At 38.3% G+C, this 115,343-nt stretch carries 104 protein-coding genes and 5 tRNA genes (2 of these 109 running past the window's edge); 34 read left to right on the top strand and 75 right to left on the bottom strand.

The window, feature by feature from the left end; translation table 11 throughout:
* The 5 genes from BLS35_RS07480 to BLS35_RS07460 all read right to left on the bottom strand — a co-directional run.
* On the bottom strand, positions 1-564 hold the start of the coding sequence (locus BLS35_RS07480; protein WP_090779385.1) for a RagB/SusD family nutrient uptake outer membrane protein. Its footprint begins 1,245 nt before the window's first position; only the first 564 of its 1,809 coding nucleotides appear in the window; it begins with the start codon at positions 562-564; the stop codon falls past the left edge of the window.
* Between the two features lie 17 nt (positions 565-581).
* Complete coding sequence (locus BLS35_RS07475; RefSeq protein WP_090779383.1) at positions 582-3,770, bottom strand: SusC/RagA family TonB-linked outer membrane protein; 3,189 nt, start codon at positions 3,768-3,770, stop codon at positions 582-584.
* 33 nt (positions 3,771-3,803) lie between these two features.
* Positions 3,804-5,687, bottom strand: a complete 1,884-nt coding sequence (locus tag BLS35_RS07470) for an FAD-dependent oxidoreductase (RefSeq protein WP_090779381.1) — start codon at positions 5,685-5,687, stop codon at positions 3,804-3,806.
* A 41-nt stretch (positions 5,688-5,728) separates the two neighbouring features.
* Positions 5,729-6,742, bottom strand: coding sequence for a phosphodiester glycosidase family protein (locus BLS35_RS07465; protein ID WP_090779379.1), 1,014 nt, complete (start codon positions 6,740-6,742; stop codon positions 5,729-5,731).
* A gap of 144 nt (positions 6,743-6,886) precedes the next feature.
* Positions 6,887-8,776 (bottom strand): beta-N-acetylhexosaminidase, encoded by a 1,890-nt coding sequence (locus tag BLS35_RS07460; RefSeq protein WP_090779377.1) that lies wholly within the window; start codon positions 8,774-8,776, stop codon positions 6,887-6,889.
* Positions 8,777-8,919: 143 nt separating this feature from the next.
* Between BLS35_RS07460 and BLS35_RS07455 the strand changes: the two genes are divergently transcribed.
* Complete coding sequence (locus BLS35_RS07455; protein ID WP_090779375.1) at positions 8,920-10,140, top strand: ROK family transcriptional regulator; 1,221 nt, start codon at positions 8,920-8,922, stop codon at positions 10,138-10,140.
* Here BLS35_RS07455 and BLS35_RS07450 read toward each other — a convergent pair whose 3' ends face one another.
* Both BLS35_RS07450 and BLS35_RS07445 read right to left on the bottom strand, forming a co-directional pair.
* Positions 10,141-11,334 (bottom strand): copper amine oxidase, encoded by a 1,194-nt coding sequence (locus BLS35_RS07450; RefSeq protein WP_090779738.1) that lies wholly within the window; start codon positions 11,332-11,334, stop codon positions 10,141-10,143. It lies immediately after the preceding gene.
* 35 nt (positions 11,335-11,369) lie between these two features.
* A complete protein-coding gene (locus BLS35_RS07445; protein ID WP_254778725.1) occupies positions 11,370-12,176 on the bottom strand; it encodes an alpha/beta hydrolase in 807 nt (268 codons plus the stop codon).
* 429 nt (positions 12,177-12,605) lie between these two features.
* Between BLS35_RS07445 and BLS35_RS07440 the strand changes: the two genes are divergently transcribed.
* Positions 12,606-13,832, top strand: coding sequence for an ROK family protein (locus BLS35_RS07440; protein WP_090779373.1), 1,227 nt, complete (start codon positions 12,606-12,608; stop codon positions 13,830-13,832).
* Between the two features lie 150 nt (positions 13,833-13,982).
* On the opposite strand, the gene BLS35_RS07435 is transcribed toward BLS35_RS07440, so the two are convergent.
* Positions 13,983-14,291: an RNA recognition motif domain-containing protein gene (locus BLS35_RS07435; RefSeq protein WP_090779371.1), complete on the bottom strand. Its 309-nt coding sequence runs from the start codon at positions 14,289-14,291 to the stop codon at positions 13,983-13,985.
* A gap of 345 nt (positions 14,292-14,636) precedes the next feature.
* On the opposite strand from BLS35_RS07435, the gene BLS35_RS07430 reads away from it, so the two are divergent.
* The gene (locus BLS35_RS07430; RefSeq protein ID WP_254778723.1) at positions 14,637-15,173 is read left to right on the top strand and encodes an RNA polymerase sigma factor; all 537 of its coding nucleotides are present in this window, start codon (positions 14,637-14,639) and stop codon (positions 15,171-15,173) included.
* Between the two features lie 67 nt (positions 15,174-15,240).
* Here BLS35_RS07430 and BLS35_RS07425 read toward each other — a convergent pair whose 3' ends face one another.
* Complete coding sequence (locus BLS35_RS07425; RefSeq protein WP_132225919.1) at positions 15,241-16,398, bottom strand: hypothetical protein; 1,158 nt, start codon at positions 16,396-16,398, stop codon at positions 15,241-15,243.
* Positions 16,399-16,408: 10 nt separating this feature from the next.
* Positions 16,409-18,994, bottom strand: coding sequence for a TonB-dependent receptor (locus BLS35_RS07420; protein WP_090779365.1), 2,586 nt, complete (start codon positions 18,992-18,994; stop codon positions 16,409-16,411).
* Between the two features lie 326 nt (positions 18,995-19,320).
* Between BLS35_RS07420 and lpdA the strand changes: the two genes are divergently transcribed.
* The 5 genes from lpdA (at position 19,321) to BLS35_RS07395 (ending at position 25,068) form a co-directional block, all read left to right on the top strand.
* Positions 19,321-20,709 (top strand): dihydrolipoyl dehydrogenase, encoded by a 1,389-nt coding sequence (gene lpdA, locus BLS35_RS07415; protein WP_090779364.1) that lies wholly within the window; start codon positions 19,321-19,323, stop codon positions 20,707-20,709.
* A 357-nt stretch (positions 20,710-21,066) separates the two neighbouring features.
* Positions 21,067-21,906, top strand: coding sequence for an MBL fold metallo-hydrolase (locus tag BLS35_RS07410; RefSeq protein WP_090779362.1), 840 nt, complete (start codon positions 21,067-21,069; stop codon positions 21,904-21,906).
* A gap of 82 nt (positions 21,907-21,988) precedes the next feature.
* On the top strand, positions 21,989-22,318 hold the full coding sequence (locus tag BLS35_RS07405; RefSeq protein ID WP_090779360.1) for a YegP family protein: 330 nt from the start codon (positions 21,989-21,991) through the stop codon (positions 22,316-22,318).
* Between the two features lie 344 nt (positions 22,319-22,662).
* On the top strand, positions 22,663-23,523 hold the full coding sequence (locus BLS35_RS07400; RefSeq protein WP_062547391.1) for a sigma-70 family RNA polymerase sigma factor: 861 nt from the start codon (positions 22,663-22,665) through the stop codon (positions 23,521-23,523).
* Between the two features lie 96 nt (positions 23,524-23,619).
* On the top strand, positions 23,620-25,068 hold the full coding sequence (locus BLS35_RS07395; protein ID WP_090779358.1) for a glyceraldehyde-3-phosphate dehydrogenase: 1,449 nt from the start codon (positions 23,620-23,622) through the stop codon (positions 25,066-25,068).
* Between the two features lie 62 nt (positions 25,069-25,130).
* Here the strand turns inward: BLS35_RS07395 and BLS35_RS07390 are convergent, their stop codons facing one another.
* Positions 25,131-26,114 carry a potassium channel beta subunit family protein gene (locus BLS35_RS07390; RefSeq protein WP_090779356.1) on the bottom strand — a complete coding sequence of 328 codons (984 nt, stop codon included), beginning with the start codon at positions 26,112-26,114 and terminating at the stop codon, positions 25,131-25,133.
* Positions 26,115-26,238: 124 nt separating this feature from the next.
* Between BLS35_RS07390 and BLS35_RS07385 the strand changes: the two genes are divergently transcribed.
* The gene (locus tag BLS35_RS07385; RefSeq protein ID WP_254778721.1) at positions 26,239-27,201 is read left to right on the top strand and encodes a M20/M25/M40 family metallo-hydrolase; all 963 of its coding nucleotides are present in this window, start codon (positions 26,239-26,241) and stop codon (positions 27,199-27,201) included.
* A gap of 3 nt (positions 27,202-27,204) precedes the next feature.
* On the opposite strand, the gene BLS35_RS07380 is transcribed toward BLS35_RS07385, so the two are convergent.
* The 5 genes from BLS35_RS07380 to BLS35_RS07360 all read right to left on the bottom strand — a co-directional run bounded on the left by BLS35_RS07380 (position 27,205) and on the right by BLS35_RS07360 (position 30,896).
* Entirely contained in the window at positions 27,205-27,471 is a 267-nt protein-coding gene (locus BLS35_RS07380) for a hypothetical protein (RefSeq protein WP_175459578.1), read from the bottom strand.
* A gap of 121 nt (positions 27,472-27,592) precedes the next feature.
* Positions 27,593-29,275: a S41 family peptidase gene (locus BLS35_RS27480; protein ID WP_132225920.1), complete on the bottom strand. Its 1,683-nt coding sequence runs from the start codon at positions 29,273-29,275 to the stop codon at positions 27,593-27,595.
* 42 nt (positions 29,276-29,317) lie between these two features.
* Positions 29,318-29,926 carry an HAD hydrolase-like protein gene (locus BLS35_RS07370; RefSeq protein WP_090779354.1) on the bottom strand — a complete coding sequence of 203 codons (609 nt, stop codon included), beginning with the start codon at positions 29,924-29,926 and terminating at the stop codon, positions 29,318-29,320.
* Positions 29,926-30,249, bottom strand: coding sequence for a hypothetical protein (locus tag BLS35_RS07365; RefSeq protein WP_090779352.1), 324 nt, complete (start codon positions 30,247-30,249; stop codon positions 29,926-29,928). The genes BLS35_RS07370 and BLS35_RS07365 overlap by 1 nt, the downstream gene beginning before the upstream one ends.
* Positions 30,246-30,896, bottom strand: a complete 651-nt coding sequence (locus BLS35_RS07360; RefSeq protein WP_090779350.1) for an ABC transporter ATP-binding protein — start codon at positions 30,894-30,896, stop codon at positions 30,246-30,248. Before BLS35_RS07360 ends, BLS35_RS07365 begins: the two co-directional genes overlap by 4 nt.
* Before the next feature lie 119 nt (positions 30,897-31,015).
* On the opposite strand from BLS35_RS07360, the gene BLS35_RS07355 reads away from it, so the two are divergent.
* The 8 genes from BLS35_RS07355 (at position 31,016) to asnS (ending at position 42,921) form a co-directional block, all read left to right on the top strand.
* On the top strand, positions 31,016-31,645 hold the full coding sequence (locus BLS35_RS07355; protein WP_090779347.1) for a hypothetical protein: 630 nt from the start codon (positions 31,016-31,018) through the stop codon (positions 31,643-31,645).
* On the top strand, positions 31,645-31,941 hold the full coding sequence (locus BLS35_RS07350) for a winged helix-turn-helix domain-containing protein (protein WP_090779345.1): 297 nt from the start codon (positions 31,645-31,647) through the stop codon (positions 31,939-31,941). The genes BLS35_RS07355 and BLS35_RS07350 overlap by 1 nt, the downstream gene beginning before the upstream one ends.
* A gap of 141 nt (positions 31,942-32,082) precedes the next feature.
* Complete coding sequence (locus tag BLS35_RS07345) at positions 32,083-33,651, top strand: DUF4153 domain-containing protein (RefSeq protein WP_090779343.1); 1,569 nt, start codon at positions 32,083-32,085, stop codon at positions 33,649-33,651.
* Positions 33,652-33,656: 5 nt separating this feature from the next.
* On the top strand, positions 33,657-34,190 hold the full coding sequence (gene xrtK / locus BLS35_RS28360; RefSeq protein WP_090779341.1) for an exosortase K: 534 nt from the start codon (positions 33,657-33,659) through the stop codon (positions 34,188-34,190).
* Positions 34,174-36,984, top strand: coding sequence for an MSEP-CTERM sorting domain-containing protein (locus tag BLS35_RS07335; RefSeq protein ID WP_090779339.1), 2,811 nt, complete (start codon positions 34,174-34,176; stop codon positions 36,982-36,984). The genes xrtK and BLS35_RS07335 overlap by 17 nt, the downstream gene beginning before the upstream one ends.
* 166 nt (positions 36,985-37,150) lie before the next feature.
* The gene (gene sucC / locus BLS35_RS07330) at positions 37,151-38,344 is read left to right on the top strand and encodes an ADP-forming succinate--CoA ligase subunit beta (protein WP_090779337.1); all 1,194 of its coding nucleotides are present in this window, start codon (positions 37,151-37,153) and stop codon (positions 38,342-38,344) included.
* Between the two features lie 225 nt (positions 38,345-38,569).
* Positions 38,570-41,029, top strand: coding sequence for an outer membrane beta-barrel family protein (locus BLS35_RS07325; RefSeq protein WP_165973204.1), 2,460 nt, complete (start codon positions 38,570-38,572; stop codon positions 41,027-41,029).
* A gap of 443 nt (positions 41,030-41,472) precedes the next feature.
* Entirely contained in the window at positions 41,473-42,921 is a 1,449-nt protein-coding gene (gene asnS / locus BLS35_RS07320; RefSeq protein ID WP_090779333.1) for an asparagine--tRNA ligase, read from the top strand.
* A gap of 75 nt (positions 42,922-42,996) precedes the next feature.
* On the opposite strand, the gene BLS35_RS07315 is transcribed toward asnS, so the two are convergent.
* Entirely contained in the window at positions 42,997-44,664 is a 1,668-nt protein-coding gene (locus BLS35_RS07315) for an FMN-binding glutamate synthase family protein (RefSeq protein ID WP_090779332.1), read from the bottom strand.
* A gap of 78 nt (positions 44,665-44,742) precedes the next feature.
* Between BLS35_RS07315 and BLS35_RS07310 the strand changes: the two genes are divergently transcribed.
* Both BLS35_RS07310 and nhaA read left to right on the top strand, forming a co-directional pair.
* Positions 44,743-45,363 (top strand): L-threonylcarbamoyladenylate synthase, encoded by a 621-nt coding sequence (locus BLS35_RS07310; RefSeq protein ID WP_090779330.1) that lies wholly within the window; start codon positions 44,743-44,745, stop codon positions 45,361-45,363.
* 29 nt (positions 45,364-45,392) lie between these two features.
* Complete coding sequence (gene nhaA / locus BLS35_RS07305) at positions 45,393-46,577, top strand: Na+/H+ antiporter NhaA (RefSeq protein WP_090779329.1); 1,185 nt, start codon at positions 45,393-45,395, stop codon at positions 46,575-46,577.
* Here nhaA and trpA read toward each other — a convergent pair.
* From trpA to recR, 6 genes are all read right to left on the bottom strand, one after another.
* Positions 46,567-47,334 carry a tryptophan synthase subunit alpha gene (gene trpA, locus BLS35_RS07300; RefSeq protein ID WP_090779327.1) on the bottom strand — a complete coding sequence of 256 codons (768 nt, stop codon included), beginning with the start codon at positions 47,332-47,334 and terminating at the stop codon, positions 46,567-46,569. The genes nhaA and trpA overlap by 11 nt on opposite strands.
* Positions 47,335-47,351: 17 nt before the next feature.
* Positions 47,352-48,533, bottom strand: a complete 1,182-nt coding sequence (gene trpB, locus BLS35_RS07295; protein WP_090779325.1) for a tryptophan synthase subunit beta — start codon at positions 48,531-48,533, stop codon at positions 47,352-47,354.
* Entirely contained in the window at positions 48,530-49,168 is a 639-nt protein-coding gene (locus BLS35_RS07290) for a phosphoribosylanthranilate isomerase (RefSeq protein WP_090779323.1), read from the bottom strand. The genes trpB and BLS35_RS07290 overlap by 4 nt, the downstream gene beginning before the upstream one ends.
* Positions 49,169-49,206: 38 nt before the next feature.
* On the bottom strand, positions 49,207-50,196 hold the full coding sequence (gene trpD, locus BLS35_RS07285) for an anthranilate phosphoribosyltransferase (RefSeq protein WP_090779321.1): 990 nt from the start codon (positions 50,194-50,196) through the stop codon (positions 49,207-49,209).
* A gap of 220 nt (positions 50,197-50,416) precedes the next feature.
* A complete protein-coding gene (locus tag BLS35_RS07280) occupies positions 50,417-51,232 on the bottom strand; it encodes an SDR family oxidoreductase (protein ID WP_090779319.1) in 816 nt (271 codons plus the stop codon).
* A 5-nt stretch (positions 51,233-51,237) separates the two neighbouring features.
* Positions 51,238-51,855: a recombination mediator RecR gene (gene recR, locus BLS35_RS07275; RefSeq protein ID WP_090779317.1), complete on the bottom strand. Its 618-nt coding sequence runs from the start codon at positions 51,853-51,855 to the stop codon at positions 51,238-51,240.
* 69 nt (positions 51,856-51,924) lie between these two features.
* Between recR and BLS35_RS07270 the strand changes: the two genes are divergently transcribed.
* Both BLS35_RS07270 and BLS35_RS07265 read left to right on the top strand, forming a co-directional pair.
* Complete coding sequence (locus BLS35_RS07270; protein WP_090779315.1) at positions 51,925-53,433, top strand: sodium:solute symporter; 1,509 nt, start codon at positions 51,925-51,927, stop codon at positions 53,431-53,433.
* A 14-nt stretch (positions 53,434-53,447) separates the two neighbouring features.
* Positions 53,448-54,155, top strand: coding sequence for an LOG family protein (locus BLS35_RS07265; RefSeq protein WP_090779313.1), 708 nt, complete (start codon positions 53,448-53,450; stop codon positions 54,153-54,155).
* A 168-nt stretch (positions 54,156-54,323) separates the two neighbouring features.
* On the opposite strand, the gene arsC is transcribed toward BLS35_RS07265, so the two are convergent.
* The 20 genes from arsC to BLS35_RS07165 all read right to left on the bottom strand — a co-directional run bounded on the left by arsC (position 54,324) and on the right by BLS35_RS07165 (position 74,486).
* Entirely contained in the window at positions 54,324-54,668 is a 345-nt protein-coding gene (gene arsC, locus BLS35_RS07260) for an arsenate reductase (glutaredoxin) (RefSeq protein WP_090779312.1), read from the bottom strand.
* Positions 54,669-54,831: 163 nt separating this feature from the next.
* Positions 54,832-55,425 (bottom strand): DUF502 domain-containing protein, encoded by a 594-nt coding sequence (locus BLS35_RS07255; RefSeq protein ID WP_090779310.1) that lies wholly within the window; start codon positions 55,423-55,425, stop codon positions 54,832-54,834.
* Between the two features lie 43 nt (positions 55,426-55,468).
* On the bottom strand, positions 55,469-57,922 hold the full coding sequence (locus BLS35_RS07250; RefSeq protein ID WP_090779308.1) for a bifunctional UDP-N-acetylmuramoyl-tripeptide:D-alanyl-D-alanine ligase/alanine racemase: 2,454 nt from the start codon (positions 57,920-57,922) through the stop codon (positions 55,469-55,471).
* A 302-nt stretch (positions 57,923-58,224) separates the two neighbouring features.
* Positions 58,225-58,689, bottom strand: a complete 465-nt coding sequence (locus tag BLS35_RS07245; protein WP_090779306.1) for an RrF2 family transcriptional regulator — start codon at positions 58,687-58,689, stop codon at positions 58,225-58,227.
* Between the two features lie 18 nt (positions 58,690-58,707).
* Positions 58,708-59,022 (bottom strand): iron-sulfur cluster assembly protein, encoded by a 315-nt coding sequence (locus BLS35_RS07240; protein WP_090779303.1) that lies wholly within the window; start codon positions 59,020-59,022, stop codon positions 58,708-58,710.
* Positions 59,023-59,025: 3 nt separating this feature from the next.
* The gene (locus BLS35_RS07235) at positions 59,026-59,472 is read right to left on the bottom strand and encodes a SufE family protein (RefSeq protein ID WP_090779301.1); all 447 of its coding nucleotides are present in this window, start codon (positions 59,470-59,472) and stop codon (positions 59,026-59,028) included.
* Entirely contained in the window at positions 59,472-60,686 is a 1,215-nt protein-coding gene (locus tag BLS35_RS07230) for a cysteine desulfurase (RefSeq protein WP_090779299.1), read from the bottom strand. The genes BLS35_RS07235 and BLS35_RS07230 overlap by 1 nt, the downstream gene beginning before the upstream one ends.
* Before the next feature lies 1 nt (position 60,687).
* Entirely contained in the window at positions 60,688-61,986 is a 1,299-nt protein-coding gene (sufD, locus tag BLS35_RS07225) for a Fe-S cluster assembly protein SufD (protein WP_090779297.1), read from the bottom strand.
* A 24-nt stretch (positions 61,987-62,010) separates the two neighbouring features.
* The gene (sufC, locus tag BLS35_RS07220) at positions 62,011-62,769 is read right to left on the bottom strand and encodes a Fe-S cluster assembly ATPase SufC (RefSeq protein WP_090779295.1); all 759 of its coding nucleotides are present in this window, start codon (positions 62,767-62,769) and stop codon (positions 62,011-62,013) included.
* Between the two features lie 18 nt (positions 62,770-62,787).
* The gene (gene sufB, locus BLS35_RS07215; RefSeq protein ID WP_090779292.1) at positions 62,788-64,233 is read right to left on the bottom strand and encodes a Fe-S cluster assembly protein SufB; all 1,446 of its coding nucleotides are present in this window, start codon (positions 64,231-64,233) and stop codon (positions 62,788-62,790) included.
* A gap of 108 nt (positions 64,234-64,341) precedes the next feature.
* Positions 64,342-65,247 carry a PorP/SprF family type IX secretion system membrane protein gene (locus tag BLS35_RS07210; protein WP_090779291.1) on the bottom strand — a complete coding sequence of 302 codons (906 nt, stop codon included), beginning with the start codon at positions 65,245-65,247 and terminating at the stop codon, positions 64,342-64,344.
* A gap of 24 nt (positions 65,248-65,271) precedes the next feature.
* Positions 65,272-68,292 (bottom strand): chondroitinase-B domain-containing protein, encoded by a 3,021-nt coding sequence (locus BLS35_RS07205; RefSeq protein WP_090779289.1) that lies wholly within the window; start codon positions 68,290-68,292, stop codon positions 65,272-65,274.
* Positions 68,293-68,538: 246 nt separating this feature from the next.
* Complete coding sequence (locus BLS35_RS07200) at positions 68,539-69,471, bottom strand: phosphodiester glycosidase family protein (RefSeq protein WP_090779288.1); 933 nt, start codon at positions 69,469-69,471, stop codon at positions 68,539-68,541.
* 138 nt (positions 69,472-69,609) lie between these two features.
* Positions 69,610-69,694, bottom strand: a tRNA-Leu gene (locus BLS35_RS07195).
* 64 nt (positions 69,695-69,758) lie between these two features.
* Positions 69,759-69,831, bottom strand: a tRNA-Gly gene (locus BLS35_RS07190).
* A 41-nt stretch (positions 69,832-69,872) separates the two neighbouring features.
* A tRNA-Leu gene (locus tag BLS35_RS07185) sits at positions 69,873-69,957 on the bottom strand.
* Between the two features lie 69 nt (positions 69,958-70,026).
* Positions 70,027-70,099: transfer RNA gene (locus BLS35_RS07180), tRNA-Gly, on the bottom strand.
* A 129-nt stretch (positions 70,100-70,228) separates the two neighbouring features.
* Complete coding sequence (locus BLS35_RS07175; RefSeq protein ID WP_090779285.1) at positions 70,229-70,720, bottom strand: regulatory protein RecX; 492 nt, start codon at positions 70,718-70,720, stop codon at positions 70,229-70,231.
* Between the two features lie 24 nt (positions 70,721-70,744).
* Positions 70,745-73,831 carry an AsmA family protein gene (locus BLS35_RS07170; RefSeq protein WP_090779283.1) on the bottom strand — a complete coding sequence of 1,029 codons (3,087 nt, stop codon included), beginning with the start codon at positions 73,829-73,831 and terminating at the stop codon, positions 70,745-70,747.
* A gap of 136 nt (positions 73,832-73,967) precedes the next feature.
* Complete coding sequence (locus BLS35_RS07165; RefSeq protein ID WP_090779281.1) at positions 73,968-74,486, bottom strand: hypothetical protein; 519 nt, start codon at positions 74,484-74,486, stop codon at positions 73,968-73,970.
* 302 nt (positions 74,487-74,788) lie between these two features.
* Between BLS35_RS07165 and BLS35_RS07160 the strand changes: the two genes are divergently transcribed.
* Positions 74,789-74,862, top strand: a tRNA-Cys gene (locus tag BLS35_RS07160).
* Between the two features lie 84 nt (positions 74,863-74,946).
* On the opposite strand, the gene BLS35_RS07155 is transcribed toward BLS35_RS07160, so the two are convergent.
* On the bottom strand, positions 74,947-75,330 hold the full coding sequence (locus BLS35_RS07155) for an SMU1112c/YaeR family gloxylase I-like metalloprotein (RefSeq protein WP_090779279.1): 384 nt from the start codon (positions 75,328-75,330) through the stop codon (positions 74,947-74,949).
* Between the two features lie 116 nt (positions 75,331-75,446).
* Here BLS35_RS07155 and BLS35_RS07150 point away from each other — a divergent pair, with 116 nt between their 5' ends.
* Complete coding sequence (locus BLS35_RS07150; RefSeq protein ID WP_090779276.1) at positions 75,447-75,836, top strand: VOC family protein; 390 nt, start codon at positions 75,447-75,449, stop codon at positions 75,834-75,836.
* Between the two features lie 305 nt (positions 75,837-76,141).
* Here BLS35_RS07150 and BLS35_RS07145 read toward each other — a convergent pair whose 3' ends face one another.
* The 12 genes from BLS35_RS07145 to BLS35_RS07090 form a co-directional block, all read right to left on the bottom strand.
* On the bottom strand, positions 76,142-77,158 hold the full coding sequence (locus BLS35_RS07145) for a WD40/YVTN/BNR-like repeat-containing protein (RefSeq protein ID WP_090779274.1): 1,017 nt from the start codon (positions 77,156-77,158) through the stop codon (positions 76,142-76,144).
* Complete coding sequence (locus tag BLS35_RS07140) at positions 77,159-77,593, bottom strand: DUF2147 domain-containing protein (RefSeq protein WP_090779273.1); 435 nt, start codon at positions 77,591-77,593, stop codon at positions 77,159-77,161.
* A gap of 62 nt (positions 77,594-77,655) precedes the next feature.
* Positions 77,656-78,219 carry a DUF3347 domain-containing protein gene (locus BLS35_RS07135; protein WP_090779271.1) on the bottom strand — a complete coding sequence of 188 codons (564 nt, stop codon included), beginning with the start codon at positions 78,217-78,219 and terminating at the stop codon, positions 77,656-77,658.
* A 33-nt stretch (positions 78,220-78,252) separates the two neighbouring features.
* Positions 78,253-79,470, bottom strand: a complete 1,218-nt coding sequence (locus BLS35_RS07130; protein ID WP_090779269.1) for an efflux RND transporter periplasmic adaptor subunit — start codon at positions 79,468-79,470, stop codon at positions 78,253-78,255.
* Positions 79,471-79,487: 17 nt separating this feature from the next.
* A complete protein-coding gene (locus BLS35_RS07125; RefSeq protein ID WP_090779267.1) occupies positions 79,488-80,726 on the bottom strand; it encodes an efflux RND transporter periplasmic adaptor subunit in 1,239 nt (412 codons plus the stop codon).
* Entirely contained in the window at positions 80,704-81,978 is a 1,275-nt protein-coding gene (locus BLS35_RS07120) for a TolC family protein (RefSeq protein ID WP_254778719.1), read from the bottom strand. Before BLS35_RS07120 ends, BLS35_RS07125 begins: the two co-directional genes overlap by 23 nt.
* Positions 81,944-83,881, bottom strand: a complete 1,938-nt coding sequence (locus BLS35_RS07115) for an efflux RND transporter permease subunit (protein ID WP_090779265.1) — start codon at positions 83,879-83,881, stop codon at positions 81,944-81,946. Before BLS35_RS07115 ends, BLS35_RS07120 begins: the two co-directional genes overlap by 35 nt.
* Positions 83,878-85,176 carry an efflux RND transporter permease subunit gene (locus BLS35_RS07110; protein WP_090779263.1) on the bottom strand — a complete coding sequence of 433 codons (1,299 nt, stop codon included), beginning with the start codon at positions 85,174-85,176 and terminating at the stop codon, positions 83,878-83,880. Before BLS35_RS07110 ends, BLS35_RS07115 begins: the two co-directional genes overlap by 4 nt.
* 31 nt (positions 85,177-85,207) lie before the next feature.
* Complete coding sequence (locus tag BLS35_RS07105; RefSeq protein WP_090779261.1) at positions 85,208-85,558, bottom strand: heavy-metal-associated domain-containing protein; 351 nt, start codon at positions 85,556-85,558, stop codon at positions 85,208-85,210.
* A 131-nt stretch (positions 85,559-85,689) separates the two neighbouring features.
* Positions 85,690-86,088: an HYC_CC_PP family protein gene (locus tag BLS35_RS07100; protein ID WP_090779257.1), complete on the bottom strand. Its 399-nt coding sequence runs from the start codon at positions 86,086-86,088 to the stop codon at positions 85,690-85,692.
* A gap of 156 nt (positions 86,089-86,244) precedes the next feature.
* A complete protein-coding gene (locus tag BLS35_RS07095) occupies positions 86,245-86,457 on the bottom strand; it encodes a heavy-metal-associated domain-containing protein (RefSeq protein ID WP_090779255.1) in 213 nt (70 codons plus the stop codon).
* A gap of 49 nt (positions 86,458-86,506) precedes the next feature.
* The gene (locus BLS35_RS07090) at positions 86,507-88,735 is read right to left on the bottom strand and encodes a heavy metal translocating P-type ATPase (protein ID WP_090779253.1); all 2,229 of its coding nucleotides are present in this window, start codon (positions 88,733-88,735) and stop codon (positions 86,507-86,509) included.
* Positions 88,736-89,003: 268 nt separating this feature from the next.
* Between BLS35_RS07090 and BLS35_RS07085 the strand changes: the two genes are divergently transcribed.
* Positions 89,004-89,903, top strand: a complete 900-nt coding sequence (locus BLS35_RS07085; RefSeq protein ID WP_090779251.1) for an Rpn family recombination-promoting nuclease/putative transposase — start codon at positions 89,004-89,006, stop codon at positions 89,901-89,903.
* Between the two features lie 30 nt (positions 89,904-89,933).
* On the opposite strand, the gene BLS35_RS07080 is transcribed toward BLS35_RS07085, so the two are convergent.
* From BLS35_RS07080 to BLS35_RS07060, 5 genes are read right to left on the bottom strand one after another with little or no spacing between them, the layout of a single operon-like run.
* A complete protein-coding gene (locus BLS35_RS07080) occupies positions 89,934-90,140 on the bottom strand; it encodes a hypothetical protein (protein WP_090779249.1) in 207 nt (68 codons plus the stop codon).
* 4 nt (positions 90,141-90,144) lie between these two features.
* Positions 90,145-91,047, bottom strand: a complete 903-nt coding sequence (locus tag BLS35_RS07075) for a PorP/SprF family type IX secretion system membrane protein (RefSeq protein WP_090779728.1) — start codon at positions 91,045-91,047, stop codon at positions 90,145-90,147.
* Positions 91,048-91,066: 19 nt separating this feature from the next.
* The gene (locus BLS35_RS07070; RefSeq protein ID WP_165973205.1) at positions 91,067-91,825 is read right to left on the bottom strand and encodes a gliding motility-associated C-terminal domain-containing protein; all 759 of its coding nucleotides are present in this window, start codon (positions 91,823-91,825) and stop codon (positions 91,067-91,069) included.
* A gap of 51 nt (positions 91,826-91,876) precedes the next feature.
* Positions 91,877-94,945 carry a tail fiber domain-containing protein gene (locus BLS35_RS07065; protein ID WP_090779245.1) on the bottom strand — a complete coding sequence of 1,023 codons (3,069 nt, stop codon included), beginning with the start codon at positions 94,943-94,945 and terminating at the stop codon, positions 91,877-91,879.
* Between the two features lie 25 nt (positions 94,946-94,970).
* Complete coding sequence (locus tag BLS35_RS07060; RefSeq protein WP_090779243.1) at positions 94,971-99,506, bottom strand: beta strand repeat-containing protein; 4,536 nt, start codon at positions 99,504-99,506, stop codon at positions 94,971-94,973.
* A 659-nt stretch (positions 99,507-100,165) separates the two neighbouring features.
* On the opposite strand from BLS35_RS07060, the gene BLS35_RS07055 reads away from it, so the two are divergent.
* The 5 genes from BLS35_RS07055 to BLS35_RS07035 all read left to right on the top strand — a co-directional run bounded on the left by BLS35_RS07055 (position 100,166) and on the right by BLS35_RS07035 (position 104,007).
* On the top strand, positions 100,166-100,810 hold the full coding sequence (locus BLS35_RS07055) for a DUF92 domain-containing protein (RefSeq protein WP_254778717.1): 645 nt from the start codon (positions 100,166-100,168) through the stop codon (positions 100,808-100,810).
* Between the two features lie 65 nt (positions 100,811-100,875).
* Complete coding sequence (locus BLS35_RS07050; protein ID WP_090779239.1) at positions 100,876-101,442, top strand: Crp/Fnr family transcriptional regulator; 567 nt, start codon at positions 100,876-100,878, stop codon at positions 101,440-101,442.
* Between the two features lie 64 nt (positions 101,443-101,506).
* Positions 101,507-102,103 (top strand): NAD(P)H-dependent oxidoreductase, encoded by a 597-nt coding sequence (locus BLS35_RS07045; RefSeq protein ID WP_090779236.1) that lies wholly within the window; start codon positions 101,507-101,509, stop codon positions 102,101-102,103.
* 97 nt (positions 102,104-102,200) lie between these two features.
* Positions 102,201-102,989, top strand: coding sequence for a helix-turn-helix transcriptional regulator (locus BLS35_RS07040; protein WP_132225921.1), 789 nt, complete (start codon positions 102,201-102,203; stop codon positions 102,987-102,989).
* A gap of 73 nt (positions 102,990-103,062) precedes the next feature.
* A complete protein-coding gene (locus BLS35_RS07035; RefSeq protein WP_090779232.1) occupies positions 103,063-104,007 on the top strand; it encodes a nitrilase family protein in 945 nt (314 codons plus the stop codon).
* Between the two features lie 4 nt (positions 104,008-104,011).
* On the opposite strand, the gene BLS35_RS07030 is transcribed toward BLS35_RS07035, so the two are convergent.
* A complete protein-coding gene (locus tag BLS35_RS07030) occupies positions 104,012-104,992 on the bottom strand; it encodes a GlxA family transcriptional regulator (RefSeq protein WP_090779229.1) in 981 nt (326 codons plus the stop codon).
* A gap of 140 nt (positions 104,993-105,132) precedes the next feature.
* Between BLS35_RS07030 and BLS35_RS07025 the strand changes: the two genes are divergently transcribed.
* Together BLS35_RS07025 and BLS35_RS07020 are read left to right on the top strand one after the other, a co-directional pair.
* Entirely contained in the window at positions 105,133-105,624 is a 492-nt protein-coding gene (locus tag BLS35_RS07025; protein WP_090779227.1) for an SRPBCC family protein, read from the top strand.
* Positions 105,625-105,680: 56 nt separating this feature from the next.
* Positions 105,681-106,097, top strand: coding sequence for a hypothetical protein (locus BLS35_RS07020; protein WP_090779225.1), 417 nt, complete (start codon positions 105,681-105,683; stop codon positions 106,095-106,097).
* A 184-nt stretch (positions 106,098-106,281) separates the two neighbouring features.
* Here BLS35_RS07020 and BLS35_RS07015 read toward each other — a convergent pair whose 3' ends face one another.
* Genes BLS35_RS07015 through BLS35_RS07005 form a run of 3 tightly spaced genes read right to left on the bottom strand, consistent with a single transcriptional unit; the run spans position 106,282 to position 107,585 of the window.
* Positions 106,282-106,662: a VOC family protein gene (locus BLS35_RS07015; RefSeq protein WP_090779223.1), complete on the bottom strand. Its 381-nt coding sequence runs from the start codon at positions 106,660-106,662 to the stop codon at positions 106,282-106,284.
* Positions 106,655-107,104: an SRPBCC family protein gene (locus tag BLS35_RS07010; protein WP_090779221.1), complete on the bottom strand. Its 450-nt coding sequence runs from the start codon at positions 107,102-107,104 to the stop codon at positions 106,655-106,657. Before BLS35_RS07010 ends, BLS35_RS07015 begins: the two co-directional genes overlap by 8 nt.
* A gap of 46 nt (positions 107,105-107,150) precedes the next feature.
* On the bottom strand, positions 107,151-107,585 hold the full coding sequence (locus BLS35_RS07005) for a DoxX family protein (protein ID WP_254778715.1): 435 nt from the start codon (positions 107,583-107,585) through the stop codon (positions 107,151-107,153).
* Positions 107,586-107,724: 139 nt separating this feature from the next.
* Between BLS35_RS07005 and BLS35_RS07000 the strand changes: the two genes are divergently transcribed.
* Positions 107,725-108,702 (top strand): GlxA family transcriptional regulator, encoded by a 978-nt coding sequence (locus tag BLS35_RS07000; protein ID WP_090779219.1) that lies wholly within the window; start codon positions 107,725-107,727, stop codon positions 108,700-108,702.
* A 135-nt stretch (positions 108,703-108,837) separates the two neighbouring features.
* Here the strand turns inward: BLS35_RS07000 and BLS35_RS06995 are convergent, their stop codons facing one another.
* From BLS35_RS06995 to BLS35_RS06990, 3 genes are all read right to left on the bottom strand, one after another.
* Positions 108,838-109,224 carry a hypothetical protein gene (locus tag BLS35_RS06995; protein ID WP_132225922.1) on the bottom strand — a complete coding sequence of 129 codons (387 nt, stop codon included), beginning with the start codon at positions 109,222-109,224 and terminating at the stop codon, positions 108,838-108,840.
* A gap of 59 nt (positions 109,225-109,283) precedes the next feature.
* Positions 109,284-109,412: a hypothetical protein gene (locus BLS35_RS28270; RefSeq protein ID WP_256375290.1), complete on the bottom strand. Its 129-nt coding sequence runs from the start codon at positions 109,410-109,412 to the stop codon at positions 109,284-109,286.
* Positions 109,413-109,504: 92 nt separating this feature from the next.
* Positions 109,505-110,104, bottom strand: a complete 600-nt coding sequence (locus tag BLS35_RS06990) for a Crp/Fnr family transcriptional regulator (protein ID WP_207909074.1) — start codon at positions 110,102-110,104, stop codon at positions 109,505-109,507.
* 206 nt (positions 110,105-110,310) lie between these two features.
* Here BLS35_RS06990 and BLS35_RS06985 point away from each other — a divergent pair, with 206 nt between their 5' ends.
* Complete coding sequence (locus tag BLS35_RS06985) at positions 110,311-110,934, top strand: hypothetical protein (RefSeq protein WP_090779215.1); 624 nt, start codon at positions 110,311-110,313, stop codon at positions 110,932-110,934.
* Positions 110,935-111,031: 97 nt separating this feature from the next.
* Here BLS35_RS06985 and BLS35_RS06980 read toward each other — a convergent pair whose 3' ends face one another.
* A complete protein-coding gene (locus BLS35_RS06980; protein ID WP_090779212.1) occupies positions 111,032-111,397 on the bottom strand; it encodes a winged helix-turn-helix transcriptional regulator in 366 nt (121 codons plus the stop codon).
* Between the two features lie 138 nt (positions 111,398-111,535).
* Between BLS35_RS06980 and BLS35_RS06975 the strand changes: the two genes are divergently transcribed.
* Positions 111,536-111,859 (top strand): Cif family virulence factor, encoded by a 324-nt coding sequence (locus BLS35_RS06975; protein WP_090779210.1) that lies wholly within the window; start codon positions 111,536-111,538, stop codon positions 111,857-111,859.
* A gap of 370 nt (positions 111,860-112,229) precedes the next feature.
* Here the strand turns inward: BLS35_RS06975 and BLS35_RS06970 are convergent, their stop codons facing one another.
* The 6 genes from BLS35_RS06970 to BLS35_RS06950 form a co-directional block, all read right to left on the bottom strand.
* A complete protein-coding gene (locus BLS35_RS06970) occupies positions 112,230-113,051 on the bottom strand; it encodes an alpha/beta fold hydrolase (protein WP_090779208.1) in 822 nt (273 codons plus the stop codon).
* A 164-nt stretch (positions 113,052-113,215) separates the two neighbouring features.
* On the bottom strand, positions 113,216-113,731 hold the full coding sequence (locus tag BLS35_RS06965; protein WP_090779206.1) for a DsbA family protein: 516 nt from the start codon (positions 113,729-113,731) through the stop codon (positions 113,216-113,218).
* A gap of 2 nt (positions 113,732-113,733) precedes the next feature.
* Positions 113,734-114,198, bottom strand: a complete 465-nt coding sequence (locus BLS35_RS06960; RefSeq protein WP_090779205.1) for a redoxin domain-containing protein — start codon at positions 114,196-114,198, stop codon at positions 113,734-113,736.
* Between the two features lie 9 nt (positions 114,199-114,207).
* On the bottom strand, positions 114,208-114,495 hold the full coding sequence (locus BLS35_RS06955; RefSeq protein ID WP_256375293.1) for a DUF1275 family protein: 288 nt from the start codon (positions 114,493-114,495) through the stop codon (positions 114,208-114,210).
* A gap of 169 nt (positions 114,496-114,664) precedes the next feature.
* Entirely contained in the window at positions 114,665-114,832 is a 168-nt protein-coding gene (locus BLS35_RS27475) for a cupin domain-containing protein (protein ID WP_207909075.1), read from the bottom strand.
* Positions 114,833-115,055: 223 nt separating this feature from the next.
* Positions 115,056-115,343 carry the 3' portion of an antibiotic biosynthesis monooxygenase gene (locus BLS35_RS06950; protein ID WP_165973207.1) on the bottom strand. 264 nt of this gene lie beyond the right edge of the window, so the window shows 288 of its 552 coding nt (coding positions 265-552); the start codon falls outside the window, past its right edge — the gene reads right to left on this strand; its stop codon occupies positions 115,056-115,058.

The raw sequence follows: 115,343 nt of genomic DNA, 5'->3' as shown, positions 1-115,343 counted from the left end.
TGCCTGTTCCATATCACTAACAATTTGTTTGTATGTGGTGGCATAAGGTGTATTCTCAAAATTAACTTCAGAAGCTGATTTAGTTGCCGTTAATTTCAAAGGGATATTGCCCCAGTTGTTAGCTAAAAGGAAATGATAATATGCTCTTAAAAACAAGGCTTCACCTCTAGCTGCCTTCTTTTTAGTTTCATCCATACTAGCTTTATCAATATTCTCCAGCAACATATTTGCTCTATTGATCCCATTATATAAAGCAACCCAAGCATCTGTTAATTTGGTATCAGAAGGATTATAATTATACAAACCTACATCCTGTGTCCAGGAGGAAAGCGCGATAAAACTATCATCTGCGACATCCATTTCGAAATAGAAACTCCTGCCATAGGTTGAAGTTTTACCCAATACATCATAAATACTGGTTACAGCAGCATTGATATCAGCTTCTGTTCTGTAAAAGTTTTTTGGTGATAAAAAATCTGTTGGTGTAGTATCGAGGAATTTCTTACATGATGATGAAGTAAGTACCATTCCAGATATAAGTATACTATATAAAATACGTTTCATAACTTATAATTTCTTTGTTAAAAAGTAGTATTGATTCCGAAAGTAATTGTCCTAGCCCTAGGGTAAGCTGAATAGTCAAATCCAGGAGTCAAGGCGCTATTTCTCACTGAAACCTCAGGATCGTAGCCGGAATATTTAGTCCAGGTATAAAGGTTTTGTGCAGAAAGATAAACCCTTCCTGTTTTAAATACCTTTGATCTTCTCACAAAATCCGCAGGGATGTTGTAGCCTAAGGCAACAGTTTTTAACCTTAAAAATGATCCGTCTTCAATAGTTCTTGTTGAGTATGCTTTCAAAGAAGAACCTCTTCCTGCTGCAACACCCGGAATATTTGAAGTCGGATTCTCGGGACTCCATCTGTCCGCATATGTAGCATATTGGTTATATCCATATTTATAAGAAGACTCAAATAAAATCCTGTTGGCATTGATAATATCATTACCGTACGACCATTGGAAAAACACATTCAGGTCGAAGTTTTTATAAGTAAAATTATTGCTAAACCCTCCAGTATGTTTAGCATAAGGAGTCCCAATTACCGTTTTATCTCCCTCGCTAATCTGAAGATCTCCGTTCAAATCAACATATTTTACATCACCTGGTTTAATGTTAGCTCGTGAACCACCATTTGAAGGAATATTTTCTTTTAAAGTATAAGTATCTCCAACTTTAACAAAATCATCGTAGTTATATACGCCATCATAAATCAATCCATAGAATTGCGCAATAGGGCTGCCAATTTTTGCTACATAACCTGGAATATTCTTCCAATCATCTCCCCAGCTCTGGCTGGTTGTTAACTGAAGCTGATTTTCTGTAAGCCCCAATATCTTATTCCGATTAAAGGCTATATTAAATGAAGACGACCAGGTAAAATCCCTGCCCTGAACAGGCGTAAAGCCTATTGTAATCTCTAATCCTCTGTTTTGCGTTGAGCCAATATTTTTAATAGCCCTGTTGTATCCAGTAGTTGGCGGCAAATTGGCGTTCAGCAACAAATCAAATGTCTTTTTTTGATACAAATCAAACTCAAACGTTAATCGTTGTTTAAAAAAACCTAAATCCAAACCTATATTAGACTGTTCTGTAGTCTCCCACCTTAGATCCGCATTACCCAAACCAGAATAAATCACCCCTTTACTATCATTACCTCCAAACATATAGCCAGGAGAGTTGTTGATTGGGTATGAGCCATCTGGATTTGCAAAGTTTAAGCTCGGATAGGCTGCAAAATTGGATACCTGATTATTTCCGGTTCTACCCCACGAAGCTCTTAACTTAGCATTAGATAAGTATTTGATATTTTTTGCAAAAGATTCATTGTTGATTTGCCAAGCCACTCCCAACGATGGAAAATTACTCCAGGTGTTTTTATTTAAAAATCTTGAAGAACCATCTTCCCTAACTGTAGCAGTAAATACGTAACGGTCAAATAATTTATAATTCAACCTACCAATAAATGAAGCTAATGTGGAGTTAGAAGAAGTAGAAGCAATAGCCAACGGATTTCCTTCATCAAGACCACTTAATCCCAAACTTTCATTTGGCAAAAGTACAGCAGTAGCGCCTAAAGCTCTACTCTGACTACTCTCCATTGTAAAACCAGCCATTACATCGAAATAATGCGCCTTATTTAATCTCTTACTATAAGTTAAAGTATTTGCATTCTGCCATCCTGTTGAGTTATAATAAGTTTGTGTACCATTAACTAGGTAATTGCCTGTTGCGGCACTTCTCGACATAGATCCGTTAAACACATCACTTCTTCTTAAGCCTCTGTTAAAAGAGCCCAGAATTTTCAACTTCAAATCTTTTAGAATAGCATACTCAAGAAACCCATTAGTAGTAAAACTGGTACTGTAAGTTTCACGAAGTTCATTTTGAGCCGTCAATATCGGATTAAAAGTAAAATTGCTAGCCTGTTCAACCTCTGGGTCATTCGGGACCTCAATCAAATTTACATCAGGATTAACTGCAACTGGTCTGAAAGCCCATACACTAAACAACATATTCAACTCATTACTAAAGTTCCCAGTTGAAGTAGGGCTACCGTAAGTTTTAATATCAGAATAGGTGGCATTAAAACCAACTTTTAATTTATCAGAAATCTCCTGATCTAAACTGATTTTACCTTGTGTACGCTTAAATCCGGAATTCAGGATAATTCCGTCTTGTCCGGTATGTGATAAGGAAACACTATATTTTGTTTTAGCAGTTCCCCCAGTTACTGCTAGATAATGGTTTTGCATTGGGGCCACACGTGTTACCTCGTCTTCCCAATTTATACCTGCAAGACCTTGATAACTATCAAGCGTCCTACCATCTTTAAAATAAAGACCTTTAGTTCTTATTGGATCTATTTCATTCTGCAACTTTACAAACTCATATGGCCCCAAAAGTTTCATTCTTTTGTTATTTTCTTGCAAGCCAAAATATCCATTATAAGCAATTACCGGTGCTCCAAGTTTACCTCTTTTGGTGGTCACCATGATTACACCATTCGCACCCCTAGCGCCGTAAATTGCCGTCGCAGAAGCATCCTTAAGAATGTCGATGGATTCAATCTCATTCGGATCTAATGTATTCAAAGGATTTACTACGCTATTGTTAGGATCCTCCATAGGAAAACCATCAATTACAACCAATGGGTAGTTCATTTGCGTAATGGAATTATTACCCCTGATCGTAATTTCAATAGGAGAACCAGGCTGTCCTTCGCTTGAAGTTACCTGAACCCCTGCAACACGACCAGCCAAGGCCTCATCAAATGATTTTACAGGGGCTTTTTGCAAGTCTGCAATATTCACACTCCCCAAGGATCCGGTCAAATCTTTACGAGTGGCTGTACCATAACCGATCACCACTACATCATTCAACTGGGATACTGATTCTTTTAAGCTAACCTTAAGAGATGCGCTCGCCCCAACAGCAATCTCCTTATCTTCAAACCCAATATACCTGAATACCAATCTTTGACTAGCATCCGGCACTTTAATCGAAAAACTACCACTTGAAGAAGTACTGGTAGTTGTTTTTGTCCCTTTTATTTGAACAACCACCCCAACGAGAGGGTCACCTTTCAAATCAGTTACCATACCGGTAACCGTTCGGACTTGCGCCAAGGACGCCATAGAAATGCACATCAAAAGGATGAGGCTTATCCCACGGAAGAACCATCCCTTCTTTTTAGTAAAAATTTGTTGCATACTGTTAATTGGTTAGATTTATAATACGTTTGTTTATTTGAGTTTGGGTGATCCATTAAAATCGATTTCCTGAGCAAATGGATTTAAAAAATGGTCTATCAATATCGAAAGCGCCCGTCTTGATAAAACTGTTTCTCCTGTCACATTTTGTCTGGAAATACGTTCATTTATTATTGTCGATACGGCTGAAAGGTTAATATCTGTTTTTGAAACGGCAGACAATAGCTTTGTAGCAAATCCTGCAGTTACTAACTTTCCAGAAGGGAAAAGATCTGTCATTACTGGGTAGAAAGACTTAAATCCTTCAATCAATGTATATTCATTAACCGGTTGTTCTGGGTAAAACCAGGTTTGGTTAGCCCATTTGTATGGTATTCCGGCACCTTTTAAAATTCCTGTTGCTCCAATCTTTTGCATGACTACAAAATCCTTATCATCAGGTTTTACGTCGATAAAAGGCATCAGATAAGCTTTACTTTCTAATAAAGCAGTTTGAACTTCACGGATATTTACTTGAGCAGGTTGCTGATTATTTTTTATAGCAACTGCAGCTAATGCTCCAGCTGCCTGGCCAATGGTTAAAACTACTGGTTGTAGCCTACTTGCACCGGCAACAATATTAGTAACACTAACACTTTTTTCGGCAACAATAATTCCGTCTGCATTTTTAGGAATCAGTGCCCCGAGTGGTATATTATAAGACGGTACTTTGATATTTATAAAATCAATTTGAGGAGCTTCAGGATTCTTTAAGTGATGGTGATCAATCGGATAATCACCAATTGCAATCCCGGTGCGGTATAGACTAGTTTTTTGCTGATAAGGCGCGGCAACATCATTAACAGTTAAAGTTACTTTACCATCTAATCTTCTTGCTTCCCTGTGATAAGCGATCATCGGTAACTTGTCGGCCGTAGGGAATTCATCATCAGCAATCCCCAAATGCTTAAAGCCAAGCTTCGTTTGCAGGTGATAAATAAATCTTAGACTATGCAGTTTAGCTTCCTTAAGTGCCGCTTCTCTATCCTTTTTACTCAGTTCTATAATATTCAAATAAATGTCATTACCACATTTAGGCCAGTTAATCATGTACTTGTTGTTCGGCAATTTACCGTAGGTAATCATTTGATTACAATCGATCGAACGCTTATGACTGGCATCAGCAGAAGGATCAGTAACATCGCAGCAACAATCAAATTCTTGTGGATTATAGCCAATTGGCTTAGCAATTGTTTTATCAGCGTTCTTACCAAAATCCTTAAGCACCACTACATAAGTCAAATCTTGAATGATGTTATTAGCCTTTTCGGGAGCAAAAGATTCACCAGTATCAAACTTGCTATCCATCCCTACACGATAAGGGATTTTTAAGAAGCCCATTACATCCCCCAATTCCGTTGCATCAATAATTAAATCTGCAGTTACTATTGTACGTTTTCCTTTTACATACGCCTCTACAGTCCATTTACTACCGCTACGTGTAATATTTCTCCACTCTGTTTTATACCAGATCGTCAGATTAGAGTTTTGAGCTAATTCTTTTAACTTTTTATTTCCTACTGAGGGTTCAAACAAGGTGTTGCTTACCCATCCTGTTTCTACTGCTTTAGGTCCTCCATAATAATCGTAAAGCTTTTGTCTGAATTCAGCCCATAAGCCAGAAGGCATTTGATGATTACCATCTATAGCAGCAACTCCCGCCGAAGTCAACATTCCACCCAACCATTCAGTCTCCTCTATTATCAAGGTCTTAACACCCATTCTTGAGGCTTGTATTGCTGCAGTCGTTCCGCTGGCACCTCCCCCTACTACCAGTAACTGCGTATGGTATTCTTTGGCTGATACCGAAATTGCTCCCGAAAATAAAATTACCAATAAAGCATATAAATATGCTCTTCTCAAGCCTAATCCAATCATTTTAATAATAGTATTTATTCTATATAAGTTTTATATTCCCTTTACTTCTCTTTAATAATCAAGGCCGTCATTACCCCTCTTTCTGTTCCATCAGAAGGTTTTACCGTTTGCTTACCATTGACGGTCAAGGTAGTAGAACCACCGCCGTCCAAATTTACTGCCCCAACACAGCCCATATCTTTCATCAGCTGTGCTAGCTCCGCTAGACTCAAGCCAGCTCCTCCTGCAGTATTATTTCCCTCTACAGCCAACAACACAATCTTGTTATCATTGGTATAGCCAATAGCGGATCGCGCTCTCGATGAAGCATTGTCAATTACAATCAGCTCTTCATCATCTGTTATATTAATCGTATTATTCTTAATCAGCATTGGAGAACCTCCAATAGCTGTCTTTGCACTCCATACACTTCCACCAATCGGATAAGTAGCAGAAGGAACAGCCATAGGTGCGGAATTTAACAAATTCAACGCAGGGGAAGGGTAAGTATACACGACCCCATTGCCTGCACCTACATGATAAACCCAAGCCACATCCGGAACTCCTGATTCTGAAAGACCAAATGCTGCACGTGTTGGATAGTAAGGGGTGCTAACCGAATTGTAAGGGCGAGATAAAGATTTAATATTGATCGCATCTACTACACCTTTATACATAGAAAGACTATAAGAAGCATTGGTACCAAAAAATCCACCATTTATACACGCATATTTAGCCCCTGCTTCTTCATTATAAAAGTCAGTAACCTTTTTATTAGCCGTTGCCAACACAGGCTTCAACTCCAGATTAGCTTTAGGATCAAAAACAACACAATAAGCTACGACAGGCTTTGTATTTATTGGAGACCTATTTACATAAACCTGGATACCATTCGGAAAATCATTCATTAAATAAACTGCTTTCTTCCAACTTGACGATAAATTGATCAAAGGTGTTGAATCTATAACAATCACCGGTTTTTCAGGATGATACTTCCCTTGATCGGACTTACCACACGCAGATACCAAAGTCGCTGCCGCAATAAAAATAAGCGCAAAATTTGATTTTATGTTCATAATGGTTTGGTTGTGCAGTAAATATAGCAACTTTATTAAATAAATTAAAAACAATTGAATTGTTTTATTAATTTATTTTTAAATGATCCATAAAGAGGCCATTTATTTAAATAAAAGAACATCCATCAACACCAATAGCTTATTTTATTTCAGAGGAGTCCGTCTTTCGATCTCAGCAACAGGAATCTTCATCACCCTACCCACCTGAACTCCATCCCTATAAGTCACTGTCCGTATGTTTTGCGCTCCTTTAGGAATACGCAAAGGCTGCCCAGCATAAACCGGATAATAAGGATCTGGATCTGTATCATCAAAAGAGTAATAAATCTTAAGTCCCTCAATCTCTGTGGACAAAGCAATTAAAAGCGTTTTATCAGCACCGCGAATACCGGAAACGATAGCATCATAAAAATATCTTGAATAATTCACCGCATCCTTATCCAGTCTAGGCAAATGCGATTCTACACGATTGATAAAATTAATCCAACTACTTTTACCAGCCCCAGTCCACAACGTTTCACTCAAAGCAAAAGCTCTTGGCCAGGTCATAAACTGCAATTTCCGCTCATTAGGCACCTGCTCCGTCCACAAACTACCTTGCCCTCCCATTACATTTTTCTCTTCAATACCTTTAGGTAGTGGATTAAACAAAAAGGTAGTACTCAGTCTATTCACAGTAAAAATAGCGTTCTCCAAATATTGATCGCCCTGATAAAAATCGAGATAAGTATAAGCCGCTGGCGTCATTACTACCTGCTGACCTTTATTAGATGATAATATACCACCCTTATCATCCTTCCAACTCATCACCGCCATCTCTTCCGGAAGTCCACCAGGCAAATTTTCATACCAACCCAAAGGCTTTTTACCTTTCGAAAGCACAATTTTAGAAACACGTTTCAGAAAATAAGATTGAAGCTCTTCTGAACTTTTTAAATGTTCATCCTTAACCCTTTGCCGACATACCGGACACTTATCCCAATAGGCTCTGGAAACCTCATCACCACCAATATGTATGTATTTAGACGGAAACAACCCCGCCAACTCATCAATCACTTTCTCCAAAAATACAAAAACAGAATCATTGCCCGCGCAAACCACATTGGTACGAGAAGCATTCCAGGGATCACCAGCTAACACCTGCTGACTTGTCTTAGTACAAGAAAGTTCTGGATAAGAAGCAATTAAAGCTAAACTATGACCTGGCACATCAATCTCCGGCACCAATTCCACAAAATGCTGCCGCCCATATGCCACCAATTCTCTAATATCATCTTGCGTATAAAAACCACCATCAGTAGCTTGCTCACCAGGCTCTGGAGCCTTCTGGTTTCGCCAATACCCTGTGCGCGGCACCCTCCAGGCCCCTACTTCAGTCAACTTTGGCAAGCTCTTAATTTCAACCCGCCAGCCCTGATTATCAGTCAAATGCAAATGCAACACATTCATTTTATACTTAGACATTTGCAAAATATATCGCTTAATCACTTCTTTAGAAAAGAAATGGCGACTCACATCAACCATCAATCCACGCCATTGAAAGCGAGGAGCATCTTCTATTTTAACAGCAGGAATTCTAACACTTAAACCAACACTTTCTTGCTTCGACTTTACCGGCAAAAGCTGCAGCAAAGTCTGTATTCCATAAAACCAGCCTTCAGGCTGATTAGCCTTAATATCCACCCCTTTACTGGAAACCTCCAATCTATAAGCCTCTTTACCCCCTTTTATATTTATATCCGACAAAAATCTGATGGTACGCCCCGCATGAGCAGTTTTCACCACTTTCAAATCATACCCCGTCAGCGTTTTCAGCCTCAAAGCCAACAATTCTCCCAGTCCTTTGTCACTTTCAGTAGCCAGAACAATGACCGTATTCGCATTCAAAATAAAAACGCCAGCGCCCTGCTCTAATCGAACAGGCTGTGGAATTAAGTTAAAAATATTGTTTTGTGCAGAACAGGTAAGAGAAAGGACAATCAGGCCAAGAACCATCACTACTTTGCCAATTAGTTTTAGTACAATTTTAATCATCTGAAATACGATATGCGGATAAGCTGAGTGTTTTTATTTAACTTTGCGTAAATCTATAAGTTTTTAATACAAATTAACGACATATATTAATATTTTTTAATAAGATTGTGTTGTAGATTTTTTACCCAAACAACTGCCAAAATATGAAAACCGATTTTTTCGACGAGAACAGTGACATTCTAACCGGAGTCGCCTACAAGAACATACATATCAGAAAAAAGATCATCTCTTATTTTGCGGACGCTGGTAATGCGACGATTGCAGAACTTTGCAAAGAAACCAACCTAAGCGTCCCAAAAGTAACGACCTTAATTACTGAACTTATTGCCGGCGGACTGGTAAAAGACTTTGGAAAAGTAGGATCTACAGGTGGAAGAAAACCAAACATCTACGGACTAGTTCCCGACTCAGGCTTTTTCCTAGGCGTAGATGTAAAACACAACCATATCAACATCGGATTAATTGACTTGCAAAAAAAGCTAATCAAAATCTCCAAAGATGTTCCCTACAACTTAAATAACACAGCAGAATCACTGGCTTCGCTTTGCGATTTGATTAGAAATTTCATCAAAGAAGCAGCAATTGCTAAAGATAAAATACTTGGACTTGGACTAAACCTTTCCGGACGGATCAACTACGCTACCGGCTATAGCTACAGTTTCTTTCATTTCAATGAAGATCCTTTAAGTAAATTACTGGAAGCAGAACTAAACTTAAAAACTTTTCTTGAAAATGATTCCAGAGCCATGGCCTATGGAGAATTTAACTGCGGTGTAGTTAAAGAAGAAAAAAATGTACTGTTCCTAAATTTAGATTACGGTCTGGGAATGGGTGTAATGATCAATAACGAATTGTATTACGGTAAATCCGGTTTTGCCGGAGAGATTGGCCACATTCCACTATTCAATAACGAGATCATCTGCCAATGCGGAAAAAAAGGATGTTTGGAAACCGAAGCTTCCGGAAGAGCATTGATCGCCATGTTTAAAGAGAAACTTGCTACTGGCTCATCCAGCTCATTACAAAAAGGCATAAACGACAACATACAAATGCAAGACATCATTAATGCAGCAAACAACGACGATGTGCTTTCTATTGAATTGTTAGCCAAAATAGGTGAAAAACTGGGCAGAGGAATCGCGCTCCTGATCAACATTTTCAATCCCGAACTTGTTATTCTTGGTGGCGCACTAGCCCTAACCGGTGAACACCTGCACCTACCAATAAAAAGCGCGGTAAACAAATACTCTTTAAGTCTGGTAAATAGCGATACTCAATTGAAGTTATCCAAACTAGGTGAAGAAGCAGGCGTTATGGGCGCCTGCCTCTTGGTAAGAAAAAGACTTTTAGAATATTCTATTTAATTACTTCAAAGTATCCATATCCACTGGAATAAACACCAATGGTGTTGGAAGACATGAAGCACCTGGCGGAGAGTAAGTCAACTTAATGGTTTGTTCTTCGCCATTTTTTGCTGGTGGAAATACCTGTACTAATATCGCTTCAGGCGCAGCCTTAGTCACCAATCGATCACTTGGCAATTGAATAATCCCTTCATTAAACTTTCCTTTACTCACTACCATTGTCGCCGCCATACCATTACACCATTGATTATCTGCTGAGCGTGAATTCCAGGTAACCAGCGCTAAACCTTTACCATCTGTACTTTTCCATTTCAGCTCCATATTATACATTACCCCGTAATTCCCAGCCAAAGTAGATTGTTTACCACTTGTACCTTCCACACCGAGCACCCATGGATCTTTAATTCCATCAGCAACAACAATTTCGGCCACTCCATTTTTTGTATCCAATACATCAACAGCAGTAACTTTGTAATTACTCACACCAAACAAACCACGGCCTGCATTTTTATGTCCCGTAGGGATAATCGTTTTTATCCTTTTAAGCGCCACCGGACCAGAGGTTTTAAGATCAGTCTGGATCACACTGATCTCTCCCGGTTGGTCAATCACAAAATCATAAAAACCATGTGTCAGCTCATCATACTTTACCACATTACGTTCCAACTGATCATCAATAGCAATAGCCTCACCTGGCGCAACCACACGAATTTGCTCACTCCCTTTTGAAGCAAAATAATCTGCCAAGCCCTGTTTACCAATCTGGAAGTAATTTGTACTAGGCTTTTGCGAAGAATATTTTACCATACGGATGTGCATTTTCTGCTTACCCGTATTTTTTATAACCGCAGTAATTTTACGGTCGATCTTTACCGGCTCCTTTACCCCATTTACATTATACACATATAATCTAACTGCACCCGGTTGCACCGCTTCTTGCAAAGCAATTGCCTCAGGTATCCTAATATACTCCGGATCATCAGAAATTATAAACTGAGGACCAGGCAAAACCACCTTATTGTATTTGATGTCTGCCGGCTTAACCGTAAAAAACTCCTTCATCAAAACAACATTCCCTTGTTTTGCCTTCAATAGATTCTGAGAATCTTCGCGATTTACAGTCTGCGCGGTCAACTGCATCGTACTGCAAACAAACGCTAAGCCTAGCGCAATTTTTAAGTTTTTGTATTCCATATTTTTATTTGTGTGTTTGTGTTTAAAAGATATCATTAACTCTTATTAGCCAATTCAGCAAAAAAGCTAAAATGCGCTTTAATACTTTTCGACCAATATGACCCCGTGTGTGCACCTGGCTGAGTGATGTAAGTAGCTTTAATTTTCAATTCATCACATTTCTTCCTAAACTGATTACTAGCGATATACAGATAATCTTCGGTCCCACAATCAAAAATCAGCGATTTATTCAAGCCCTTTATACTTTCCAATCTATTTACTGGCGAAAACTCATCAAAAGCTTTGTTCTCGTCCGAATATGGACCCAACAAATAAGCAATCGTTGTTTTCTTAAAACCCGAATACCTTAAATTAAGTACTCCTGAAGTACTGCCTGCACTTAAAAAAACGTCTGGATGCTTAAGGAAAAGATACATCGCACCAAAACCTCCCATACTAGCCCCAGTAACAAAAACCTTCTCCTTATCGGTCTTATAAGTGTTGTTTATTTTTGGCATCAACTCTTTCATAAAGAAATCTTCATATTGCAAACTATCAGCGTTAGGCGAATTTACATACCAACTTTTCTTTAATCCATCCGGACAAACTACAATAAAATTATAAGTATCGGCCATTCCTTGCAGGTTAGCCAATCTTGGCCAAGCCCTAAAATTAGACGAATGCCCATGTAACATATACACAACCGGATACTTAACCTTCACATTATATACTGCCGGTTTAAAAACCAACACACTATCATCCGTTTTTAAGTTTTTAGACTTCAAAACCATCAGATCCTGCCCCTTTACGGATAGAAAAAGACATATAAAAACCAGGGACAACATTCCTTTTAGCTGACTCATACCTCTTATTTATATTTTAATTTTTATTATAAAGATGCACACCGCACTATCTTCAAACAAATTATTTAATCCAACAACGTATATCTATTTATTAATAATTTAAAACTTAGAAATAGCAAGCACCCAAACACTCTTAATCAGTCCGCCTTACAGAAGGTGAATATAAATATATTTTAATAACTTTAATTTATTTATTATAAATTATTACAAAGTAAACTAATTTCAACCAATTTCTACAAACTAGATATCGACTTACACATTTAATATCATTAGTATTCAAAAACAGTTCATCTCGGCAAATTAACTAACCCTTATCTTTTATACAGAACAACGGAAGTTTGTGTTGATTATAAATAAATTAGCATTAATTTGCAGCAATGATACTATTCGTACACCTAACAAACCGAGGAAAAACTTGTAAAAAATAAGATGGGGAAAACTTTTTTTGAAGAACTAAATAACGAGAATATAACCGGTGTTGCATACAAAAATGTTAGCCTAAAAAAAACCGTACTCAGTTACTTTGCTAATGTAGGTAATGCAACCATTGCAGACCTGTGTAAAGAACTAAACCTAAGTGCCCCTAAAATTACCGCTCTATTAGCTGATTTAATACAGGATGGCCTAATCAAAGATTATGGAAAAATAGATTCTACAGGCGGACGTAAACCTAATTTATATGGACTAGTCCCCGATTCTGCCTTTTTTATAGGGGTAGACATCAAACAGAATCACATTAACATCGGCTTATCCGACCTACAGAAAAATCTGATTAAGGTAGCCGAAAAACTTCCTTACAACCTTGATAACAATAAGGAGTCACTCGAAGCATTGTGCGCTCTTATTAATGACTTTATAAAAGACCTAAGCACACCAAGAGAAAAGATACTTGGTATAGGCATCAACTTATCTGGAAGGATCAACTACACTACCGGCTATAGCTACAGTTTCTTTTACTTTAATGAAGAGCCATTGACCAAAATTCTTGAATCAAAAATAGGTATTCGCGTTTTCCTGGAGAATGATTCAAAATCAATGGCCTATGGTGAGTTCTCGGCCGGAGTAGTCAATGGAGAAAAAAACGTACTATTCTTAAACCTTGATCATGGTATTGGACTAGGTATTCTAGTAAATGGACAATTGTATTATGGTAAATCGGGTTATTCTGGAGAATTTGGTCACATCCCATTGTTCAACAACGAAATCATCTGTCACTGCGGAAAGAAAGGCTGTCTGGAAACAGAGGCTTCGGGATGGGCATTAACACGAATGTTTAAAGAACGACTGAAAGAGGGTTCTTCATCCATTCTAACACGAAACAACGTTAATCCAGACGATTTAAAAATGGAAGATATCATCGCCGCGGCTAATCATGATGATGTATTGGCAATAGAACTGATTGCCAAGATAGGAGAAAACCTAGGTCGCGGTATAGCTTTACTCATCAACCTATTTAACCCGGAATTGGTAATTCTTGGAGGAAGTCTTGCGGCTACTGAAGAATACATCCGACTTCCTATAAAAAGTGCAATTAATAAATATTCACTGAGCTTAGTTAATCAAGACACGATTTTAAAAATGTCCAAACTAGGCGAACGCGCTGGACTAATCGGAGCCTGCTTATTGGTACGTAACCGCTTATTATCCCTATCTTAAAGACTTGCTTAATGGGGTAGTTTATCTTTAATTACCCCATACAGATAAGTTCCCGCCAGGGCGCCTACAATTGCCATAACCCAATCCGCCAGAAAAATACCATAGCCAGGGTTCTCTAATAAATTCTATCCTATCTATTCCTATCCTACCTCAAGATCTTGGTCGCCTATTCTCATAAGGCTTACTTGCTTTCACATAAGGTTTTGGTGCCGGAGCCGGTTCTTCAGAGATCTTAATATTAAGAACTTGCCCACTAAATGTTTCTCCATTAAGCATTGAAACCGCTTTTTCGGCTTCTGCCTGACTAGCCATTTCCAAAAACGCATAACCTTTACACCTCTTGGTTACTTTATCACGCACAACTTTTATGGTATTTACCTGAGCATAAAGACTTATATACATCACAAGATCCAATTCAGAAACATCAGGCCTAAGCCCCCCAACAAAAATTTTTACCATAACAACTGAGATTTATGCCATAAAAGTAAAGATTATATCGCTACTGCACAATTTGAAAATCGTTGACAGCTTTTTCCGATCTCCATCAAAATATTGACTACAGAACCAAGATTTTACATCGAACCTCAGGATATTAATTTATTAGAAATAAATAACACTTTTAATGATGTTTATTTATATTTGAATTAATAAAAACATCTATTTAATCGTTTACCAATAGCATCTAAAACGTAAAACTATGAACCGAACTACAAAAACAAACAACAAACCGAACACCGATCTACTCAATCTTGACTTCACCATTAGAAAGGAGCTCAAGGTATGCTAGATTTTAATTACAAAATTTTGTCTGATGCAAAATTAGTTCAGCTACTACAAGCCTCGGATCACAAGGCTTATACAGAGATATATAACAGGTATTTTCATTTACTTTTTGTCCACGCCAGAAAGAAACTAAATGATGAAGATCTTGCGAAAGATATTATACAAGAAATTTTCACCAAAATCTGGATAAAACGAGAGATCCAGTTAACCGCAACAAATCTTACCGGATATCTATACACTTTAATGAAGAACCGCATATTAGATCTTTATCTACACCAGGAGGTAAAAACAAAATACATGCGTTCTTTAGAAAGTTTTATAGCTACCAACAAAAGTACGGCAACTGATGCCCTGGTCAGAGCAAAGGAATGCAGTGCACATATTAATAAAGAAATTGCGGCATTGCCTCCAAAAATGAGGCAGATATTTGAGATGAGTAGAACAAACCAACTTTCCTATAAGGAGATCGCAGAAAGGCTAAACACCAATGAAAACAATGTTTCTAAACAAATCAACAGCGGTCTTAAAGTATTAAGAAGAAGGTTAATGAGAGTATAATCCAATAAAAAACCCTGCTCCAAATGAATGAAGCAGGGTTTTTATATTATTAAGTATATCTAGTTTACTACTTGGTTTCTGGCACTAAAGCAAAACCTGTAGCTGTTTTGACAAAAGATTTAGCACCTGTAGGAGTTAATCCCCTGAAAAGCGCATAGGTAACTTTATACGGAACACTGGGATCTACCGGGGCATTTGGATACTTGGCAGTCAGAACTACTATTAACCCGTCAGATATCTGGCTTTCAGTCCAATTATTGGCACCACCAGTCACATCAAATGAGCCAAACTGAGCTAAATTGGTACGCCCTGCCGCGGTTCCAGCATTGCTGCCGCCTATAGTGTTGTAATCTGCTCTTACCAAAGTATAATAAATGGTAGGATCAGGTATCCATTTACCATCTTGTTTTAGAAAGGCTAAAGTTAGCGATGGCACCCAGTTACCAGTGATATCGTAACTAAGTGCATAGACTTTTTGATGCATGATCGTAGCAGTTTGCATGTACTTATAAGTAACATACCTTACATCCCCAACTTTTGGAGAAATTATGTTCGGATCTGACTTTAACATTGTATTAAAGTAAGATGGCAGATTTGTTGCATCAGCCGAAGTAAATCCGTTATTGATGCCTCTTCCCAAAGCAGCATATTGTGCCGGGGAAACAAGGTATATCTTCTGCCAGCCATTTGGCAATAGCAGAAATGCTTCCGTAACTGTAACACCTGCTGAAGGCGTGGCATTGGATTGGAAAAACTGATAAGTAAGCAATACCAGTTTGTATGCAGGTGTTGTAGCCTGCGGGTACTTCCACTCTAAAAAAGCTGCTGCCTGTGCAACACTATAGGTATTAAATATAGTTATAACACCTGTTGAAGTATTTTTACTAAAATTACCTACTACTGGTGCTCCAGTTGTATAATCATCTGTAGTTACAGTATATTGGATGTTTGCAAAAACACTATCTGCCGGCTTTATTGTATTTGTCTTAAAGTTATAAGTTACGTTTGCTTTAGATCCATCTGATAGTTGCGGATAGGTAGAATTGAGCATTGCAGAAATGCCTGTATTCGCAGCAGCAGCAGTTGCGTAAAGTGTTGTTGTACTAATTGTTAATGTTTTATCAGCAGCTACCGGCTTTATGTTATTGATTTCATCCTTTAAAGGATTACAGGCAACGAATATTATGCTCATAAACGCTACCAGATATAATATGTTCTTTTTCATGATCGTCATTTTAGAAATTAACTTTTAAACCAACAGTCCATGTTCTGCCAGCTCCGTAGTATACGTTTGAATTATTTACATCACTGATCCCGTTATTAAACTGTGCATTTGAATCTGAGATATATTCGGTACCTAGTAAATTATTCACATTCGCAAACATTGAAGATTTGACACCTGCAAATTTGAATTTAAATACAGCATTTACGTCAAGGAGCGAATAACTAGGTACTTGCCATGGTTTCAAATTCTCTGAAGTTATAACAGTAGGAACAAAAGAAGAGTAATAACGGCCAAAATAGTTATAGTCAGCACCAATCCTAAAATCTTCAGTCACATCAAAAGAGGCGCCAAGAGCTAAGGTTGTTTGTGGTTGATCACCAACTTTTATGCCTTTTGTATAAAGCGGTCCAATTGAACCACCAGCTAAAGGACTTCCATTAACATCCGTGATAATAGCCTTTGGAACATTGCTATCCCATGTCCAGTCGCCCACAGAAACCATCCCAGTAATGGTTAAAGATTTCACCGGGTTATACTTGAAATCAACTTCTACACCTTGATGTAACGCATCTACACCAGACAAATTTGCTGTATAAAACTGTTGAGTCTGCTGATCGTAAAATGCATTAACGGTAGATCTATCTCTCCAACTTGTGCGGTATAAATTAACATTTCCAGAAAATTTGGTACTTCTGTAGCCATATCCTAATTCATAACTAAGAATTTTTTCAGTTACTGCATCAGAATTTCTTTTATTCTGGTAACCTGCGAAAACAGCTTCAAAAATTGGTGCTTTTTCAAAATAACCGACATTCGCAAATACGTTATGATTTTGATCCAGATTATAGTTTGCACCTCCCTTAGCCTGATAACCAAAAAAGTTCACCTTTGCGCTCTTACGTAAAGGATCAGAGTCTAAATACCGGAAATGATCAACACGTTGATAAGAAGTATTAGAGCCCGATAAAGATACGAATGTAGAAAGATCTCCAGAAGTATATTCACCTTGTACAAAAGCTCCCTGCCAGCCTACTAATCCATCATAGTAAAACCCAATCTTATCACCGGTCTTAGCCATGTTAATTGGATTATTTATATTACCACCACCTCTACTTGTTGTAGGGGTTCCACTATACACATCTAAAACATATTCAGCACCTAACAAATTTCTTACGGAATTGTAATGGACGCCTTTATACTGTCTCAAATCAAGTCCAGCTAACAAATCAAATTTATCAGTCAGCTTTTTCTTGTAGGTACTCATTAAGCCACCCCAAGTATGGTCGTTTCTGTATGACTGCAGGTATGCAACAGCTTTACCATCTTGTGCTGCTGTATTTAAATCTACAAGTGCGTCTATGTCAACAGGTGTATATTTATTACCAGTTCTGGTATTCAGAAAAAGACTGGCATTATTAGGAAATTCATTTCCTCCTCTACCCATCGATCCGTAAAGCGCTGTAGATAATGAAGAAGTCTCATCTATGATCCAGCTGTGATTTAGGGAAACCTGTGGTTTGTGATAATAATTACCACTGATTGTTTTTTCTTTTCCATCAAGTATACCATAATTAGGGTTGAATTTATTACCCTGAGGAGCTTCTTTATAATACGCAAGATTAAAACGCTCAAATCTCGATGCGTGGTATTGAGGCGCACCAAAACCTGTTAATGATAAGGTATGGTTTGCATTAATTACTTTAGATACGTTAAAGAAATAGCTGTATGCCTCATAAGCTAAACCATTTACATAACCATCACCAACATTTCGTGAGCCCATGGCTGAGAAAGCCCATCCTTTATCTGTTAGACCAGTTGAATAAGAAAATGTAGTTTTATTAAAACCATAACTACCTAAGCCCTGGTAGATAAAGCCTCCTTTTTTAACATCAGTAGTTCTAGTTTGAATGTTAACGGTACCACCAAGAGAAGGAACTGCTACTTTAGAAGCACCTAAACCTCTTTGTACCTGTATAGAACTAGTTACATCGTTAAGTCCAGCCCAGTTAGACCAGAATACACGACTATCTTCCATATCATTCACAGGAATACCATTAATCATAACCGCGATGTTGGCGCTCTGGAATCCCCTCATGTTGATCCTTGAGTCACCAAAACCACCACCTGAACCTTTTGTTGCGTATACACCGGGTACAGATTTAAGCAATTCAGGAAACTCCTGCTGACCACCTTTTTCTGCTATTCTTTCCGAATTTACAATTGAAAGTGCAACAGGGGTTTTTCTGTCAATAGCGATATTGTTCGCTATAATCATTACCTCATCCATCGTGCTTGAACTTGAAGTTAAGGTGATAAAGCCAAGATCTGTTTTACCTGCTGGAATCGCGACTTCTCTACGGTTGTAACCGATATAAGAAATAACCAGTACATTGGCACCGTCTTGTTTTTTTATCGAGAAGCTACCATCTGAGTTGGTAGATGTAGACGTTCCAGCTCCTTTTAATGTTACCACTGCACCTGGCAGCGTTTCCTTAGTCAAGGAATCAATCACCTTTCCCTTAATTGTCTGCTGAGCGTAAACGCTGATTGCAAGAAATTGTAGTAGGAACGTGAAAACGAGTAAAGATTTCTTCATACTTTTTTGTTTTTTATAATTTTCTGTAGTGATATATCAGAATATCGCAGCAAAGTTAAATATTTATTATGCTGGCATTCCAATTTTCAATGTTAAATAATTATTAAGAACGTCAGTACTTTTCAACATTTAACATAGAGGTTAAATATATAACTCACGGTTTACCAGTTATTTATATCAATTCCATATAATAATACACTTTGGATTTAACCGTTAAGAACACAGTTCATCAACAAATCGCACAAACGAAATCCAGGAACGCAGATTTAATGAACATTTTTTTTTAATTTTGGCGCTTTACTAAGTTAAATTCCTTTATTAAAGATATGAACTACGATGTAATAGTAATAGGCAGCGGTCCTGGTGGATATGTGGCTGCGATCAGAGCTTCTCAGTTGGGTTTAAAAACTGCAGTAGTTGAACGCGAATCTTTAGGTGGAATATGCCTTAACTGGGGCTGTATACCGACTAAAGCATTATTAAAAAGTGCTCAAGTATTTGAATATATTAACCATGCTGCTGATTACGGTATTAAAACCGCAGAAGCTGAAGCAGACTTTGCTGCCGTTATTAAACGCAGTCGTGGTGTTGCTGATGGCATGAGCAAAGGTGTTCAATTCTTAATGAAGAAGAACAAGATTGACGTGATCATGGGTACCGGAAAAGCTAAACCTGGTAATAAAGTAGAGGTTAAAGCTGCTGACGGTTCTCAGAAAGAATATACTGCAACCAGTATTATATTAGCTACTGGCGGCAGATCAAGAGAATTACCTAACCTTAAACAAGACGGTAAAAAAGTAATTGGCTACAGACAAGCAATGGTTTTGCCTGAGCAACCAAAATCAATGGTTGTTGTAGGTTCTGGTGCTATTGGTGTTGAGTTTGCTTATTTCTACGCTACCCTTGGAACGAAAGTTACCATTGTTGAGTTTATGGACAATGTAGTTCCTGTTGAGGATGAAGATATCTCTAAACAATTATTACGTAGCTTCAAAAAAGCAGGTATTGATATCATGACTTCTTCAAGTGTTGAATCTGTAGACACAAGCGGTACTGGCTGTAAAGTTCAGATTAAAACTGCTTCGGGTATGCAAACTTTAGAATGCGACATCGTACTTTCTGCTGCTGGTGTCGTTGCAAACATTGAAAACATCGGTCTGGAAGAAACTGGTATCAAAACTGAAAAAGGTAAAGTTGTTGTTGACGAGTTTTACAATACTTCGGTAAAAGGTTATTATGCAATTGGAGATATCGTGGCAGGACAAGCACTTGCGCACGTTGCATCTGCTGAAGGCATCATCTGCGTAGAGAAAATTGCAGGTCATAAACCTGAGCCTTTAGATTACAACAACATCCCTGGATGTACTTACTGCAGCCCAGAAATAGCTTCTGTAGGTTATACTGAAAAAGCGGCTAAAGCAGCTGGTTATGAACTGAAAATCGGTAAATTTCCTTTCTCTGCTTCAGGTAAAGCAAGTGCCGCCGGTGCTAAAGATGGTTTCGTAAAACTGATATTCGATGCTAAATATGGCGAATTATTAGGTGCACACATGATTGGTGCAAACGTAACTGAGATGATTGCTGAGATCGTAGTAGCCCGTAAACTGGAAACTACAGGTCATGAAATGATAAAATCAGTACACCCGCATCCAACAATGAGCGAAGCTATTATGGAAGCTGCTGCTGATGCTTATGGTGAAGTGATTCACTTATAAAAAACAAAAAATTCCAAGTAAAGGGTTGTATCGTCAAGATATAACCCTTTTTTATTAACCTAAACAAAGATAATTTTCCTTTATATCTCTGATATAGTGTCCGCCAAACTACTAGTGAAAGATCTGCAAAGGGATAAACTCCAACTATACTCCAAGTATACTACAACTATATTCCAACTTTTATAGAAAAATAGTTGGATTCTAATTTGATTTTTATTATTTTTTTGTTACTGTTCAATCGGTAACTTATCGAAACCTCCTCCAACAATAGTTAACTACAAGGAAAATAAAATCTACTCCAACATCAGCTCTTTATTATCATTATATTTACAACACTAAAACAACCGATATAACTCTATGAATTTACACACTATTGATACAGGCTTATTCAAACTAGATGGTGGTGGCATGTTTGGCGTAGTGCCTAAATCTATATGGCAGCGAAGCAATCCGGCAGATGCCAATAACATGTGCACCTGGGCTATGCGCTGTTTATTGATAGAAGATGGCGATAGACTGATATTGATAGATAATGGAATTGGTGACAAACAAGATGAAAAGTTTTTAGGGCACTACTACCTGCACGGTGAGGATACCTTGGACAAGTCTTTGGCAGCAAAAGGTTTTAGTAGAGATGACATTACAGATGTATTTTTAACACACCTACATTTTGACCATTGTGGTGGCTCAATTATAAGAATTGGTGACAGACTTCGTCCCGCATTTAAAAATGCTTTTTACTGGAGCAATGCACAGCATTGGGATTGGGCTGTAAATCCGAATGATAGAGAGAAAGCTTCATTTTTAAGAGAAAACATTTTACCGATACAGGAAAGTGGCCAACTTAGATTTGTAGCAGATAAAGATGGGGTAGAATTTCATGAAGGCATAAATATCCGTTTTGCTTATGGACACACAGATGCAATGATGCTCCCTCAAATACAATATAAAGATAAGACCATAGTTTATATGGCCGACCTCCTACCTTCAGTTGGACACATTCCCCTACCCTATGTAATGGCTTACGACATGTTTCCTTTGCAAACATTGAAGGAGAAAAAAGCTTTTCTACAAGAAGCGACTGATAAACAATACATTTTATACCTGGAGCATGACCCCATTAATGAATGCTGCACTTTACAACATACCGAAAAGGGCATCAGGCTTGACCGCACTTTTGATTTAAATAGCATTTAGCAAAATCTTTTCTCTTTAATATTTGTTTTTCATAAATTGGGATATAAAGTCAACCTAATAAAAACTAACGAAGAAAAAAATTATGGGTAAATTCGAAATCAAAACAAGAAAAAACGGAGATTTCCAGTTCGATCTAAAAGCAGGTAATGGCCAGGTTATTTTAACCAGCGAAGGCTATACTAGTAAAGGCGCTTGTCAGAATGGCATAGAGTCAGTTAAAAGAAACTCAAAAGACGACAGTAAATTCGAAAGAAAAACTTCAACTAATAACAAACCGTATTTCAACTTAAAAGCCAGTAATGGCCAGGTTATTGGGACCAGTGAAATGTATGAGAGTGAATCAAGTCGTGAAAATGGTATTGAATCTGTTAAGAAAAATGCACCTGAGGCTGAAGTTTCAGATTTAACCTAATCACACATTCTGATAGAATTTATGAGACTGTACCAAATTTGTACAGTCTCTTTTTTTTAGTAAGTATTACCTTATTTTTTGACGCCCATCAATAACGTTACACACGCTAATCAACTGTATATAATTATCTATCAATGTACAGCATTATAAATCACTCATTTTGCAGCAGGAAGGTAAAAAAAATAAAACACTGACAAAAGTATTTTGGAATAATTTTTGCTGCATAAACATTATACAAAATACTAGTGTAAAGTGTAACATTTTCAGGAATTTATCTTTTTAAAACCCCTAAAAATTCTTACTTTTGCACGTTCAAAACACATAACGAGTACCAAAACATATAGATGAGACAACTCAAAATCACGCAATCAATTACCAATCGCGAAAGTCAATCATTAGACAAATACCTTCACGAGATTGGTAAAGTGGATTTAATCACCGCAGAAGAAGAAGTAATATTAGCAAGGAAGATACGGGAAGGAGATCAGGCTGCATTAGAGCGCTTAACAAAGACTAACTTACGTTTTGTGGTTTCAGTTGCTAAGCAATATCAAAATCAAGGTTTAACATTAGGCGATTTAATTAACGAAGGTAACCTGGGCCTGATTAAAGCAGCTAAGCGTTTTGATGAAACAAAGGGTTTCAAATTTATATCATATGCTGTTTGGTGGATTCGTCAATCTATTTTGCAGGCTATAGCTGAGCAAAGTCGTATTGTACGCTTGCCATTAAACCAAGTTGGCTCTTTAAGTAAAATCAGTAAGGCGTTCTCAAAATTAGAACAAGAATTTGAGCGTGAGCCTTCTCCTGAAGAATTAGCAGACATCTTAGAAACTACAGTTGATAAAATCTCTGATACTTTAAGTAACTCTGGCCGCCATGTATCTATGGATGCTCCATTCGTACAAGGTGAAGAAAACACTTTACTAGATGTACTTGAAAATCATGAGCCAAATACAGACAGCAGCTTAATTAATGAGTCACTTTCAGAAGAAATTAAACGTTCATTGTCCACTTTAACAGAACGTGAACGCGAAATCATCGTTTTATTCTTTGGATTAAGTACAAACCACCCATTATCATTAGAAGAGATTGGGGAGAAATTTAACTTAACTCGTGAACGTGTTCGTCAGATTAAAGATAAAGCTTTACAACGCCTTCGTCATACTTCAAGAAGTAAAATACTAAAATCATACCTGGGGTAATAGGTAAAAAAGATTTAAGAAATATATAAATAAAAAAGATTGGGTACTCACTCAATCTTTTTTACTTTTGCAGCATTCTAACCAAAATTTCATAGTATGTTAAAGAAGTACCAATCCGAGTTCCAAAACTGGATTGAAAAAGAAAAGAAAGCTATTGAATTGATCAATATCGTGGGCCAGCTTTGGTTCGACAGATCTGTTGAACTGGTATTATTCCGAAAACCCTTATTTGATGTAGGCAGCAGCGAGATCCTTGCACACCACCAATATGCAAAAGAAGTAAGTGGAAAGGACATCAGCATTTACGAAACTTTAGAATTAGCTGCTACCATTGCCAAATGCAACTTAGCTCCTTCGAGAGTGGATGTTGGACGACTGGCTTCTGAATGGTTGGAAAACAACAACAACTACCCTTCTATTCATGACTTTGTTGTCGACAAATTAAGCAAACACATCGGCAAAGACAAAATCAGTCTGAAAGCCAAAGATGTAGTTCTATTTGGTTTTGGTCGTATCGGCAGAATTGCTGCCCGTGAGCTTATCCTACAAGCAGGTAAAGGGGAACAACTACGGTTAAGAGCAATTGTAACCCGCAGTTATAGCGATGAAGAATTGATTAAAAGAGGTGAATTGTTGCGTACGGATTCTATCCATGGTCCTTTCAATGGTACCATCGTTGAAGATTTTGCAAACAAGGCTTTAATCATCAACGGACAAACTATTTATTTTATTCAAGCTGAATCACCAGAATCGGTGGACTATACAGCTTATGACATCAAGGATGCCCTTTTAATAGACAATACAGGTATTTATCGCGACCGTGAGGGTTTAGGTAAACACTTAAAATCTAAGGGAATTAGTAAAGTTTTGCTTACTGCACCGGCTAAGGGCGATATTCCTAATGTGGTTACAGGTATTAATGATTCAGACATTGATTTCAAAAAGGAAACCATTTTGTCAAATGCTTCTTGTACCACTAATGCAATCGTTCCGGTATTAAAAATAGTAGATGATGCTTTTGGTATTGAAAAGGGACATATTGAAACGGTTCACTCTTATACAAATGACCAGAATTTGCTGGACAATTACCATAAAAAATACCGTAGAGGACGCTCGGCAGCACTAAACCTGGTAATTACAGAGACAGGTGCAGATAAAGCTGTAGCCAAGGTAATTCCGCATTTAGGTGGTAAGTTAACAGGAAACGCTGTACGTGTTCCTACACCTAATGTATCGCTTGCTATATTGAACTTATCTTTGAACAAGGTAACTTCTAAAGCTGAAGTCTCGGAGATATTGAAACAAGCGTCTTTATTTGGTGACTTAACTGAGCAGATTGAATATTCGATCTCGAACGAGTTGGTAAGCACTGATTTAATCGGAAACAGTCACGCTTCTATTATTGATGGCCCTGCTACCATTATTGCAAAAGACAATAAGTCTATCGTGCTTTACGCATGGTATGACAATGAGTATGGCTATACCAGGCAGGTGATTCGTTTGGCTAAAAAAATGGCCGGCGTCGTAAGATTGACTTACTACTAAGCCTATTTAATACACGAAAAGACCCGTTCTACTATAATTGAGCGGGTCTTTTTTGCATTCCATTAAAACTGTATTATTTTCGGCTTGGTCTGCACAATATTTTCAATGTGGTCCATCACTTCATCGGTAAGCAAGGGTAACACCTCTAAAGCTGTCAGGTTCTCATCTAACTGCTCTGTTTTTGAAGCGCCCAAAATTACTGTGCTTACATTTGGATTTTTAAGGCACCATGCAAGGGATAATTTAGCTAAGGATACATCTAACTCATCTGCCAAGGTTTGCAATTGCTCCGCCTTCTTTAATTTTTCCTCATTTAGCACCGCCTCTTTCAACCATTCCATCCCTTTTAATTCTAATCGGGTATTCTTCGTTTTTTTAGCAGTATACTTACCAGATAACAACCCAGAAGCCAATGGCGACCAAACGGTAGTCCCTAATCCATATTCTTTAAACAACAATAGATATTCATTTTCCAGCTTATTTCGCTCCATCAAATTATATTGTGGTTGTTCCATGGTAGGCCCAATCAGGTTGTACTGTTTAGCGACCCGTATAGCCTCCATAATCTCAGCAGCACTCCACTCCGATGTACCCCAATACAAGATCTTACCTTGCTGCAAAAGTGTATTCATTGCCCACACAGTTTCCTCTATAGGCGTATTTCTATCGGGACGGTGGCAGAAGTAAAGATCTAAGTAATCAACATGTAATCTTGACAAAGCACCATTACACGCTTCAATAACATGTTTGCGCGATAGCCCTACCCGATTTGGACCTTTGTTTTCGGTACCAAAAAAGACTTTGCTGGAAAGTACAAAAGACTCGCGTTCCCATTTGTGTGCCTTTAATATTTTCCCCATTACGATTTCCGACTTTCCGGCAGCATACCCTTCTGCGTTATCGAAGAAGTTAACCCCTGCATCATAAGCTATCCCCATAAGGTCATCTGCAGTTTTATCACTAATCTGGTGTCCAAAAGTAAGCCAACTACCTAACGACAAAGCGCTCACCTGCAAGCCAGATTTTCCTAAATGCCTGTATTCCATTTTTAAATTGTTTTTTGATTAATACTAGATATCCAATTAACGAACTAATCTAAAACAGCGGGGTTGGCTATAAGTTTTACAAAAAAAGGATGACCAGTATATCAGTAACTATATTTACCTTTATATGATGCTGAAATTTACTCCTATGAATGCTTACCTACTGATATCCTTAGGATTGTTATTGAGTTGTGGTACGGTAAAAAATGCTGGTACTCTCCCTACAGACCAACAATTGTTAAAAGATGTGGAAATTCTATCTTCTGACAGCTATCAAGGTCGCAAGACAAATACAAAGGGAGCTGAAATGGCAAGAACATATCTAGCCAATAGATTCAAAGCGATAGGCTTAGCATCATTTGCTCAGTTAAAGGGCTATGAACAACCTTTTTCTTTTACAAATGGTAATAAAGCAGCTATTAACGGAATAAACATGATTGGCTATATTCAAGGCAATAGCGATCAGGTAATCGTTATTTCTGCGCATTATGACCATTTGGGCATCATTAACAACAAAATATACAATGGCGCTGATGACAATGCTTCAGGTGTTGCAGCCTTGTTAAAGTATGCAGCTTATTATAAGAGTCACAAACCCAATCACACTTTGATTTTCGCTGCTTTTGATGCAGAGGAAATGGGCTTGGAAGGTGCTAAGGCATTTGTTGCTAAGCCGCCTGTAAAACTGGATAGGATCATCATGAACATCAATATGGACATGATTAGTCACAATGATAAAGCCGAGCTTTATGCCTGTGGTACTTTTAAGTATCCTTCATTAAAGAATTACTTTTACACCTCTAATCCCAAAGTGAAAGTGTTATTTGGACACGATGACCCAAAATTAGGGCATGATGACTGGACCAGTCAAAGTGATCATTCAGCTTTTAACGATAAAAATATTCCTTTTATTTATTTTGGCGTTGAAGACCATAAGGATTATCACAAGGCGAGTGATAAATATGAAAATATTAATAAAACGTTCTTTATCGATGCCAGCAACTCTATTCTAGAGATCATTAATAACATCGATAAAGAACGTGATATACAGCGGCTATTTCACCAAAATCTGCAAATGAAAAAGCAGTAAGGCTTAAAATTCTATATCCAGCAAACTGTTTAATGGAATATGTATCCCGCTTTTTAATTGAAGATAGTCAGATGTAACCGACCATACTGTTGTTGAAACAGTTTTCGGTCCTTCCTTGGTATTGAATGTAATGTCTGCTTTAGATTTAAATTCATTCCCTAATCGTTGTGCAGCATTTAATTTATCTCTTAATTCTTCGGTATGATTCTGATCCGCGTGAATGATTTGGCTGATGTCTATCGCTTCTTTTTCTATTAATTCCCCTAACATAATTATATTGGCTAAAATCTTAACTAAACGTGCTTTTAATCTATTATAATACAATAAAACAAAAAAAGAGCCATACTTCAAAGCTATTTACACAATTGTGTCAATAATGTTTCAGAAGAAATTATTTTAAGCCTTTTCGTGTTTCAATCATTCCTATAAACTCACTATTTGGATCTAAGGGTCTAAAATTTGTGCTATTAAATGGTACGCTTTGCGTAGTCACACCTCCTGCATCCACTGAGCTAATTTTATTGGAACCCACTGCTGCCGATCCCGGAACAAGTAAATTAAGTGCCAAGGCTGTGTAACTATCTCGCTCATCTCCAAACGAATAAGTAGGCGTGTCATTAGTACTTATTACATCAGGAACCATTCCGCTATAATAGCCACCTTCATTATTCGAATTTCGGGTCTCAAAAAGCGACATATACACTTCATATCGGTTTTGAAGTACAATTGGGAAAAAGCCCACCGGTTTTCCATAAGTAGTAGTCCCTACCAACTTTACATTCAAATAAGGTTTCAATGAATTGATCAGTAGTTCACTTGCTGATGCCGTACTTCCAGAAACGATAAACACGACGTTATTTATCCCATTCACACTTCCTTTTTTACTAAAATAAGTGTTATTGACAGCTGCAGTCGTTGAATAATCGAGATCTGCATAAGTCAGCATTACACCATTACTCCTATACCGTATTTTCCCCGCAGCATCTAACAGGGGCTGATGAGACAGGATTGTAGCCTTACCACTTTGCATGGTAGAATTATAGATTTCGGTATACATCTTCTTTCCTGTTAAACTTGAAGGCGCTATTAAATTGGCTAGATAAGTTGCCGATTCCACATACCCCCCACCGTTATACCTTAGATCTATAATTAAGTCTGTGACCCCTTGTGCACTAAAATCAGCAAAAACGGGATCTAAACTCAGATCACTTGGTGTATCAAAGTTAGTTAATGCAGAAAATCTTGCATAAGACAAGTAACCGATCTTTCTTCCAGATTTAGCGATCACCGTTGAAGCATACACAGGGCTGCTTTTATAAGATGCTTTATTTAGCGTTACATTAAATGGGGCGTTATCCGCATAATTATTACCAGTAAGCGTTACCGATGTAGCATTCATTGATGCCAGTACACCCGCCGATTCGCCGTCGTAACTAGCGCCAATTGAAGAGCCATTCACCGTTTTAATAACCCAACCACGTTTCACTCCTGCTTTATCTGCCGGAGAACCTGGATAAACCGCTGTAACGAATAACAAATATGGTCTCGGAGCAGCATTACTAGTTAAATAAAAAACCGCGCGAATACCAATATCATTTCCATTTCCTGCCAGATCAACAGCTGCTTCGGCTCCCGGATTACTAGCCAGAGGCTGAGGATTATTAGATAAAATATCATTAATATACGAATACCTTGTGCTTGCTGGATTAGAAGAATTATACTCGTAAGGCTTTCCTGTTGATGGATTTATTTTAAACCTGGTAATGTCAAAAAGCTCTTGATTATACCCAGTAATGTCTGGCGATGTTTTATATTTCCTTGGATCAAAGGTATCGTAATCAGGTAATGCATCATTCCAGAAGTAGATTTGCTGAGCATACAAAAATAATGAATCGTTTGTGAGGTACGTTCTATCTGTAGTAGGCGTCTGCTTAGTATTTTGCCCCAAATTTTGTGGCACGACAGTAGGAGCCGGTTCTGGCTCTACTTTAGATTTTTTACATGCTGAAATGGATACAATAACCAGCAGCAATAAAAGGAAATTAGACTTCCTTGACCATATGATGGATTTCATTTGAAATATTTTATATAAATATACGACTAATTACAAACGTAATTAGACTTTAAATAGTTCATTTACATCCAAATAATCTATTTTACACTTCGAGGCACTACTTTTTGCAAAATTGGAATTTCCAATTAACAGTACCTTTTCTTTTTTTAACTCTTGCTTTTCCAGAATCAATTTCAATGCATCTTTCTGTGGTTCAAACTCTTCTGTAAAGAATACGGTAAGGTATTTTTCAAGTCCATTCCAGTCAGTTTGTTTAATTTTATTGAGTTGAGTAGCAGGATTTCCACTTACCAATAGCAATATTTGCTTACGCTCTAAAACGATAGATTGCAAGAAATTTAAGACTTCACGATAGATCAACAGCTTAAGTGGCAAACGTGCGCTATGCATTAGCATATCAAAATTAACCTTGTATTTTTCAGGGATATTGAATTTCGCAGCTGTTTTCGCAAAGATATCATCAGCACCTGCCTCCTGATAAGTCTCTTGCATATACTTAAGAACTTCAGCTGCATTAAGCTGTTCTCCATACTCAATAAACTGAGCAAAAAGATAGTACACTTGGAGGAAGTAATCTTTCTCAGGATAAATTACATTGTCTAGTTCAAAAACGAAGGATTCCTTTTCTTGTAGGTATTTTTCAAAAATCATTATTGTGCTGTCGGTTTGTTTGTATCAGTTGCGGTCAGGATATCGATGTTAAACTCCTTAAATAATACGCTTGACTTTAGTAATTCTTCTGTTTCAAAATCATTCAAGGCCAAAATGGCATCTGCAGCTTCATTTAAGCAATGATTTAACAGGTTATGCGCAATGATATCGTCGTTCCGTTCGCCAAGCGACAGGAATTTATAAGTTGCTGATGGAAAACTAGGCATATCACCATAATCGGCAAGTATGATATTATCTGAAGTAAACTGTTTAGCTTGTTTTAAAGCTTGGGCCGACTTCCCGCCTGTGATTAATATCCTCATATAATTAAGCCATCTTTCATGGTCACAACCCTGTCGCTTATTTTCGCCAGGTCTTCATTATGGGTTACAATAACAAATGTTTGTTTAAAATTATCACGAAGAGTGATAAAGAACTCATGCAGAGCGTTGGCATTTGCAGAATCCAAATTACCGGAAGGCTCATCAGCAAGGATGATTGCCGGGTTATTGATAAGCGCCCTTGCTACTGCAATACGCTGTTGCTCGCCACCAGACATTTGATTTGGCTTATGATCTGCCCTATCTTTTAAGCCAAGCAGATCAAGCAATTCCATTGCGCGCTGCTCCGCTTGTTTCTTTCCTGTTTTGGCTATAAAAGCCGGAATACAAATATTTTCGAGTGCTGTAAACTCTGGTAACAGGTGATGAAACTGAAATACGAAACCTATATTACGGTTACGAAAAACACTAAGCAACTCACCCGAAAGCTTGCTCACTTTAGTTCCTTTCAACTCCACTTCTCCATGATCAGGCTTATCTAATGTGCCCAGAATGTGTAAAAGCGTGCTTTTACCAGCTCCTGATGCACCTATAATACTTACAATTTCACCTTTTGACACTTCAAAATCCACACCTTTTAATATAGGCAGGTTTCCATAAGCTTTTTTTATACCTGTGGCTTTTAGCATTTTGCAAACTTACAAAAACATCAGGCAAGGTTTAACAAATATGCCACAACAAATAATCTTAAATATTATTTGGAAGTTTATGAATATAAAGTAACTTTGAAAAACAAAGTACTTTTAAAATGAACAACCAAGAAGAACAACTCAGTGCATTGAACGACATCAAAAAGTTGATGGACCGTTCATCCAGATTTATTTCTTTAAGCGGATTATCAGGCGTGTTTGCTGGTTTTACAGCCTTGGTTGGTGCTTATCTGGCCCATATAGAGATAGCAGATTTTATAGATGGTACTTATAAATATGGTTCTTCAGAACTGGACCTGGAATTTAACCTAATAAAAATAGGTTTGGGTGTTCTAATTGTTGCCCTGATTGGAGGCTTATTGCTAACATTTAGACAGAGTAGAAAAAAGAAACTTCCATTTTGGGACAGAACTACAAAAAATCTATTGTTGAATTTAGCTATCCCATTGTTTTCGGGCGGATTGTTTATAATCGCCTTACTTTTTGTTCACCCTGGCACTTATGGATTAATCGCTCCTTCTTGCTTGCTCTTTTACGGATTAGCATTAATTAACGCTAGCAAATACACTTATACAGATATTCGTTTTTTAGGCTTCTGTGAAATTATACTGGGACTAATCGCCATGTTTTATATCGGCTATGGTCTTTATTTCTGGGCTATTGGATTTGGTGTTCTTCATATCTTTTATGGTATGTTGATGTACTTTAAATATGAAAGGGCTAAATAATGAAGAACCCAATAGAGGCCCTCAATAAAATATTCGACAGCCGAATCAGACTGGGGGTTATGTCGATATTAATAGTTAATGATAGCATTAGTTTCAATGAACTAAAACAATTGCTGGAGTTAACTGATGGTAACCTTGCCTCCCATTTAAACACCCTTGAGCAGGCCGAATACTTAAAAGTTCAAAAATCATTTATTGGAAAAAAAACAAATACAACATATATCATAACAGAGCTTGGAAGACATGCATTTAAGGCGCACTTAGATGCTTTAGAAAAAATGATTAGAGGTATCTAATTTTTTTTATCCATACACTTTGAAATACAAAGCACTTTCAATAACTAAATAAAATAAAACCATCATGAGTAAACTCTCACAAACAGCAACAAAGATTACTCATGATAGCTTCATAACCATTAAAAATCAAATTATATTCTGATGAAAAACAAATCGAATTTCTTGGTCCTATCAACCATTTTTGGGGGATTATTATTTAACTATCTGTTTTGGACAGAAAGATTAGCACTGAATCTTTTAATTTATAGTCTATACGTCTTTACCATCACCTACTTCAATAAGGATATTGTTAAAAGTTTCAAGTTTAAAATTTATGCAGCGGCACATCTTTTAGCTGCAATTTTAGTTGTAATCAACAATTCAGATTTAACAATTGTTAGTTACTACATCAGCTTGGTTTTGTTTGTGGGTTTTAGCCACTATCCGCAAATCAGAACAGTATTTACGGCCGCTATTGCGACAATTTTACAATTTATCACCTTACCTTTTAATTTTATTCAAAGCTTATCGACAGTTAGTATTGGGAAATTTAATCTGCGACCAATTCTAAAATTCGCCAAATATGTTTTTATTCCAATAATAATAGTTTGGATTTTTACCGTCACCTACATGATCGCAAATGATGTGTTTGCACATTATATTGATACCCTCGTTCAAAATATATCCGATTTTTTAGGTAACATCTTAAGTTTCTTTTTCAAAGACATCACACTAGTTCGATTTTTACATTTCTGTCTCGGCGCGATAATAACCGGTGGTCTTCTCTTTACTTTTTTCAATCATAATTTGCAAAACGTTGAATCAAAAAGCACTGAAAAATTAGAAAGGATCAGAAAATCACCCAATCGCCATACCATATGGCGTGAAATGATTCAGACATTCAGCCCTAATTTGTTGACTAAAAAACTAGCACTTAAAACCGAATACATCACAGGCATCATTTCATTTATAGCTTTAAATCTTTTATTGCTGTCCGTAAATCTAATTGACATTACAACGTTATGGCTTGGTTACAAACCTTCAGGCAACTTCTCCGCAGATTTACACAAAGGAACTAATGCATTAATTTTCAGCATTATTATGGCAATGGCTGTAATTCTTTATTTTTTCAGAGGAAACCTAAATTTCTACAGCAAAAGCAAAACTTTAAAAATCCTCGCTTTCACCTGGATGATCCAGAACTGTATTCTTATCATCTCCGTATTTATCCGCGATGGCTATTATATCGAATTTCAAGGCTTAACACATAAAAGAATTGGTGTATTGATATTTGCAATACTTTGTACAATTGGACTTTCGACAGTCTACATTAAAGTAGCCAAACAAAAAACGCTATTCTATCTCTTTAAGATCAATGGACATATATGGTTCTCCTTACTACTCCTATTTAGCACGGTAAACTGGGATGTACTCATTGCAAAATACAATATCAATTATACAAGCCCCTCCGGTATCGATCTTGATTACCTGTTTTCATTATCAGACAAAACACTACCCGTTTTAGATAAAAACAGGGCTAAATTATACCCCTGTTCAATCCCCGATCTAAAAAACCCAAAGGCTGTATTGCTGACACCAAATGATGAATTTCAAAAGCGACTTGATCGACGAATCGGCTACTTCGCTGAGCGATATCAAAAAGTGACCTGGTTATCCTGGAATATGCCGGATTGGAACACGGCTAGGTATTTTGGTCTGAATAAGAAATAAAAAATATGGACTTTAAAAAAAACACTTTTCATTACATCTTGGGAATTTTACTCTTTGGAATATTCAAAATTGCGTATACCCAAATGGATGCAAATGATTTATTTTTCATCTTATTGCCTACCGACAAAATTATTTCAGTCCTAACAAACTCGCCAGGAACATTTCTAAATGATTTAGGGTTTCTCCATCAAGATCTTAACATTTTAATAGAGAAATCCTGTTCTGGATTTAATTTCTTGATACTAAGCTTCATTATAGGTTATTTTATTAGTCTAAATCATTTTCACAACAGAGGGGGCAAGTACCTTTTAATCCCCTTAAGCCTTTTGTTAAGCTGGATCCTTACCCTATTTGTAAACACCTCAAGAATCATCATCGCTATTCTCTTAAATAAGTTGATAAAACCTCAGCTACAAGTTGGCCCCTGGTTACATCAGGCAGAAGGAACATTTGTGTACCTATTTTTTCTCATTCTATTCTATAAAACACAGAATTATCTGCTCACTAAATATTCTCCTATAAATGAAAAACTTGCTTAATTCAAGGTGGTTATTGTTAATAAACATCCTCCCTGTAACCTTATTATTTATAATTTTTTTCGGCAATTATAAAATCATTGAAAGTCTTTTAACTGCTGAAAGTAAGACTTTATGGTGTAAATTTTCTTTAGCCCTAATCGCGTTAACCGCTCTTCAATTAGGCTATATCATTTTTTGCGTGATTAAGAAACAGAACATTTCTATATTTTATGCCCTCTTAGCTCTGGTATTCTATATTTCTTTACTCTATTGTTATGCAGAATACAGCAGCATAGTTATCCCAAACAATATTCCAAATTGGATGATATCTTCAGAAGCCATCTTTTATCCTGGAACTTTCTTAATGCCAACTTTGGCGCATGCTCTTTTTGTATTGGTTGTTCTTTCAAGCCCCAAACCTAAAACAATCAATATATGGCAAAACTTTATATACGGAATATCGGTTCCAATAGCTAGTTATTTGTTTATTCAAATTATTCTACCACTATGGCGAAATCCAGAGAATTCTTTTGGAACCCATATCTTAATTATCTTATTTATAGTAGCATCGACATTATTTTTATTCTTCATTTGTAGAGCGATTTACAACTTAACCAACTTACAATCAGATTGGCTGTTAAAACATGCTATTTATTGGAAAATAATTATTGCTTTGCTGTTGCCTTTACTCGGACTTTGCTTTAACAACGGCCTAATTTCAATAAAAAATGGATTAGGCGAATCCATTTTTGGAAACTTTAAACATCCTTGGTTTTACATTATTGCTAGCATAAATGGAATATTAGTTTGTTTACCACCATTTAAAAATAACGTCTATCGTTTAATTCGCTTTTTTGGATTGTTAATCTGTTTTCCTTATACCATTTACTTCTTTTTAATATTCCTACCTTATTTACCGCTTGCCATTATCGCTGTTATCGCAATAGGAATAGGCTTTTTGATGCTAGCCCCTTTATTTTTGTTCATTCTTCAAACCAATGAGCTTTACAAAGAATTCCAATATCTAAAACAAAACTATTCTCTAACAAAAATTACTATCGGAATCATTTCTTCTTTAAGCATCATACCACTTACTATTACGTGTCTTAATTTGAGAGATAAAACAATTTTAAACAGTGCATTGGAATATGTTTATAGTCCTGATTACTCAAAAAGCTATTCTGTTGATCGAGAATCACTATCTAATGTACTGACGATTATCAAGCAAAATAAAGGTCGCAACACATCCTTTTCTAATGACAACACGCCTTTTATCACCCCATACTATAATTGGCTAGTCTTAAATAACATGATTTTATCCGACGTAAAAATTAACACTTTAGAGCAGATATTTTTCGGGGAAGCGATCAAACAAACAGCGACTGTTCAAAACAGCTTCATTAGCACAATTAAGCTATCGAAAATAAAAAGCAGGAGTATGTTTGATGAAAAACAACAAGCATGGATCAGTTCGGTAGATTTAGAATTAACAAATCCTGATTCAACAAACTTAGCTAGCTATGAAATAGAATTTACTTTACCAGAAGGATGCTGGATTAGCAATTACTACCTTGATATCGAGAATAGAAGAGAACACGGAATACTGACCGAAAAAAAATCAGCGCTTTGGATTTTTTCGCAGATTAGAAATGAGAACCGAGACCCCGGAATTTTATACTATCTGACAGGAAATAAAATTGCTTTCAAAATATTTCCATTCGCAGCTAAAGAAGTAAGAAAAAGTCGAATAACTTTTATTCATAAAGAGCCCGTTACTTTAAATTTTGATGGAGAAACTGTTTCCATGGGTAATACCCGTCCCAATAATCCCACTAAGGTTGAAACAATTAACAATACTTTCTATATACCTCCAAATGAAAAAATCAAATTACAATTGGTTAAGCGGAAACCCGTATATCATTTAATTATCGACGTTTCTAAAGACAAAGCAAAAAACATTAGAAGTTACTGCGCTAGAATTGAAAACTTTATAATCAACAATCACATTAAAAAAGAGGACATCAGACTTCAGCTAACAAATTCCTATTCTACTGAAAGTCTAATGAGCGAAGATTGGAAAACCAAACTGAGCAGACAGCCATTCGATGGTGGATTTTATCTTGAAGGCACTATTAAAAAAATTCTGGCGAATAATTACAAAAATAACGGTTGTACATTTCCAATCATGATTGTACTTACCAATGGCTTAGAAAATGCAATTATGCAAAATGATTTTTTAGATTTTAAAATAACATATCCCGAAAATTCAAATTTCTACGAGCTAGATGGTAACCATAAACTATGGATACATACTTTAAGTACAAATCCAAAGTCAAGATTATCTTCGGCCACAACAGTCTCAAATTCAATTCCAGTATATGCCTGGCCAAATCCTAAAAATCCCATTGCTTATTTACCAAAGGATAATCAGCCTTCTATAGTCATTGGCACTAAGCCCAATACTGATGAGTCACAAACCGAAAAAAAATCATGGCTTTCCGGCTTAAACCTTCAGGGCATATGGATTAGAAACACCTTAAATCCGAGTCCATCTAACCATCCTCATTTTAAACTGGTTAAACAAAGCATAATAAGTGGAATATTGTCTCCATCGACTTCATTTATCGTTGTAGAAAATAAAGCACAAAAGATGGCTTTATTAAAAAAGCAAAAGCAGATTCTATCCGGGAATAAAAATCTGGATCCTGATGAAGAAACTCAAAGTATGGCTGAACCAAACCTGTACCTTTTGATGGCCTTATTATTGGCAATTTCCATCTACAGATTCAAAAAAAATATTTTTTACGCTCCCTAGCCCTTGCAAACGGTTGTCAGATTCTGTCTAAACCCCACTCAAATCGTGAGTGGGGTTCTGCAAGGGAAGTTTATGTAGAATTAAACCTTTCATTTCTAAAAAAACGTAATCGCTATTTGTTTAAAGGCTTTTGAAGTTGTAGATTTGAACAAATTTTTTCAGCATAATGAATATCCACGAATATCAAGGTAAAGAAATACTTAAAAGTTTTGGAGTAGCCGTACAAGAAGGTGTAGTAGCCGACACGGTAGAGCAGGCTGTAGAAGCTGCTAAAAAAATGAAAACCGATTATAACTCCGACTGGGTTGTGATTAAAGCTCAAATCCACGCTGGTGGACGCGGTAAAGGTGGAGGCGTAAAATTAGCCAAAAATCTGGATGAGGTTAAAGAAAGAGCTACCGCTATATTAGGTATGCAATTGGTAACTCCTCAAACCGGTCCTGAAGGAAAGAAGGTTAACAAAATTTTAGTTGCGCAGGATGTTTACTATCCAGGAGCTTCAGAAACCAAAGAATTTTATGTTAGTGTGTTGTTAAACCGTTCAACCGGAAGAAACATCATCATGTACTCTACCGAAGGTGGAATGGACATTGAAGAGGTTGCTGAACACACTCCACACTTGATCTTCAAAGAAGAAATCGACCCTAAAGTTGGTTTACAAGGATTTCAGGCACGTAAAATCGCTTTCAACTTAGGTTTAAGCGGTGGCGCTCATAAAGAAATGGTAAAATTTATTACCGCTCTTTATAAAGCATACGACAGCACTGATTCTGCTATGTTTGAAATCAACCCTGTATTAAAAACATCTGATGATAAAATCATCGCTGTTGATGCTAAAGTAGATTTAGACGAGAATGCTTTATTCCGTCATCCTAATTATGCAGCAATGCGTGATAAATTGGAAGAAGATCCTACTGACGTAGAAGCAAGTGAATCAAACCTTAACTATGTAAAACTTGACGGTAACGTTGGTTGTATGGTTAACGGTGCTGGTTTAGCTATGGCAACTATGGACATCATTAAAATTGCCGGTGGTGAGCCTGCTAACTTCCTTGATGTAGGTGGAACTGCAAATGCACAAACTGTTAAAGCTGGTTTTAACATTATCCTTAAGGATCCAAATGTAAAAGCCATCTTGATTAACATCTTTGGTGGTATTGTACGTTGTGACCGTGTTGCTCAAGGTGTTATTGATGCTTACAATGAAATCGGTGATGTTCCAGTTCCTATCATTTGCCGTTTACAAGGTACAAATGCTGTAGAAGCTAAAAAACTGATCGATGAGTCAGGATTGAAAGTTTACTCAGCTATCGCATTGCAAGATGCTTCTGACTTAGTAACGAAAGTATTAGCGAGCTAAAACAACAGTTTTTACTGTAACCATATTAAAAAGCTACCTTCAAAAGAGGTAGCTTTTTTTTTCTAAAAATTCGGCCCAAAACCGTCGATTTCGTCGAGGGAATAACTTAGGTCATCGTTCATTTCAGGACGTTGGTCTATTTTCCTGCAACTATTGCAACGTATCCAGATTAATACCGTCTTAATAATGTCTATCAAGACAATGCGAAAAACTAATCTGCTACCCATGAAAACAATTAAACTCTTTTTATCTATTACCCTATCCATCATTATTTTCTCTTTAACCAATCTCAATGCACAGGGAAACAATTACACAGGCGAAATAGCGGGTAAAGTAACAGATGAAAAGCAAGACGCTTTTCCTTACGCTTCTGTTAGTTTGTTAAATGCTAAGGACTCGACATTAGTAAAAGGGACACTTAGCAATGACAACGGTAACTATCGCTTAACAAACATCAATCAGGGAACTTATCTGATAGCTATTTATGTAGTTGGCTACAAAAAAACATATAAAGGGCCTTATACCATTACAGCAACAAATCAGTCACATAAGCTAGACGCTACACAATTAAATCAGGATACCAAACAACTACAAGGTGTTGAAATCGTGAGACAAAAGCCATTAATAGAGCGAATGATTGACAAAACTGTAATCAATGTAGAGAACAGTGCCCTAACAGCTGGCAACTCCGCCTTAGAGATCCTGGAAAAGCTGCCTGGTGTAGCCGTCGATAAAGATGGCAAGGTTAGTCTGAAAGGCAAACAAGGAGTAAACATTATGCTTGATGGAAAATCTACTTATCTATCCTCAGAACAATTAGCTAATCTATTGCGCACCACAGAAGGAAGCGCGATCCAATCTATTGAATTGATTCCGAATCCTTCGGCAAAATATGACGCAGCAGGTAATTCAGGAATTATAAACATCAAGTTAAAAAAGAACCAAAACTACGGCACCAATGGCTCTGTAGATGCCGGCTTAGGATATGGTAGATATTACAAGGCCAACGGTGGATTAACCTTAAATCATCGGGAGAAAAAGTTTAATATTTTCGGGAACTTTAATTATGGACGCAATAAGAGGTATAGTGGTACTGATATTATGCGAACTAACAATACAGCAACTAACAAAACATATTTTGATCAAACCAATTACAATTTAAGAATCAGAAACAACATCAACTATAAAGGTGGTATTGACTACTTTATAAATAACAAAAGCACGATAGGCTTTTCATTTAATGGCTATAAAAGCGATGGTAAAAACGCATCTGATGTATTAACCTTAATTGGCGACCAACCCTTAAAAACAGACTCCTCAGTAGTGGCAAAAAATCCAAATGATTACAAATACACAGGTATCTCTTACAACCTAAATTACAAAGGAACAATTGATACGCTGGGGCAAGAAATTAGCATTGATGCCGATTATTCAAATTATACAGGCCTGGAAAATAACAATTTCAACAATCGATACTTAGACGCACAGGGGCAAATACTAAAACCTCCATACTTATTCAGAAATGCCACACCTACCAAAACAAACATTAAGGCTATAAAAGCGGATTACACCTACCCCATCAGCAAAGAGCTGAAACTAGAAGTAGGCATAAAATCCAGTTTTGTAAAAACGGACAACAACTTCATATTCGAGAACTTTGAGAACGGCGGTTGGATAAACGATAACAAGCGGACTAATCAATTTCTTTATGACGAAAATATTAATGCCGCTTATAGTAATCTGACCAAAAAATTTAAAACAACATCTGTACAATTAGGTCTGAGAGCAGAACAAACTAATTCAAAAGGAAACTCTATCACCGACAATAAAATTGTAAACAGACATTACATCAACTTATTTCCTAGTGTTTTTATAAGCCAGACACTCTCCAAAGATCACGATATGGGCTTTTCATATAGCAGAAGGATCGACAGACCAGATTATGAATCTCTGAATCCCTTTGTAAGTTTCCTGGATTTATATTCTTACCGTTTTGGAAACCCCTTCTTAAAACCTCAGTACACCAATTCCCTTGAAGTTTCTTACACTTATAAAAAGAATTTAAACATCACATTCGGCTACAGTAGAACTACAGACGTAATTTCTAATGTTTTATTAACTGATACTGCCAAAAAAACCATTTTCATCTCCTCCGAAAACCTTGCTACACAAGATTCATATAACATGAATATCACCTATCCTATAAAAATCACAGACTGGTGGAACAGCAACAATAACCTGAATGTGTATTATAATAAATTCAAAACTCCAGATTTATTGGGCAGCCCTTTTGAGAGCGGAAGAGTTGCATTTCACCTGAATACGACCCAAACTATTACTTTAAACCCGACGACCAATTTAGAACTTTCTGGCAACTACGAATCTAAACAAGTCGCTGGAACCTTATTAATCGACCCTCAATACAGTATAGACTTAGGAATTAAGAAATCTGTGATGGATAAGAAAATGGATATTAAACTAGCTGTCAATGATATCTTTAAAACACAAGGAAATAAAATCACCAGCGCCCTACCTTCTCAACACTATGTAATTAAAGAAAGATGGGAAAGCCGTGTATTTCGCTTATCCTGTACCTATCGATTTGGAAGTAATGACATCAAAGCTGCATCTAAGCGATCTAGCAGTTCGGAAGCAGAAAGAAAAAGAGTTAAATCTGGCGGTTAAAAAATAAGAGGCCTATATCCATCCAGATATAGGCCTCTCTAACCAAATATAAATTAAACGAGCATTACAAATATAGAGATATATTCTAAAAACAAGCAATAAAATAAATAAAATTCAATTTTATTTTCAATAAAAAGCCAAAAACACAAATAATATTCACAAAAACAACATTAAAAACATACAAAAAACAAAATCCAATACAAAAAACACAAACGAAACACACAACAATAAACCAAAAACAACAATAAATCTAAAAACACCCATCAAAAACAACCAAAATAAAAACAAAAACTAATTAAAATCATAAAAACACCAAACAAAAACAACAAAAACAAAACAAACATCCGACAAAAATCAAAATTCACTCAAAATAACCTTCTAAAATATTAAGCTGTTATTTATTCATGATTTTCCTTATTTTTGACACTCTCCATAATAAAATCATGATACACAGAGAAAAAGTAAAAAGTCTACTCGAGACAGAAGAGTTTAACAGAGAAGTAACCGTTATGGGTTGGGTACGTACTTTCCGTAACAACCAGTTCATCGCTATAAATGATGGCTCCTGCATGGGAAACATCCAGATCGTTGTTGATTTTAATAATACTCCTGAGGCATTGCTTAAACGCATCACTACTGGTGCCGCTATAGCTGTAAAAGGTACGCTGGTTGAATCTGTTGGAAAAGGCCAAAAAGTAGATATCAAAGCTGAATCTATCGAAATACTGGGCGACAGTGACCCGGAAAAATTCCCTTTACAACCAAAAAAACATAGTCTTGAGTTTTTAAGAGAAATTGCGCATTTACGTTTCCGTACCAATACATTTAATGCTGTTTTTAAAGTACGTCATGCTTTAGCCTTTGCCGTACACCAGTTTTATAATGAAAGAGGCTTTGTGCATATGCATACACCAATCATTACAGCATCAGATGCTGAAGGTGCCGGCGAAATGTTTAAAGTAACAACATTGGACCTGGATAACCCACCTCGTACTGAAGATGGTCAGATTGATTATTCTGAAGATTTCTTTGCACGCTCTGCAAACCTTACTGTTTCCGGACAGCTTGAGGGTGAGTTAGCTGCAATGGCATTTGGACAAATCTATACTTTCGGACCTACATTCAGGGCCGAAAATTCAAATACTACCCGTCATCTTGCTGAATTCTGGATGATTGAACCTGAGGTTGCTTTTGCCGACCTTGAGGACAACATGAACCTGGCAGAAGACATGCTAAAGTATGTAATTGACTATGCCATTAAAAACTGTAAAGAGGAATTAGAATTCCTGAACAACCGTTTACTGGAAGAAGAAAAAACAAAACCTCAAAATGAACGTAGCGAATTATCGCTGTTAGACAAGTTAAATTTCTGTTTAACCAACGACTTTGAGCGTGTAACTTATACTGAAGCGATTAAAATCTTAAAATCTTCAAAACCTAATCAGAAAAAACAGTTTAAATATCTGATTGATGAATGGGGAGCTGACTTACAGTCAGAACATGAGCGCTTCCTGGTTGAGAAACACTTTAAAAAACCAGTGATCTTAACAGACTACCCTGCTGACATCAAATCTTTCTATATGCGTCAGAACGAACCTGATGAACAAGGAAGAAAAACAGTAGCCGCAATGGACATCCTTTTCCCTGGAATAGGTGAAATTGTAGGTGGATCAGCCAGGGAAGAAAGGTTAAACAAGCTAACTCAAAGAATGCAAGACATGAACATCCCTCAGGAAGAGTTATGGTGGTTTTTAGACACCAGACGCTTTGGTTCTGCTCCACATGCGGGCTTTGGATTAGGCTTTGAAAGACTTGTTCTATTTGTAAGTGGTATGACCAATATCAGAGATGTAATCGCTTTCCCTCGTTTCCCAAAAAACGCAGAGTTTTAACATCGATAAATCATAAACAAAAATGCCCTGAACTAATTATTAGCTCAGGGCATTTTTGTTTACAAAGCAATTCCTTTAAGGCTTGCTTTTTCCTTCATCCAGGTGATCTGAATAAGAGTTTGCATGCGCATAATCCACAAGAGACACCTTATAATCTGTAGGTACAAAACTCGATGAAGTACTCAGTGCCATCCCCAACTCAAACCTTAATGGATAAGGCGTTTGCAATAAACTACCTTCTGGTATGTAAGGGAAACTTTCAATATATGATTGCATCAGATTTGGAGCTACCCTACGATTAATATAAGCACGTGTAAGCTGATGCGTATGGTGTAAACCTGCTGCGCCTAACAACTCAACTGCACTTGCCACAGTCAGCCTATGAAAGTTAAATACCCGCACCTTTTTATCTTCTACAACTAGACCTTTCATTAAACTTGGATCTTGCGTAGCAACGCCCGTTGGACAAGTATTACTATTACATTCCAACGCTTGTATACAACCTAAGGCAAACATCATCCCTCTTGCCGAATTACACATATCAGCACCAAGTGCAATGTTTTTAACCAGATCAAATCCTGAAGCCACTTTACCAGAGGATATAATTTTAATATGTTGTTTTAAATTAAAGCCTGTAAGCACATCATACACAAAAGCCACAGCTTCTCGTAAAGGCATCCCTACGGCATTTGAAAACTCTTGCGGAGAAGCACCAGTACCACCTTCACCCCCATCCACAGTAATAAAATCTACGTAGATGCCAGTCTCCACCATCGCCTTGCAAATAGCGAAAAACTCACTTCTACGACCAATACACAGTTTTATACCGACTGGCTTTCCTCCTGATAGCTCGCGAAGCTGTTTCACAAAACCCACCAACTCAATTGGCGTTTTAAAAGCAGCATGTCCTGGCGGAGAAATCACGTCGAACCCTTCTTTTACCAGCCTGATCCTTGCGATTTCAGGTGTAACCTTACGAGCTGGCAATATTCCGCCATGACCAGGCTTAGCACCTTGCGAAAGCTTAATTTCGATCATTTTAACCTGATCTGTTTTAGCACGTTCACCAAATGCTTCAGGATTAAAAGTGCCATCATGGTTGCGACAACCGAAATAACCAGTTCCAATTTGCCAGATCAAATCACCACCTGGATTGGCATGATAATCACTTATCCCACCTTCACCTGTATTGTGTGCAAAACCACCCAACTTAGCACCGCCATTTAAAGCCAAAATAGCGTTCTGACTTAGGGAACCAAAGCTCATCGCAGATATATTATAAATACTAGCAGAATAAGGCTTTAAACAAGCCGGTCCGCCAACCAATACGCGTGGATCTGAACTCAGTTCGTGATGGCTAATAGCTGAAATGCTATGACTTAACCACTCGTACCCGTTCTCATATACATCCAATTGCGTTCCAAAAGGTATGGTATCGTTCTCCATTTTAGCTCTTTGATAAATCAACGAACGATTTAAACGACTAAAAGGCTTACCATTGGTATCGCTCTCTACAAAATATTGATAAACTTTAGGCCTCAGATCTTCTGCCAAATACCTTAACCGACCTATCACAGGATAATTCCTTACAATACTATGCTTAGGCTGATAAAGATCATAAATACCTAATAAAACAACCGGACCGGTAAAAATGGCTATCCACCATAAGGGCGGATAAGTAAGTCCCAACATAATTGTTAGTGCTACCAAAAATGCAGCAATTGCGACAAATGCTTTTCTCATACTTATCAATTTAGTAAATGACCTGCAAATTGACCAATAATAATCCAATTTCGGCCTAAGATTTGTGTAATTTTACATATGCTTATCAAAATCTATCCTGAGAACCCAAATCCTAAAGCAATAGAACAAATTGTTGAAGTCTTAAAAAAGGGTGGTTTAATCATTTACCCTACTGATACAATTTACGGATTAGGCTGCGACATCACAAACCACAAAGCCATTGAGAAGATATGTAGGATAAGAGGAATTAAGCCTGAGAAGGCAAACTTTTCTTTTATATGCTCCGATCTAAGACACATTTCAGATTTCATTAAACCTATTGACACGGCTACCTTCAGGGTATTAAAAAAAGCACTCCCAGGACCATTCACCTTTATTCTAAATGCAAACAATAATGTACCTAAACTACTTAGTTCTAACAAAAAAACTATTGGTATAAGGGTACCTGATAACGCAATTGCGCAGGAAATTGTAAGGCAATTGGGAAACCCTATTCTTTCGACCTCTATACGCGACGACGATGAGGTGATTGAATATTCAACCGACCCCGAATTGATTCATGAAAAATATGAAGAATTGGTCGACATTGTAATTGATGGTGGATATGGTGATAATGAAGCATCTACTGTTGTAGATTGTACCTCCGGTGACTTTGAAATCATCCGTGAAGGAAAAGGAGACCTGAGTAGTTTTCTATAGTTTTATTCAAAATAGTTATCTTTACCCATATGGCTAAACTATTAAATGTACAAGCTTTTAAAGACTTCTTTCGCTCTGGTCAAATTGGTGGTGTAATTCTCCTTGTTTGCGTAGCTGTTTCGCTCTTTATTGCCAACTCATCTTACGCTCCCGCCTTTTCTACTTTATTGGCTACAGATTTTGGTTTTACCTTTGGTACGCAAATCTATTCATTTACTGTATCTGCCTGGATAAATGATGCCTTAATGGCTGTGTTCTTTTTACTAGTAGGTTTAGAGATTAAGCGTGAAATGATAGAGGGAGAACTCTCTTCCGTAAAGAAAGCATCGCTACCTGTAATCGCTGCTTTGGGTGGAATGTTGGTTCCTGCTTTCATTTATTTTATGTTCAATAAAGGGCAATCTACTGCTTCTGGATGGGGTATACCAATGGCAACTGACATTGCTTTTGCATTGGCCATCATATCTATGTTAGGCAAAAGCGTCCCTACATCATTAAAAGTATTTTTAGCTGCTTTAGCCATCGTAGATGACCTTGGCGCCATTTTAGTAATTGCCGTATTTTACACCAATGAAGTCCACTTCCATTACCTCCTAATGGCTGGAGGAGTTTTAGCCTTATTGCTAATCTTCAACTTCTTTAACATCAAACCACTATATTTCTACCTTATACCTGGTGTATTTCTGTGGTATTTTATTCACCACTCAGGCATACACGCTACAATTGCCGGAGTGCTTTTAGCCTTAACCATTCCAACGAATAAAACCAATATAGAATCGCCCCTTGAAAAATTGGAGCATTTGCTAAATGGACCTGTAAATTACTTTATCATGCCCATTTTTGCTTTAGCCAACACCAATATCACTTTTCAAAAAGAGATGGTTGATGGTCTTGCATCTCCGCTTGGCTTGGGTATTATTGTTGGGCTATTTGCTGGTAAAACTATCGGGGTAACATTATTCTCCTGGATAGGCGTAAAACTTAAGCTGGGGAGTTTACCGACTAGATCGGGATGGAAACACATTATAGGATTGGGCATGCTCGCCGGTATCGGCTTTACCATGTCTATCTTTATTTCCTTGCTATCTTTTAGCGATGAGCTTCATATTACAGAAGCTAAGTTTGCTGTACTTTGTGCTTCTGTAATATCAGGCCTTGTTGGTTTTATCTTTTTAAAATCAATCCCTAAAAAGAAATCAGAGGTTATTGCTTAAACTTTTGCATAAAAGTTTTGATGCTGCCGTTTAAATCATTCGGATCAAGTGCTTTAACAAAGGCGCTACCTATAATTGCACCATTGGCATATTGACAAGCCTTATCAAAAGTCTCCTTACTATTAATCCCAAAACCGATCATCGTTGGATTATTGAGTTTCATAGCTGTAATTCTAGAGAAATAGCTCTCCGTATCTTCAGAAACTTGCAGGTGCTGACCAGTGGTAGCTGAAGTAGAAATCAGGTAAATAAAACCATTGGTTAAACCGTCGATTTTGCGGATACGTTCTGGCGAAGTTTGCGGGGTAACCAGAAATATATTGCTCAAGCCATTCTCTTCAAATATCGTTTGATACAATTCTTCGTACTCTGCCATCGGTAGATCGGGCACTATGCAACCATCTACCCCTACTTCCACACAGGCTTTGCAAAAATTCTCCACCCCAAATTGCAATAGCGGATTTACATAACCCATCAGCAAAACAGGAATATTCACCCTTTTACGAAGCGCTGCAAGCTGTTCAAACAACAACTTTAAAGTCATCCCCTGATCTAATGATTGCTTACTGCTAGCCTGAATAGTTGGCCCATCAGCAACAGGATCTGAATAAGGGAATCCGATCTCTAAAAGGTCGGCCCCAGCCTGCTCCAATGCTTCTGCTATATTTACCGTATCATTTAAACCCGGATAGCCAGCTGTATAATATATTGACAGTATGTTTTTCTTGTTCTGAAAAAGTTCTTTTATTCTGCTCATTACTTTTAAATATTCAATTATAAATTAAAGTACTTCATGTAAGTATCCATATCCTTATCTCCTCTTCCCGACAAGCAAACCACTACGTTTTCTTTCCCTGTAAAGGTCATCTTCTCCAGATAAGCCAATGCATGTGCGCTTTCGATTGCCGGAATGATCCCCTCCATTTGTGTCAATAACAAACCAGCCTGTAGCGCTTCGTCATCTGTAATAGAAACATATTGGCCGCGCCCCGTTTTAAACAAATGCGCATGCTGAGGGCCAATACCCGGATAATCCAACCCTGCAGACACAGAATGAGGCTCCACCACTTGTCCGTCCTCTGTTTGCATCAAAATACTTCTACTTCCGTGCAACACGCCTTCTTTACCTAAAAACGTTGTCGCAGCAGAGAAACCAGTGTCCACACCTTTACCACCAGCTTCAACAGCAACCAGCTTTACATTTTCATCATCAATAAAATGAAAAAACATCCCCATCGCATTGCTACCACCACCTACACAAGCCAGCACATAATCAGGCTGATCATTTCCAGTCTGCTCGATCAATTGCTTCTTGGTTTCTTCAGAGATAATAGACTGAAAGATAGCCACCATATCAGGATAAGGATGTGGACCAACTACAGATCCGATGATATAATGAGTATCTACCGGATTATTGATCCAGTCGCGCATAGCCTCATTAGTTGCATCTTTTAAAGTTTTACTTCCTGAAGTTGCAGGCACCACTTTTGCGCCCAGCATTTTCATTCTGGCGACATTGGGAGCCTGACGTTCAATATCAACCTCCCCCATATAAACTACACACTCTAAACCTCTCAAAGCACATACGGTAGCTGTAGCTACGCCATGTTGCCCCGCACCTGTTTCGGCAATGATTCGTTTTTTACCAAGACGTTCGGCCAATAGAATCTGCCCGATGGTATTGTTAATTTTGTGTGCACCAGTATGGTTCAAATCCTCTCTTTTCAGAAAGATATTGGCGTTGTATTTTTTCGACAAGCGCTTGGCCAAATACAAAGGAGAAGGTCTCCCAACGTAATCTTTAAGTAGCTGATGAAACTCCTTTTGAAAGGATTCATCACCAATTATTTTAAGGTAATTCTGTCTCAGCTCTTCTACATTGGGATAAAGCATTTCGGGGATATACGCTCCACCAAAATCTCCATAATAACCTTTATCATTTACAAAATAACTCATATTGCTAGTTTATGCTTAAAATCATTCAATTTATCTATGTCCTTTAATCCCGGCGCCAACTCAAACCTACTGTTGATATCAATGGCATACAAACGGGAATCATTTATTTGTTTCAATTGCTCAATACTATCCGGACCTATACCTCCACTTAAAAAATAAGGCTTATTTAACTTATAGTTCTCAAGGAGCGACCAGTTAAAGACTTTACCAGAACCACCATGATCCGGAGTTTGTGTATCAAACAAAAAGTAATCAGCTACATTCGCATAAGCATTCAATGTATCGAAATCGAACTGTTCATCCACACCAAATGCTTTGATCAGTACTATCCCCGTATCTGCAAGTAAGCCCTTTAAGGCTATACAATATTTTACAGGCTCCTGCCCATGTAATTGAACAGCATTCAACCCATACATAACTGCCAGCTGGGCTACCCTATCCAACTCTTCATTCACAAAAACACCTGTTCTCCTGATTCCTGCGGGTAGATTTTTAACAAAGGAAGGAGTTAAGCCATCCACAAAGCGTTTAGACCCCCTATAAAAGATAAAGCCTAAATAATCGGGTTGCAAGGTGGTAACAGCCTGTATATTATCAGGCAATCTCATTCCGCATATTTTCAGTTTAACATCCATTTGTTTACAATTAATACCTTTGTTAAATTAAAGGTGGTTTATCTTCCGGTTAGTTTTTTAAAGCTAGTCAGTGCTTTCTTTCCCATCAAAGAAGCCTCAGCTTCGTAAAAGCAATCTGCAAAAGTTTTAGTATCATCGATGGTCTGTATGGCCAAAGCAGCGTTACATAACACAACACTATTCTGCTCATCAGTCCCCTTGCCATTTAACACATTCATAAATATCTCTGCAGATGACTCAACGGTATCGCCACCTTTTATCCGATCTTCAGATATTTGATCAAAGCCCAAATCACCAACTTTTAACAGGGCTTCACCTTTTTTGCTAAAGGTTTTGATATCGCAGGTTAAAGAAACCTCATCAAAACCATCAACAGCATGTAGAATAGTATAGTTTTTATCGGTATCCTGATATAAGTAAGCGTATAAACGCGCTAATTCCAGACTAAAAACACCTACAATCTGATTTTTAGGCTGTGCAGGATTTACCATTGGCCCCAACATATTGAAAAATGTTTTTACACCAAGCTCCTTACGGATAGGTGCAACAGTTTTCATCGCCGGATTAAACAATGGCGCGTGAATGAAGCAGATACCGGCATGATCCAGGCTTCTTTTTAGCACATCCTGATCATTGGTAAATGAATACCCCAGATATTCCATCACGTTAGAGGAGCCACAACCTGATGACACCCCATAGTTACCATGTTTAGCGACTTTATAACCTGCTCCAGCAGTAATAAACGAGGCCAGCGTAGAAATATTGAAAGTGTCTTTGCCATCGCCACCGGTACCACAAAGATCTACCAGTTCAAAATCAGAAAAGTCTAGTTTTACGCATAAATCAAGCATTGCATCCCTAAACCCCTGCAACTCTTCAACGGTAATATTACGCATCCCATAGGCAGTAATGAATGCAGCAATCTGCGAAGTATTAAACTCTCCCAACGCAATAGCCGTTAAAATTCTTTGTGCCTCGGATCGGCTAAAGGTCTTGTTTTCAAATAGGTGATTAAGTATTTTCTTCATGTTATGACTTCTAAAAGGAAGTTTGTAAAAAGCTTGTAAAACAAAAAAGGGCTGCCTTAAAGCAACCCTCAAATATTATTATATAAAATAAAAACGTTCAATACAGGGTTACACTACGCATTTGCGTTGTGCCACCACCAGTTATTAAGTCCGTTTGTTAGTATCATTATGGCAAATATGGAATTCCTTTTGCAAAGCACCAAATGTTTGTTAAAAAAAATTATTTAATGAGTGCATTTTTCTCTTTGGTAAAATGGTTGAAAACCAGCTTATCAGCCAACGCAGGCAGCAGTTTATTGATCCAAACCGTCAATTTCCCTTGTCCTGTCATAATTAGCGTCCGCTTACGGGCAACAATTCCATCAGCGATAGTGTGCGCAACCGTGTCAGCACTCATCATCTTTCCCTCTTCCATACTTGTCTCTCCATGCGAGGCCCCATCTTTAGCCAAAGCCGTAACCCGTATGTTAGAAGCTGTAAAGCCCGGACAGGCTACCATCACATGCACACCTGTTTTAAGCAACTCCGTACGTAAAGACTCCATAAACCCGTTCATCGCAAATTTTGAAGCTGAATAACCGGTACGACCTGGCAAGCCACGATAACCTGCTATTGAAGATACACCTACAATGCTCCCTTTCGCCTTGAGAATCTCTGGTAAAGCGTACTTAGTACAATAGACCGTACCCCAAAAATTCACATCCATCAGGTTTTTCAATACAGAAAGATCAAGTTCATCAAATAACGCACGCATAGATAAGCCTGCATTATTGATCAAAACATCAATTCTATTAAATGTAATTAAAGCTTGTTTGATCAACAATCTACAATCTTCTTCCTTGCTCACATCTGTTTGCACAGCCACGGCTTTTATACCATACTTGTTTTCCAGATCAGCTGTAATTTCGCAAAGGGTTACATATTGTCTGGCTGCCAGTACCAGATTAGCGCCGCGTTTTGCAAACTCTTCTGCACAAGCTTTACCAATACCCGATGACGCACCGGTAACTATAACTACTTTATTCTTAAAATCCATACGGGTTATTTAATTAATGAGTTGTGATAAGGTACCCGGGTAACAATTGATCGCCCTAACGTAATCTCATCAGCATACTCCAACTCGCCACCAAAAGCAATTCCCTTGGCGATAGTAGTAATTGGAATCTGAAAATCCTTAAGTCTTTTATATAAATAAAAGAGGGTTGTATCGCCTTCCATTGTGGCGCTTAATGCTAAAATAACCTCCTTTACGGGAGTTGTAGCCACACGCTGCACCAGGGAGTCGATAAAGAGATCGGAAGGCCCTACGCCATCCATAGGCGATATCAATCCACCTAGCACATGATAAACACCAAAGTATTGACCGGTATTTTCCACAGCCATCACATCGCGTGTATCCTCTACCACACAAATTACATCTTTATCCCTTTTATTGGCAGTACAGATGTCGCAAATGTTATGGTCAGAAATATTGTGACACACGCCACAGTGCTTTATTTCTTTTCTAAGTTTTATTACTGAATTTCCGAAATGGTCAACTTCTTCCTGTTCCTTATTCAAAAGATGCAATACCAGTCTCAGTGCCGTTTTTTGTCCTACACCTGGCAGCTTAGAAAATTCATTAACAGCGTCTTCAAGTAGCTTAGAAGAAAAATTCATGATACAAATTTATATTTTATCTGTGTAAACTCATGATGGTTTCTTACATTTAGTTGCTAAAAACATAATATGACTCCAGCTATACTTTTGTCTTTTTTAATTGGGTACTTTCTGATTTTGATCATTATTGCATTTGCAACTTCAAAAAAATCGTCTGACAACTCTACCTTTTTTATTGCCAACAGAAACTCCAAATGGTATTTGGTGGCTTTTGGGATGATTGGCACCGCATTATCCGGTGTAACTTTCATCTCCGTTCCCGGAGAAGTTGGTTCACCCGCTGGAAATCAATTCCAATATTTTCAATTTGTTTTGGGTAATGCGATCGGCTTCATCATTATAGCCACAGTCCTACTCCCACTTTATTATCGGATGAGGTTGACCTCTATCTACAGCTATATTGAGCAAAGACTAGGTTATTACAGCTATAAAACTGCCGCTTCCATCTTTTTAATCAGTCGTACCATAGGATCTGCTTTCCGCTTGTACCTCGTAGTAATTGTATTGCAAAGGTTTATATTCGACAGCTATGGAGTTCCCTTCTGGCTTACGGTATTAATATCCTTAGGACTGATCTGGTCTTACACCTTTAAAGGTGGATTAAAAACCATTATCATTACCGACACATTACAAACGTTTTTCCTGGTATTGTCGGTGTTTCTGACTATTTATTTTGTATGTACCAGTCTGCACATGAACATTCCGGAAGCCTTTGAGACCATTAAAAACAGCGGTTATTCTAAAATCTTCTTTTATGAAGACTTCCTCACCAGCAAGTTCCATTTCAGTAAACAATTGCTAGGAGGAATATTTGTAACCATTGCGATGACAGGCCTTGATCAGGATTTGATGCAAAAAAACCTAAGTATGAAAACTATAGGAGAAGCCCAAAAGAACATGTTCACCTTTACTGGGGTATTTGTTGTTTTAAATATCTTCTTTTTAAGTGTTGGTGCGTTACTATACATTTATGCTACAAAAAATGGTATAGAAATTCCTGTTGATTATGTTACTGGCAAACCTAGAACTGACTTTTTATTCCCTGAGATTGCATTCAACCACCTGGCGCTCATCCCGGGAGTTGTATTTATGCTTGGCTTAACCGCAGCAACTTTTGCGACCACAGACTCTGCTTTAACTGCATTAACTACTTCTTTCTGTGTAGATTTCCTACAAATGGATAAAGGTGATAATGGCAACTCCGCAAGTGCTGTACGCAAACGTCATATTGTACACGTTGCCTTTTCATTATTAATGTTCCTGGTCATCATTGTATTTAACGCCCTGAATGACCAATCTGTAGTCAATGGAATTTTTAGAGTGGCATCTTACACCTATGGCCCACTGTTAGGACTTTATAGTTTTGGACTTTTTGTAAAAAAACGTGGATTACACGACAAATTAGTTCCTTTCGTATGTATAATATCGCCGGCAATTTGTTACTTGCTAAATGAATACTCGGCCCAATTGTTGGGAGGTTACCAATTTAGTGTTGAATTGATCCTGGTCAATGGATTGATAACATTTATAGGCTTATTATTGATCAGCAAGAAAACTGATCAGCAAACAAAATTTTAAAAATACATCTGTGTATGACAAGTGAAGAGAAAATTAGAAGCGCTTTCGAAAATAAAAACTGGCAGGAAATAAAAGTTACAGACTCCTGGCAGATCTTTAAAATAATGGCCGAATTTGTTGACGGCTTTGAGAAATTAGCTAAAATAGGTCCATGTGTATCGATCTTTGGATCAGCAAGAACTGCAGAAACAAATAAATACTATGAAATAGCCGTTGAATGCGGTCGATTATTAACTGAACGTGGATATGGAGTAATTACAGGCGGTGGGCCAGGTATTATGGAAGCTGGAAATAAAGGCGCCCACATGAATGGTGGTAAATCCGTAGGATTGAACATAGATTTACCTTTTGAACAGTTTCACAACAAATATATCGACCACAATAAACTCCTGGAATTCGATTACTTCTTTATCAGAAAAGTAATGTTTATGAAATATTCTCAGGGCTTTATTGTATTACCTGGCGGAATGGGCACAATGGATGAGTTATTTGAAGCTATTACGCTGATACAAACCGGCAAAGTTGCACGTTTTCCTATTGTATTAGTTGGAAAGGACTATTGGGGCGGGTTAATAGACTGGATTACGAATACGATGTTACAGAAAGAACACAATATCCATGCTGAAGATTTAAACCTTTTTAGATTGGTTGATACTGCTGAAGAAGCTGCTGAGCATATCTTCAGATTCTACGACAAATATGTATTGAAACCGAATTTCTAACGGGCTAATATATTACTATAAAAAGATCAATTATTGTTCGCCTCGCCAAATCTTTTGCTGAAGGGCAAAATCTTTGCATGTCGGCTCACAACATTTGATCTTTTTATTTGAAATCGTCTAACAAACCAACCATTCAAAGATCCAGCTTAGTATAGCTGGTTTTCTATGTTATCCCAAAATCTCGTGGATTTTCTCTGTAGGCCTTGCGACTACAGCTCTATCGCCTGATACTAATATCGGGCGTTCTATTAAGATAGGATCTATCACCATCGCAGCAATCCATTCTTCATCAGAAAGCTCCTTCCCCTTATATTTCTCCTTATAAATCGCTTCTGTTTTACGAACCAATTCATGAGCTCTAATACCAAGCTTACTAATAATAGAACGCAACTCCTCTGCAGTTGGCGCGGCTTCCAGATAATTTACAATTTCAAACTCCTCTCCGCTTTCTTCTAAAACAGCCAAAGCACACCTGCTTTTACTACATCTGTTGTTATGATAAATCTTTATCATTTTTATAAAATTAAATCTGATTAAACACCTCTCCAATTTGTAAGCCTACCTATCCGTCTTGCCGGTTGTTAGTCATTCCAGAAAAAATTGATTGTTGTGAGCCGACATGCAAAGATTTTTCCCTTCAGAAAAAGATTTGGCGAGGCGAACAATGATCAATTTTTCACCCAAAATGGCTAACCCCGCCAGACACCACCAATTTCATGGCATCAGCAGCACTCATATTTAATGGCTTTATTTTCTCATGCTTCACAATGTACACCTGCCCTGCAAATGAATAAGAAAACGGGAAATACACGATAGACTCTCCAGGCAGATTGATAGATTTCAAATCACCCTGGGTAAGAAAACCAATTCGCTTCAAATCACCTTCCACTTCTACTAAAACAGGATTATTAAACTTCTTTTCATCCCCCACAAAAGCCTCAGTAAGGTCCTTTATAGAAGAATAAATAAACTTTAAAAATGGCACTTTATCTAGTAAACGCTGAAACCAATTGTACATTGGTTCAGTAACAAAATACGTTACAAAAATACCTGCCAGTAATATCAATGAAACGACTAGGGCAAGGCCTAAACCAGGAATATTTCTACTTGCACCTGTTTTGGGGTCAACCCCCAGAATGTTATTTACATTTAACCAGCTATCCACTGTTGTGACAGCCCAGATTACGATAAAAATACTTAATGCAATAGGGAGTACGATTAACAATCCTTTGATCAGATAATTCAGTAACGCCCTGCCAATTCTATTCATAATGCAAACTTAGATAAAAACTTTAAAATCATGTGCAACAACTCTATTCGTAAAAATACACGCGCTTAACCCGCTGAGAAACATTGGTCAGGATCTCATAAGGAATTGTTCCAATTTGCTCGGCCAATTTGGAAATAGTTAACTGATCATTAAATACAATCACCTCATCCCCCGTTTTCACATCCAGTCCAGTTACATCCAACATACACATATCCATACAAATCACGCCAACCGTTGGAACAAGCTTTCCCTTAATCAGCATACTCCCTACTCCATTACCAAAGGCACGACTATAACCGTCGGCATAACCAATCTTTACAGTAGCAATAGTACCCCCTTCAGGTAATAGGCCCTTACGCCCGTAACCTACAGTTTCATTAGGTTTAATTTGCTTAACCTGGGTAATGGTTGTTTTTAAAACGGCCACAGTCTGCAAGCCTTTATTGTTTTTTAATCCCCCATCAAAACCATACAGACCAATTCCAATCCGCACCATATCCAATTGTGCTTCCGGATGGCGCGAAACCCCTGAAGTATTGGAAATGTGTTTAATAAATTTATAGTCAAGTGCACGGCCAATTGCATCAGCAACAGTCTTAAACAATGCTATCTGGTGTTTGGTAAACTCATCATGCATCCCCTCTTCACTTCCAACCAGGTGAGAGAATACAGAGGCCACTTTTATTTTTTTAGTGTCAGTCAGTACTTTTAAAAGTTCCGGCAAATCTGGTTCTTCAAAACCAAGACGATGCATTCCTGTATCAATTTTTAAATGGACAGGATAATCAAACTCAGGCACGAAACTGATAAAGCTTTTTAGAATCTCTAAATTATATAATTCTGGTTCGAGCTTAAAACGAACAATCGCATCGAAGGCGGAAGGCTCAGGACTCATAACCATGATTGGCATTTTTATCCCCGCTTTTCTTAAAGCAATTCCTTCATCAGCATATGCAACAGCTAAATAATCTACTTTATGATATTGTAGCAAATTGGCAATTTCAAAACTACCGCTACCATAAGAAAAAGCCTTAACCATTGCCATTACTTTAACACCAGGTGCAAGCTTGCTACGATAAAACTGCAAGTTACCTGCCAGCGCATTCAAATCTACTTCCAAAACCGTATCATGCACTTTTTGTGCGATCAATTTACTGATCCGCTCAAACTCAAACTTTCTTGCCCCTTTAACCAAAATTGTTTCATTACTGAAATGCATAGCAGGGAAACTCTCTATGAAGCCTTGTGTATTTTCGAAGAAAGTAGTTTCAAGATCAAAGAGGTCTGCCGAGGCAGTAATATGTGGACCGATACCAATTAATCTGTCTACATCTTTTTGTTTTAAAAGTGAGGCAATTTCGCTGTAAAGAACTTCATTTTTTTTACCCGTTTCAGAAATATCAGATAAGATTAATGTTCTTTTGGCATGTTGGTTCTGGATGTTCAGAAAATCTAATGCAATAGCAAGTGAAGATATATCTGCGCTATAAGAATCATCAATTATTGAGCAGTTATTAATACCATTTTTCAACTCCAGCCGCATACTTACTCTGGTTAGTTTTTCCAGACGTTCATCAGCTTCCTCGGGAGTATAACCAAGCGCTAGTAAAGTCGCCCAGCAAATGATACCATTCTCAACAGAGGCTTTATCACTAAATGGAATCAGACATTCAATTTCATGTCCCTTAAACTTTGCTCTAATGTAATTTCGCCCATCAATGGGCTCTATAAATAAAATTTGAAGGTCTGCTTGCTCTTTAAAGCTCCAGGAAAACTTTTGCTGTCCAGGCAAATCATTCTTACTTATCCCCTCAGTATATTCAGGAGCATAAATAAATAGAGAGGTGTCTTTAAACAATTTAAGTTTTTCATGTAGCTTTTCACTTAGCGAAGAGAAGCCTTCAGCATGAGCTTCACCAACATTTGTCAGAATGCCTATTGTAGGCTGAATGATATCAGCCAACACCTCCATTTCATTAGTTCTTGAGATACCTGCTTCAAAAATACCTAAAGTATGATCAGCACCTATTTCCCAAACAGAAAGCGGTACACCGATCTGAGAATTAAAACTTTTTGGACTCCTGATAATATTAAAATCAGCCGCCAGCAACTGGTACAACCATTCTTTAACAATAGTTTTACCATTACTTCCTGTTATCCCCAATACCTCTAAATTGTATAACTTACGGTTATATTTCGCAAGTGTTTGCAAAGCAACCAACACATCCTTAACCAGCAAAATATTCGCATCAGGATACTTTTCAGCATATTTACCATCACTTATCACAAAACTACGAATACCATTAGCATAAGCATCCGCAAGGTATTCATGACCATCTCTTTTACCACTCAAGGCAAAAAATAAGGAGCCATCCGGATCTATCACCGTCCTGCTGTCAATCACTAATTTCCTAATTACTGCATCTTGTGCTTTTTTAAAAGATGCAATGTTTAGCAGTGCTGCAATATGATTAATTGTATAAGGGGAAATGCTCATTTGGCAAAATTAAGCTTATGCTTCAAACTTCATACATTTTATATTTTTTATGAGCAGGACTTTTATCAATTTTTGTTGCAAGAAATATCCTCTGTTCATTTTTACGATAAAAAAAGTTCGTTTTGAAGATCTGGTCACAGTTCTCATTCAACCGCCATAGGCGCTGAACAAAAGGAACAAAAAGAATGCCCTAAAAAGTTGGTCTATTTCAATTAGTTGCTTAGTTTTACTTCGAGAGCGTTAAGGCGTCCTGCTTCTTTTAGCAGGGCGCCTTTTGCTTAGCACAAATGCTGCGCTTAAATTTATGAAGCATGTTGATGTAAAATAGACTCTAGTAAAGCGCTTGATTCTTGCTCCGGACTAATCAAATCCTGTAAAGTAACCCGATCCAACAACTGATCAACCGTAAGCTGTATCATCTGCCACAGAGAGCGAATGGAGCAATCAACAGAGTTGGTACACAACTTTAAAGCCCCAGGATAATCCTGACAAAATTCCTTACTAAACAATGCCCCACCCAAAACTTTCATTACCTGATTAATATTAATTGCTGTAGCCGGACGCGCCAACACATAGCCACCCTTATAACCAGGTGTACTATTGATATAGCCAGCGATCCGCAAAGTACGCGTAAGCTTGCCCACATAGGCTGTAGAAATCCCCTCGATTTCACTTATAGCTGGGATACTAATTCCTTCCTTTTGATCATGTCTTGCAATACGAAGTAAAATCCTTAGCCCATATTCCTCTTGTGCAGTAATCTTCATTTTCTTTAAAATCTTTAATTACATCATTCCCAACTCAAACCGGGCGGTTTCCGACATCATATCCCTGTTCCATGGTGGATCCCAGGTTACAATAACAGTAACCTCATTTACCCCTTCAATCTCTTTCACTTTCTGCTCTACCTCCTGAGGGATAATCTGTGCAGCAGGGCAACCGGGCGCAGTAAGTGTCATTACTATCTGCACGTTATTTAACGGGGGCAAAATCTCCGTTTCGTAGATCAAGCCAAGCTCGTATATGCTGACCGGTATTTCTGGATCATATATGGTCTGCAAACAATCAATAACTTTCTGTTTTAATTCTTCCTTATCCATGACCTATTTATTTTTTTCGCCCTCTTGCATCATCTTATAAGCAAGCGCGTAATTTTTCATTTGTTTAATCATGGCCAGCAAACCATTAGAACGGGTTTGGGCCAAATGTGTCATCATACCAATTTCAGCTATAAAATCCATTTTCGCTGTTAATATATCTTCTGGACTATGTCCCGATAGTACCTTGATCAACATGCTAATTAAACCTTTAACAATAACAGCATCACTGTCGGCCTTAAAAACCACTATCCCATCTTCATACGAAGCGGTAAGCCAAACGGTAGACTGACATCCTTTAATCTTATTCTCTTCTATCTTATATTGATCCTCAAGAACCTCTAGTTTTTTACCCAGATCGATAATGTATTCGTACTTATCTTCCCAGCTGTCAAACAAGGCAAAATCTTCAACAATCTCCTTTTCAATTTCAGCAATTGATCTCACATTCATTACAATAACATTTTTAAAGCCTTATGTAAACAAGTAACCAGCACATCTATTTCCTCCTTCTGATTGTACAATGCAAAAGAGGCTCTTACTGTACCCGGAATACCAAAACGTTTCATTAAAGGCTGTGTACAATGGTGACCTGTCCTAACCGCAATTCCCATATTATCGAGTAATACACCGATATCCTGTGGATGTACGCCTTCGATCACAAAAGACACCAAACTCACTTTATCCTTAGCATTACCGATAATTTTAAGTCCCGGAATTGCCTCTAGCTCGGTAGTTGCATAAGCTAATAGTTCCGCTTCGTGCTTTCTGATTCGATCTTTTCCTACGCTTTTAATAAAGTCCAAGGCTGTTTTTAAAGCAATAGTATCTGCAATATTTGGCGTACCAGCTTCATATTTATAGGGCAGATCATTGTAGGTGGTCTTTTCGAAGGTCACCTCTTTAATCATTTCTCCACCACCTTGAAAAACAGGCATATTTTCGAGCAATTCCTTTTTACCATACAAAGCACCAACGCCTGTTGGCCCATATACTTTATGCCCAGAAAAGGCAAAGAAATCACAATCCATATCCTGTACATCGATATCCAGATGAACAGCAGATTGTGCCCCATCAACCAATACTTTAGCACCAACCCGATGTGCTGCAGCGATCATCTCTTTAACAGAATTTACGGTACCCAACGAATTAGATACCTGCACAATAGACACCAATTTGGTCTTATTGCTCAGCAATTCCTGGTAAACGTTCATCGCCAGTTCGCCGTTATCTTTTACAGGAATTACTTTTAAAATAGCACCCTTTTCTTCACAGAGGATTTGCCATGGAACAATATTAGAATGATGCTCCATCCCCGAAATAATGATTTCATCGCCAGCATCAATATTTTCTCTCCCCCAGGTATATGCGACCAGATTAATGGCCTCGGTAGTTCCTCTTGTAAAAATAATCTCTTCCACAAAAGCAGCACCTACAAATTCCTGCACAGCAAAACGTGTAGCTTCGTAAGCCAATGTAGCCTCTTCGGCCAAAGTATGTATGCCCCGATGGATATTGGCATTATAGTGCGAATAATAATGGCTCAACGCATCAATCACACTTTGTGGCTTTTGCGAAGTAGCTGCATTATCAAAATAAACCAGTGGTTTACCCTTTACTGTTCTACCTAAGATCGGGAACTGCCCCCTTAATTCTGATACCGTCATGTTACACAATAGATAAGTGTTCGTAAATCAGTTTTTCCACGTAAGCACGAATAGCCATCGGTTTAATATGAGCCAAAACATCAGCTGCATAAGCTTGTAAAAGCAATACTTCCGCTTTATCTTTAGGGATGCCTCTTGCTCTTAAATAAAACAAGGCTTCCTCATCAAGCTGCCCTACGGTACAACCGTGCGAACATTTCACATCATCAGCAAATATTTCAAGCTGTGGTTTAGTATTTATAGTTGCGTTATCTGATAACAGAATATTTTTATTGGATTGAAAGGAATTGGTTTTCTGCGCATCAGGCTGCACCATAATCTTACCATTAAATACAGCAGTCGAGAAATCATCAGCAATGCCCTTATACAATTGATTGCTAAAACAATTGGGTTGTTTATTGTCAATCATCGTATGGTTATCAGCATGAGTCTTACCCTTTAACAAATAAAGGCCGTATAAATGAGTTTCATTACCCGCTGCATCAAGTACCAGGTTCATATTGTTGCGAACAACACCCCCATTTAGGGTTACAGTTACCGTGTGTACGTAACTACGTCCAATTTGGGTAATATGAGTCGTGCTTACCTGACTGGCATTGCTTTTATCATTTTGTATTTTATAATACTCTACATAAGCATTTTGGTCAACTACTACCTCTAGCACCCCATTGCAAAAACTATCAGATACCCCTAAAGTTGCATAAGTCTCTGTCAACTGTAACCTACTGTTTTCAGCAACATAGATTAACCCGCGGGGCTGCGCCATCACAGGATGATCCCTGCCATCTAAAATATGATATATATACAAGGGATGTTGTGGTGTTTTCCCTTTATGGATATACACAAAAACTCCTTCTTCAATAAAAGCGCCATTCAATGCATGAACACCATCCTTCATATATTCGCTGCTTTTATTTAAATAGCGAGCTACTAAATCCTTGTATTCACCCTTTGCGGCATCCTTTAATGATAAAACAGTCAACTCATCATCGGTAGAAAGAATATTAGAAAGTGTAGCATCAAAGCGTCCATTTACAAACACCAGCTCGTTAGCTTTATGGTGCCCAGGCATCCGTAAAGCGTCCAGATCAGCAAGTGTAATCGTATGTCCGGCTTGCGCAAAGCTTTCATCAAACAAGTTACTGATACTGGTATATTTCCAATCTTCCGTCCGATAAGTAGGTAGACCAGTCTTATTAAAGCTGTCGAAGCTATTTTTTCTAATTACAGCAATACCATCATCAGCACTTGCTTGTTGCAAGTGTTCAAACCGGTCATTTAAATAAGTTAAATCAATCATTGTCTATTGCTTTAAAATCTGCTGTTAAGCATTTAAATCAACTCCTTCAGTAATAAAATCGTAGCCCTTTTCTTCTAGTTCCAAGGCCAGTTCTTTAGTCCCCGATTTCACAATTCTTCCATTGTACAGTACATGAACATAATCAGGTTGGATATAATCCAGCAAGCGCTGATAGTGGGTAATCACCAATACGGCCCTTTCTGGACTATGCAGTTTATTGATACCATTGGCAACAATACGCAGGGCGTCAATATCCAAACCAGAGTCCGTTTCGTCAAGGATAGCCAGTTTTGGTTCGAGCATAGCCATCTGAAAAATCTCGTTACGCTTCTTTTCACCACCCGAAAAGCCTTCATTGATAGAACGGCTCAATAACGACTGGTCAATTTCTACCAACTTCATTTTCTCTTTCATGATCTTTAAAAAAGAAACTGAATCAAGAGGTTCCAAACCATGATACTTACGCTTCTCATTAACAGCAGCCTTGATAAAATTGGTGGTGCTTACCCCCGGTATTTCAACAGGGTATTGAAAAGCTAAAAATAACCCTTCACGAGCCCTATCTTCAGGAGAAAGTTCCAATAAATCTTTATCTAAAAAACTCACCTCACCCGCCGTCACTTCATATTGTTCTCTACCTGCCAAAACCGAAGCCAGTGTGCTTTTACCAGAACCATTTGGCCCCATAATGGCATGCACCTCTCCGGCTTTTATTTCCAGGTTAATCCCTTTTAATATTTCTTTACCTTCTACGTTTGCGTGTATATTTTTAATTGACAACATATTCTTATAATTATCGGTTTACCCTACACTACCTTCCATACTAATGGTCAGCAGTTTTTGTGCTTCTATGGCAAATTCCATAGGTAGCTGGTTCATTACTTCTTTAGCAAATCCATTTACAATCAGCGCAACTGCTGCTTCCGGATCAATACCTCTTTGTCTACAATAAAAAAGTTGGTCTTCACCAATTTTTGAGGTTGTCGCCTCATGTTCTACAATTGCAGTCTTGTTTTTTACTTCTATATATGGAAAAGTATGCGCGCCACATTTATCACCAAGCAATAAAGAATCGCATTGTGAATAATTACGGGCATTTATTGCTTGTTTACTAGCCCTCACCAAACCACGATAGCTATTCTGACTGTGACCCGCAGAAATTCCTTTAGCCACAATCCTGCTCCTGGTATTTTTTCCCAGATGCATCATTTTAGTACCTGTATCAGCTTGCTGATGATTGTTGGTAAAAGCTACCGAATAGAACTCGCCGATAGAATAATCGCCCTTTAAAATCACACTGGGGTATTTCCAGGTGATAGCCGATCCGGTTTCTACCTGAGTCCAGGAAATTTTTGAATGATCTCCTTTACATATCCCCCTTTTGGTTACAAAATTATAAATGCCACCCTTGCCCTCTTTGTCGCCCGGATACCAGTTTTGAACCGTTGAATACTTAATTTCAGCCTTTTCCATAGCGATCAATTCCACAACAGCGGCGTGCAACTGGTTCTCATCACGCATTGGCGCAGTACAGCCCTCAAGGTAACTCACGTAGCTTTCATCTTCGGCTACGATTAGCGTACGCTCAAACTGACCTGCATTTTCTGTATTGATACGGAAGTAAGTGGACAATTCCATTGGACAGCGTACCCCTTTAGGGATATAGCAAAAAGACCCATCAGTAAACACGGCTGAGTTTAGAGCCGCAAAATAGTTATCAGTCATGGGCACTACCGAACCCAAGTGCTTTCTCACCAATTCTGGGTGTAGCTGTATGGCTTCACTGATGGAACAAAAGATGACACCTATCTCAGCCAACTGCTCCTTAAAGGAAGTAGCGATAGAAACACTGTCCATCACCACATCTACGGCAACACCAGTTAAACGCTTTTGCTCGGATAAAGAAATACCCAGTTTTTCGAAAGTGCTTAACAACTCAGGATCTACTTCATCCAAACTGTTTAATTGCTTTTTCGGCTTCGGGGCTGCATAATAGATGATATCCTGATAATCAATTATCGGATATTTCACATTCGCCCAGTCGGGCTCTACCATTTTTAACCAATAGGCATAGGCTTTGAGTCGCCATTCGAGCATCCATTCCGGTTCATTCTTTTTATGGGAAATCAGCCGGATTACATCCTCATTAAGACCTTTTGCAATCGTGTCGGTATCTATATCTGTTACAAATCCGTACTTATAATCATTTGATACGGCCTGCTCCAGGGGACCTTGTTTCTCTTTCATATTCAAATATTTTTTGAACCGTTAGACTATACCCCAAAGATACCCCCTTTTGCTTATTTATACAAAAGAGTATAAACAGAGAAATGTAAGATTTGCGATGGCTTTAAGCTACAGCCTTAAACCAAGTCCCAATTCAAAATCACCGTTTGTATATCCGCTAAATGCATGAGGAACTGAAGAGTAGATACCAGAAAAACTTAAGGTCTTATATTTTATCCCAAAACCAAATGTTGCATTTTCCGAACTGTGGTACAGACCAAAGACATTAAACCTATCCTGAGCAAAAGTTACATTCAGACCTCCATCCACAATACCATCAGCTTCTTTAACACCTCTGTAGCAAAGCTTAGGTTCCAGGCCAACATCTCCATACTGTTTACCCATATTAAACTTATAGCTAAGCGCAGTAAAGAAGGTGGAGTAATTCATTTGATTCCTTTTATCTCTATCCATAAAGTTATTCAGGTTAAGAATTGCTCCTTGAACGGTTATTCCCCTACCGGTGTAAGCCACACCAAAATCGCCATCTATAACAGCACCACGTTCATTAAAACGACTTATATTCACATCAGTAGCATCACCTTTTATGGAACGCTCATCAGCTTTTTCATTCAAAATCCCAACGGAAAGGCCGAAATGCAACTTATCTTTCTCATTTAGTTGTAAGTGGTAAGCATAACTCCCCAGTACCCTTGTCCGCCTTAGCAGCCCAGCCTTTTCATTGGACACGTTTAGCCCTATGGCAGCTTTATCAAAAGCATAAGTACCTGTCAAAGCCTGCTCCGTCAGGGCACCAGGTACAGAATTGAGTTGTTTACGATAGCTTAAATCGAAGGAAGTCCCCCCATCTAAGCCAGCCATAGCAGGATTAATTAAATACTGGTTCTGATAAAAAGCTGCAGCCAAAGGCTTCAGCTGTGCATTTGCATGAAGCATAAATACAAAAGAGAACAGGACGATTAATGCGCTCTTTTTTTTACAACGGAGACCATTGTCATAAAATGATAATGTCATATTAAATTCGCTTGAGTTTAAAATCTATTTATTTCTGATGATCGTGATGAAGCCTTTAATCTTCTTTTCCGACGCCCCTGTACTTAACATATAATAGTAGGTACCTTCGTTCAGGAGATTTCCATTCAACATTCCATCCCATTCATTATCATAGCCCTTTTTAGAATAAACCAATCTTCCGGCCTTATCAAATACGCTGACCTCATTATTGGGATACATTTTAATATTCTCTATGATCCATCTGTCGTTTACCCCATCTCCATCCGGAGTGAGCAGATTTGCGGCCTCCATAGGGTAAAGTTTTTCAACAGGCTCCTCAGGTTTTGGTTTTTCGTCGTATACTACTTCATAGGCAAATGGTATAGCCGAAGGCCCTACAAATTTCGGCTCAAGCGCACTGATAAAAATCGGGCTATTGCCTTTGTATTCATCTGCGCCAATATCTTTGGCCCCTGTCCTCGGTTGCCTTTCAAAATCAACAGAAACCTCATTAAAATCTCCCTTTGCAGCGTCTATAGCCGGACTCCACTGATCGAGTCTTAAAACCTTGTAAGCCAAATGATCTGCGCAAGCCCCATTTAAGTCTTTGCATTTGGGCTGTACCAACTTAGGATCAATGTTCCTGATCTGATCTGGGGTAGCACTGATTCCAATCGAAGACAAACCTGTTGGGTACATGATATTACTGGCAAAGCTTAGCCCTGCAAGCGCAGCAGTACTAAATGATTTTACAATAGGAGCGGTATTATCGACAACAATGTTATTTGAAATGGAGCAGTTTATCGGATATTTAGGATACTTCCCATTGTTATCAAACCCAATCTCAATATTCGATTTGTTGTTAACAAATGTGTTAAAAGCTACAGTGATATCTTCTGGCAAGTAATGATCTGAAAGACTACTGGAACTATTTGTCACATCCCCATTTGTTAAAGTAATTGCCGCATCCCATTTTGAGCCTGTAAGTCCCTGAAAATAGTTATTAAGAATTTTGTGGCCTTTCCCATAAGCCCTAACCCCACCGCAACCAATGGTATTGCTGGCCCCGGATTCAGGATCGGTATACACCGCAGTCTTACCCTCACCAAAGAAATAATTTCCTTCGGCAATAGTACCTGTCCCCTGGCGCAGACATAGCGTCCCAAGACAGCGCTGAAAAGTATTGAACCTTACCGTATTATCGCATGATTTTATCGATACGATTTCAGGATCTCCATCACAATCCTGAAAAAGATTGTATTCTATCACTGTAAATCCACTGCTTTTAGACAAAGGGCTTACGCCCACTCTAATGCTTTCTTTTTCATTGGCAGCCCTTGGGCCATTATTTTTAAACACATTATAACTAATGGTGTCGTGCTGTGACTGCTGATTATAATTTCCATCCAGCACGATATACTTACCGGATTGCGTTTTACCATCAAAGCTGTTATGATCAATCAGATTGTGACCAGAGCGCAACGGTAGCGGACTGGCAAAAGTATCACCTATATAAATCCAATTGCATGAGCTGGTTTCTTTAATTTCAAAGATATTCCCGGTGATCCGTACCCTACTGCAATTCTGTATTTTAATCCCTGTACCTATTGAAGCACTTTGAAAGGAAAAGCCTTTAATAGTCAAATACTTTAAACTCTCAAGGGTTAATGCCGTATTGCCATTTAAAATAGCCTTCCCCTGGTTTTTAGCCCTGATAACAATAGGTTTGGTCTGACAGCCAGAACGTGTTATCGTTAAAGCACTAAGGTTGTAACTCCCATCTTCCACTTCAATGACATCCCCCGGATTCATAGCACTCAAAGCAGTTTTAAATTCGGCAACCGTGGTTACAACTCTTTTAACGGCCGGGGTTGTAATCTCGCCGATATTAGCGCCAATCGTTAGGTTTCCGCTCAGCGTGATTGATTTCGATAATTCATTTCCTGTAAGTCCACCCGTCCATCCGTTGAATTGAGAACAGGCATCATAAACGATGGTAGCGGTTACCTTTGTCTCTTTATAATACTTGTTATCCGCTGCTGCAGGCGACAAGGTGATTTGCCCATTTACAGGCTGATTTATACTGATCACGTATTGTGGTGGTGGATTCCCGAGATCAACCCCAGTAGTTGCACCCACGGTCATATTTCCGGTTACCGAAAAACTTTTCACTAGCTCTGTGCCGCTAAGATCCCCTGTCCAACCATTATTCTTATATCCTTGTGGGAGCGTAAGCGTTGCTGTAACCTGCTGACCAAGCTCATATGATGCAGTCGCAGGACTTAATGTGATCGTTCCATAATCGGGCTGACTAAGCGTAATGGTTCTTGAAGTGGCAGAGGCGCCAAAAGAGATATCATGTATTGGATTCGTCCCAATATACATCTGATCTATAAAAAATTCAGAACTGGCAACTTGACTATCCGAAGTGTGATTAAAACGAAGAGAGTGAAATTGCTTAATAGATGCTATGCGGGCTCCACTTGCCGTAGGTGTATAACTTTCCCTGAGGTTAAATTCCGTATCAACAAGTACTCCGTTAATGGCCACCTTATATTTTTCTCCAGCCAAATCAGCTTTAACACTGATCCTCACCCAGTCTTTACTGGTCCATACTCCAATATTAACCGCAGCAGAGCCGTTATAGGCTTTGATTTTGTTATCAGTACTGAGCTCAATAACAAATATCCGCTTAGCGCTGTTCCCAAACAAATCATAGGCATTGATAGCTACTCCTTTTGTCGCAAATGAGACCGGATTTAACCAAATATCCGTATAAATATCACCCGTTAGGCCTGCCACAATGCCCGAGTAAGGAATAAAATCCACCAACAACGCAGCGTTGTCGGCCTTCATATTCACAGATTGAGAACCGGATTTAACAGTATTAGTTGCCGAGACGACCGCATTTCCGGCCTTTACTTTCCAATTGTTCTGATCATTTAGGTTTCCTGAAACATACCCATCTGTTGTTTCAAATGAAGTTTGCAATGCAACCTGGGCCTTAGTTTTATCAACTAAAAATAGCCCCAGTATCATGCAAAGGCACAATGCTAGTTTATTCATACTTTTGGTTTTAAAGTACAAGGTGGTTAAACCTCACACTTTTTCGTTTGGTTAGCGATTACATTTGGTTCACCAATAATTGGTAAACCAATTATTGGTGAACCAAATGTAATCATTAAAATGACTCTTCAAAATAGTTTAAGAAATTAATTGAGGGTTGAAAAACCAAACCAACACAAATAGACAGCAAAAAGCCTCTTAGTTTTCGCTAAAAGGCTTTATTATCAATTGGATTTTACTATTCAGTTAATAAGTAGGAACAATCAATATGGTATTTGCTACTTCACGCTCCCCAGCATGGTCATATTTCTTGTTGTCTGCGGGGTAGCTCACCACGCCCTGTTCAGGCTCCCCTTTGATGTACATCGCAGATGATCCCCCACCGTCCAGATTAAGGGCTGTGACACATCCCAGCCAGCGCATGGTTTGTTGAAGTTCGCTTAGATTCATACCTGCAGATTCTTCTGCACGGCCATCCACCACCAATAACACAATAGAACCATCAATCATTTTACCTACCGCAGTACGAGGGTGACGCTTCTGACTGAATGCATCCGCAGAAATAGGTAAATTTTGACCATTTAGCAACAGCAATGGTCCTGAAGTCATCACATCCTGTGCCTGGATACTATTTTCCCAATCAAAATTAAGCGTATCGGCACTTAAAATAACCATACCACTATCATTCACTGCAATAAGTCCCTGTTGATATCTTTTTCGTGCCGTTTGCTTGGCGACTATTTTATTCGGGGCCACCAACTGGCCGTCTTTTCGCAAGTAAGTGATTGAGCGGTTATAATCAAGTTTCGAAGGTTCCAGTTTGGGTACCTGATTTAATCCAGGATGATCATCTGGATCTGCACCACGCATTTTAAAAAATGAACCGTTAATACCTGCCAGCGCATGGTATTTCATAGCTTGTTGCGAGGTGGTTTCTAATGAATCAGAATAACCAACTGCTAAACGAATGCCATTAGCGTGTGGGGATATAATGATCAAATTGATGTTTTCATTTGCAGCAAACAGATTGCGATGCGTAAAATGTATGTTTTTCCAATAAACCTGGGGAGTCAGTTCCTTGACAGCCCATTCAGCATTGACCAATGCAATAGAGTCCGTTTGCGCAAGCAATTGAAGACTTAATAGTAAAGCGCAAAATAACATATAACACTTTTTCATAGGCTTATCTTATTAAGATGTTAAGTTAACATTTATACATAACAAATGGGATTCTGAATCAAGGAGAATAATTCTGCAAAGAATATCGTAAACAAAAAAAGAGAGAACCTCATTGCTGAAATTCTCTCTTTCTAATTGTACTCAGAGCGGGAATCGAACCCGCACGACTTTTAAGGTCACAGGATTTTAAGTCCTGCGTGTCTACCAGTTCCACCATCTGAGCATTTTCCCAATATCCGTGGGGAAATATCTTTTAAAATAAAAGCCCTCTTTGAAGAAGGCTTTAGAGCGAAAGACGAGATTCGAACTCGCGACCCCGACCTTGGCAAGGTCGTGCTCTACCAACTGAGCTACTTTCGCATTGGTATTGTTTTGCTACATCTATAACATGCAGTCTTTTGTACTCAGAGCGGGAATCGAACCCGCACGACTTTTAAGGTCACAGGATTTTAAGTCCTGCGTGTCTACCAGTTCCACCATCTGAGCATAATCGTTATCAACTTACATCGATAGGATTAATTTTATAAATATCTTCCTGGTATTGAAAATATTTAGAGCGAAAGACGAGATTCGAACTCGCGACCCCGACCTTGGCAAGGTCGTGCTCTACCAACTGAGCTACTTTCGCATTGATTAACATCATCCGATGTCTTCCCTTTTTAGAGCTAGATAATTACTTATCTTGTTTCCGTTTGGGATTGCAAATATAAAGACTTTTATTTTACCTCCAAGTTATTTTTAATAAAAAAAACACCTTCTAAACTAACTCACTGGCCTTCAATACATCAATTATCAAATCTTTTTCAAATCCTTTGCTCATGAGGTAGCTAATCAGTTTATACTTCCGTTTAAAAGGATCATTTTCTTTAATTAAAGGAGCTTTTTTCTGTGCTGTAATCAAAATAGCATTCAAATAATCATCGTAATCAATTGCATTCAGCGCACGCTGAATCATTTTATCTGGTATCCTTTTTAGTTTTAAGCCCTGCTTTATTTTAATCTTTCCCCAACGTTTGATCTTGAACTTGCCCGAAACATAAGCTTCAGTGAAGCGTTCCTCGTTCAAAAAGTTCGTCTGTATAAGCTCCGAAATCAACTCTTCAACATCATCCGACCATAAGCCCCACTCGTATAATTTATCACGAATCTCCTGCTGTGCACGCTCCTGATAAGCACAATAATGCTCAGCTTTTGCTAAAGCTGCCTTCTTGTCCAGTTTAATCTTCTTTTTTTCTTGCCCTTCTTCCATCATGCTTTTCAGAAATGCTAAAAATTACTCCGCTGCTGTCTCTTCCAGTTTACCTTCTTTGTTACGCTTTAATGCCACCTTAGGTTTCTCCTGCGTTCCAGTAATGCTCAAAGGAATACCAAACAAGCCAAATGGTGGCAATCCTAGTCTACCACTCATATTTAAACGACCATCAAAACTCACCTGACCTTCAAAACGAGGTCTGAAGCCAGCAACACGCATTTTAAACCTTTCGATATTAATGATATTCTTTGCTATAGTACTTTTGATCTGCACCTCCGATACATCCTGGTTACTTAAGCTATCTCTATTAGTAGCCTTACTTACGGCATTCATAAACTTAAAGCCCATCAGACTTACTTTTTTAACAGAAAGTACCCCCTGTCCCTTTAAAGATGGATATACGGGCATCATATTGCCATCTAACTTACCGGATAATTGATAATCCAATCCAACAACGCCTTTAACCTTTGAAGCTGAAGTCGCTAAATCTCTAAACAATTTAATTTCTTTATACGCCTTTGCAATGTCAAACTCCTTTGCAAGCACACGATAATCAAAAGTGGCTGATACTGGTGTTAAGCTTTTGTACTTAGCATCCATAGTTACCGCAGCACCAACTAAATTAAACGCGGCCTGATTTAGGTTCAATGTGCCATTATTTAATACCAGATTGCCCTTAGCATTTTTTATATCTAATCCGTTGTAATAAACCGAACCAGCATTGGCGGTTACCGATACATTTAAATTATCAGGAATGATGACCACTCCCGTTGTTGCAGCCTTACTTCCTTTCGCTGCAGTACTGCCTCCATCATTATAGGCCATCAACTCGTCAACAAATAACTTTCCGCTTTTCAGGTTAAAATTACCCGTCAACTTAGCCTTATCCGCAAGCACATAGTTAACTACATTGCCCAGAAAGCCTTCCATACTAAAATCAGACTTACCATAACTTCCTTTAAAGTGTTCAAACTTCATCTTGTCCTGGTTAAACGAAAATACGCCCTTATTTACCAGGAACGACTTCGGAAACAGATCCGAGTTCAAAGTCATTTCCTTAACAGTCACTTTCCCCCTATTGTCTAACTTATTATATCTACCGGCCATAGCATCACTCTGCAAGCCACTAAAAGATACATCAGTAAAAATCGATCCTTTTACATCGTAACCCTTTATAGCAAACAAACGATACATTTTACCAATATCAATACTCCCTTTCGAAGTAATCTTATACTTCACATTTTCCAGATTTTGTACCGCAGCCTTCAACTCAAATGGTTGACCGCCCATTTGAAAAGAGACGGGTTTAATGTTCATTATCGTGCTCTTTAGCGTGCCATCTCTATTTGTTAGTACCCCATCAACAGAAATCTGTTCTAGTGCCTGATCAAAATGGGCCGTTTTAATTCGGCCATTATTCAATAAAATTGCAGCTTCAGTAACAGGGAATTGTTTTTTAGCTTTGTTATATCCCCCCTTGCTCTTCACATTCAGATTTAACTTACCACTCAGTTCCAAATCTTTTAATGGATAAAAATCCTTGATTTCAGCAAAGTTCAACAAACCATTTAATTCTACATCAATTGGAGTTTTACCCGAAGTCCGCAACTTCGCAAAGCCTCGGATATAATTAGATAAAGCCTGGATATTCAGATCTGTCAATTCAAGCTCAGTATGTTTATAATCACCATCCGGATTTGTACCATTGATGTTAAAATTGATCTTATCTATTGGCGACGCTACCGCGTGATGTTTAAAGTAACCGTCTTTTAACGAGCTTACCAGTTTAAATTTAGGGATCGTCGCGATTACCGTATCTACTTTCCTAAGTCCGCTGCGTACTACCTTTTTTGTATAAGTTCCTTCCGCATGAAAATCCATTGCGAATCGGCCCTTAAGCTGATCTATTTCAAAAATCTTTGCCCACTTCTCTAAATCTATATTTGCACGACTTTGCATGTATACTTCCGGCGTAACTAAACCTCTTAAATTTACCATAGCTCCAACATAATCCTTCCCTATATTAAAATAAAGACTATCCATATTGACATACAAACTGTCAGGATTTAATGATGGTAACTTGGTTTGAAGGTTTAAATACAACTTACTTATAGGCTCAGGTACCTTTGGATTAGAAATCTCTCCCTCACGTATTTTTAAATTAAATGATAGCGTAGGCATGATATTCTTACCTGCCAAATATTTACCTATTAAGGAAGCTTTTATCTCAGCATAGCCCTTCATATTTGTCCGTTCCATACGCTCGGCAATAGCTGGTGGCATGGCCGAAAAAATATTATGCAAATCAGTTTCTTTAGCTTTTGTCCTAAAATTTATGTCATAGCCACCCTCTATAAAAGAAAACTTGCCCACAAAATGAATTGGCAGTGAATTAATCTGCAAATCATTTTCATTGAACATTAAATCTAAGGAGTTGGTATTGATCTTAGTTACCAATCGGGCATTTATTTTTTTATTCAGCAAATAAGGCTCATTGTTATAATAAACATCCAGTGCCTCGATTTTGGCATTACTGGTCAGATCAAAAATAGCTTTACTCAAATCGCCCTTTCCAGAATAGTTTAATCCGCTAGCACTTATCAACATCGGTACAGATTGATCCTGATAAGTAAGCTTACTTTTATTGATATATATACTTTCAATTTTTATAGCTGTAGCGGCAGTATCCTGCTTTACAGCCGTTGTTGTATCGCTACTTTCATAAACATTATAATTCGCATTTCCCTTTTCATCCACCTTAATATTAATAACGGACTCATTTAAAAACACCTTGTCGATCTTGATCTGCGACGAGAATATCGTACTCAAATTAACACCAAAAGACAGTTCTTTACTATATAGCAATGTATCCTGCTCAAACGGAGCCGCTCCTTTAAGCATAAACTCATTTAGGCTAAGGGTTAAAGATGGAAAATGCTTAAAAAAAGAAAGACTAGTACTTTCAAACTTTACCTCACCCTTTATATTTTTATTAATAGCTTTTTGTATTTCTTTAGAAATGGTCTCTGGAAACAAATATGGACCAACGAATAACAGTAGGAATACCGTAGCGAAAGCTATTCCTGTAATTTTTAAAACTCTTTTCAATTTTATAAAAAATTTAAATCCTTGCAGCAGCTACAAAGATAATTTTTTATTTAACTAAACGACTGCTACTTAATTTAACTATGGCATAATTACCATAGTTAAATTAAGGCAGATTTACAATTTATAAAAGGCATTATTAATCGTACTTCAATGCCGGATAGCCTAACAACCTACGCCATAAAGCAAGCTGCCCAATAATACTGGCCTCCCTATATATCGTAAAAGAAATCATCTCATAATAGGTCATTTTCATCCCACCCATATCCATCTCACTATCCAGTTTTTCATCCGAAATGCTTACCAGGGCCTCCCGGGCAATTGGTGTAAATTTTTCCCAATCACTAATGTATTCCGAATTCGTAGGATACGTAGCATCATCCTGAATTCCCTTATAATCTTTAAACAGTTCCTCCCCCTTTTGTTTAAGCCCTGGATGTGTTTCTGTAGTCATCCAGTAGCGCTGTTGCACCAACGATCCTGTAAGCCAGGCCATATGATTTGCTTTAGTATTTAAACGGTTATGCATGTCCTCCGCTGTAATCCCATCTATTGCCCGATTAAAAAAGGTAGTTTGCATATCAAATAAGGTAAGCAATCCTTCAGTTCTTGTACTCGCTGTTTTAGTGTCCTTAAGACTCGCTTCTTTAGTTTCCATAATTTTATGATTTTAATGGTTAACATGAATCCACATCTGTTTGTTTAACCAATTTATGTACATAAAATTAAGTATTACGCTTAAGACCTTTACTGGCACAACACGACAATTAAAGGGGGCAATCACGACATCAAAAAGTCTTCAGCACATGCTACCCAGCTTATAACAAGACATTAAATAAAAATAAATAACCTGATTTTCAACCACTTAAAACATAATCTTAAATTCATTAGAATAAAGTCTAGTAAATTTATAGACTTTATATATATTTGCATTAGTAATCGCTTAAACGATGAACATATAGTCATGTGGCCGAGTGGTTAGGTAAGGGTCTGCAAAACCTTTGACGGCGGTTCGAATCCGCCCTTGACGTCCAGTACAATTTCTATATTGACTGCATTTAGATGTTTGGTTAGATCTAAGTTTTGTTTAAAAAGCCAGGTTGGATGACCTGGCTTTTTTATTTTTCATAAAACTCTATCGGCAGTTGATCTGGATCAGCAATAAAAGTAAAGCGCTTACCCGTAAACTCATCAATTCTGATAGGCTCTGCCTCCACCCCTTTACGCTCCACCCTCGCAATTACAAGCTCCAGATCATCTACTTCAAAAGCCAGATGTCTTAAACCTGCTGCTTCCGGTCGAGATGGCCTCTTCACAGGCTCAGGAAAAGAAAAAAGCTCTATTACATAAATCCCGTTCACCGCCAAATCCAGTTTATACGATTGCCTTTCAGCTCTATAAACCTCTCTTATTATGGTAAACCCTAAAACTTCAGTATAAAAAGCCTTCGAGACTTCATAATCGCTACAAATGATAGCGATGTGGTGAACCTTATTTATCATGGCACAAAATTACATATTTGTCGCATATGCACCTTGAATATGCCGTAATTACCGACGCATATTTCTGGTTATTTCAGGTAAATTTATAATCATATAACATTCTAAATATTAAGAACATGAATCAAAATGTAATCTGCTGGTTTGAAATCTATGTTAAGGACATGGAAAGAGCGAAAAAATTTTATAGTACTGTTTTAGGAACTAAATTTAGAGACATGGCTGATCCAAGTGAATCTGCAAATATGAAAATGGCATTTTTCTCTGCCCCAGAAAACCAAGGCGTATCAGGTGCCTTAATTGAGATGGCAGGAACAAAAGAAGGTGATGGTGCGTGTGTCAATACTATGGTTTATTTCCCATGTGAAGATTGTAGTGTCGAAGAAAGCCGCATAGCCAATGCAGGCGGAATGGTTAACAAGTCAAAATTCTCTATTGGCGAGTATGGATTTATCTCTGTATGTATGGATTCAGAAGGAAATCATTTCGGACTGTTTTCGATGAAATAAATGGAAATTCAGATATCGTTAATCGACAATAAAAAACAAACAAATAAGAAATAAATCGACAAAAAGATTAATTAAAGTAACAAATAGTAATAGTCCAATACCGAACAGCCACCTTGCTCCTACCCCTATTTACCCGGACATTACCCGGACATTAACCGGAGATTACCCGGATACTACGCGGGTTTGTCCGAGTAGTGTCCGTTTAACTTCTGGTTAACACCCGGTTATTAGCGGCCGATTGAGCAAATGCTATCCTAACCCCGATAAAATCCAGGTTGCCTTAATCACGAGAAATTTGATTTAAACTACTGAGAAAGGACTTTATAGATGTAGCCCTTATTGCCGGCTAACAATACCAAATTGCCTTTTTTAGATTTTTGCACCACATTAAAGCCCAGATCAGAAATATTGTACCATTTCAATCCGCCATCCTGCGAAATATCAGTCCCAGAACTGCCTATTGCCAGTAAAACTTTAGCCGTTAGATAAGCTACACCAGAGCGGTAACCACTAACAGGTGTAATCGGCTTTTTCCAGGTCTTCCCACCATCCGTGGTCAGTAAAACATTATTGGAGTTCTCCTTATCCTTCAGATAATTCCCTCCAACTACTATACCTTTGTTTTTGTTATAAAATGCCATTGAAAAAGTTCCGGCACTAGATTCACCCTGAACAATTGGGCAGGAGAATCGTTTCCAGGTATAAGCATAGTTATCGGAAAAATAAATATTAGCCACCGCACCACCGGTAGCAATCCAGGTTCTGCCACCCGGCAAGGTCTTGATCGTTGTGCCACTGGCAGCAAATCCAGCTTCACCTACAGTCATATCAAATGTCAGATTAGCCGAAATATCATTCCAGCTCTGTCCACCATCCTTTGTCCGTAGCAGTTGCATTTTATGTAAAATGGGATCACCAAAGATGATCCCATTTTTTGCATCCCAAAAATCCATTCCATCTAAAAATATGGCCGAATCCAGGTTTTTATAACGTTCCGTCCATGTTTTACCCCCATCAATGGTCAACAAAACATAGGCTGGCGAACCAGCATTTACAACAATAGCTTTCTGTTCATCAAAAGCCTCAATATCTCTGAAATCCAATTTTTCGTATCCGGCAGGCTGTGTCCAATGCCAGGTTTTACCCCCATCAATAGTTTTACCGATATACCCATTACTTCCACTTACCCAAGCCACATCTCCCGAAACAGCAGACATTCCTCTTATGCTCGTATTCGTACCTGTTGTTAAGGGTATCAGTTTATAAGTTTGTGCAAAACTTATAAACGGTAAAAAAGCCAGCCAGTAAATTAGAGATTTCATCTATTTTTTTATTCTTTTCCAGATTTCCGTTCTACCAATCAATGAGAAGCCAATATAACCTCTCATGTGTAACTCATCATTACCTTTCAAGACCATGTTACACTTATAGGTCTTACCCGATTTTGGATCATAAATGGTACCACCGGTCCATTTTCCATCTTCAAAAATAAAGTTCTTTAAAATTTCCAAACCAAGAACAGGCTTAGATCTTAGACTCTCTTCTGGATTTTTTACGTCTGTTTTAATCTCCCCCTTTTCAGTTTTAGGGTCTCTTAGCCAAACAATCTTACCGAAATATTTATCACCTTTTTTGATGATATCGATATGTGCCTCACCTAACGAGTTCGTCCATGTTCCGACAACGGCATCTTTGGTCTGGGCTAAGCCCACTAAGGAAATTGCTGTAAATAGCAATATAAATGTTAAATGCTTCATAGGTATAATTAGTGTTTATCTAAAGATACTAAATATCCCCATGAAGCATATAGTCAAAAAAATTATTTAATCGTTTCCTTTACCTCACCACAAGATAGCATACTCTCTCCGAAATAAGGATTTTTGATGTCTTTTTGATTACTCAACCAAGATGCACCTTTATCATTTAGGGCCATTGGGCAATATTCTACATATAGCTCACCCGAAGTTAAACCAGAGCTTTTTACCTTGGCAATAAAATCATTGCTTAGATCCGAAAATATAGCTCTTTGCACTTCGATATCTGTAGCAGCGCCTATCTTAGCAGCTAATGCTGTTAATCCAGCACCATTATTCAGTTGTTTCGAGCCCAACTCAATAGCATTCGCTGCAACTTTCGCCTCAACCATATCACCATTTACAAGCGCACCAGTCAAATGGATATAATGTTGATAAACAGCATTCAATTTATCGTCCTTTAAGCTCAGCCTTGCTACTGTTTTTTCAACCGTTGCACCATGACCTTCACCCGGAGCATGATTATGTCCAGCATGTGGATCTGCTTCTGCAGGTTTTTGTGTATTTCCACATGCAGCAAATAGCGTTACTGCGGCAATAGTAATTACGAAACTGGTTATTCTTCTCATCTTTCTGTTTTTTATGATTAATATTTAAGATTTCTATTTAAGCCCTTCAACAGGATTTTTACCTTTTTTAAGGATGTATTCGCTGTACAAAAGGTACGCGCCAGTTACCACAACCTGATCTCCGTTTGTCAAGCCTTCCGAAATTTCAACCTGATTATCGTTTTCTGTTCCAGTTTTTACCAATCGAGGTTCAAAGCTGTCTTTTCCAGTTTTAATCCATACATGCATACCTTTCCCATCCCTAATCACGGCATCCACCGGCAGCGTCAGCACCTTACTTTTATTTCCCGAAGGAAGAAAGACGTTTGCTTGCAAACCAGGTTGCCATTGATTTCCGGGATTGGGAATACTGCCTCTAATTTGTGTAAGTTGAGTACCCGACTGCAGGGAAGGGGTAATAAAACTAATGGTAATTTCCTGCGGTTGATCTTCCCAACCTGCAACAACAACCTTTACCTTTTGACCTTGCTTAATTTTAGCGGCTTCGGCGGGATAAACATCCGCTTCAACCCATAATTGTCCATAACCTTCTAACCTTAATATTGGGTTACCCTCTGTTACATATTGTCCCTGGGTTACCGACAATTCGGCTACTACACCACTTTCTGGTGCATAAAACACAACAAAAGGATCTTTCTTCTGCGTTTTCAGCAACTGTTGCACCTGACTTTCAGATTGTCCATACAGCAACAACTTTTGCTTGGCAGAAGCTACAATCTGGCGTTCTATTTTATCACCCTGAAATTGTTTTTCCTGAGCTACTGCCATCAGATATTCCTGTTGCAAAGTCGCCAATTGCTCTGAATAAAGTTTATACAAGGGTTGCCCCTTGCTCACTTTCACACCCGTTTCTCTTACATACAATTGCTCAATCCTACCTGCAATGCGACTAGAGATATAGCTACTTTGCTCTGGATTAACGGTTAACCTTCCATTAAGCTCCTTACCACCCGACAAGATATTTTCCCCGATCACAATCGTGGTTATATTGGCCAAGGCCTGACGTTTCTCGTCTATTTTAAGGGCTTTATCGTCGCTGTTCTTTTCAAAAGGCACCAAATCCATCCCGCAGATCGGACAAGTCCCCATCTCATGTTTAATGATTTGTGGGTGCATTGGGCAAGTAAAAGTCTGCTGTTTTTCCTTTACAGCTCCTGCTTCCGGCTTTTTCTCGTTGCTGCAGGCAGCAATAAATATCGATGGAAGTATAGCCAGTATGGCCATTCTTTTTATAAATAATTTCCGTTCCATTTCTTTAATCTAACCGTTTACAATCTTTTTAATTGCGCTTTAATGAAGCTTTCACTATCCACCAGATAAGCTGCGTTTTGGCTGATCTCCCAATTGCTGATATCTTCTTTAATTTGCACCATTCCAGCTATGGTTACTCCAGCCTTTACCGACTTAGGTAGTACCACATTGCCTTCCTTTTTAAAAACTAAAGTCTTACTGCCTAAGGATAACACCGCCGATTCTGGTAACCACCATGATGCAGCAAGCAACACAGGGATTCTAGCGGTAAGTAACTCCCCGACTCTAAAATTGGGCTTATTGAGGTATACTCTGGCAATCGTAAAATTCTCTCCATCCTTAAAAACAGGTTGAATCATACCAATAGAGGCCGTCTGGATGGTACTTTTATCAGCCGTTTTGTAAAACACAAACTTATCACCTCGTTTAACCAAGGAGGCCAAAGAAGGCTTGAGTGAAAATTCAGCAACCAGCTTATCTGCATTGTAAATGGTAAAAAGCGACTGACCAGCACTTACATATTGTCCTTCGCGCAACATTACCGGTGTACTTACCGGAGCTGCAGGTGTAGGTGCGACTGAAGCGCTAGATGGCGTCCCCATTCCACTCATACCCTCACCACCAGCTGCAGAAGCAGAAGGAGCTGCACCAGGTGTAGCCGCTACAGATTTTTCAAGAATGTATCCATCTGCATTGCTATATACCGGAATGCGATAATTCACTTTGCCTGTTTTCAACACCTGATTAATCCCTGAAGCACTCATTCCTAACAGCGTCAAACGTTGTTTTGCCCTCTCCAATAAAGTAAGGTCGGTTTCTGATCTTTTCAAAAACAACAATTCCTGTTGTGCGGCCGCCAGATCCGGAGAATAAATCTCCATAATCAACTGCCCCTTTTTAACCGGCTGATAATTGTATTTGATAAGCAAACGCTCTATTCTTCCACTAACACGACTAGCTACGCTATTTTGGTTACGAGTATCATAATTGATGATCCCTTGTGCTTCTTCCGTAAATATTTTAGTACCGTAGTCGGCCTTAATTACTGGCAACGTAGATACTACCTGCTCATTTGAAGGTTTTAGCAAATGAGAAAGGTTACTGTCAATTTTTACTACACCCGGATCTTCATGCACAGCATTTTTATCTTTTTTATTCCCAGTGCAAGCACTTATCACCAGAACACCGATCATCAGTACTGCAGCAAAGCTGTAAGCACGCAGCTTAAGTAGCTTATCGATATAGTTCTTTCTCATAATCGGCAATCATTAAATAAAGTTTCAATTTCTCGTCCAATACATTCGTCTGCATCATGGTCAGCGCCTCCCAGGAGTCAATAACTTCAGGCAGCTCCATCTTATTCTCACGGTAACTTAAAAAGTTAACATCCAGTGTTTTTTGCAGACTTGGAATAATTTTACCTTCCATAGCATCAATCCGTTTTTGCATAGACTGGATTTCGAACTGCATACCATACAACATCCCTTGAGTTTCCTGCAACATCGCCGCTTTCTCTTTGCCCATAGCCTCCACTTCGTACTGCATACCTTTTACTTCAGATTTATACATTTTCGAAGACCATGGCGCTATTGGGATACTTACCATTCCCATCACACTATAGGCTTTAGGCATCATTTTACTTAAGGGCGACATGTGGTCGAACCTTAATCTAAAATCTGGTCGGCTCTGTTTTTTCATGGCTTCAATATTCAAGTTCATGGATTGTATACTGTAATCCATCTTTTTGATATCGTTTCTAGCCATAGCCAGACTTGCCGTATCAATAGAAGTTGCTGGAACGAAAGTCGGTTTATAAGTCGTATCAATTGCAAAGGCTGAATTTCCCTTCATATTCATCAAACTATTTAACCAGGCACGAGCTCTGGCAATATCTCCTTCCTGCATCGTGATCATATTGCGGTTCTCTTCCAGCTTGGCAGCCGTTTTGTAAACACTACCCAATTTCGACTGGTTGTAAGGATACCTGATCTCTTCAATCTTTTTCATGGTCTCCATGATCTTCTGGTTTTTCTCCAGTATGCCAATCTTTTGTTGCGCAACCAACCAACCAAAGTACAAACGCTTAGCTTGTGCTTTATACTCATTTAAAGTCACCCCGCGGGTTTCATTTTCTACCTTGCCTTTCGATTCGATATATCGTTTATTCGCGTTTAACTTCACCGGATTAGGAATATCCTGTTCCAGTTGCAACATTAACGATCCTTTGTCTCTATCATCCATCACCACTTGGCCAGGATAAGGAGTCATAAAAGTACCTACACCTACCATTGGTGCCATCCAAGCCGTTGCAGCTTTGGCCGTATGCTTATAACTCTCCGCCTTTAAACCGTAAGATTGTAGCAAAAGGTTATTTTTATCTATTCTTTGCAACACCGTATCCAGTGTAAGCACGGGATTTTGTTGCTGTGCTGAAGCATAAAATGGTAGCAACAGCAATACGCTTAATATTCTTTTAATGCTGTACATCGTGCACCTCCAATTTTCCATATTTCCTTAATTCATATTCTTTGGACATCAAAAAGATCAATGGGGTAACCAACAGAATGTGTGTAGAAGAAGTCAATACCCCCCCAATCATTGGTAGTATAATCGGCTGCATTACATCTACTCCTACTCCCGAGGCCCACAATATCGGCACAAGTCCAAATAGAGACACACAAACGGTCATCAACTTTGGTCTTAATCTTTTCGCTGCACCATGAACTACATATTCTCTCAAATCCTCTTTTGTAATGGTTTCGCTTGAATTGCCTTTCAGCTTAATCAACTGCTGCATGGCATCATTTAGATAAATCACCATCACAATCCCAGTCTCTACGGCGATCCCAAACAGCGCAATAAAACCGACGGCTACGCCAACAGAAAGGTTTACGCCCCAGAAATAAATCATGTAAGCACCACCGATTAAGGCAAAAGGAACAGTAATCAGACTTAAAAAAGCTTCTCTCACAGAGTGAAAAGCAAAGTATAAGGAGAAGAAAATGATCACTAAAACAACCGGAGCAATCCACATCAACGTTTGTTTTCCACGAATCAGGTTTTCGTACTGACCACTCCACTCCAGGAAGTAACCTTCAGGAAGCACCCCTTTTTCTTTGTTCAACTTCTCCATTGCATCCTTTACCGTACTACCCAAATCCCGATCGCGCACATTAAACATCACTGCTCCACGCAAAATGGCATTATCAGAACTAATCATTGGCGGGCCATCTTCAAATTTCACATCAGCTACTGCCGATAAAGGCACTTCGCCAAATGTGGCCGACTGGATAGGAATACGCTGAATGCGTTCTACACTATTGCGATACTCCTGAGCCAAACGTACACTGATAGAGAAACGTTGTCTGCCTTCGATGGTGTTCCCAATGGTTGCACCACCTAAGGCACTTTCCACCACCTGATTTACATCGTCTACATTTAAGCCGTAACGGGCTAATTCTCCTCTTTTCACATCAATAGAAAGGTATTTTCCACCTGTAATCGGTTCAACAAACAAGTCGCTTACCCCTGGTGTACCCTCTAATGCTGCTTTTACTTTTTCCGATACTGCAGCAATGGTATCGAGATTCTGACCAAACACCTTTATCCCCACATCAGTACGGATTCCGGTAGCCAGCATATTGATCCGGTTGATGATGGGTTGTGTCCAACCATTTACCACACCTGGAATTTGTAATTTGGCATCCAGTTCATTTACAATGTCCTTTTTAGTGATGCCCTCACGCCATTCACTTTTGGGCTTTAAAGTAATGATCGTCTCGATCATACTGATCGGTGAGTTATCGGTAGCTGTATTGGCTCTACCCGCCTTTCCTAAAACCTTATCTACTTCCGGTACCGACTTAATAATCTTGTCCTGCACCTGTAAAATCCGCTTTGCTTCTGCATTAGATACATCAGGAAGCGTTACTGGCATAAACAAAATACTTTGTTCATCCAATGGCGGTATAAACTCTGTACCCAAATTTTTAAGTAAAGGAATAGTAATCAACAACGCAATCACATTAATCGCAATAGTTGTTTTTCTCCATTTCAATACCGTTCTAATCACCGGCTCATAAACCTTTTCCAATACCCTGTTTACTGGATTCGCGCTGTCTGGTTTAAACTTACCTTTCATAAAGAAAGAGATCAGTACCGGAGCTAGTGTAATCACCAACAAGGCATCTACAATCATGATAAACGTCTTGGTGTAGGCCAGCGGATGGAATAATTTACCCTCCTGTCCGGTTAACATAAATACCGGTAAAAAAGAAGTAATGATGATGACTGTTGCAAAGAACACCCCTCTTGAAACCTGCTTACTGGATTTGGTGATCACCTCAAGGCGATCTTCTTCAGAAATCCAATCCGGAGATTTTTGAAATATATTTTTAAACCACGTTATCATGATGTTGTCGTTTTATTTTGATCCTTTTCCCACAATTCGTATCGCTCTGCCAGGTGCTTATAAGCGTTCTCACTCATGATAATCCCATTATCTACAATTACCCCGATGGCTAGTGCAATACCGGTTAGCGACATAATGTTGGACGAGATCCCAAAAGCATTGAGCAGAATAAAGCTGGCCGCAATGGTAATTGGTATTTGTATAATGATGCTCAATGCACTGCGCCAGTGAAACAAGAAGATAAATACGATGATGGATACCACGATCATCTCTTCAATCAAGGTGTGTTTTATCGAGTCTATAGATTCTTTAATTAACTCGCCCCTATCATACACAATATCAAATTTCACCCCTTTAGGCAGTCCCTTCGAGACCTCCTTCATTTTGGCTTTTACCCGATCAATCACCTCTGCAGCATTCTCGCCATAGCGCATCACTACAATACCACCAGCACGTTCACCCTCGCCATCCTGATCAAATATACCCAGGCGGGTTTCTCCGGTCATCTGTACCGTTGCCAGGTCTGATATCTTTATTGGCGTACCGTTCTGGTTTTTTACTGGAATATTGGAAATCTCTTCTAATGATTTAAGGTAACCGGAGGTCTTAATGATATAACCCATATCACTCATTTCGAACTTTCGTCCACCCGATTCGTTGTTGTTGCTTCTTATCGCAGCAATTACCTGTGGCACGCTGAGCTTATAATACAGCAACTTGTTAGGATCTATGTTGATCTGGTACTGTTTCTGGAAACCACCGAAAGAGGCGATTTCACTTACACCCGGCACATTTTGCAAGGCAAACTTCACATACCAATCTTGTATAGCACGTTGCTCACCCAGATCCATATTTGGTGCATCAAGTGTATACCAGAGTACGTGTCCTACTCCAGTTCCATCTGGTCCAAGTTGCGGAGCAACACCATCAGGTAAGGTTTTGGATATGGTACTAATCCGTTCCATTACCCGCTCACGCGCCCAATATACATCTACATCATCTTCAAAGATCACATAGATGAAACTCATGCCAAACATGGAAGAACCTCTTACATACTTGATTTTAGGAATTCCCTGTAAGTTGGTGACCAATGGATAAGTAACCTGATCCTCTATTAACTGTGGCGATCTACCCATCCATTCTGTAAATACAATCACCTGGTTTTCTGAAAGATCAGGAATTGCATCTATCGGATTCTTTTGTACGGAGAATACGCCCCATACAAATAACCCGGCAGAAAGTATCAGCACAATAAATCTATTGCGCATCGACCATTCTATAATTTTATGTACCATTTATAATAACCCTCTTTCTTTTATTATTTTACTAGTGTGCTTTACTTGCTTTACCCGAACGGTCGTACTGGCAGCAATCAGGTAATTTACCATAAGCAGCTTCTGTAGCTTTTACCTTTTCAGTATCATAACCTGATGCAGCAACTTTTTGCTGTACCTGATCATTAGTGATTTTAGTAGAATCGTAACTCACGGTCAATACCTTAGTTACTTTATCCCAGTTTGCTGAGCTTACTCCTGGAACTTTAAGCGACGTTTCGATCGTCTTCTTGCACATTCCGCAATTGCCTAATACTTTGATTTTTTCTGTTTTAGATTGTGCAAATACAGCACTCCCAAGGAAAGTCAATGCGACTACCGAAAGAATTCTTAATGATTTCATCTTAATTCGTTTTTAAAGAAAATTGTTAAATAAATTGAATTGGAAGCGATCCGCATTAGGGTACTGAAAAAATCAGTATAACGGAAACTTCATGTTGCATAGCGATGCAACAAAATAAAAGAAAGAGGGTATTATATTCTGTAGGTACAGTTTTTTAGGTAGACAGGTATATACTGTCCATCAGGAGGTGCATTACTCAATGCTTCCCTGGTAATTTTTACCGGTATAGGTGCCTGATAACTAATGTATAGTTCGGGCAGTATAATGGCTTGAGAAAGTTGCTCAAATTTGTAGGCCATTTGACTGGCTTTATAAGATTTCTCAGATTTAACCTCTTGTTGAACATCCTTGCAGCATGATTTCTTTTTAGAAACCGACTTTGGCATTCCGCAGAAATCACATGCGTCTTTAGATTCCTTTTCCAGACTCCAGCTTACCAACTCTCCCATGCAATAATGAAAATGCATAGTTGCCCCACTGGAAACCCCCAGGTAAAAAATAGCAAGTATAGTTAGTAGTGTCCTTTTCATTACAAATCAAAGATTGAAAAAAGAACGGAGATATTTTTATATAATTCCGTTCTTTTTTTACATCGTGTTATTTATTGTTTTTAGTGATGTAGCTATCATGAGTTTATTTCTCCATTTTAAATGTAAACTCATGATGGTTACATCATGTTAGGATTATTACAATTCTGTAGCGATATAGCCTGCTTTTTGAAGCGTATTGACTACGGTATCTGCATCTAGCTGATCATTAGCTTCTACAGTTAGTATCTTTTCAGGATTGTCGGTATCCACCTCCCATTTAGAGATTTGAGGTAGATCGTTTAGAAAAGGAGTTACCGTTGCGATGCAACCTGAACATTTGATATTTGTTTTAAATTTTAGTGTTTCCATGATATTGTTGAATTATTAACGTTATTTATTTGAATTGTTTTATTGTCTATTATATAAGCTTTGCGAATTTTAAGCGCAAACTGTTACTCACTACCGATACCGAACTTAATGCCATTGCAGCACCTGCAATCATTGGGTTCAATAAGAATCCATTGAACGGATACAATAAGCCTGCAGCAATTGGGATCCCTATCAGGTTATAAATAAAGGCCCAGAACAAGTTTTGACGAATAGTTCTAACCGTAAGCTTCGATAAACGCAATGCTTTTGGCACTTGTTGCAAATCGGAAGATACCAATGTAATCTTTGCGACATCAATAGCGATATCCGAACCTTTACCCATGGCAATCGAAACATCTGCTTGTGCCAGAGCCTGACTGTCATTAATCCCATCGCCAATCATCGCTACCACTTTCCCTTGTGCCTGCAATTTCTTCACAAAGTCTGATTTATCAGAAGGCAGTACCTCAGCCTGAAAATGATCGATCCCGGCCTGCTTAGCTACCGAAGCTGCCGTCTGTTGATTGTCTCCAGTAAGCATATAAACCTCAATGCCTGCATTTCTTAATGCAGCAACCGCTTTGGCTGAACCTGCTTTAATCTGATCTGCGATAGATACAATAGCCAGTACTTGCGTCGCATTGGTAAAATAAATCACTGTTTGCGCCAATTGCTGAAGTTCAACCACCCTATTTTGCAAGGCTTGAGAAACCTGTACATTTAGCTCCGTAAGGATTTTATGACTTCCAGCCCAATACTTTTCACCCTCAAACTCGGCCATTACTCCTTTACCAGTCAGACTTTCAAAACCAGTTACCGCAGCACCTTTTACACCTACTTGTTTCAAGTTACGCACAATGGCTTCTGCCAATGGATGCTCCGAAGCCTGCTCCAAAGCGACTAATATTTCCTGCAATTGCAATTTATCTTTCGGCAGGTCAGCAGCCCACTCCACATGAGTTACTTCTGGTTTACCTTCGGTAATTGTTCCTGTTTTATCCAAAATCACCGCATTTACTTTATAGCCTAATTCCAGTGCTTCTGCATCTTTAATTAAAATACCATTCTCTGCACCTTTGCCAATCCCTACCATGATTGCTGTAGGCGTTGCCAAACCCAACGCACAAGGGCAGGCAATCACCAGTACAGTAACCATGGCAAGCATACCTTGGGTAAAGGCGTGTTCTCCACCAAACAGCAGCCATACTCCTAAACTGATAATGGCAATTAAAATAACTATGGGTACAAATATTCCGGCAATCTTATCTACCAATTTCTGCACCGGAGCTTTAGAGCCCTGGGCATCCTGTACTAATTTAATGATCTGGGCAAGCATAGTTTCCCCGCCGACCTTTTCTGCTTTAAATTTAAAACTTCCTTTTTGATTAATGGTCCCGGCAAACACCTTATCGCCCGCTTGTTTGGCCACAGCTACAGGCTCACCAGTAATCATACTTTCGTCTACAAATGAACTGCCTTCATACACCTCACCATCTACTGGAATCTTCTCCCCGGAACGCACCAACAATTGATCATTGAGGCGCACATCCGCAACTGGTATTTCTTTTTCACCATTTTCGGTAATCACAATTACCGTTTTCGGTTGCAAACCCATCAATTTCTTAATCGCTGAAGAAGTATTAGACTTCGCTTTCTCTTCTAACAGCTTACCCAGCATAATAAAGACAATGACTACTGCCGCGGCTTCAAAATATACATGCGGGTGTAATCCTCTACTATGCCAAAACTCTGGATTGAAAGTATTGAAAACACTAAAAAGATAAGCGATACCTGTACTTAAGGCTACCAGCGTATCCATATTGGCTTTTCCAAATTGGGCTTGTTTCCATGCATTGATGAAAAAGCTTTTCCCAAAAAAGAACAATATCGGAGTCGTTAAAGCCATCATATAGTAATTGCCATTAGGCATATCCATAAAGAACATTCCAATGATGACTACCGGAATGGCTAATATGGATGAATAAATCATCCGCTTTTTTAAAGCCTCGTAATTACTTCTCTGTGCTTCTTCCTGCAATTCTTTAGCGCCTTCCTGTTCAACGATCAGGTCGTAGCCTATTGATTGAACAGCTTTCTGTAAAGCTTCAGGTTGTATTGCATCGGGATGGTAAATTACCTTTACAGACTGAGTGGCATAGTTTACCTCTGCTTTATCAACTCCTGTTTGGGCGCCTATTATAGATTCAACGCTCACAGCACAGGCTGCACAGGTCATACCCAGCACCGGCATCGAAATTGTTTCTATATTGTTGTTCATAACTTGCTTTGTTTAATTAACAATACAAAGGTATTTGACAACAGCCTGATTAATTTACAGGATTCAGATATAAGTTTATAGAATTTTGTAAAGTGGAGTAATTTTGCTGGCCTAATAACATTTTGTTGAACCTTCCCTGTCTAATGAACAACCATATTTTATATGGATTAAACTCAATTAAACTGAGGTTTCAACTGATTTTTTTGTACCCCTCCTGTTACTATAATTAGGCTACGTAAGTTTGCTCATAACGTATTGAAAGCCAAACATGCTAGAACAAAGTACTACGACCACCAATTTTCCTCCGATAGATAATAACCAACTGACTCGCTTTATCGACCCTTACAGCGATTTTGGGTTTAAACACATTTTTGGCAAAGGGCCAAATCGCGACTTCTTGATTAAATTTCTGAACGGAGTTTTCAAAGGAAGAAAGGTAATTACTGACATTCAATACAATAATACTGAATACAAAGGCTCAGGAAAAGATTATCGGAAAACCATTTTTGATTTGTATTGCACTAGTGATAAGGGCGAAAAATTCATCATTGAAATGCAGAAAGCAAAAGTCGACAATTTTAAAGACAGAAGCATTTTTTACATGGCTAATTTGATCCAGGAGCAGGGCGTTGGTGTAATTGCCGACTGGGATTACCTATTGCCGGAAATCTACTTCCTGGCTATTATGAATTTTAAGTTTGATGATAGCCATCCGGACCATTATATACACGATGTCCGTTTGACGGAAATTAATACCAACAAAGAATTCTATCCGAAAATGGGCTATATTTTCATCGAGATGCCTAAGTTTAAGAAAAATGAAGGCCAGCTGGAAAATGAACTCGATGAATGGTTGTATATCCTAAATAATTTAAAAAGATTAGATGAAATTCCAATATCTTTGAGGGGAAGGGAAGAATATGAAAAAATATTCGAGCTAGCAGAAGTTGCCAACCTAACACCTGAAGAGATGAACGAGTATCAGCAAAGCTTAAAAATGCAACGTGACAATAATAGCGCACTCAATTACGCAAAAAAAGAAGGCGTCAATGAGGGTAAGCATAAAAAAGCAGTGGAAATGGCGCTTAAATTAAAAATAAAAGGGATATCTCTTGATGAAATCTCGGAATTAACTGATCTCTCTGTTGAAGAAATAAAATCCTTATAACTACAAAAACTGATAATCTATTTTAAATCTCTACAAACTATTTCTTGGGATATAAAATGCGAAAAGCATTAAAGATAGCTTGGTGGGTAACCGTTGCATGATCCTGTCTTCATTTAAGATTTCAGAATACAAACTATCCACATACCCTGAAACAAATTCTTTTGGTTTGTCTTTAACTTGCGCAAAAACGCCAAAAGCAATAATGGAAAATAAAAATATCAGTAATTTAGTTTTCATCGTTTTACTTAGGGTCCTTAAAAAGGTTAATTTTTAAGTTGACCTCAAAATCTCCTCCAGTACGCATCCTATCTCCTGCCAGTTGACTGGTATAAAAACACTGGATAAAGTATTTATCATAATTAACGCCTACGCCAAAAACAGAGCTCTTATCACTACGAAACATACCCATAAAATTAAGGATGTTGTTTTCAAGCTTTAGGTTTGTACCCACATCCCAAATACTTTCAATGTCTTTTGCTCCTCTGAAACTCACTTTAGGCTCTATAGATACAATATCCAGAGCAGAGCCAATTTTGTAAGACATCGCCGCAAAGTAGGTATGTCCATCTATAGTAACCAGCGGATCTTTCTGCAAAAATTTAGACAGGTTAGGCAATGCACCCTGGATGGTAAAACGATCATTCGTATAGGCAATACCAAAATCACCATCAATATAAGGCTTACGTTCGTTAAAACGTTGCGCCAAAATATCATCTGGCTCAGCAATAATCTTGTTGTTATCCAAGCTTTCTTTCATCACCCCTAGTGAAAGACCAAAATGCAAGTTCTTGTTTTCTCCATTTAATGGCAGGTGGTAAGCATAACTTCCCATTACCCGGGTACGTCCAATCAGTCCGGCTTTATCATTATAGATCAGCAGGCCCATCCCCACTTTATCGCGCTGATAATCGCCACTCACTGCCATCGTAACCGGCGAACCTTCTATACTTCTCCATTGATTACGGTAACTAAGATTCACGTTCAAGCCCTTATCCATCCCTGCAAATGCAGGATTACTCAGATATTGATTTTCATAATACTGGGTACCTAAGGGTCTGATTTGGGCCGATAGTGGGAATGCTATTCCTAATCCACTTAAAACTCCCAATGCAGCAAATAGTGCCTTATTAACTCTATTTTTCATATTCAATCCTTTCATTTTACTATTCCCTTACTATAGAGATAAATCCTGACCTTTTAGCTTTTCCTGAATCGAAATATAGGACATAGTAATAGCTATCTTCGGGAAGTGCATTTCCATTAAATGTACCACCCCAGGTATTGTCATAACCAATCATACTGAAAACTATCCTTCCTTCACGGTCGTAAATCTTCAATTCATTATTAGGATACAAATGGATGTTTTTAACAATCCAGGTATCATTTACACCATCACCATTCGGCGTAATCATATTGTTAGCGATCAGATCTGAATAAGCTTCCTTACTTGGAATTTCCAAGGTTACTGCCGTCAAATCCGACAAAGTAATCTTATCTGTAAAAAGCTGACCAACATATCGCTCATCCGGATTAGCCGCACTTTCTTTGACTAGTGTATAATCCTTATAGTTATTACTTGGCGCTTTGGAATAAGCCAATACCAGGTTTTTCCCTTCATTCCCATTGAGCTCAACATCTTCATAATTCAAGGCAAGCTCCCCAAGGAAACTCGTTGGCCTACTGAAACGATATATTCGCTGAATGCTATTGAACTTAGGCCAGATCACAGTTTGCGCTTGTTTAGTAATCAACAGGTTGTTCATCCCCCATTCCGCAGCAGGAACAAGCGTAAGCCCTTCGGTATAAAATACCGTTCCAGGTTGGACAAAGATTCCTTCAGGCCCCACTTTCAGCTGAGCCTTCAAACCAGGACTGATAAACAGCAAAAATCCAATAGCGACAGATGCGACAAGTTTTTTCATTTTTCCTAATTGTATCATTTTATTATTCATCACTACCGGCTATTTCATTAGTTATTGCATTTTTTTGAGGATGCTGTTGATTTGTTCCTGTTGTTTATCCATGCGGCTCTTCAATCCCTCAATCTCCTTCTGTTGTTCTTTCACTGCCTGGATCAACATCCCCGTTAGTTGAGTATAGTCTACTTTTAAAAAGCCATCTTTACCTTTCATCACCATCTCTGGGTATACCTTTTGAAGCTCCTGAGCAATCACTCCTATTTTTACACCTGTCGCATATTTAGTTTGATCTTTATATTCAAAACTCACCCCTCTGATCTGATTAATTTTTTGCAGAACAGTAGTTAAGGTTTCAATGTGTGTTTTCAGGTTTCTATCTGATGGCGTATACAAGTTTCCGTTTATGGTTAGATCTTGTCCTAAACTTGCATTTCCCTGTGTGTCGAAACTCAAGCCTTTGTTAGTTCCACCGTCATTGCTGATCGAGTTTATGGAAAGTTTAATATTTTCTGTAGCCAGGTGGTTACCCAAATTATCTTTACCTGCAGCTGAGGCAGCAGTAACACCCGCATCTACATACTTTTTAGTAGCGGCATCTTGATCTAGAGTTGGCTCGGCAAGATTAATCAGCTTGAAATTACCCATTGCTACATCTCCCTGGGCAGAACCAAAGCCACTTAAAGGAACTACATTTTTTGGGGTAGACACGGCAATACCTGCTGGACTTCCAACAAATAAGTAACCATCAGAAAGTTTATTATCAACCGGTACCCAAGTAGTACCATTATAAACATACAAGCGATCTTCGGTAGTATTGTAATAAGTATCACCAGGTTTTGCGCCAGTTGGTGCAGTTGGGCCTGTTGGTGTTTTCGAAGATTTAGAATCCACATATTTTTTTGTTGCAGCATCCTGATCAGCAGCAGGATCTGCAAGACTGGTAATTTTAAAATTAGTTGTTCCGTCGCCCATTACCACATCTGCTATTGCAGTACCGAAATCACTTACTGGCACATCTCTTTTAAGTACACCATTTGCTTTATTAGAGGCATCGCCGACAAAAATATGGCCTGTTGATAAGGTTATTACTCCAGGTGTCGATAGCTTGCTGTCTACATAATTCTTTGTGGCTGCATCCTGATCAAAAACTGGGTCCTTTAGAAAACTGATATTGAATTGGTTTACTGCATCCCCCATATTCACATTCTCAATCGCTTTACCAAAACCACTCAATGGCACCTGAATTTTCGGCGTAGCTGTTGCTTTCCCTGTACTGTTACCAACAAATAGATTTCCAATAGGCAAAGCTAATATGGAAGAAGGGGAGCTAAAAAGACCGTCAACATACTTTTTATTTGTAGCATCTGTTTCCGCTAACGGCGTGCCTATGTTTGTTAATAAAAAGCCTGCCAGCGAAAGGTCAGCAATAGGGTCTTTGAAACCACTCAATGAGATGGTATTTTTTGCAACCCCCGCAGCTTTTCCGGTAGCATTACCAATCATAAAAAGATCAGTTCCCAGGTTAATACTAGCAGGGTCAAATGTTTTGGTATCGATATAACCTTTGGTAGCAGCATCCTGGGCATCCACTGGATTTGCAAGACCAGTAATCTTAAAACCACCTGCAGCAATATCCGCGGTAGGCGCAGCAAAACCGGTTAATGATACTGTATTTTTTAGCGTAACAACAGCTTTACCTGCAATATCTCCCACCAGGAAATTCCCTGTTGGTAATAGAATATTTGCAGCATTAACTTGTCTACCATCAACATAAGCCTTAGTTGCAGCGTCCTGTGCAGCAGTAGGGTCCGCCATATTTGTGATCTTGAAGTTCGTTACCGGTGTACCACCTCCCATTGACACATTTGCTCCTGCTTTATCAAAACCACTAATAGGAATGAGACTCTTCAGCACCCCTATTGCTTTATTGGAACTGTTACCGACCAGGAAATTATTATTGGCTAAAACCATCGAACCAGGAGCAGATACCAATGCGTCTACGTAGCCCTTTGTTGCCGCATCTGTATTCGCCGATGGATTAGCAAGGTTTATAATCTTGAAATTTGTAACCTCATCACCCATCGATACATTATCAAGGGGAATACCGAAGCCACTTAAAGGAATTTTTGTCTTATCTAGTTTCTCGTCAGTAATAGCAAGCGGCTGAATGGTCAGCTTGCCGATATTAGTGATCGTTGCATCGCCTGTTAACGCAACAGACACGGGTGTATTGGAAGCATTACCAACGAAGATCTGGCCGTTACGCAAGAGATTATTAATTGCCATCCAAACCGTACCATTATAAACATACAATTTGTGGTCTGATATATTATAAAACAAGTCGCCTTCCTTAACACTTACCTTAGTCGGGTCAGGATTTATGTTAGCACTTGGGGTAGACCCATTTGTAGAAAGTTCAAGCCATAAAGCACCATTATAGATATAAGTTTTATTGTCATCCTTATTCAGGAACATTTCTCCCGCTTTAGCAGGGTTCGGAAATTCAGAAGTTGTTCCACTGGCTATTACTCCTCCACCAACAGGTACCCAACCATCGGCCGTATAGGCGTATAATTTCTTTTCTATAGTATTATAAAAAAGATCACCGGCTTTTGGAGTCTGAGGCATTTCAGCTTCTGTACCGGATTTAAATCCTCTGATATCTTTATCGATACTTAGAATAGCAGAGTTTAATACGCCTATTTTTAAAGCCTCATTGACATACTCGGGATCATTAGTTAACTGGCTATAACCATTTGGTGTTGGTCGGAAAAGCGTACCTGTAGCATAAGAAGTAGGATAAGTAGCATATTCATTTGGAGCTCCCTCAAGGTAAGTAGCATCCACAGTAATAAAATTACCACTGATACTCGTTACTTTATCAATTTTATAAGTTAATCCTGCAAAATCAGCAATAATATCTCCCGGTAAAATATCGGCAGCACTATATATGTAGAGCAGATCGGTAAAAGTTCCTTCAATCGAATAATCTGAATTAGGAGTTGAAGCAACTTCTGATGCCCCGCTAATGTAAAATCTCCCATTCAGTTTCGATTGAGCTATGCCTGCAAAGGAGATCAATGCTAAGAGACCAATTACAAGAATATGCTTGTTTATTTTCATTTTTTACTTCTTCACGGTTAATATACTAGAAGGTTATAACCAGTATGTAAATCTTATTGGCACTTTGGGTTGCCGGCTTAAGGCTAATTGTTTTATTAGCAAAAGATTCAACAGTAGCAGCATACGCACTACTTGGTATACCCATGTTAAAATAAGGTGAGGGCAATCCTGTGTCTCTTTTTACCAGGAAAAAACTAGGTAACGGATATTGCGTAAGGTCTGACACCTCCCCATCTGGAATATTTTCATCTTTGATATCGTAATATACTTGAGGAGCATTATCTGTTGGCGCTTTACCCAAAAGCGGGTTATCTATATTGAACTTCGCTTTTATAATAGTTACTCCCAGGGGTATAGTAAGTGTAAATTTCTTTGTCCCCGCAACCGGCCCATCACTCATTACAACCGTTACCCCATCGCCAGTAGCAGATACTACCACACGAGAATTTGAAGATGGATTGTAAGTCTTGAACGCACCTGCACTACCACCACCAGCTGCTGGAGCAACCCATTTAGCAGTTCCATCAGCATTAGCCGTTAAAACCTTTGTCGCATCAGCTGCAACAACCACCGGATATTGCTCCAACTTAGCTTTATCAGTCGCAACCATTACACCCGCCACACTTGTTGTAGCTGCAGGAATAGTAGCAGCAGTTCCAGTCAGGGCCCCTGAAGTAGAAGTAATCACACCATTTGTTGCTGAAGAGGTATACCCTAAATTAGTGGCTACAGCACCACCGCCTCCGCCGGATCCATTTGCAACGGCTGTAATTCTTCCCTTCGCATCAACCGTTACGTTAGCTGAGGTATAACTTCCTGCGGTAACACCTGTACTAGCCAATGATAAAGTAGGGTTAGCTGTAACACCGTCTCCATTCGTTACTGTAATCTCATTTGCTGTACCAGCAATGCTGCGCGATGTAGTCGCAGTAGCCGAGGTCCGAACTAAAATTCCGTTTGCGGTAACACCTGCAAGACCGGTGGCAGTACCTGTTACGTTACCCGTTAAAGCACCATTAAAAGTTCCGGCAGTAATAGCCATCGCTGAGAAATTACCTGATGCATCTCTTTTAACAATCGTATTGGCTGTTGGAGAACTTGTTGCAAGATTAGCCGCCACCGTAGCCGTATTAATAGCAGCAGCAGCGGAACCACCTACTGTCACTACCATAGGTACATCAGCAGTATTACTTAAATCACCGGCAAGCATTACAATACCTTTTGTAGTTGTAGTAGCAGGCGAGCCCCCTCCAGATACCATACCATCAGCATAGTCTTTCATAGCCTTTACCGAAGGGTACTTTGTTGTAGAACCCGCATCACCAGCAATGTTATTACTGATATTTACAACGTTCTGTTTTCCATCCAGCGCAGTTTGTGTGGCTGTACTGATTGGCTTCAATGCATCACTTGTATTATCAACCTTATCAAGCAACAAATCTGCTTTTAGCTCAGTAGCTGTTTTTTGTCCCAGTGTGTTTGTTGCAGTAGCATATAAATAAGTATTTGCGACAAAAGAGTTACGTCCTGTACCACCATTCGCCACTCCTACTGTTCCGCTTAAGGTCGTTGCACTTGAGGCATTTCCGATCAGGTTACCTGTAATGGTTCCAGCTGCAAAATTACCTGAAGCATCTCTTTTTACGATAGTATTTGGTGTATTTGTAGCAGTAGCAGCATTTGCAAGAACCACCCCGGCATTAATATTACTTGCAGTAGAACCACCAACCATTAATACCGTAGGTAAAGTAGCTGTTCCTCCTAAATCTCCTGCTAATTTTATAATACCTTTTCCTGTAGTACTCGCATCAGGCGAACCTGCCGCTGATAAAGCATCGACATAAGTCTTAACTGCTTTTACTGAGGGATACTTGGTGTCTGATGCACCATCAGTACTGATATCTAAACTTTTATTTAACTTATCCTCTTTCAGATTTAAAGCCGTCTGTGTAGCTGTGCTGACAGGTTTCCCCATATCACTGGTATTGTCAACATTCGGTAAACCTAAATTTGTCTTGGTCAAAACCACATCAGGCCCGGCCACTCCGTTCACCGTTTGTACTCCCGTACCCGTTGGTGTTAATATTTCTTTCCAGTTAGCGAGTACAGAAGCCGGGGTAGCACCCAAAACAAAACTCTTACTAATGTCGGTCCTGATAACTGTACTACCTACCTGCGCACCGCTTAAAGCCAACATAGCTGCTTCAGTACTAAAAACATTAACAGAAGCAAAGGATAGCGCTGGAATTTGTGCTACTGGAATTTTTCCAGTACCATCTAATGTAGCAACTCCATTCACAGCTGCTTTTTCAGTAAGATTGATCTTCTTATCTAGCTCAGCCTGTGTTGCAGTACTAATTGGTTTTAGCAAATCACTAACATTATTTACGTTGTCCAGTCCCAGATCTGCTTTTACTTGTGTTGGCGTTCTTTGCTGTAAAGTCGTACTATTTGCTGCATTAATATAGCTTCCAGTTGTATAACTGGTCATGCCCGTACCACCTCTTACCGCCTGCAGGTTCGTAATTAATGGCTCTTTCAAAGCCAATCCTGGTACCGTTGGTGCTGAAGCAACACCTGACAGATCTCCAGCTAACTGTATCTTACCGATTATAGTTGTTGTAGCATCCGGAACACCGCCAGCACCGATAACAGCATCATTTACTTTTTTATCTACATAGGTTTTAGTTGCTTTTTCCGATGGATAGTTGCTATCCGAATTTGCAGAAAACGTACCATCTGTAATCTTATTAGCCTTATCTTCTTTTAAATCTAAAGCAGTCTGGGTTGCTGTACTTACTGGCTTTGCAGCATCAGAAGTATTATTTACCTGGTCCAGGCCTAAATCCGTTTTAACCTGAGCTGGGGTACGCTCCTGCATAGTTGTGGCGTCCAATGCATTGATATAATTTCCTGGTGTATAAGAAGTGATCCCTGTTCCACCATTTGGCACCATCACCGTTCCGCTAACAGAACCCGCGGTAGTGGCAGTAATCGCATTTCCGTTCAAATTTCCTGTAACTGTACCTACTTCTATATTTCCAAGCCCATCCCTCTTTACAATAGTTCCGGTTATGTTTTGAGCGGTCGCCGCATTAGCCAAATCAACCCCTGTTTTAATAGCACTTGCAATTGCACCTCCTACGGTTTTTACAACCGGAGCGTCAGCTGTACCAGCTAGGTCGCCCGACAACATGATTCTACCTTTAATCGCAGTTGTTGCATCTACAATACCAGCTTTTGAATCAACATATGTTTTAACTGCATTTACAGTTGGATATTTTACATTTGAAGCGGCATCTAAAACCAGATCAGTACTTTTATTGGCTTTATCCTCTTTAGCATCTAACGCTGTTTGAGTAGCTGTACTTATAGGCTTATTAGCATCACTGGTATTTTCGACATTACCAAGACCTAAATTTATTTTAGCATCCGTAGCATTATTGGCACCTGTACCGCCATTGGCAACCGGAATGATCCCATCGCCAGTAATCGTACCTGTAATGATCGGATTGTTTATTGTAGGGGTATTTATCGTAGAGCCATCAGATAACACTATATCCCCAGTACCTGTAGTTGTAGCAACTTTAAGTGCCCCAGCTTCTCCTTTTAAAATGCCCAAAAGTGGCGTACCCAATGTAATTTCTGGCGTAGTTGTCGGATTAGCAACCGTTCCTGTAAATCCATTTAATGGTTTAACACTTAAGGAAGTTACAGTTCCGTTGCCTGTTCCACCCCCACCAGGTGTTCCATTTGTTACGTCTGTAATTCGTCCGTTTGCATCCACCGTAATATCTGCAGCTGTATATCTTCCAGGAATTACTCCTGTAGTCGAAAGTCCCAATGGGCTTGCTAAAGTACCATTACCTTTTAAAGTAGCATCACGTTGAACACTGGTAATTCCGCCGGTTCCCCCACTGCCACTGCCAAGTAATCCGGAAAGATCAACATGACTGTTTCTTGGTCCAGATATAGACAATATCGTTCCGGCAAGACTTAAAGACTGGTTAAGATCGCTAAGACTTACTGAATTTCCTCCTTTAATACCTAAGTTATAAGCTGCATCAAAACTCAGACTTAAATCGCCAGGCGTTGCTGAATCTCCTTTTGGCCCAATTAATACCGTTCCAGATGAAGGCCAGCTTCCCGACACCTTAGGTCCGAATAAACTGGTCTTAGTTAGATCCAGATAAAAATCTCCATTATTTCCAAGTCCCGCCGCAGGTGCGCCATTACCACTTAATATGGTATTTCCAGCTGTGCCACCCCCACCAGAAGTAATGTCACTTTTATTGGCTAGCTTTTGCCATTGTCCATTGCTATAAAAATAAAACCCAGGAGAATCATTTGTTTGATAGATCAATAAACCATTCGCAGGATTGTTGATATCATTACGTTGCACTAATGACATTCTTGGGATAAGCAAACCTTTAGATGTAGAAAGAATTTCTAATTGAGCACTCGCATCTGGAGTACTTGTGCCTATTCCTACCTGAGCTTTTGCGCCAAATGCAAATAACAATCCAATAATTATGGCAAAATGCTTAGCTGTTTTATTCATGAAGTTATTATAATATGATGGGGTTATTCTATTCTTAAAATGGGAGGAAGTTCAATGAGTAAATTGCCTTAAAATTAAACGACACAGCCGTCCAACTTAAAAGCCAGATAAACACTAAAAATGAAATAGTTCAGACGTATTTCAGCCAGGAAATACTTTGTAAATTGTCGTGAATACTAAATTGGGCCTATATTTGAGTCGCTGTAGATGATTTTCCATTTTTGAAAACATTATTTTAAAACAATAGTTGGGGACAGATGATTTACTTTATTAGACCCATAGGCAAGCCTTTTTTCGCAAAAAACCATAAAACTTGCCACAAAGCTACCATTCGATTATGGAATATTCTTGAATAAAAAGTAAAATAATTGTGAACAAATGCAACTAACATTCGTAATCGATTAATTTACAGTAATTTAAACCGAATTAAATTGATAAAAATTAAATGAAATACTACTTTAAGAATCTATTGTGAAGTAGAAGAGCATTAAAGAGTTATCATGTTTTAATCGTCATTTTTACTCTTTTAAATCCAATTGACATCTGACTATATTTGTATTTTACCTTCTTAACCCACTAAAACTATCCAATAATGTCATTCCATGGTTAACTACCTCCCCTATCTACTGCTATCACTTGCCATAATAATGGTTATAAGTGTGAAAGCAAAAAAGCTAACCACTCTCGCGGCCCTTTCTGCAACTGGATTAGGTATTATTGTGTTACAGGCTGCGCAACTAAAAGGCGTATTCATGCTGCTCAGTTTTTTCCTGCTTAGTGTTTGGGCAACCGCGCATAAGAAGAATATAAAAACAAGACTTCATGCCGACAATTTGGCCAGTACTGGTAGAAATGCTGGACAGGTATTTGCAAATGGTGGTGTGGCGGGCTTCACTGCAATCCTGGCGATCATCGATCCCCTACACACTGATATATACCTGATCATGATGGCTGCAAGTCTAGCTTCGGCCCTTGCGGATACTTTATCTTCTGAACTTGGAATGGTATACGGGCGCCGCTTTTATAACATCATAACGTTTAACAAAGAAGCAAATGGCTTAGATGGTGTAGTTAGTCTTGAAGGTTTATTGATAGGCACTGTTGGGGCCTGTATTATTGGGCTAATATATTCTGGCTTTCAAAAAACAGGTCTGATTGTAATATTTGCCGGTATACTGGGAAACCTGAGTGATTCAGTACTAGGTGCGACTCTTGAACGGAAACATAAAATAGGAAACAACACCGTAAATTTTCTGAATACACTTTTTGCCGCATTGGTAGCTATGGTTATGTATCTGATTTAATCTACCTATTCTTTTAGTAAAAATAGCTTAATTTCGACCTTCCTTAAGCGCAGATAGAATAAACAATGATTAAAGCATTCCTAACCTCATTTCAGATATTAACTCCCGCTGAAATTGAACATTTTGAAAGTCTTCTGATCAAAAGACAGCTGAAAAAGGGGAGCTTTTTTATCAGCGAAGGAAAATTCAGCACAGAAGTTGCCTTTATTAATACTGGTATCCTCAGATCCTTTTTCACCCCCGAATCTGGAGAAGAAATCACCTACTGCATCTCCTTTCCCAACTCCCTAATGGCCGCATATTCTGCATTCATTACGGGATTGCCGACTGTAGAAAACATACAAGCTATAGCTGACTCAGAGCTGCTGATCATCCAAAAACACGATGTAGACAAATTACTTGAAAGTAGTCCAAACTGGGTCCGATTCTTTAAGATTATAGCTGAACAACAATATCTGGAGCTAGAAAAAAGACTCTTCCTGTTCCAAAAAGAAAAGGCAAAAAAAAGATATATGGATCTATTAGAAAACCAGCCTAACTATGTGCTGCAAATCCCTCTTCAGTACCTCGCCTCTTACCTGGGAATTACACCACGTCACCTTAGCCGATTAAGAAAAGAAATATATTTATAGACAAATGTCTTATGGCTCCGGATAAACGGGGCATACCTTTGTTCGAACAGTAAATCAGGACAAGATGCAAGACCTCGTAAACAAGAAAAATATATTAATTATCAATGGGCATCCTAATAAGGAAAGTTTCAATTACGCTTTAGCCAAAGCCTATAAAGACGCAGCGATTCAATCTGGCGCATTGGTAACAGTGCTAAATATTGCCGATCTAAACTTTAACCCCAATCTGCAATATGGTTATACTAGCCGAATAGAATTGGAACCCGATCTATTGTACAGTCTGGAAAAAATCAATCAGGCCGATCACCTGGTATGGGTTCATCCTGTTTGGTGGGGCGGCTTCCCCGCTATTATGAAAGGTTTTATTGACCGTTTATTTCTTCCTGGTCTGGCTTATAAATACAAGGACAATTCATTGTGGTGGGACAAACTCCTAACCGGAAAAACTGCCAGAATCATTACCACCATCGACCAACCCGCCTGGTATTACCGATGGATTTACGGCAATCCAAGCATCAATCAACTGAAAAAAAGCACGCTGGAATTTTGCGGAATAAAACCTGTAAAGGTTACCGCTATTGGCATCATTAAAACATCTGACCCAACAAAAAGAGCAGCCTGGCTAAACAAGGTTAGTAAATTAGGTCAAAAACAAATATAATCTCCACAAGATTATTGCCGAATTAAACACTGTCATGACCTAGCTCGTATCTTTTTGGTTTAATAATGGCTAGGTTTGTATATAAAACACGAAAGAGGTGCAAATACCCTGCAGTCCTATATTGTCGAATATTGTAAAGCACTACTTGATTATTGAAAGTAGTGAACACCTCTTTTACCGTTTCTTTTCGGATGGTAATCCAGGAATAGTCTTCCGCTTAGGTGATCCTATTTACATTAGCAACACATTAGGAGATCAAACACAAGCCTCCAGCTTTGTATACGGACAAATTTCTAATTACCTAAATCTACAGGTAAGCAGTGTTAAAATGCTCATTGTTGTACTTCATCCGACTGCAGTACCCATCCTTTTTAAAATTCCGGCTAGCGAGATGAAGGATAAAACCATTGCGCTTGAAGATTTGATAGGTTCAAAAGGGCGAACATTGGAAGAACAAATTGCCAGTAAAAGCCTTGCAAGTGCTATAAGCTGTGTGGAGCATTTTCTAATTGAACAGAAAACTGCAGGTAAACCATCCGAAGAATTCATAAATAAGCTAAGTGAGTACATCAGTATCAGCGCAGGTAGTGTATCTATCGAACAGCTTACCCGAACATTTGGTATATCCGAGCGACAGTTGGAACGTAAGTTCAGCACATATATTGGCATCTCTCCCAAATCCTTTGCCGAGACGGTAAAGCTCCAGAATTTCCTCAAACGCCTCCAAAAATATGCTGGAGAAAAGAACTTAGGTCAACTTGGTTATGAATGCGGATACTACGACCAGGCACACCTTAATACTCGTTTTAAACAGAAAACAGGCCTTGCTCCTTCACAATACTTATCGATAAAGGGCAAGCTTTCTATCAACCTACTTCCGGTATAAGATAGATTGTCGGTTTTATACAAGGAAGTCTTTTTTCTGCTGGATAGATTTGTTATTTAATAATCCTTACCACATGAAAAATTTAATTGTAGCAACAGCCCAGTTTGAAAACAAAAGTGGCGACAAAGCATATAACCTGAATGTGATCAACGAACTTTCTGCTAAAGCAGCGAAAATGGGTGTAAATGCCATCGCTTTCCATGAATGTTCCATTACAGGATATACATTTACAAGAAAGCTGTCTAAAGAACAACTACTCGATATTGCCGAATACATACCTGAAGGCCAAAGCATAAATAAACTGCAAGAGATTGCCAAAGCGCATAACATCGCCATACTGGCTGGTCTTTTTGAAAAAGACTTAAATGACAACCTCTACAAGGCCTATGTTTGTGTAGATAAGAACGGTCTTATGGCAAAACACAGGAAGCTCCATCCTTTTATTAATCCACATCTTCTCCCTGGAGAACAGTATACTGTTTTTGATTTATATGGATGGAAATGTGGCATATTGATCTGCTACGACAACAATATTATTGAAAATGTTAGGGCAACAACATTGCTAGGGGCACAGGCTATTTTTATGCCACATGTAACCATGTGCACCCCTTCTACCAGACCGGGAGCAGGTTTTGTGGATCCCGAACTTTGGATAAACAGGCATGATGCCCCAGATCCACTCCGTAGGGAATTTGATGGACCAAAAGGTAGAGAATGGTTAATGAAGTGGTTGCCAGCGAGAGCTTATGACAATGCCATTTACGCCATTTTCTCTAATCCAATAGGAATGGATGACGATCAGTTAAAAAATGGTTGTTCTATGATTTTGGATCCCTTTGGTGAAATCCTATCCGAATGCCGTTCTCTGGATAATGAGATCGTCATTTCAGAACTCTCTCCAGACAAACTCTCCCTGGCAGGTGGGTATCGTTATATTAAGGCCAGAAGACCTGAACTCTATTCCCACATCATCGGGCAAGAACATCATGCTGAGCAAAAAGTAAGCTGGATGAAATAAAATTTTAAATAACAATAACGGGTTCCTTAATGTACTTCGCTCTATAATCTAGTGGGGACAAGCCCGTTATTTTTTTAAAAACTTCTCTAAATGCCTTATCATCCGAATAGCCCACATCATTCATAACCTCGTAAATGCTCTTTTTGCCTTTTTCTAAAGTGCTTTTTGCCACTTCCACTTTTACTCGCTGCAAATATTCAACGGGAGTATTACCTACGGCTTTAATAAAGCGTCTGTCGAAATTCCTTCTGCTGATTGCAAGCTTTGAAGCCAGTTCTTCGAAAGAAATCTTTTCGGTCAAATTTTCTTCAATATAGTTTTGGGCTTTGCAAATCAATTCATCCCCATGGGTCTTCTGTGTTTTGAAAATATGAAAGGGTGATTGTGATGTTCTTTCAATGTCAATCTGAAAAATCTTTGAGCAGATAATGGCGATTTCCCGGTCGAAGTACTTTTCGACGAGGAAAAGCATCAGGTTTAAAAATGAATAGCCACCACCATTGGTGTATATCCCCTTTTCAGCAGTAATCAGTTTATCAATTTGGAGATTAATGTTTGGAAACAATCGCTTAAAATCTGCAGACATATTCCAATGGGTGGAGCAATTCCTTCCATCTAGCAAACCGGTAGCGGCCAACAGAAATACACCAGAGCACATCGATGCTATTTCAGTTCCATTGTTATGCTGCTCTCCGATCCAGTTAATCAATCCTTCATTCTCTTTTATTAACTCACTATCATAAGAAACTGATGGTATAATCACCAGATCTGTTTTATCCAGATCATTAATATTTACAGGATAAACTGAAAAGAAGCCAGCATCCAATTTCATTTCGGGCACAAAACCGGCTATACGAACTTCCATTAAGGATTTGTTTCCCATCTTTTGCCATATGACATTGGCACGAGTCAAGATTTCAAACGAACCCGTTATGCTACTCAGGTTAACCTCCCCTTTTGGAACAACTACAGTCACTTGCATCATGGCGATTTTTTTAATTAAAGATACCAGATATTTCTGTCCAAATCAACCCGACTAAAAGTCCATTTCACACCCGATTAACTGACGAATAACTCCATAGCTTTGATATAGAAAAACATTAAAATCATAAAACAACAATCAACATGAATACACCAGATTTTACGACTACAATACTAGTAGATCAAAGCCCGAGAGAAGCGTTCGATGCCATCAATAATGTTCGCGGATGGTGGTCAGAAGAAATTGAAGGTCCTACTGAAAAACTCAACGATGAGTTCGACTATCATTACCAGGATGTCCATCGCTGTAAAATGAGATTAATAGAAGTTATTCCTGAAAAAAAAGTGGTCTGGTTGGTATTAGATAACTTTTTTAAATTCACGGAAGACAAAAGCGAATGGATAGGCACAAAGGTTATTTTTGAAATTGATAAAAAGGATAACAAAACCCAAATCCGGTTTACTCATCAGGGTTTAGTGCCGGATTATGAGTGTTATGATATCTGTGTAAATGCCTGGACTACGTATGTGCAGCAAAGTTTATTTAACCTAATCACCAAAGGTAAAGGTGAACCAAACAGCCGTAGTACGCCAAGAACGGAACACGAAAAGAAACTTGAAGCCGAGAAGAAGTAGTTGTTTTGTAATGTTATTATTGTAATTTCATCTTATCAATTTAAGCTCTTGATAAGATGAAATATATTAAAATAAAAACACCTCAAATTCGAATGACTTTTGCTTTAATGACGCTTGTCTTAATTTCAGGCTGTAAGTCTGGACTTAGTATGGATAATTCAGCCAAAGAAAATGAGCAGGCTAGCCTTTTAAAATTAATGGATGAAATTGTAGTCCTATCTAAAAAAGTAAACTGTGAAGATGCTAAGGAATGGAAATTCATGCCAATAGGTGCAAAAGCCTGCGGTGGTCCAGCTGGCTACATCAGTTATTCCATTAAAATAGATACAGATGATTTTATAAAAAAAGTTGGCGTCTACACTGTTGAATCAGAAAATTTCAATAAGAAATGGGGGATTATATCAGATTGTATGGCAGTCAACCCACCAAAAGAAATAAAATGTGAGAACGGAAAACCAATATTTGTTTATTAGTAAATATGATAAGACCGACGGACCTAAACTAACATTCATAATTACCGCGAAACAGACCTATGCACTTAGGAAATACTTCAGAGAATAAGAGAGAAGCCAAGGAGACAAAAAGACGGTACCAGGGATATAATTGTTGGCCCTGATGGGAATGTTACTCAGATCTCTTCTTCTCATGCTTCCAATATTAAATGCCCAACATCCATCTCACATCAAAAACATCAGTTACTTCAACTAATTTTTGGTCACCATAATTATTAGTAGAAAAATTCTTATTATCAAATTCCAGCTTTTCAATAAGCTCTTTTCTACGATCAGTACTTTCACATTGTAAGAAAATAGAAATGTAATTTCCGAGTTTTCTTCCTTCGGCGTGTACCAGATCCGAACCATGAATAATTATATGATCAGAAACTAGCGATCCACAAACAACAGGCTTTTCTGGGTAACCATGTATTTCCTTCTCAAAAATTTCAAATTGTAAAAGCCCTCCAAAACAAGTTTGGTAAAATTGGAGGGCTTTTTTACAATTTCCAGAAAATGTGATAAAAATCGCAGTATTAAGCATCAGGAATCACGGGTTCTACAAGTTTTATCAATTTATCCAAGGATTCCTGCCAACCTAAATAACACATTTCTACTGGTATCATTTCAGGAATTCCTTCTTGGACCGCTTTAAATTCAGTGCCACACAAAACCTTATTCAGCGAGATAGTTGTTGTCATTTCTCCCGGCATATTAGGATCGTCAAACTTATCCGTGTATTTAATAAATTCATTCGGTTTAATTTCAACATATGTACCTCCAAAAGAATGTTTATGCCCTGTGCTGAAATTAATAAAAGTCATTTTAAACTTACCACCTACCCTAAAATCCATTTCCTCTACTGTGCATAGAAAACCATAAGGTGGCAGCCAGGTTGCATGTGCGATAGGATCTGAAAACGCCCGAAATAACTTTTCAGGCTCTGCCTTAATAACTCGATGTAATGAAACTGTGTTGTTTTTCATTTTATTAAAATTTAATGTGTGATTGATTAATTATTTCAACAATTTTCTAGCCGTTATGTTGAATTTTATTGTTGTACCGATAAGAAAGGGCAAGGATACCCAATACCACCAGTGGTAACAGCATAAACCCAATGTTTTTATCTACACAAGCATGACTGATGAAGGCAAAGATTAAATTAAAGCTAAGCCCCGCATAAGCCCACTCTTGTAGCCTGGCTGGGGTTTTAGGATAAGTAATAGCCAAGACGCCTAGTACTTTACAGATGACAAGTGTATGGGCAAAATAATCTGGATAGCCCAAGGGTCTTGTACCCGCATTCACATACTCTGGTGCAAATAGCAAAGTACCAAGAGGCATTATACCCTCCCAAAGTATTAGAATACCAGTCGCCACCCAAAAGATTACTTTATTCTTCTTCATGTTTTTTGATACGGGAACATTTGTTGCTGCTTCTACCGTAATTCGACCTGTTTGTGTCATAGTTTTTTTTCTTAAGTTTTACTATTCAAAGATACATGGGGCTATAAAATCAGGTCTATTGCAAAAGCGACAACTTTAGGGGTGAATTACGACAAACTATTTTCGTAACTTAGTATCTTAATCTAATCTTACAATTGATATGCGAATTTCAGTCTTTGTACCTGAGTATGGGGTAATTGAAGCCATTACGCCGCCTTTTAGAAGCTTTAATACGGCCAATGAGTTTTTAAGCACATTTGGTAAAAAACCAATTTTTGAGGTAGAGTATGTGGGCTTAAACGAGTATGTACCTGCCAACAACGGAGAGTACACGGTTAAAACCAATAGGTTGCTTAAAGATGTGACTGAAACAGACTTATTGATTATCCCACCTACCTTTGGCGACACCACCAAAGGAATACAGGCCAATGCGGAAGCCATCCCCTATTTTAAAAAACTATATAAAAATGGTTCTAGCCTTGCCAGCTTATGCATCGGTGCTTTCCTTTTAGCTGAGACAGGTTTACTGGATGGAAAAAAATGCTCTACACATTGGGCTCATATTAGTGATTTTAGAGATAGATATCCAGAGGTAGAAGTAGAAGATGGAGCGATCATTACTGAACACGATAATATTTACAGTAGTGGCGGAGCAAGTAGTTTATGGAATTTAATATTATACCTGATTGAAAAGTATGCTGACAGAGAAACAGCTGTAATGATTTCAAAATATTTCGCCTTAGACATTGGGAGAGATAACCAATCCCAATTCGCGATATTCAAAGGTCAAAGAAATCATAATGATGTGGAAATTCAAAAAGTACAGGATCATATTGAAAAACACTATGAAGATAAAATAACAATCGAATCGTTAGCAAACTTAATTAATACCGGTCGTAGAACATTTGAAAGAAGATTTAAAGAGGCTACCAACAATACATCTATAGAGTATATACAAAGAGTAAGAATAGAAGCCGCCAAAAAATTCTTTGAAGCATCAAGAAAGAATATATCAGAAATAATGTTTGACGTAGGCTATACGGACACTAAAGCATTTAGAGATACATTTAAAAAGATTACCGGACTTAGTCCAATTGAGTATAGAAATAAGTTTGCAAAGTTAGCATACGAGGTTTAACTTTTTAAAAAACAGGGTTTCCCTGGTATATCAGGGATTTATATTTTTTATTTTCGCGCCCTCTATTTCCGTCGATCATTAAGCTATCAACCCGGGCATAAAGTGTAAAATTATACTCCCCTCTAATAAGGGATTTTAAAAAACTATAGCCGGAGCAGATTTAGAGAAACTTCCTGAGGCATCGGCCACGGCATCAATTGGTGCTCCTACCTGGCTGCCGCCTCTTTTGACCACAATTGTTACTTTTTGACCAGCAACTCCTCCATTTCCTGATATTGCGATAATGGCAGCTGCCACATTTGCGGAGTAAGTAATTTCTTTTGTCCAAGGGAGCACGATCGGGTCGTTCGCTGTGCCTCCTCCAGTGCTGGTATAAGACGCGAAAAGTGTTGGTCCTGTAAAATTTCCCGTGATCTCGTAACGGATGGTACGCGAGGAATTATCAGGCTTTTTGTCTGAATCTTTCTTGCAAGAAACAAAAACTGCGAGCACCATGAAAAGTGCGAAGATTGAATTTTTCATAAGATATATTTTAATGGATGATGAATTTGTGCTTTTGAAAATAGATTTATTAGGAAGCCTTAAAACTTGAAAGCAGCCCCAATGCCGACATGAAGCAATTTATCTCCTTTTTTGAAGGCGCCATTCTCTTGGGCGAACCATGTGGTGGTCGTAAAAAATACCAGGATAAGGATGTTGATGATTTTCATTTTTATCATTTTTAATAGTTCTATGCAAACATAAAAAGGATAAAAACTTAAACTGGTTAACTTAAGTTAAGAAACGATTTGGCCTCGTAAATTTAAGAGGCTTTTCTAACCAGCCTCTTTCTCATTCTACTTAAAGATTGCGGAGTGATACCCAGATAACTCGCTAAATAGTATTGAGGGACTCTTTGAGCCAAATCAGGCCTTAATTCTAGCAAATTCAAATAGCGTTGTTCTGGTGTAGAAATCTTAAAATTATCAAATGCTATTTGACTTTTTGAGTGTAAATCTTCGGAAACAAGACGACACAATTTTTCTAAGATAGGGTATTTTGTAAAAAGTTCTTCATCTGTTTCGGAACTAGCTACAATCAAAATAGAGTCCTCAAGACAATCAACATAATATTCAGATGGGGTATGGTTTAATACGCCTGGAGGGTTAAGGGTTTCAGACTCGGTATAAAAAGCAGTTGTTTTTTCCTCTGCATCAATCATATAATAGCACCTGATGCATCCTTGAAGCACAAAATAGGCATCCTTTGAGCGTTGCCCTTCCCTCAATAAAATTGTCCCTTTTCTAAAACTTTTAAAAATGGCTAAATCTATAATAACATTTTGCTCCTCTTCAGATAGGATTACATATCTCGCTAAAAAATTTAACAGGATTTGATCCATTTTATCATTAGTCAATTGCATTTTTGTAATATTTAGGCTATGTATGTCAAATTTAATATTTCTTGTTGGTTTATTATTAGCCGTTAAAAATTATTTCACATGAAAAATTACGATAGTGTTAAATCTTCAAGAACTAAATACCCTAGGTTCATTTCTTAACTTAAGTGAACGAGTTATGGCATCTCGCCAATCTACCTTTGCATATCGTTTAACAACTAATATACTGTATGCAAAAGAAAATTTTATGTTTCGCCTTGACTTTAATGATGGCAAGCACCCTACAAGTAAAAGCTCAATACTCCAAACAAGACAGTACTTATAGAAAGTATTTTATAGGCAGTACCTTATTTATGATAGCTAATGTAGTAGCTGATAATAATCCGCCTGGCATGGTTTACCTGAACTTAGGTTATCGCATTACAGGAAAGGATGTAATTTCACTAGAACTAAAAACTTGGAAATATGGCTGGCCAATTGGCATTCCTTACGGAAAATCATTTGAAGCAGAAGGAGAAGGGTTTCCAGGTCATATTCGTGAATACGGAGTTTCACTTAATTATCAAAGGTTTTTATGGAATGGTCTTTTTGCTCAAGTTGACGTGATGCCAGCTTGGCAAAGCTTTGTAAATGATAACGGTAATAAGATTGACAATGGCTTTCAAATATTTAACACCTATTCCATTGGTTATCACATTAAACTTTTCAAGGACAGGCTTTTTTTTCAACCGTCAATAGCAATAACTCATCGTCCCTATCAATCAAAAATGCCCGATTCGTTTAAAAAGGTTGACGATAGATGGTCAAAATTCTTCTTCGGGCAACCGGGATTGCATTTTGGGTATAATTTCTAGTAATTTTTCGGAGATAAAATATGCTTTCCAGTGCTTACCGGAAATGCTTACCGAAATCAACCCGGGCTTAATTTAGTTAATCCTCACTCTGAAAAAATCAGGCCAACTGTGGATATCCTTTCAAAATCACACGTTTCAAACTATCCTGATACTCATCTCCCCAATTTCCAATAGCGGCGATCACCGGTATCAAGGTTTTGCCAAACTCAGTAAGTGAATACTCTACCTTTGGTGGCATCACCGGATAGATTGTTCTGATAACCAATTCATGTTCCTCAAGTTCCTTTAGCTGAATATTGATTACCCTACGACTTGCATCTGGTATTTTGCGTTGCAGCTCGCTCGGACGCAAGTAACCCTCGTTGATAAACCACAACAACCGCATTTTCCATTTGCCATAAAGCACCTCCCCAACTAAATCGAGGCCACAGTTTAAATTGGGAAAAGTTTTTTTCTCGTACATCTAACAAAGATACATGTAGGCCATTAATGAAACAATACGGATAAATTTTTCCCTATTCGAATCGTAATCCCCTACTTGTGCATCACGCCAGTACTACCGAAATTTGTACAACAATAAGTTAATCTAAAAATAAATATCATGAACTTACCGAAAGTTATAACAGACCTAATTAAAGCGCAAAACAGCCATGATGCTGTAGCTTATTCCTCACTTTTTTCAGAAAATGCTGAAGTATTCGACGAAGGAAAGAACCATCTTGGAAGAGCCGCAATTCAAAAATGGATTGAAAATTCGAACCAACAGTATCAAACTACTTTAAAACCGATTAGTTATAAGGAAGGTGAAAAGGGTTCGGTATTTACAGCTGAGATTTCGGGAACATTTCCAGGTAGCCCGGCCATTCTTAATTTTAACCTCGTTCTTCAGCAGGGTTTAATTCAATCGCTTAAGATTACTGGCTAATGCTAAACATCCAAAGCCCTACAACAAGCAAAAATTGAACTACACAACAAAACAGAAACTTTTTTATTGATGAATTTTACATTATAAATTCTAATCAACATCAATGAATAATCAAAAAGTGTTAGTTACCAGAGGAACCGGATTTGTGGGCATTCAAACCAGACTGAACCATTAGCAAGAATACTTAGAACAATGCTTGGATAGCTAAAAAAAATGATTTTGAACTAAAAAACCGGACTTTGAACAAATCAAAGTCCGGTTGTACCGATCAGCAGGAATACTTTGAACATTTAACTCTCTTTTTATTACTTATAGAGCCAATAATTAAGGATTTGGAAAGAAAAGGATTCATGCAACAAACCTTTGTTCACTAAGATTGTATAAATTCTAAAATATCTTTATTAATTGTTGCTGCTTCCGTAGTTGGCATTCCGTGAGGGAAACCTGGGTAGGTGATCAGTTTTCCATTTTTCAACAATTTGGCGGATTTTACACCTGCATTTTGGTAAGGAACGATTTGATCATCTTCGCCGTGAAGAACCAGAACCGGGATATCAACAGCTTTCAAATCTTCATTGAAATCGGTTTCAGAAAACGCCTTGATGCCCTCATAATGAGCAACAATTCCGCCCATCATTCCTTGCCTCCACCAGTTTCTTTGGATACCTTCTTTTACATCTGCACCTTCCCTGTTATATCCGTAGAAAGGAACCGTCAAATCGATATAAAATTGTTGTCTATTGTTCAATGTTTGGTCTCTGATACCATCAAAAACGGACATCGAAACACCATCTGGATTGCTATCACTTTGCACCATAATTGGTGGAACCGCACTGATCAAAACTGCTTTTTTAGCTCTACCTTTAGCATATTTATTAACATAACGAATTACTTCGCCCCCACCTGTAGAATGCCCGATGTGAACAACATCTTTCAAGTCAAGAAATTCTACCAACTCAGCAGCATCAGCAGCGTAAGTTTCGATGTTATGCCCGTAAATATCTTGACTAGAGCGGCCGTGACCTCTTCTATCATGCGTAACTACCCGATAACCTCTCTGTAAGAAAAAGATAACCTGCGCATCCCAATCATCTGATGATAGTGGCCAGCCATGATGAAACATCAATATTGGTCCTTGCCCTTGATCTTTATAAAAAATTTCTGTTCCGTCTTTTAATTTTAGTGTGCTCATAGTTTTAAGTTTTTTTGTTTATGATCAATTATTTAGTTTTTTTTTGCTCTACTCTTTAGCAAATGTAATCTGATGAAATTCAATCCATCTTGACGTATGATATCATTTGCTCTTTTTTTATTTTGTTCAGGAAGCTTTTCAGTCTTTATTTCGCTTTGATATAATTATTCTTCGTTTGTACTCAGCAATTGAAATAAATCTTCAGCACCACCATCGAATTTTTTACCATTTACATAGAATGATGGCGTACCGTTTACGCCACTAATGATTCCACTTTCGAAATCAGAATCTACTTTTTTTGCCAATTCTGAATTTTCTAAATCCTTTTCGAATTGATGGATATCTAAGTTTAATTTTTCTGCCAATTTTAATAACAAACTTTCATTTAGATAGTGTTGGTTTTCATATATAGCGTCATGCATTTCCCAGAATTTCCCTTGTAAATTAGCCGCTTCTGCTGCAAGTGCCGAAGAACGTGCGTATTGGTGCATTTCGGATAAGGGAAAATTCCTAAAAACGAACTTGATCTGGTTTCCAAATTGACCCATCAATTCTTTAAGAACAGGATAAGCAGCTCCACAGTATGGACATTGATAATCTCCATATTCTACGATAACAAGATCGGCATTTAAATTGCCTTGTGCATGGTCAGTATTACTGACGGCTGGTTTTAATGACATAATTATTTAGTGTTAAGGGTTTCTAAAGCTTCTAAAATTCCATCAGCACCGGGATTAATCGCAGTTGGCGACAAATAACTCCATTCAATAATCCCATCTCTATTGATGACAAATAACGCTCTTTTACATTCACCTTCTTCCTCATTGTAAACACCGTATTTTCTGGCAATTTCTCCTTTGGATTCAAAATCTGCCAATAAAGGAAAATGTAAATTTCTTGATTGAGAAAAGGCAAGATGACACCATTTACTGTCTACAGAAATCCCAAAAATCTCTGCATTGTAATTTTTAAAGAATTTTAGCATCTCGTTGTACAAAGCCATTTGGTCGCTACAAACTGGGCTCCAATCGGCAGGATAAAACGCTAGAATTATATTCTTTCCTTTAAATTCTGATAAGGTTATTTTCTGGTCGGGCGTTGCGAACAATGTAAAATCGGGCGCAACTTCATTTTTTTGCAGTATCATTTTTAGTTTTTATGGTTTAAAATTTAAGATTGATATCAATAATGAACAGATAAGTAATAATAGTGCAGGAACAGTCAGTATCCATGCCCCCAGAAAAGGGAGACTTAACATTCCGGCATTTTTGGCCAAACTATTTAGCGTACTGCCATAAATTCCCAATACAAAACAGCCAATAACAGTTGTCGATGTGATTATTGCTTCCCATTGATCGGCAGAAATAGCCGTTCCTAATTGGGTAGTATTCCCACTCATAAAAGACACATAAGTTTTCCATTTGATCAGACCAGTTGCATCAATATATCAAGCAATTAAAGCAAGAACTATCGCCAATCTCTCCTGTATCTTAATTTGTTCGGTTGAGGCAGAAATATGCTGTGCGAGTATTGACTTATCCATTTTATGAGCGATTTACTTTGTTTGTTTTTGAGGTTGAATAAAAACTTTTTCGGTTGGAAATTTTTCTATCTCACCGTCGCTCAACCCGACTTCCGGGTTGCAACCTCATAGAAACTCCGGCAATACCGATTGAAGCAGGGAAATCTATAACTGATGCGCCTCGTGTTGTTCCACCATCATTGCTGCGAGGTGCTTTTTTTTCTAATTCGTATTTGAAACTCAGTGATGTTGTATTCATAACCGCTGTTTTGGGTGATTAATTAATTCTTGTTTGTCTTACTAGTGTAAATCTAATGCAGAACCAGAACGTTTAAATTTATGATTCGGTGAATGGGCAAAACCAATCGTCGGAATACATGACAGTAAGTACTAAAACTGCTCTAAACCAAAAAATCACCGCAATACAGCAGTGATTCTTAAATACAATCATCAAATAAATTGAAATCAGTTGTTAAAATTTATCATCTAAACAGCCATTTTTTAATCAGCTGTGTATAATTTGGCATTACCACGTAAACCATCAATAAAACGATGCAACCGGAATTGACAAAAGCATCAAGATAGTGATTAACAGGAATGTTTAGGGATCTTAAAAGTGGGAGCAGCAAAGGCGGAACAACTAGCGATAAGGGATAAATGGCAGACCAGGTTACAAGGTACTGTTTCCAGCGAACTGGTACCTTATTGCCTTCATTTTCTGCGTTGAAAAGAAAATCCAACCCAGACTTTATTTGATACCTATCATTTTT

The organism is Pedobacter sp. ok626 (assembly GCF_900100435.1).
Taxonomy (GTDB): Bacteria; Bacteroidota; Bacteroidia; order Sphingobacteriales; family Sphingobacteriaceae; genus Pedobacter.
This window is presented reverse-complemented; position numbering and strand designations above follow the sequence as displayed.

Excerpts from the sequence above, each read along its gene's own strand:
- BLS35_RS07475 (WP_090779383.1), bottom strand. The coding sequence starts at position 3,770 with ATGCAACAAATTTTTACTAAAAAGAAGGGATGGTTCTTCCGTGGGATA.
- BLS35_RS07470 (WP_090779381.1), bottom strand. The coding sequence starts at position 5,687 with ATGATTGGATTAGGCTTGAGAAGAGCATATTTATATGCTTTATTGGTA.
- BLS35_RS07465 (WP_090779379.1), bottom strand. The coding sequence starts at position 6,742 with ATGAACATAAAATCAAATTTTGCGCTTATTTTTATTGCGGCAGCGACT.
- BLS35_RS07460 (WP_090779377.1), bottom strand. The coding sequence starts at position 8,776 with ATGATTAAAATTGTACTAAAACTAATTGGCAAAGTAGTGATGGTTCTT.
- BLS35_RS07455 (WP_090779375.1), top strand. The coding sequence starts at position 8,920 with ATGAAAACCGATTTTTTCGACGAGAACAGTGACATTCTAACCGGAGTC.
- BLS35_RS07450 (WP_090779738.1), bottom strand. The coding sequence starts at position 11,334 with ATGGAATACAAAAACTTAAAAATTGCGCTAGGCTTAGCGTTTGTTTGC.
- BLS35_RS07445 (WP_254778725.1), bottom strand. The coding sequence starts at position 12,176 with ATGAGTCAGCTAAAAGGAATGTTGTCCCTGGTTTTTATATGTCTTTTT.
- BLS35_RS07440 (WP_090779373.1), top strand. The coding sequence starts at position 12,606 with ATGGGGAAAACTTTTTTTGAAGAACTAAATAACGAGAATATAACCGGT.
- BLS35_RS07435 (WP_090779371.1), bottom strand. The coding sequence starts at position 14,291 with ATGGTAAAAATTTTTGTTGGGGGGCTTAGGCCTGATGTTTCTGAATTG.
- BLS35_RS07425 (WP_132225919.1), bottom strand. The coding sequence starts at position 16,398 with ATGAAAAAGAACATATTATATCTGGTAGCGTTTATGAGCATAATATTC.
- BLS35_RS07420 (WP_090779365.1), bottom strand. The coding sequence starts at position 18,994 with ATGAAGAAATCTTTACTCGTTTTCACGTTCCTACTACAATTTCTTGCA.
- lpdA (WP_090779364.1), top strand. The coding sequence starts at position 19,321 with ATGAACTACGATGTAATAGTAATAGGCAGCGGTCCTGGTGGATATGTG.
- BLS35_RS07410 (WP_090779362.1), top strand. The coding sequence starts at position 21,067 with ATGAATTTACACACTATTGATACAGGCTTATTCAAACTAGATGGTGGT.
- BLS35_RS07405 (WP_090779360.1), top strand. The coding sequence starts at position 21,989 with ATGGGTAAATTCGAAATCAAAACAAGAAAAAACGGAGATTTCCAGTTC.
- BLS35_RS07400 (WP_062547391.1), top strand. The coding sequence starts at position 22,663 with ATGAGACAACTCAAAATCACGCAATCAATTACCAATCGCGAAAGTCAA.
- BLS35_RS07395 (WP_090779358.1), top strand. The coding sequence starts at position 23,620 with ATGTTAAAGAAGTACCAATCCGAGTTCCAAAACTGGATTGAAAAAGAA.
- BLS35_RS07390 (WP_090779356.1), bottom strand. The coding sequence starts at position 26,114 with ATGGAATACAGGCATTTAGGAAAATCTGGCTTGCAGGTGAGCGCTTTG.
- BLS35_RS07385 (WP_254778721.1), top strand. The coding sequence starts at position 26,239 with ATGATGCTGAAATTTACTCCTATGAATGCTTACCTACTGATATCCTTA.
- BLS35_RS07380 (WP_175459578.1), bottom strand. The coding sequence starts at position 27,471 with ATGTTAGGGGAATTAATAGAAAAAGAAGCGATAGACATCAGCCAAATC.
- BLS35_RS27480 (WP_132225920.1), bottom strand. The coding sequence starts at position 29,275 with ATGAAATCCATCATATGGTCAAGGAAGTCTAATTTCCTTTTATTGCTG.
- BLS35_RS07370 (WP_090779354.1), bottom strand. The coding sequence starts at position 29,926 with ATGATTTTTGAAAAATACCTACAAGAAAAGGAATCCTTCGTTTTTGAA.
- BLS35_RS07365 (WP_090779352.1), bottom strand. The coding sequence starts at position 30,249 with ATGAGGATATTAATCACAGGCGGGAAGTCGGCCCAAGCTTTAAAACAA.
- BLS35_RS07360 (WP_090779350.1), bottom strand. The coding sequence starts at position 30,896 with ATGCTAAAAGCCACAGGTATAAAAAAAGCTTATGGAAACCTGCCTATA.
- BLS35_RS07355 (WP_090779347.1), top strand. The coding sequence starts at position 31,016 with ATGAACAACCAAGAAGAACAACTCAGTGCATTGAACGACATCAAAAAG.
- BLS35_RS07350 (WP_090779345.1), top strand. The coding sequence starts at position 31,645 with ATGAAGAACCCAATAGAGGCCCTCAATAAAATATTCGACAGCCGAATC.
- BLS35_RS07345 (WP_090779343.1), top strand. The coding sequence starts at position 32,083 with ATGAAAAACAAATCGAATTTCTTGGTCCTATCAACCATTTTTGGGGGA.
- xrtK (WP_090779341.1), top strand. The coding sequence starts at position 33,657 with ATGGACTTTAAAAAAAACACTTTTCATTACATCTTGGGAATTTTACTC.
- BLS35_RS07335 (WP_090779339.1), top strand. The coding sequence starts at position 34,174 with ATGAAAAACTTGCTTAATTCAAGGTGGTTATTGTTAATAAACATCCTC.
- sucC (WP_090779337.1), top strand. The coding sequence starts at position 37,151 with ATGAATATCCACGAATATCAAGGTAAAGAAATACTTAAAAGTTTTGGA.
- BLS35_RS07325 (WP_165973204.1), top strand. The coding sequence starts at position 38,570 with ATGAAAACAATTAAACTCTTTTTATCTATTACCCTATCCATCATTATT.
- asnS (WP_090779333.1), top strand. The coding sequence starts at position 41,473 with ATGATACACAGAGAAAAAGTAAAAAGTCTACTCGAGACAGAAGAGTTT.
- BLS35_RS07315 (WP_090779332.1), bottom strand. The coding sequence starts at position 44,664 with ATGAGAAAAGCATTTGTCGCAATTGCTGCATTTTTGGTAGCACTAACA.
- BLS35_RS07310 (WP_090779330.1), top strand. The coding sequence starts at position 44,743 with ATGCTTATCAAAATCTATCCTGAGAACCCAAATCCTAAAGCAATAGAA.
- nhaA (WP_090779329.1), top strand. The coding sequence starts at position 45,393 with ATGGCTAAACTATTAAATGTACAAGCTTTTAAAGACTTCTTTCGCTCT.
- trpA (WP_090779327.1), bottom strand. The coding sequence starts at position 47,334 with ATGAGCAGAATAAAAGAACTTTTTCAGAACAAGAAAAACATACTGTCA.
- trpB (WP_090779325.1), bottom strand. The coding sequence starts at position 48,533 with ATGAGTTATTTTGTAAATGATAAAGGTTATTATGGAGATTTTGGTGGA.
- BLS35_RS07290 (WP_090779323.1), bottom strand. The coding sequence starts at position 49,168 with ATGGATGTTAAACTGAAAATATGCGGAATGAGATTGCCTGATAATATA.
- trpD (WP_090779321.1), bottom strand. The coding sequence starts at position 50,196 with ATGAAGAAAATACTTAATCACCTATTTGAAAACAAGACCTTTAGCCGA.
- BLS35_RS07280 (WP_090779319.1), bottom strand. The coding sequence starts at position 51,232 with ATGGATTTTAAGAATAAAGTAGTTATAGTTACCGGTGCGTCATCGGGT.
- recR (WP_090779317.1), bottom strand. The coding sequence starts at position 51,855 with ATGAATTTTTCTTCTAAGCTACTTGAAGACGCTGTTAATGAATTTTCT.
- BLS35_RS07270 (WP_090779315.1), top strand. The coding sequence starts at position 51,925 with ATGACTCCAGCTATACTTTTGTCTTTTTTAATTGGGTACTTTCTGATT.
- BLS35_RS07265 (WP_090779313.1), top strand. The coding sequence starts at position 53,448 with ATGACAAGTGAAGAGAAAATTAGAAGCGCTTTCGAAAATAAAAACTGG.
- arsC (WP_090779312.1), bottom strand. The coding sequence starts at position 54,668 with ATGATAAAGATTTATCATAACAACAGATGTAGTAAAAGCAGGTGTGCT.
- BLS35_RS07255 (WP_090779310.1), bottom strand. The coding sequence starts at position 55,425 with ATGAATAGAATTGGCAGGGCGTTACTGAATTATCTGATCAAAGGATTG.
- BLS35_RS07250 (WP_090779308.1), bottom strand. The coding sequence starts at position 57,922 with ATGAGCATTTCCCCTTATACAATTAATCATATTGCAGCACTGCTAAAC.
- BLS35_RS07245 (WP_090779306.1), bottom strand. The coding sequence starts at position 58,689 with ATGAAGATTACTGCACAAGAGGAATATGGGCTAAGGATTTTACTTCGT.
- BLS35_RS07240 (WP_090779303.1), bottom strand. The coding sequence starts at position 59,022 with ATGGATAAGGAAGAATTAAAACAGAAAGTTATTGATTGTTTGCAGACC.
- BLS35_RS07235 (WP_090779301.1), bottom strand. The coding sequence starts at position 59,472 with ATGAATGTGAGATCAATTGCTGAAATTGAAAAGGAGATTGTTGAAGAT.
- BLS35_RS07230 (WP_090779299.1), bottom strand. The coding sequence starts at position 60,686 with ATGACGGTATCAGAATTAAGGGGGCAGTTCCCGATCTTAGGTAGAACA.
- sufD (WP_090779297.1), bottom strand. The coding sequence starts at position 61,986 with ATGATTGATTTAACTTATTTAAATGACCGGTTTGAACACTTGCAACAA.
- sufC (WP_090779295.1), bottom strand. The coding sequence starts at position 62,769 with ATGTTGTCAATTAAAAATATACACGCAAACGTAGAAGGTAAAGAAATA.
- sufB (WP_090779292.1), bottom strand. The coding sequence starts at position 64,233 with ATGAAAGAGAAACAAGGTCCCCTGGAGCAGGCCGTATCAAATGATTAT.
- BLS35_RS07210 (WP_090779291.1), bottom strand. The coding sequence starts at position 65,247 with ATGACATTATCATTTTATGACAATGGTCTCCGTTGTAAAAAAAAGAGC.
- BLS35_RS07205 (WP_090779289.1), bottom strand. The coding sequence starts at position 68,292 with ATGAATAAACTAGCATTGTGCCTTTGCATGATACTGGGGCTATTTTTA.
- BLS35_RS07200 (WP_090779288.1), bottom strand. The coding sequence starts at position 69,471 with ATGAAAAAGTGTTATATGTTATTTTGCGCTTTACTATTAAGTCTTCAA.
- BLS35_RS07175 (WP_090779285.1), bottom strand. The coding sequence starts at position 70,720 with ATGGAAGAAGGGCAAGAAAAAAAGAAGATTAAACTGGACAAGAAGGCA.
- BLS35_RS07165 (WP_090779281.1), bottom strand. The coding sequence starts at position 74,486 with ATGGAAACTAAAGAAGCGAGTCTTAAGGACACTAAAACAGCGAGTACA.
- BLS35_RS07155 (WP_090779279.1), bottom strand. The coding sequence starts at position 75,330 with ATGATAAATAAGGTTCACCACATCGCTATCATTTGTAGCGATTATGAA.
- BLS35_RS07150 (WP_090779276.1), top strand. The coding sequence starts at position 75,447 with ATGAATCAAAATGTAATCTGCTGGTTTGAAATCTATGTTAAGGACATG.
- BLS35_RS07145 (WP_090779274.1), bottom strand. The coding sequence starts at position 77,158 with ATGAAATCTCTAATTTACTGGCTGGCTTTTTTACCGTTTATAAGTTTT.
- BLS35_RS07140 (WP_090779273.1), bottom strand. The coding sequence starts at position 77,593 with ATGAAGCATTTAACATTTATATTGCTATTTACAGCAATTTCCTTAGTG.
- BLS35_RS07135 (WP_090779271.1), bottom strand. The coding sequence starts at position 78,219 with ATGAGAAGAATAACCAGTTTCGTAATTACTATTGCCGCAGTAACGCTA.
- BLS35_RS07130 (WP_090779269.1), bottom strand. The coding sequence starts at position 79,470 with ATGGAACGGAAATTATTTATAAAAAGAATGGCCATACTGGCTATACTT.
- BLS35_RS07125 (WP_090779267.1), bottom strand. The coding sequence starts at position 80,726 with ATGAGAAAGAACTATATCGATAAGCTACTTAAGCTGCGTGCTTACAGC.
- BLS35_RS07120 (WP_254778719.1), bottom strand. The coding sequence starts at position 81,978 with ATGGAAAATTGGAGGTGCACGATGTACAGCATTAAAAGAATATTAAGC.
- BLS35_RS07115 (WP_090779265.1), bottom strand. The coding sequence starts at position 83,881 with ATGATAACGTGGTTTAAAAATATATTTCAAAAATCTCCGGATTGGATT.
- BLS35_RS07110 (WP_090779263.1), bottom strand. The coding sequence starts at position 85,176 with ATGGTACATAAAATTATAGAATGGTCGATGCGCAATAGATTTATTGTG.
- BLS35_RS07105 (WP_090779261.1), bottom strand. The coding sequence starts at position 85,558 with ATGAAATCATTAAGAATTCTTTCGGTAGTCGCATTGACTTTCCTTGGG.
- BLS35_RS07100 (WP_090779257.1), bottom strand. The coding sequence starts at position 86,088 with ATGAAAAGGACACTACTAACTATACTTGCTATTTTTTACCTGGGGGTT.
- BLS35_RS07095 (WP_090779255.1), bottom strand. The coding sequence starts at position 86,457 with ATGGAAACACTAAAATTTAAAACAAATATCAAATGTTCAGGTTGCATC.
- BLS35_RS07090 (WP_090779253.1), bottom strand. The coding sequence starts at position 88,735 with ATGAACAACAATATAGAAACAATTTCGATGCCGGTGCTGGGTATGACC.
- BLS35_RS07085 (WP_090779251.1), top strand. The coding sequence starts at position 89,004 with ATGCTAGAACAAAGTACTACGACCACCAATTTTCCTCCGATAGATAAT.
- BLS35_RS07080 (WP_090779249.1), bottom strand. The coding sequence starts at position 90,140 with ATGAAAACTAAATTACTGATATTTTTATTTTCCATTATTGCTTTTGGC.
- BLS35_RS07075 (WP_090779728.1), bottom strand. The coding sequence starts at position 91,047 with ATGAAAAATAGAGTTAATAAGGCACTATTTGCTGCATTGGGAGTTTTA.
- BLS35_RS07070 (WP_165973205.1), bottom strand. The coding sequence starts at position 91,825 with ATGAAAAAACTTGTCGCATCTGTCGCTATTGGATTTTTGCTGTTTATC.
- BLS35_RS07065 (WP_090779245.1), bottom strand. The coding sequence starts at position 94,945 with ATGAAAATAAACAAGCATATTCTTGTAATTGGTCTCTTAGCATTGATC.
- BLS35_RS07060 (WP_090779243.1), bottom strand. The coding sequence starts at position 99,506 with ATGAATAAAACAGCTAAGCATTTTGCCATAATTATTGGATTGTTATTT.
- BLS35_RS07050 (WP_090779239.1), top strand. The coding sequence starts at position 100,876 with ATGATTAAAGCATTCCTAACCTCATTTCAGATATTAACTCCCGCTGAA.
- BLS35_RS07045 (WP_090779236.1), top strand. The coding sequence starts at position 101,507 with ATGCAAGACCTCGTAAACAAGAAAAATATATTAATTATCAATGGGCAT.
- BLS35_RS07035 (WP_090779232.1), top strand. The coding sequence starts at position 103,063 with ATGAAAAATTTAATTGTAGCAACAGCCCAGTTTGAAAACAAAAGTGGC.
- BLS35_RS07030 (WP_090779229.1), bottom strand. The coding sequence starts at position 104,992 with ATGATGCAAGTGACTGTAGTTGTTCCAAAAGGGGAGGTTAACCTGAGT.
- BLS35_RS07025 (WP_090779227.1), top strand. The coding sequence starts at position 105,133 with ATGAATACACCAGATTTTACGACTACAATACTAGTAGATCAAAGCCCG.
- BLS35_RS07020 (WP_090779225.1), top strand. The coding sequence starts at position 105,681 with ATGAAATATATTAAAATAAAAACACCTCAAATTCGAATGACTTTTGCT.
- BLS35_RS07015 (WP_090779223.1), bottom strand. The coding sequence starts at position 106,662 with ATGCTTAATACTGCGATTTTTATCACATTTTCTGGAAATTGTAAAAAA.
- BLS35_RS07010 (WP_090779221.1), bottom strand. The coding sequence starts at position 107,104 with ATGAAAAACAACACAGTTTCATTACATCGAGTTATTAAGGCAGAGCCT.
- BLS35_RS07005 (WP_254778715.1), bottom strand. The coding sequence starts at position 107,585 with ATGACACAAACAGGTCGAATTACGGTAGAAGCAGCAACAAATGTTCCC.
- BLS35_RS07000 (WP_090779219.1), top strand. The coding sequence starts at position 107,725 with ATGCGAATTTCAGTCTTTGTACCTGAGTATGGGGTAATTGAAGCCATT.
- BLS35_RS06995 (WP_132225922.1), bottom strand. The coding sequence starts at position 109,224 with ATGAAAAATTCAATCTTCGCACTTTTCATGGTGCTCGCAGTTTTTGTT.
- BLS35_RS28270 (WP_256375290.1), bottom strand. The coding sequence starts at position 109,412 with ATGAAAATCATCAACATCCTTATCCTGGTATTTTTTACGACCACCACA.
- BLS35_RS06990 (WP_207909074.1), bottom strand. The coding sequence starts at position 110,104 with ATGCAATTGACTAATGATAAAATGGATCAAATCCTGTTAAATTTTTTA.
- BLS35_RS06985 (WP_090779215.1), top strand. The coding sequence starts at position 110,311 with ATGCAAAAGAAAATTTTATGTTTCGCCTTGACTTTAATGATGGCAAGC.
- BLS35_RS06980 (WP_090779212.1), bottom strand. The coding sequence starts at position 111,397 with ATGTACGAGAAAAAAACTTTTCCCAATTTAAACTGTGGCCTCGATTTA.
- BLS35_RS06975 (WP_090779210.1), top strand. The coding sequence starts at position 111,536 with ATGAACTTACCGAAAGTTATAACAGACCTAATTAAAGCGCAAAACAGC.
- BLS35_RS06970 (WP_090779208.1), bottom strand. The coding sequence starts at position 113,051 with ATGAGCACACTAAAATTAAAAGACGGAACAGAAATTTTTTATAAAGAT.
- BLS35_RS06965 (WP_090779206.1), bottom strand. The coding sequence starts at position 113,731 with ATGTCATTAAAACCAGCCGTCAGTAATACTGACCATGCACAAGGCAAT.
- BLS35_RS06960 (WP_090779205.1), bottom strand. The coding sequence starts at position 114,198 with ATGATACTGCAAAAAAATGAAGTTGCGCCCGATTTTACATTGTTCGCA.
- BLS35_RS27475 (WP_207909075.1), bottom strand. The coding sequence starts at position 114,832 with ATGAATACAACATCACTGAGTTTCAAATACGAATTAGAAAAAAAAGCA.